109 protein-coding genes, 2 tRNA genes and 1 pseudogene (1 of these 112 cut by a window edge) are annotated in these 110,440 nt (G+C 70.3%); 60 read left to right on the top strand and 52 right to left on the bottom strand.

The genetic code is table 11. The annotated features are described in order from the left end of the window. The 5 genes in view from pstC to H565_RS0103295 are tightly spaced (at most 51 nt apart) and all read left to right on the top strand, a layout consistent with a single transcriptional unit that may run on beyond the window. On the top strand, positions 1–440 hold the 3' end of the coding sequence (gene pstC, locus H565_RS0103315) for a phosphate ABC transporter permease subunit PstC (RefSeq protein WP_027459793.1). It extends 568 nt beyond the left edge of the window; only the last 440 of its 1,008 coding nucleotides appear in the window; the start codon falls outside the window, past its left edge; its stop codon occupies positions 438–440. After that, a complete protein-coding gene (gene pstA / locus H565_RS14175; protein WP_034404464.1) occupies positions 437–1,303 on the top strand; it encodes a phosphate ABC transporter permease PstA in 867 nt (288 codons plus the stop codon). The genes pstC and pstA overlap by 4 nt, the downstream gene beginning before the upstream one ends. A gap of 27 nt (positions 1,304–1,330) precedes the next feature. Further along, positions 1,331–2,092, top strand: coding sequence for a phosphate ABC transporter ATP-binding protein PstB (pstB, locus tag H565_RS0103305; protein ID WP_027459792.1), 762 nt, complete (start codon positions 1,331–1,333; stop codon positions 2,090–2,092). A gap of 40 nt (positions 2,093–2,132) precedes the next feature. After that, positions 2,133–2,798 (top strand): phosphate signaling complex PhoU family protein, encoded by a 666-nt coding sequence (locus H565_RS0103300; protein ID WP_027459791.1) that lies wholly within the window; start codon positions 2,133–2,135, stop codon positions 2,796–2,798. Positions 2,799–2,849: 51 nt separating this feature from the next. Next, positions 2,850–4,634: a M3 family oligoendopeptidase gene (locus H565_RS0103295; RefSeq protein WP_027459790.1), complete on the top strand. Its 1,785-nt coding sequence runs from the start codon at positions 2,850–2,852 to the stop codon at positions 4,632–4,634. A gap of 84 nt (positions 4,635–4,718) precedes the next feature. On the opposite strand, the gene H565_RS16260 is transcribed toward H565_RS0103295, so the two are convergent. From H565_RS16260 to H565_RS0103275, 4 genes are all read right to left on the bottom strand, one after another. Then, on the bottom strand, positions 4,719–4,913 hold the full coding sequence (locus H565_RS16260; protein WP_157468860.1) for a hypothetical protein: 195 nt from the start codon (positions 4,911–4,913) through the stop codon (positions 4,719–4,721). 272 nt (positions 4,914–5,185) lie between these two features. Next, positions 5,186–6,793: a S49 family peptidase gene (locus H565_RS0103285; protein ID WP_027459788.1), complete on the bottom strand. Its 1,608-nt coding sequence runs from the start codon at positions 6,791–6,793 to the stop codon at positions 5,186–5,188. A gap of 5 nt (positions 6,794–6,798) precedes the next feature. Further along, complete coding sequence (locus H565_RS15635; protein ID WP_027459787.1) at positions 6,799–7,608, bottom strand: group III truncated hemoglobin; 810 nt, start codon at positions 7,606–7,608, stop codon at positions 6,799–6,801. Positions 7,609–7,697: 89 nt separating this feature from the next. Further along, positions 7,698–8,333: a hypothetical protein gene (locus tag H565_RS0103275; protein ID WP_027459786.1), complete on the bottom strand. Its 636-nt coding sequence runs from the start codon at positions 8,331–8,333 to the stop codon at positions 7,698–7,700. A gap of 71 nt (positions 8,334–8,404) precedes the next feature. On the opposite strand from H565_RS0103275, the gene H565_RS14165 reads away from it, so the two are divergent. Then, entirely contained in the window at positions 8,405–9,232 is an 828-nt protein-coding gene (locus tag H565_RS14165; RefSeq protein WP_084542875.1) for a helical backbone metal receptor, read from the top strand. Here H565_RS14165 and H565_RS0103265 read toward each other — a convergent pair. The 6 genes from H565_RS0103265 to H565_RS0103240 all read right to left on the bottom strand — a co-directional run bounded on the left by H565_RS0103265 (position 9,129) and on the right by H565_RS0103240 (position 14,119). Then, positions 9,129–9,722 carry a TetR/AcrR family transcriptional regulator gene (locus tag H565_RS0103265; RefSeq protein ID WP_027459784.1) on the bottom strand — a complete coding sequence of 198 codons (594 nt, stop codon included), beginning with the start codon at positions 9,720–9,722 and terminating at the stop codon, positions 9,129–9,131. The two genes, H565_RS14165 and H565_RS0103265, sit on opposite strands and share 104 nt — an antisense overlap. 40 nt (positions 9,723–9,762) lie before the next feature. After that, on the bottom strand, positions 9,763–10,233 hold the full coding sequence (locus tag H565_RS0103260; protein WP_034408201.1) for a hypothetical protein: 471 nt from the start codon (positions 10,231–10,233) through the stop codon (positions 9,763–9,765). A 45-nt stretch (positions 10,234–10,278) separates the two neighbouring features. Beyond that, positions 10,279–10,932 carry a recombination mediator RecR gene (gene recR, locus H565_RS0103255; RefSeq protein ID WP_027459782.1) on the bottom strand — a complete coding sequence of 218 codons (654 nt, stop codon included), beginning with the start codon at positions 10,930–10,932 and terminating at the stop codon, positions 10,279–10,281. A 25-nt stretch (positions 10,933–10,957) separates the two neighbouring features. Next, positions 10,958–11,248, bottom strand: coding sequence for a YbaB/EbfC family nucleoid-associated protein (locus tag H565_RS0103250; RefSeq protein WP_027459781.1), 291 nt, complete (start codon positions 11,246–11,248; stop codon positions 10,958–10,960). 76 nt (positions 11,249–11,324) lie between these two features. After that, a complete protein-coding gene (locus tag H565_RS0103245; protein WP_027459780.1) occupies positions 11,325–12,002 on the bottom strand; it encodes an NUDIX hydrolase in 678 nt (225 codons plus the stop codon). A gap of 98 nt (positions 12,003–12,100) precedes the next feature. Continuing rightward, on the bottom strand, positions 12,101–14,119 hold the full coding sequence (locus H565_RS0103240; protein WP_051363391.1) for an amylo-alpha-1,6-glucosidase: 2,019 nt from the start codon (positions 14,117–14,119) through the stop codon (positions 12,101–12,103). Between the two features lie 105 nt (positions 14,120–14,224). On the opposite strand from H565_RS0103240, the gene infC reads away from it, so the two are divergent. From infC to thrS, 5 genes are all read left to right on the top strand, one after another. After that, positions 14,225–14,818, top strand: coding sequence for a translation initiation factor IF-3 (gene infC / locus H565_RS0103235; protein WP_027459778.1), 594 nt, complete (start codon positions 14,225–14,227; stop codon positions 14,816–14,818). 94 nt (positions 14,819–14,912) lie between these two features. Beyond that, positions 14,913–15,137, top strand: a complete 225-nt coding sequence (locus tag H565_RS0103230) for a DUF2905 family protein (RefSeq protein ID WP_027459777.1) — start codon at positions 14,913–14,915, stop codon at positions 15,135–15,137. 71 nt (positions 15,138–15,208) lie between these two features. Continuing rightward, a complete protein-coding gene (locus H565_RS0103225) occupies positions 15,209–15,454 on the top strand; it encodes a glutaredoxin domain-containing protein (protein ID WP_027459776.1) in 246 nt (81 codons plus the stop codon). A 109-nt stretch (positions 15,455–15,563) separates the two neighbouring features. Next, a complete protein-coding gene (locus H565_RS0103220; RefSeq protein WP_027459775.1) occupies positions 15,564–15,959 on the top strand; it encodes a DUF805 domain-containing protein in 396 nt (131 codons plus the stop codon). Between the two features lie 245 nt (positions 15,960–16,204). Continuing rightward, entirely contained in the window at positions 16,205–18,154 is a 1,950-nt protein-coding gene (gene thrS / locus H565_RS0103215; protein WP_027459774.1) for a threonine--tRNA ligase, read from the top strand. Positions 18,155–18,261: 107 nt separating this feature from the next. Here thrS and H565_RS0103210 read toward each other — a convergent pair whose 3' ends face one another. After that, complete coding sequence (locus H565_RS0103210) at positions 18,262–19,125, bottom strand: glycerophosphodiester phosphodiesterase family protein (protein ID WP_027459773.1); 864 nt, start codon at positions 19,123–19,125, stop codon at positions 18,262–18,264. A gap of 113 nt (positions 19,126–19,238) precedes the next feature. Between H565_RS0103210 and H565_RS0103205 the strand changes: the two genes are divergently transcribed. The 10 genes from H565_RS0103205 to H565_RS0103160 all read left to right on the top strand — a co-directional run bounded on the left by H565_RS0103205 (position 19,239) and on the right by H565_RS0103160 (position 37,037). Further along, positions 19,239–19,312 (top strand) — tRNA-Cys (locus H565_RS0103205). A 27-nt stretch (positions 19,313–19,339) separates the two neighbouring features. Further along, positions 19,340–19,414, top strand: a tRNA-Val gene (locus H565_RS0103200). A 152-nt stretch (positions 19,415–19,566) separates the two neighbouring features. Beyond that, positions 19,567–24,681 carry a DEAD/DEAH box helicase gene (locus H565_RS0103195; RefSeq protein WP_245576154.1) on the top strand — a complete coding sequence of 1,705 codons (5,115 nt, stop codon included), beginning with the start codon at positions 19,567–19,569 and terminating at the stop codon, positions 24,679–24,681. Then, positions 24,682–27,489: a helicase-related protein gene (locus H565_RS0103190; protein WP_027459771.1), complete on the top strand. Its 2,808-nt coding sequence runs from the start codon at positions 24,682–24,684 to the stop codon at positions 27,487–27,489. Beyond that, positions 27,486–31,418: an Eco57I restriction-modification methylase domain-containing protein gene (locus H565_RS0103185; RefSeq protein WP_027459770.1), complete on the top strand. Its 3,933-nt coding sequence runs from the start codon at positions 27,486–27,488 to the stop codon at positions 31,416–31,418. The genes H565_RS0103190 and H565_RS0103185 overlap by 4 nt, the downstream gene beginning before the upstream one ends. Positions 31,419–31,491: 73 nt before the next feature. Continuing rightward, on the top strand, positions 31,492–31,920 hold the full coding sequence (locus H565_RS14160; protein ID WP_051363388.1) for a type II toxin-antitoxin system RelE/ParE family toxin: 429 nt from the start codon (positions 31,492–31,494) through the stop codon (positions 31,918–31,920). Further along, a complete protein-coding gene (locus tag H565_RS15630) occupies positions 31,917–32,393 on the top strand; it encodes a transcriptional regulator (RefSeq protein ID WP_051363387.1) in 477 nt (158 codons plus the stop codon). The genes H565_RS14160 and H565_RS15630 overlap by 4 nt, the downstream gene beginning before the upstream one ends. Then, positions 32,390–32,992: a hypothetical protein gene (locus H565_RS0103170; protein ID WP_027459769.1), complete on the top strand. Its 603-nt coding sequence runs from the start codon at positions 32,390–32,392 to the stop codon at positions 32,990–32,992. The genes H565_RS15630 and H565_RS0103170 overlap by 4 nt, the downstream gene beginning before the upstream one ends. A 71-nt stretch (positions 32,993–33,063) precedes the next feature. Further along, a complete protein-coding gene (locus H565_RS14150; protein ID WP_245576153.1) occupies positions 33,064–35,715 on the top strand; it encodes an McrB family protein in 2,652 nt (883 codons plus the stop codon). Continuing rightward, positions 35,715–37,037 (top strand): McrC family protein, encoded by a 1,323-nt coding sequence (locus H565_RS0103160; protein ID WP_027459768.1) that lies wholly within the window; start codon positions 35,715–35,717, stop codon positions 37,035–37,037. Before H565_RS14150 ends, H565_RS0103160 begins: the two co-directional genes overlap by 1 nt. A gap of 51 nt (positions 37,038–37,088) precedes the next feature. Here the strand turns inward: H565_RS0103160 and H565_RS0103155 are convergent, their stop codons facing one another. The 3 genes from H565_RS0103155 to H565_RS0103145 form a co-directional block, all read right to left on the bottom strand. Further along, a complete protein-coding gene (locus tag H565_RS0103155; protein ID WP_027459767.1) occupies positions 37,089–38,474 on the bottom strand; it encodes a sugar ABC transporter permease in 1,386 nt (461 codons plus the stop codon). Further along, positions 38,471–39,877 carry an ABC transporter permease subunit gene (locus tag H565_RS0103150; RefSeq protein WP_027459766.1) on the bottom strand — a complete coding sequence of 469 codons (1,407 nt, stop codon included), beginning with the start codon at positions 39,875–39,877 and terminating at the stop codon, positions 38,471–38,473. Before H565_RS0103150 ends, H565_RS0103155 begins: the two co-directional genes overlap by 4 nt. A 206-nt stretch (positions 39,878–40,083) precedes the next feature. Beyond that, positions 40,084–41,265 carry a sugar ABC transporter substrate-binding protein gene (locus H565_RS0103145; protein WP_027459765.1) on the bottom strand — a complete coding sequence of 394 codons (1,182 nt, stop codon included), beginning with the start codon at positions 41,263–41,265 and terminating at the stop codon, positions 40,084–40,086. A gap of 287 nt (positions 41,266–41,552) precedes the next feature. On the opposite strand from H565_RS0103145, the gene H565_RS0103140 reads away from it, so the two are divergent. Next, positions 41,553–42,797, top strand: a complete 1,245-nt coding sequence (locus tag H565_RS0103140; RefSeq protein ID WP_027459764.1) for an MFS transporter — start codon at positions 41,553–41,555, stop codon at positions 42,795–42,797. Between the two features lie 89 nt (positions 42,798–42,886). Here the strand turns inward: H565_RS0103140 and deoD are convergent, their stop codons facing one another. From deoD to ftsE, 7 genes are all read right to left on the bottom strand, one after another. Then, on the bottom strand, positions 42,887–43,594 hold the full coding sequence (gene deoD, locus H565_RS0103135; RefSeq protein ID WP_027459763.1) for a purine-nucleoside phosphorylase: 708 nt from the start codon (positions 43,592–43,594) through the stop codon (positions 42,887–42,889). 57 nt (positions 43,595–43,651) lie between these two features. Further along, the gene (gene miaB, locus H565_RS0103130; RefSeq protein WP_027459762.1) at positions 43,652–45,031 is read right to left on the bottom strand and encodes a tRNA (N6-isopentenyl adenosine(37)-C2)-methylthiotransferase MiaB; all 1,380 of its coding nucleotides are present in this window, start codon (positions 45,029–45,031) and stop codon (positions 43,652–43,654) included. Positions 45,032–45,136: 105 nt separating this feature from the next. Beyond that, positions 45,137–45,586 (bottom strand): hypothetical protein, encoded by a 450-nt coding sequence (locus tag H565_RS0103125; protein ID WP_027459761.1) that lies wholly within the window; start codon positions 45,584–45,586, stop codon positions 45,137–45,139. Between the two features lie 94 nt (positions 45,587–45,680). Then, a complete protein-coding gene (rpsP, locus tag H565_RS0103120; RefSeq protein ID WP_027459760.1) occupies positions 45,681–45,929 on the bottom strand; it encodes a 30S ribosomal protein S16 in 249 nt (82 codons plus the stop codon). Positions 45,930–46,086: 157 nt separating this feature from the next. Next, a complete protein-coding gene (locus H565_RS0103115) occupies positions 46,087–47,931 on the bottom strand; it encodes a M23 family metallopeptidase (RefSeq protein ID WP_027459759.1) in 1,845 nt (614 codons plus the stop codon). 27 nt (positions 47,932–47,958) lie between these two features. Beyond that, positions 47,959–48,822 carry a cell division protein FtsX gene (locus H565_RS0103110; protein ID WP_027459758.1) on the bottom strand — a complete coding sequence of 288 codons (864 nt, stop codon included), beginning with the start codon at positions 48,820–48,822 and terminating at the stop codon, positions 47,959–47,961. A gap of 145 nt (positions 48,823–48,967) precedes the next feature. After that, positions 48,968–49,651, bottom strand: coding sequence for a cell division ATP-binding protein FtsE (ftsE, locus tag H565_RS0103105; protein WP_027459757.1), 684 nt, complete (start codon positions 49,649–49,651; stop codon positions 48,968–48,970). 160 nt (positions 49,652–49,811) lie between these two features. Between ftsE and H565_RS0103100 the strand changes: the two genes are divergently transcribed. Further along, positions 49,812–51,128: a S41 family peptidase gene (locus H565_RS0103100; RefSeq protein ID WP_027459756.1), complete on the top strand. Its 1,317-nt coding sequence runs from the start codon at positions 49,812–49,814 to the stop codon at positions 51,126–51,128. Positions 51,129–51,275: 147 nt separating this feature from the next. Here H565_RS0103100 and H565_RS0103095 read toward each other — a convergent pair whose 3' ends face one another. Both H565_RS0103095 and H565_RS0103090 read right to left on the bottom strand, forming a co-directional pair. Further along, positions 51,276–51,887 (bottom strand): hypothetical protein, encoded by a 612-nt coding sequence (locus H565_RS0103095; RefSeq protein ID WP_027459755.1) that lies wholly within the window; start codon positions 51,885–51,887, stop codon positions 51,276–51,278. 13 nt (positions 51,888–51,900) lie between these two features. Next, positions 51,901–52,455, bottom strand: coding sequence for a GNAT family N-acetyltransferase (locus tag H565_RS0103090; protein WP_027459754.1), 555 nt, complete (start codon positions 52,453–52,455; stop codon positions 51,901–51,903). A gap of 627 nt (positions 52,456–53,082) precedes the next feature. Here H565_RS0103090 and H565_RS0103085 point away from each other — a divergent pair. Next, positions 53,083–54,195, top strand: coding sequence for a Gfo/Idh/MocA family protein (locus tag H565_RS0103085; RefSeq protein WP_027459753.1), 1,113 nt, complete (start codon positions 53,083–53,085; stop codon positions 54,193–54,195). Between the two features lie 52 nt (positions 54,196–54,247). Here the strand turns inward: H565_RS0103085 and yidD are convergent, their stop codons facing one another. Then, positions 54,248–54,568, bottom strand: a complete 321-nt coding sequence (gene yidD / locus H565_RS0103080) for a membrane protein insertion efficiency factor YidD (RefSeq protein ID WP_027459752.1) — start codon at positions 54,566–54,568, stop codon at positions 54,248–54,250. 56 nt (positions 54,569–54,624) lie between these two features. Then, a complete protein-coding gene (locus H565_RS0103075; protein WP_027459751.1) occupies positions 54,625–55,641 on the bottom strand; it encodes a YkoP family protein in 1,017 nt (338 codons plus the stop codon). 120 nt (positions 55,642–55,761) lie between these two features. On the opposite strand from H565_RS0103075, the gene H565_RS0103070 reads away from it, so the two are divergent. After that, entirely contained in the window at positions 55,762–56,946 is a 1,185-nt protein-coding gene (locus tag H565_RS0103070) for a glycosyltransferase family 4 protein (protein WP_027459750.1), read from the top strand. On the opposite strand, the gene H565_RS0103065 is transcribed toward H565_RS0103070, so the two are convergent. Further along, positions 56,912–57,610, bottom strand: coding sequence for a glycosyltransferase family 2 protein (locus tag H565_RS0103065; RefSeq protein WP_051363386.1), 699 nt, complete (start codon positions 57,608–57,610; stop codon positions 56,912–56,914). The genes H565_RS0103070 and H565_RS0103065 overlap by 35 nt on opposite strands. 35 nt (positions 57,611–57,645) lie before the next feature. Between H565_RS0103065 and H565_RS0103060 the strand changes: the two genes are divergently transcribed. Continuing rightward, a complete protein-coding gene (locus tag H565_RS0103060; RefSeq protein WP_027459748.1) occupies positions 57,646–58,353 on the top strand; it encodes a polysaccharide deacetylase family protein in 708 nt (235 codons plus the stop codon). On the opposite strand, the gene H565_RS0103055 is transcribed toward H565_RS0103060, so the two are convergent. Beyond that, positions 58,341–59,543, bottom strand: coding sequence for a lipid-A-disaccharide synthase-related protein (locus H565_RS0103055; RefSeq protein ID WP_245576152.1), 1,203 nt, complete (start codon positions 59,541–59,543; stop codon positions 58,341–58,343). The genes H565_RS0103060 and H565_RS0103055 overlap by 13 nt on opposite strands. Positions 59,544–59,602: 59 nt before the next feature. Between H565_RS0103055 and H565_RS0103050 the strand changes: the two genes are divergently transcribed. Then, positions 59,603–60,019, top strand: a complete 417-nt coding sequence (locus tag H565_RS0103050) for a hypothetical protein (RefSeq protein WP_027459746.1) — start codon at positions 59,603–59,605, stop codon at positions 60,017–60,019. Positions 60,020–60,026: 7 nt separating this feature from the next. Here H565_RS0103050 and H565_RS0103045 read toward each other — a convergent pair whose 3' ends face one another. Beyond that, positions 60,027–61,046 (bottom strand): NAD(P)H-dependent flavin oxidoreductase, encoded by a 1,020-nt coding sequence (locus tag H565_RS0103045; protein WP_027459745.1) that lies wholly within the window; start codon positions 61,044–61,046, stop codon positions 60,027–60,029. Positions 61,047–61,202: 156 nt separating this feature from the next. Between H565_RS0103045 and H565_RS0103040 the strand changes: the two genes are divergently transcribed. Continuing rightward, positions 61,203–62,792, top strand: a complete 1,590-nt coding sequence (locus tag H565_RS0103040; protein ID WP_027459744.1) for a peptide chain release factor 3 — start codon at positions 61,203–61,205, stop codon at positions 62,790–62,792. A 52-nt stretch (positions 62,793–62,844) separates the two neighbouring features. Here the strand turns inward: H565_RS0103040 and H565_RS0103035 are convergent, their stop codons facing one another. Then, positions 62,845–63,942, bottom strand: a complete 1,098-nt coding sequence (locus H565_RS0103035) for an aminopeptidase (RefSeq protein WP_027459743.1) — start codon at positions 63,940–63,942, stop codon at positions 62,845–62,847. Positions 63,943–64,027: 85 nt separating this feature from the next. On the opposite strand from H565_RS0103035, the gene purU reads away from it, so the two are divergent. Next, complete coding sequence (gene purU / locus H565_RS0103030) at positions 64,028–64,930, top strand: formyltetrahydrofolate deformylase (RefSeq protein ID WP_157468858.1); 903 nt, start codon at positions 64,028–64,030, stop codon at positions 64,928–64,930. A gap of 13 nt (positions 64,931–64,943) precedes the next feature. On the opposite strand, the gene H565_RS0103025 is transcribed toward purU, so the two are convergent. From H565_RS0103025 to H565_RS0103000, 6 genes are all read right to left on the bottom strand, one after another. Further along, positions 64,944–65,540 carry an LON peptidase substrate-binding domain-containing protein gene (locus H565_RS0103025; protein ID WP_027459741.1) on the bottom strand — a complete coding sequence of 199 codons (597 nt, stop codon included), beginning with the start codon at positions 65,538–65,540 and terminating at the stop codon, positions 64,944–64,946. A gap of 69 nt (positions 65,541–65,609) precedes the next feature. Continuing rightward, entirely contained in the window at positions 65,610–66,416 is an 807-nt protein-coding gene (gene trmD, locus H565_RS0103020) for a tRNA (guanosine(37)-N1)-methyltransferase TrmD (RefSeq protein ID WP_027459740.1), read from the bottom strand. A gap of 7 nt (positions 66,417–66,423) precedes the next feature. Then, positions 66,424–66,963, bottom strand: a complete 540-nt coding sequence (rimM, locus tag H565_RS0103015) for a ribosome maturation factor RimM (protein WP_027459739.1) — start codon at positions 66,961–66,963, stop codon at positions 66,424–66,426. Positions 66,964–66,975: 12 nt separating this feature from the next. After that, positions 66,976–67,215 carry a KH domain-containing protein gene (locus tag H565_RS0103010; RefSeq protein WP_027459738.1) on the bottom strand — a complete coding sequence of 80 codons (240 nt, stop codon included), beginning with the start codon at positions 67,213–67,215 and terminating at the stop codon, positions 66,976–66,978. Then, complete coding sequence (locus tag H565_RS14145) at positions 67,212–68,411, bottom strand: amidase (RefSeq protein ID WP_051363384.1); 1,200 nt, start codon at positions 68,409–68,411, stop codon at positions 67,212–67,214. The genes H565_RS0103010 and H565_RS14145 overlap by 4 nt, the downstream gene beginning before the upstream one ends. A gap of 99 nt (positions 68,412–68,510) precedes the next feature. Further along, positions 68,511–69,029, bottom strand: a complete 519-nt coding sequence (locus tag H565_RS0103000; protein WP_027459737.1) for an LEA/WHy family protein — start codon at positions 69,027–69,029, stop codon at positions 68,511–68,513. A gap of 56 nt (positions 69,030–69,085) precedes the next feature. Here H565_RS0103000 and H565_RS0102995 point away from each other — a divergent pair, with 56 nt between their 5' ends. Continuing rightward, entirely contained in the window at positions 69,086–70,069 is a 984-nt protein-coding gene (locus H565_RS0102995; RefSeq protein WP_027459736.1) for a hypothetical protein, read from the top strand. Between the two features lie 57 nt (positions 70,070–70,126). Further along, a complete protein-coding gene (locus tag H565_RS0102990; RefSeq protein WP_051363389.1) occupies positions 70,127–70,807 on the top strand; it encodes an outer membrane lipoprotein carrier protein LolA in 681 nt (226 codons plus the stop codon). A gap of 129 nt (positions 70,808–70,936) precedes the next feature. On the opposite strand, the gene H565_RS0102985 is transcribed toward H565_RS0102990, so the two are convergent. Then, positions 70,937–71,554 (bottom strand): C40 family peptidase, encoded by a 618-nt coding sequence (locus tag H565_RS0102985; RefSeq protein ID WP_027459734.1) that lies wholly within the window; start codon positions 71,552–71,554, stop codon positions 70,937–70,939. Between the two features lie 344 nt (positions 71,555–71,898). Between H565_RS0102985 and H565_RS0102980 the strand changes: the two genes are divergently transcribed. From H565_RS0102980 to H565_RS0102940, 9 genes are all read left to right on the top strand, one after another. Beyond that, the gene (locus H565_RS0102980) at positions 71,899–72,291 is read left to right on the top strand and encodes a hypothetical protein (protein WP_027459733.1); all 393 of its coding nucleotides are present in this window, start codon (positions 71,899–71,901) and stop codon (positions 72,289–72,291) included. 29 nt (positions 72,292–72,320) lie between these two features. After that, the gene (locus tag H565_RS0102975) at positions 72,321–72,578 is read left to right on the top strand and encodes a DUF1844 domain-containing protein (RefSeq protein ID WP_027459732.1); all 258 of its coding nucleotides are present in this window, start codon (positions 72,321–72,323) and stop codon (positions 72,576–72,578) included. Further along, positions 72,578–73,024, top strand: coding sequence for a D-aminoacyl-tRNA deacylase (gene dtd, locus H565_RS0102970; RefSeq protein WP_027459731.1), 447 nt, complete (start codon positions 72,578–72,580; stop codon positions 73,022–73,024). Before H565_RS0102975 ends, dtd begins: the two co-directional genes overlap by 1 nt. 89 nt (positions 73,025–73,113) lie before the next feature. Continuing rightward, complete coding sequence (locus H565_RS0102965) at positions 73,114–74,229, top strand: peptidoglycan DD-metalloendopeptidase family protein (RefSeq protein ID WP_034408191.1); 1,116 nt, start codon at positions 73,114–73,116, stop codon at positions 74,227–74,229. A 30-nt stretch (positions 74,230–74,259) separates the two neighbouring features. Next, a complete protein-coding gene (locus H565_RS0102960; protein ID WP_027459729.1) occupies positions 74,260–74,691 on the top strand; it encodes a PaaI family thioesterase in 432 nt (143 codons plus the stop codon). Positions 74,692–74,757: 66 nt separating this feature from the next. After that, positions 74,758–75,384, top strand: coding sequence for a leucyl/phenylalanyl-tRNA--protein transferase (aat, locus tag H565_RS0102955; RefSeq protein WP_027459728.1), 627 nt, complete (start codon positions 74,758–74,760; stop codon positions 75,382–75,384). A gap of 64 nt (positions 75,385–75,448) precedes the next feature. Further along, complete coding sequence (gene serA / locus H565_RS0102950; protein WP_027459727.1) at positions 75,449–77,077, top strand: phosphoglycerate dehydrogenase; 1,629 nt, start codon at positions 75,449–75,451, stop codon at positions 77,075–77,077. 60 nt (positions 77,078–77,137) lie between these two features. Then, the gene (locus H565_RS0102945; RefSeq protein ID WP_027459726.1) at positions 77,138–78,196 is read left to right on the top strand and encodes a WD40 repeat domain-containing protein; all 1,059 of its coding nucleotides are present in this window, start codon (positions 77,138–77,140) and stop codon (positions 78,194–78,196) included. Between the two features lie 72 nt (positions 78,197–78,268). After that, positions 78,269–79,420, top strand: coding sequence for an aminotransferase class V-fold PLP-dependent enzyme (locus H565_RS0102940; RefSeq protein WP_027459725.1), 1,152 nt, complete (start codon positions 78,269–78,271; stop codon positions 79,418–79,420). Positions 79,421–79,457: 37 nt separating this feature from the next. Here the strand turns inward: H565_RS0102940 and H565_RS0102935 are convergent, their stop codons facing one another. Next, entirely contained in the window at positions 79,458–80,093 is a 636-nt protein-coding gene (locus tag H565_RS0102935; protein ID WP_027459724.1) for a CBS and ACT domain-containing protein, read from the bottom strand. A gap of 136 nt (positions 80,094–80,229) precedes the next feature. Here H565_RS0102935 and H565_RS0102930 point away from each other — a divergent pair, with 136 nt between their 5' ends. The 3 genes from H565_RS0102930 (at position 80,230) to H565_RS0102920 (ending at position 81,809) form a co-directional block, all read left to right on the top strand. Next, complete coding sequence (locus tag H565_RS0102930; protein ID WP_027459723.1) at positions 80,230–80,727, top strand: OmpH/Skp family outer membrane protein; 498 nt, start codon at positions 80,230–80,232, stop codon at positions 80,725–80,727. Between the two features lie 109 nt (positions 80,728–80,836). Continuing rightward, positions 80,837–81,313 carry an OmpH/Skp family outer membrane protein gene (locus H565_RS0102925; RefSeq protein WP_027459722.1) on the top strand — a complete coding sequence of 159 codons (477 nt, stop codon included), beginning with the start codon at positions 80,837–80,839 and terminating at the stop codon, positions 81,311–81,313. An 82-nt stretch (positions 81,314–81,395) separates the two neighbouring features. Beyond that, complete coding sequence (locus H565_RS0102920) at positions 81,396–81,809, top strand: carboxymuconolactone decarboxylase family protein (RefSeq protein WP_027459721.1); 414 nt, start codon at positions 81,396–81,398, stop codon at positions 81,807–81,809. Here the strand turns inward: H565_RS0102920 and H565_RS0102915 are convergent. After that, positions 81,806–82,495 (bottom strand): hypothetical protein, encoded by a 690-nt coding sequence (locus H565_RS0102915; RefSeq protein WP_027459720.1) that lies wholly within the window; start codon positions 82,493–82,495, stop codon positions 81,806–81,808. The genes H565_RS0102920 and H565_RS0102915 overlap by 4 nt on opposite strands. 223 nt (positions 82,496–82,718) lie before the next feature. Here H565_RS0102915 and H565_RS0102910 point away from each other — a divergent pair, with 223 nt between their 5' ends. From H565_RS0102910 to H565_RS14140, 3 genes are read left to right on the top strand one after another with little or no spacing between them, the layout of a single operon-like run. After that, positions 82,719–83,480, top strand: a complete 762-nt coding sequence (locus H565_RS0102910) for an electron transfer flavoprotein subunit beta/FixA family protein (RefSeq protein WP_027459719.1) — start codon at positions 82,719–82,721, stop codon at positions 83,478–83,480. Next, positions 83,477–84,427, top strand: a complete 951-nt coding sequence (locus H565_RS0102905; RefSeq protein WP_027459718.1) for an electron transfer flavoprotein subunit alpha/FixB family protein — start codon at positions 83,477–83,479, stop codon at positions 84,425–84,427. The genes H565_RS0102910 and H565_RS0102905 overlap by 4 nt, the downstream gene beginning before the upstream one ends. Before the next feature lie 3 nt (positions 84,428–84,430). After that, positions 84,431–84,907, top strand: coding sequence for a phospholipase A2 (locus H565_RS14140; protein WP_051363383.1), 477 nt, complete (start codon positions 84,431–84,433; stop codon positions 84,905–84,907). 86 nt (positions 84,908–84,993) lie between these two features. Here the strand turns inward: H565_RS14140 and H565_RS0102895 are convergent, their stop codons facing one another. Then, positions 84,994–85,758, bottom strand: coding sequence for a YkgJ family cysteine cluster protein (locus H565_RS0102895; protein WP_027459717.1), 765 nt, complete (start codon positions 85,756–85,758; stop codon positions 84,994–84,996). 34 nt (positions 85,759–85,792) lie between these two features. On the opposite strand from H565_RS0102895, the gene H565_RS0102890 reads away from it, so the two are divergent. Together H565_RS0102890 and H565_RS0102885 are read left to right on the top strand one after the other, a co-directional pair. Continuing rightward, positions 85,793–86,830: an HD-GYP domain-containing protein gene (locus H565_RS0102890; RefSeq protein ID WP_034408187.1), complete on the top strand. Its 1,038-nt coding sequence runs from the start codon at positions 85,793–85,795 to the stop codon at positions 86,828–86,830. A gap of 56 nt (positions 86,831–86,886) precedes the next feature. After that, the gene (locus tag H565_RS0102885) at positions 86,887–87,729 is read left to right on the top strand and encodes a phosphotransferase family protein (protein ID WP_027459715.1); all 843 of its coding nucleotides are present in this window, start codon (positions 86,887–86,889) and stop codon (positions 87,727–87,729) included. 165 nt (positions 87,730–87,894) lie between these two features. On the opposite strand, the gene H565_RS0102880 is transcribed toward H565_RS0102885, so the two are convergent. From H565_RS0102880 to H565_RS0102860, 5 genes are all read right to left on the bottom strand, one after another. Continuing rightward, positions 87,895–88,824 (bottom strand): diacylglycerol/lipid kinase family protein, encoded by a 930-nt coding sequence (locus H565_RS0102880; RefSeq protein ID WP_027459714.1) that lies wholly within the window; start codon positions 88,822–88,824, stop codon positions 87,895–87,897. A gap of 114 nt (positions 88,825–88,938) precedes the next feature. After that, positions 88,939–90,081 (bottom strand): non-hydrolyzing UDP-N-acetylglucosamine 2-epimerase, encoded by a 1,143-nt coding sequence (gene wecB, locus H565_RS0102875; protein ID WP_027459713.1) that lies wholly within the window; start codon positions 90,079–90,081, stop codon positions 88,939–88,941. A 57-nt stretch (positions 90,082–90,138) separates the two neighbouring features. Beyond that, positions 90,139–91,308 (bottom strand): MraY family glycosyltransferase, encoded by a 1,170-nt coding sequence (locus tag H565_RS14135; protein WP_034404317.1) that lies wholly within the window; start codon positions 91,306–91,308, stop codon positions 90,139–90,141. 85 nt (positions 91,309–91,393) lie between these two features. Continuing rightward, positions 91,394–92,017 carry a uracil phosphoribosyltransferase gene (gene upp / locus H565_RS0102865; protein WP_027459712.1) on the bottom strand — a complete coding sequence of 208 codons (624 nt, stop codon included), beginning with the start codon at positions 92,015–92,017 and terminating at the stop codon, positions 91,394–91,396. 104 nt (positions 92,018–92,121) lie between these two features. Then, positions 92,122–92,829, bottom strand: coding sequence for a tetratricopeptide repeat protein (locus tag H565_RS0102860; RefSeq protein WP_034408185.1), 708 nt, complete (start codon positions 92,827–92,829; stop codon positions 92,122–92,124). Between the two features lie 116 nt (positions 92,830–92,945). Here H565_RS0102860 and H565_RS14130 point away from each other — a divergent pair, with 116 nt between their 5' ends. The 8 genes from H565_RS14130 (at position 92,946) to H565_RS0102820 (ending at position 99,624) form a co-directional block, all read left to right on the top strand. Further along, positions 92,946–95,819, top strand: a complete 2,874-nt coding sequence (locus H565_RS14130) for a hypothetical protein (protein WP_051363382.1) — start codon at positions 92,946–92,948, stop codon at positions 95,817–95,819. Positions 95,820–95,879: 60 nt separating this feature from the next. Continuing rightward, positions 95,880–96,248, top strand: a complete 369-nt coding sequence (locus H565_RS0102850) for a DUF3208 domain-containing protein (protein ID WP_027459710.1) — start codon at positions 95,880–95,882, stop codon at positions 96,246–96,248. Next, a complete protein-coding gene (locus H565_RS0102845) occupies positions 96,245–96,457 on the top strand; it encodes a hypothetical protein (RefSeq protein ID WP_027459709.1) in 213 nt (70 codons plus the stop codon). Before H565_RS0102850 ends, H565_RS0102845 begins: the two co-directional genes overlap by 4 nt. Then, a complete protein-coding gene (locus H565_RS0102840) occupies positions 96,454–97,038 on the top strand; it encodes a DJ-1/PfpI family protein (protein WP_034408184.1) in 585 nt (194 codons plus the stop codon). The genes H565_RS0102845 and H565_RS0102840 overlap by 4 nt, the downstream gene beginning before the upstream one ends. After that, a complete protein-coding gene (locus H565_RS0102835) occupies positions 96,987–97,283 on the top strand; it encodes a hypothetical protein (protein ID WP_245576151.1) in 297 nt (98 codons plus the stop codon). Before H565_RS0102840 ends, H565_RS0102835 begins: the two co-directional genes overlap by 52 nt. Positions 97,284–97,448: 165 nt before the next feature. Then, positions 97,449–98,441 carry a porphobilinogen synthase gene (gene hemB / locus H565_RS0102830; protein ID WP_027459706.1) on the top strand — a complete coding sequence of 331 codons (993 nt, stop codon included), beginning with the start codon at positions 97,449–97,451 and terminating at the stop codon, positions 98,439–98,441. Between the two features lie 81 nt (positions 98,442–98,522). Then, on the top strand, positions 98,523–99,062 hold the full coding sequence (locus H565_RS0102825; protein WP_027459705.1) for a cyclin-dependent kinase inhibitor 3 family protein: 540 nt from the start codon (positions 98,523–98,525) through the stop codon (positions 99,060–99,062). Between the two features lie 70 nt (positions 99,063–99,132). Then, positions 99,133–99,624, top strand: coding sequence for a hypothetical protein (locus H565_RS0102820; protein WP_027459704.1), 492 nt, complete (start codon positions 99,133–99,135; stop codon positions 99,622–99,624). A 61-nt stretch (positions 99,625–99,685) separates the two neighbouring features. Here the strand turns inward: H565_RS0102820 and H565_RS0102815 are convergent, their stop codons facing one another. The 4 genes from H565_RS0102815 to sdhC form a co-directional block, all read right to left on the bottom strand. After that, positions 99,686–100,438 (bottom strand): succinate dehydrogenase iron-sulfur subunit, encoded by a 753-nt coding sequence (locus tag H565_RS0102815; protein WP_034408183.1) that lies wholly within the window; start codon positions 100,436–100,438, stop codon positions 99,686–99,688. 102 nt (positions 100,439–100,540) lie between these two features. After that, entirely contained in the window at positions 100,541–102,292 is a 1,752-nt protein-coding gene (gene sdhA, locus H565_RS0102810; protein WP_027459702.1) for a succinate dehydrogenase flavoprotein subunit, read from the bottom strand. A 22-nt stretch (positions 102,293–102,314) separates the two neighbouring features. Continuing rightward, entirely contained in the window at positions 102,315–102,692 is a 378-nt protein-coding gene (locus H565_RS0102805) for a succinate dehydrogenase hydrophobic membrane anchor subunit (protein WP_027459701.1), read from the bottom strand. Then, positions 102,692–103,048 carry a succinate dehydrogenase, cytochrome b556 subunit gene (sdhC, locus tag H565_RS0102800; RefSeq protein WP_027459700.1) on the bottom strand — a complete coding sequence of 119 codons (357 nt, stop codon included), beginning with the start codon at positions 103,046–103,048 and terminating at the stop codon, positions 102,692–102,694. The genes H565_RS0102805 and sdhC overlap by 1 nt, the downstream gene beginning before the upstream one ends. A 310-nt stretch (positions 103,049–103,358) precedes the next feature. Here sdhC and H565_RS0102795 point away from each other — a divergent pair, with 310 nt between their 5' ends. From H565_RS0102795 to H565_RS16560, 3 genes are all read left to right on the top strand, one after another. Continuing rightward, positions 103,359–103,853: a hypothetical protein gene (locus H565_RS0102795; protein ID WP_027459699.1), complete on the top strand. Its 495-nt coding sequence runs from the start codon at positions 103,359–103,361 to the stop codon at positions 103,851–103,853. Between the two features lie 89 nt (positions 103,854–103,942). Next, positions 103,943–105,169 (top strand): FAD-dependent oxidoreductase, encoded by a 1,227-nt coding sequence (locus H565_RS14125; RefSeq protein WP_051363381.1) that lies wholly within the window; start codon positions 103,943–103,945, stop codon positions 105,167–105,169. A 10-nt stretch (positions 105,170–105,179) separates the two neighbouring features. Further along, positions 105,180–105,956, top strand: a complete 777-nt coding sequence (locus H565_RS16560) for a hypothetical protein (RefSeq protein ID WP_027459698.1) — start codon at positions 105,180–105,182, stop codon at positions 105,954–105,956. Here H565_RS16560 and H565_RS0102780 read toward each other — a convergent pair. The 4 genes from H565_RS0102780 to H565_RS0102765 all read right to left on the bottom strand — a co-directional run bounded on the left by H565_RS0102780 (position 105,943) and on the right by H565_RS0102765 (position 109,985). Then, entirely contained in the window at positions 105,943–108,159 is a 2,217-nt protein-coding gene (locus H565_RS0102780) for an AAA family ATPase (protein WP_027459697.1), read from the bottom strand. The two genes, H565_RS16560 and H565_RS0102780, sit on opposite strands and share 14 nt — an antisense overlap. Before the next feature lie 100 nt (positions 108,160–108,259). Continuing rightward, positions 108,260–108,598 (bottom strand): ATP-dependent Clp protease adapter ClpS, encoded by a 339-nt coding sequence (gene clpS, locus H565_RS0102775; RefSeq protein ID WP_027459696.1) that lies wholly within the window; start codon positions 108,596–108,598, stop codon positions 108,260–108,262. 117 nt (positions 108,599–108,715) lie between these two features. After that, entirely contained in the window at positions 108,716–109,540 is an 825-nt protein-coding gene (locus tag H565_RS14120; protein WP_034408181.1) for a hypothetical protein, read from the bottom strand. Positions 109,541–109,598: 58 nt separating this feature from the next. Then, on the bottom strand, positions 109,599–109,985 hold the full coding sequence (locus H565_RS0102765; protein ID WP_027459695.1) for a DUF397 domain-containing protein: 387 nt from the start codon (positions 109,983–109,985) through the stop codon (positions 109,599–109,601). 60 nt (positions 109,986–110,045) lie between these two features. On the opposite strand from H565_RS0102765, the pseudogene H565_RS16555 reads away from it, so the two are divergent. Beyond that, positions 110,046–110,440, top strand: a pseudogene (locus H565_RS16555) (hypothetical protein); the annotation flags it as partial.

Below are 110,440 nucleotides of genomic sequence, written 5' to 3'. Positions count from 1 at the left end.
TGGCCATCATCATCTTGACGGTGATGATTCTGCCCTACACGGCGTCGGTAGCGCGGGACGTTATCCGGCTGGTGCCCGCTGACCAGCGCGAGGCGATGTACGCCCTGGGCGCGACGAAGTGGGAGGTCATCTCGCGGGCCATCTTGCCCTACGCCCGCGCGGGCATCCTGGGGGGCGTGATTCTGGCGCTGGGCCGGGCGCTCGGCGAGACGCTGGCGGTGGCGATGGTGATTGGAGACAGCCAAGAAATCATCAAGAGCCTGTGGGGCGGGGCCAGCACGATGGCTTCCGTGATTGCCAATCAGTTTGGGGACGCGCAAGAAAGGCTGCACCGCTCCAGCGTGGTCGCGCTGGGCCTGGGCCTCTTTTTCCTCAGCGTGGCCGTGAACTTTCTCGCCCGCGTGGTCATCGCGCGGCTGACCCCGAAGGGGATTCAATGACGGCTCAGTCGACGCCTCTCTCCGGGCGGCCCCGGCCCCGCCTGAGCGCGGCCCGCCGCCTGCGCAACCTGCTCATGGGGGTGTTGATTGCCCTCTCGACCGTGGTCGTGGTCGCGCCCCTGCTCCTGATTTTCTTCTACCTGCTGCGCGAGGGCCTGGGGGCGATGAACCTGGAGTTTTTCACCCGGACGCCCGCACCGGAAGGCGAGACGGGCGGCGGCCTGCTGAATGCGATTCTGGGCAGCCTCCAGATGCTGGCGATGGCGAGCGTGCTGGGCGTCGGGGTGGGCGTGGCGGGGGGCATTTTCCTCGCCGAGTACCCCCGACATCCCCTGATGCCCACCGTGCGGATGCTCAGCGACGTGCTGGCGGGCATTCCGGCCATTGTGATGGGCCTGGTGGCCTACGGCCTGATTGTCTTGCAGTTCGGCTTCTCCGGACTGGCGGGGGCGGTCGCCCTGGGGTTCCTGATGATTCCCATCGTGGTCCGCACGACCGAAGAAGTCCTCAAGCTCGTGCCCGTCACCGTGCGGGAAGCGGGCCTCAGCCTGGGGTTGCCGCAGTGGCTGGTCATCCTGCGCATCGTGCTGCCCGCCGCCGCCGGGGGCATCATCACCGGCGTGATGCTGGCGCTGGCGCGGGTCGCGGGCGAAGCCGCCCCGCTGCTCTTTACGGCTTTCGGCAATCCCCTGGTCAACCTCGACCCCACCAAGCCCATGAGTGCGCTCCCGCTGGAAATCTACCGGGGGGCGACGAGCGCCTACGACGAAAACCAGCGCCTTGCCAAGGCCGGAGCGCTGCTGCTGATTCTGATTATCTTCGCCACCAGCTTGCTGGCGCGGCGGGCGAGTCGGCGGCGCTAGTTTTTTCCCTCCAAGGAGTTTGTTCACATGTCGACCCCCCTCCTTTCTGCTCAAAATGTCAGCATCTACTACGGCGACAAGCAGGCCGTGCGTGACGTCAACCTCACGGTGCAGCGCGGAACCGTCAACGCCCTCATCGGCCCTTCGGGGTGCGGCAAGACCACCTTCCTGCGGGCCATCAACCGCATGCACGACCTGACGCCCGGTGCCCGCGTCACGGGCCGCATCGTGCTCGACGGCGAGGACGTGTACGGCCCCGGCGTGGACCCGGTGACCATGCGCCGCCGGGTCGGGATGGTCTTCCAGAAGCCCAACCCCTTTCCCACCATGAGCGTCTTTGACAACGTGGTAAGCGGCCTGAAGCTCGCCGGGGTCCGCGACCGCGCCCGGTTGATGGATGTCGCCGAGCGCTCGCTGCGCGGTGCCGCCCTGTGGGATGAGGTCAAAGACCGCCTCAAGACCCCGGCGACGGGCCTCTCCGGGGGGCAGCAGCAGCGCCTGTGCATCGCCCGCGCCCTGGCCGTCGAGCCAGAGCTGCTCTTGATGGATGAGCCAACCTCGGCCCTCGACCCCGCGAGCACCGCCCGCATCGAGGACCTGATGACGGGCCTCAAACAGGTCACCACCATCCTCATCGTGACCCACAACATGCACCAAGCGGCCCGCGTGTCGGACACGACTTCCTTTTTCCTCAACGGCGACCTCGTCGAGCACGGCGCGACCGACCAGGTCTTTACCAGCCCCCGCGACGAGCGGACCGAAGCCTACGTGACGGGCCGCTTCGGGTAAGGCTGACGTGCCCATCATGGTCCGCGCCCATACTGAACCCATGACGTGGGGTGCGGCGAGAGAAGCCACGGTGACGGCCCGCTTTTTGCGGATGCTCAGCCTCGCCCTCGAAGAGTTGGAGGCCGTGCGCGACGCCGCCCGCCGCGCCGAATACGCCGGACTCACCGCCCGTGCGGGCGAGCTGGAGCGCGAGACAAACGCGCTGGAGCGCGAGCTGGAAGACGCCTGCCTCGCGGCCTTTGCGCGCCCGCTGGAGCCGGAGAAGCTCGCTTTTCACCTGCTGGTCTTTCGCAGCCTGACCAACCTCGAACGGGTGGGCGACTACGCCCTGGGAGTGGCCCGCGACCTGGAGCGCCTCGCCCCGCGCACCCGCTCGGCCACCCTGCAAGACGTGCTGCCGCTCGTGGGCCTGCTGACGACCATGCTGGAGCGCCTCGCCTACGCCTTTGCCGAGCGCGACGCAGCGGCGGCCCGCGAGGTCATCCGGCTCGACGAGGAGGAAGTGGACGCCCTCTACGAGCAGATGCTGCGGGCCAGCCTGACCCGGCTGCACGAGCGCCCCGACGACGTAGAAGTCGCCCTCGCCGCGCACCGCATGGCCCGCAGCCTGGAGCGCCTGGGTGACCACCTCGTCAACGTGGCCGAGCGAGTGCTGGCGCTGGTGGAAAAGTCTGAAGGGGCGGGGAGGGCGGCGCTTCCCGCCTAAGCCATCTGGCCAAGGCTCCGCCGCTCCCCCTCCCTCTGCTAGCCTCCCGCCATGACCACAACCCAACCCCGCGAGTTGCCCCGCTGGCGCACCGACGACCTCTATGCGGGCCTGCAAGACCCCCGCCTGAACGCGGACCTCGCCGCCCTGGGGGAGGAGGTGGCCGCGCTGGAGGCGACCTTTGACCGCTTTGGCGTTCGCAAGGACGGCGACCCCGCCACCCCGGAGGTCCTGGAAGCCGTGCTGGGCGGCCTGAACGCGCTCCTGACCCGCCTGACGACCCTGCGGGGCTTCATCTCGGCCTTCGTGACGACCGACAGCCGCGACGCCCTCGCCCAGCAGAAGATGGGCGAGCTGACCACCCTGACCCTACCGCTGGGGCCGCTGCGCTCGCGCCTGACCGCCTGGCTGGGGGGGCAGGACGTGGAAGCGCTGCTGCGGGGGTCCGAGGTGGCGCGGCAGCATGAACACTTCATCCGCCGGAGCGCCGAGCGGGCACGGTACCAGATGACCCCCCAGGAAGAAGACCTCGCCGCCCGGTTGCGGCCCAGCGGGGCGGGGGGCTGGGCCAAGTTGCACGGCAACGTCTCCAGCCAGTTGCGCGGCGAGTTCCGGGGGCAGTCCTTGCCCGTGACCGCCCTGCGTGCCCTGGCGACCGACCCCGATGAGAGCGTGCGGCGCGACGCTTACGAGGCCGAACTGAAGGTGTGGCAGGGGGCCGAGGTCGTCCTTGCCGCGGCCCTCAACGGCGTCAAGGGCGAGGAAGGCACCCTCGCCGCCCGCCGGAGCTTCCCCGACGCGGTGGCCCCCAGCCTGCTCACGCACGGCATCGACCGCGAGACGCTGGAGGCCATGCAGGGGGCGGTCGTGCGCTCCTTTCCCGACTTCCGGCGCTACTTTGCGGCGAAGGCGCGGGCGCTGGGTAAAGGGCAGCTCGACTGGTGGGACCTCTTCGCGCCCGTGGGCCGCTCGCAGACCGAGTGGACCTACGAGGCGGGCACCCGCTTCGTGGAAGAACAGTTCCGCTCGTACTCGGACCGGCTGGGGGACTACGCTGCCCGCGCTTTCGCGGGGGACTGGATTGACGCCGGGCCGCGCGATGGCAAGCGGGGCGGGGCCTTTTGCATGGGCTGGCAGGGCGACGAGAGCCGCATCCTGATGAACCACGACCCCAGCCTCGACAGCGTGTCCACCCTCGCGCACGAGCTGGGGCACGGCTATCACAACCTCCTCAAGGCCCCACGCACGCCGCTGCAACGCGAGACGCCGATGACCCTGGCCGAGACCGCCTCCATCTTCTGCGAGACCATCATTCAGAACGCGGCCCTGGAGCGCTCGGAGGGCGAGGAACGCCTCTACGTCCTGGAGACGCAACTGCTGGGGCACGCGCAGGTTGTCGTGGACATCCACTCCCGCTTCCTCTTCGAGCGGGCCGTCTTCGAGAAACGCGCCGAACGCGACCTCACCCCGCCGGAAATCAATGACCTGATGACCTGGGCGCAGCGCGAGACGTACGGGGACGCGCTGGCGAGCACCCACCCCTATATGTGGGCGGTCAAGCCGCACTACTACAGCCTGAGCTTTTACAACTACCCGTACACCTTCGGGCTGCTCTTTGGCCTGGGGCTGTACGCTCAGTACCGGGCGGCCAAGGAGCGGGGTGAGGCTGCCGACTTCCAGCGCCGCTACGACGAGCTGCTGTCGGGCACCGGATTGGCCGACGCCCGCACCCTGGCCGCTGGATTCGGCATCGACCTGCACGCGCCCGACTTCTGGGAAGGGAGCCTGGACGTGATTCGGGGACAGATTGCGGCATACGAGGCGGCGTTGGGCTGAAGCCGTGACGTAAGGCGAGGCCCCGGAAGTGTCGGCGCTTCCGGGGCCTCGTTGTTTTATGGGGTGCGGCTTTCGGGCCAGCCGTCAGGCCCGTGCGAGCTGGACCGGGGTACGGGGCACGCGCCACCCCGCCCCCACCCGCGCGAGGAGTGCCCGCAGGTTGGGCAGCTTCAAGGGACGGTCACGCGAGATGAGCGGGTCGTAGAGGCACATGCTGAACAGGCCATGCTCGTCGTGGTACTGCTGGCGAAAGGCCATGTCGCGAAGGCGATAGTCCATCTGCATACCTAACCTCCTGTCACTTCAGCGGAAGCAGAGTTCGAAAAGATCGGCGGAGACGTACTCACTTCCGTACCCACACCACTCCGGCGAAGAACCAGCATCACGAGCCTGTGCCACACCCAAAGCGGACGACAAAATGAGAGCGGCCAATACTGCGTTGAGCTCCTTCAGAGAACCTCCCTTTCAACCTGTGGTGATGAGGGAAGTCTAAGCGCGGGGGGGGGGATACATGAGCCACACCTTTAGGTTGTGTTTACTCTACGAGGATTTCAGCGCACCCGCACCTCTTGGTCGAACCACGTCAGGACCCGCTCGCGGCCAAAGGGCCACACGGACACGCGGGCGGCATCGGCGGCTTCGCGGGCGAACTCCGGGAAGGGGCCGGTCTTGGCGGGGCCAGCGTTCCAGGCGGGGGCGTCGTGGGGAAGGCCCGCCAGCTCACGCGCCCGCGCCAATCCGGTCTGAAGGTCGCCGAGTTCGTCGACGAGGCCGAGTTCCAGCGCGTCCAGCCCGCTCCAGATGCGGCCCCGCCCGATGTCGTTGACGCGCTCGGCGCTCATTTTGCGGCCCTCGGCCACTCGGCTCACAAAGCGGTCGTAGACCTCGGAGATGCCGCGCTTGACCTGCTCGCGCTCATCCTCCGAAAAGGGACGCGAGGCCGAGTACATCAGCGCCCGCTCGCGGCCCACCGCTTCGGGTTTCAATCCGTGGCGGGCGTTGAACTCGCGCAAGACGGGCTTGCCGCTCACCACGCCGATGCTGCCCGTGAGGGTGTAGGGGCTGGCGACCACATGCTTCGCGTGCGTGAGGACGTAGTACCCCCCGCTCGCCGCGTACTCGCCCATCACGGCGACGACGGGCTTCTCACTCGTGGCCACCTCGCGCCAAATCAGGTCGGAGGCCAGGGCCGAGCCGCCGCCGCTGTCCACATACAGGACGATGGCCTTCGTCGTCTTGTCCTTTTTGGCGTGCCGCAGCGCCGCGACCACGGTATCGGACCCCGCCTGCGGGCCGCCCAGCAGCGGCAGCGGGAGGGGGTTGGTCTTGCTCTTGCCCGTGACGATGGTGCCCACGACGGACACCACGGCGACCCGTCCGGCCTTGGGCTGGCTCGGCTTGGCGGGCCTCAGGAGGTCGAGCACCGCCGCGAGGGGCCGGGTGCCGGGGCCAATCAGGTCGTCCTCGTAGGCCACCCGGTCGATGAGGCCCGCCTCCTTCGCGCCCTGGGCGCTCGTCAGGTCGCCCGTCAGCCAGGAGCGGGCCACGTCCTCGCTCACGCCGCGGGCCGCCGCGAGGTCCCGCGCCCAGGCCGTCTCCAGGCCGTGCAGGTAAGCGGTGAGCTGCTCGCGGTTGGCGTCGTCCATCTGGTCTTGCGAGAAGCGGGTCAGGGCCGCCTTGTACTCGCGGATACGCAGGTTCTCGAACTCGATGCCACTCTTGCGCAGGAACTCGCCCAGGAAGGTCTGCTCCAGCCCGAAGCCCGGCACCAGCACGTCCGCCGATTCGGGCGCGACGAGTTCGCGGGCACCGCTCGCCGCAATCAGGCCCGTCATGGTGAGCTGCGGGAGGAAAGCCACCACCCGCTTTTCCGCCGAGAGCCGCGAGAGGATGCCCCGAACCGCGTGCGCCGTCGCGGGGGAGGCCGTGAACTCGGAAAAGCGCACCAGGACGCCGTGCAGCCACCCGGCCCGCCGCAGCTTCTCGGCGCGGGCTTCCAGCGCCTCCAGGGTCTCGGTGCGGTGGAGCAGGGCCTGGATGGGGTTGCTCGGCTGCCGCGCCGGATACGCCCCGTGCAGGTCGAGGACGACCCAGGTGGGCCGGGTCACGCCGTCCGGCAGGGGGTCGCCGGACCGGGGCAGGAAGGGAATGTTGACCATACCCCCTAGCCTACGCGCCCTGGCCGGGCACGGTTCCCCAGCCGCGCCCCCATCGCCCCGGCGCGGGCGAGCAGCAGGTCAGCGGCCCCCGGCGGCAGGTGTGCCCGCGCCGCCTCCCCGAACAGGGCCAGCCAACGCTCCAGATGTTCCCCACGGAGGCCCAGCCCCGCGTGAATGGGGTTGAGGTTCCCGCGCCACGCCGGACTGCCCCCCAGCATCGTCACCCAGAAGGCGGTGACGCGCTCCAGGTGGGCCTCCCAGTCCTGCACGTGCGCCGCGAAGACGGGTCCCAGCAGCGCGTCGGCCCGCGCCCGCGCGTAGAAGTCGGCGAGCAGGGGCCGCAGCGCCGCCTCGCCGCCGACGGCTTCCAGGGGGGTGGCGGGAAGGCGGGGCGGGGCCGCCTCCAGCCCGGCCAGGAAGCTGGCCCGCAGCTCCGGCGGGAGGGTCGGCCCAGCCCAGGCGGTCAGGGAACCGTGGGTCCAGTGGAGGGGCCGTTCTCCCTCCCAGGTGTGGACGATCGCCCCACGCGGCGCTTCGGCCCACTCCCCGGCGGGGCCACCGGGATGCACCCGTGCCCCCAGCGCCCGCCCCGCGAGCGCCGCGCCCGTCCCCCAGGCGAGGGTGGGCACGTCCCCCCGCAACGCTGCCGCCGCCAGCTTCAGCAGCGCCCAGCGGTCGGGGCGCTCCCGCACGTCCGCGACCGGCCCGCCGTCATGGGGGAGCAGCAGGCCCGCTGCCCCCGGCAGCGCCTGCGGGGTGGCCTCCTGCGCGGGCCAGTCTGGCAGCGGGAGGGGAGAGAGCAAGGGACCCGGCATGGGGCCAGGATAGGGCGACTGCCCAGGGCGAAACAGGCAGGAGAAAACCCCCGCGCACGGGGGCGGGGGGGCACTCAGGGGGGAGGTGTTCAGTTGTTGGTCTGGGTGGGCGGGGTGGGGGCGGCGTTGTCCGTGCCGTCGCCCGGCCCCTGCTGGCCGTTCTCCTGCTGGCGGGGCGGAGCCTGGTTGTCGTTGCGGTTTTCGCCGCCCAGGGCGTCGGAGATTTCGGCGGCTTTGCTGTCCTCGATGTTGGGGTTGGCCGCGCCCGCCTTCTCGACGTTGGAGGCCCCGGTCTGGCCCACCTCGGTCCCCTCATCGCCGCCTTCCGTCGCGGTGGGCGAGGACACGCCGCTCGTCTCCTCCTGGCCGCCCACCCCGTCGCCGCTCGCCGGGCTTTCCTCGGTGCCGCCGCCCTCTTGCCCGGCGGGAGCGGCGACCGCGCCGTTTTCGCCGGACTGCTCGCCGCCGAGCGTCTCCGGGCGGGCGTCACCCTGCGGCTGGGTGAGCTGGTCAGACCCCTGGGTCGCCGCGCTCGTGGGGGACGGGGCTTCCTCGCTCTTGACGCCCTGGGTGGTGGGGTCGCCAATCGATGCTGCGCCGCCCTTGGCCTCGTCCTTGTGTGCTGCAGCGTGGTGGGAGGCCGTCGCGAGGCGGTACCCGGCATACGAGCCGCCCAGCGTGAACGCCAGCAGCAGCGTCATGGTGACGGCAAAGGTGTTCTTCATACTGCTCGCAGCCTACCACGCGGTCAGGGGGCCTTTGACCTGTGGGCGGGGGCGCGGGCTACCCTGAGGGCATGCGTCTCGCTTCGCTGACGGCCTCCAACTCGGACATCCTCGCGGCCCTGGGCGCGGCGGGGCAGGTCGTCGCCGCAGACAACCACAGCGACGCGCCCGGCCTGGAAGGGGCCGTGCGGGTCGGCCCCGACCTCGGCATCGACATCGCGGCAGTCGCGGCGGCGCGGCCCGACCTCGTGCTCGCCAGCCTCAGCGTGCCGGGGATGGAACGGGTGGTAGAGGGCCTGGAGCGGGCCGGGCTGCCCACCCTGGTTCTCGACCCCGTGAGCGTGGAGGATACTCTGGCCGACATCCGGACCATCGCGGCGGCCATCGGCTGCCCAGGGCGGGGCGCGGCGGTCGCGGACACGCTAAAGGCCGACCTGGAGGCGCTGGCCTCCCCCTTCGCCCGGCCTCCCCGCGTGCTCGTGGAGTGGTGGCCGCGGCCCATCATCGCGGCGACCCGCGAGTCGTGGGTCACGGACCTTCTCGCCGGGCTGGGGGCGGTGAACGCCCTGGGCGACCGGGCAGGCCGCAGCTCGCCCCTCACCCTGGAGGAAGTGCGGGCAGCGCGGCCCGACCTCATCGTCTGCTCGTGGTGCGGGGCGAAAAAGCTGCGTCCGGAGGTCATCGAGGCGCGGGGACTGGGGGTGCCCGTCGCCGCAGTGCCCGAAAGCGGCCTGGGCCGTCCCGGTCCCCGGCTGGTGGAAGGCGCAAGGCTCTTGGCGGCAGCGCTCGCGGCCCTTAGGGAACCGGAGGCCACCCCAGCAGCGCCCGCAGCCCCCGCAGACACTCCGCCCGGTACGCCTCCAGGTCCGGCTCCGGGTCGGCCAGAAAGCGCACGCTGAGGCCCTCGACGAGCGCCCGCAGCAGCCGCGCCCGTTCCTCTGCCCCCTCCTCGCCGCCCAGCCGCGCAAGTTCGAGGTCGAGGGCGAGCGTCTCGCGCAGGAAATCCCGCTGCACCGCCATCAGCTCTGGGTCGCGGGTGGCGGCGGCCAGAAAGTCGAGCGACACCGTGTAAAAGCGCCGGGTGTTTTCCACCCCGTAGAACTGGTTGTCCACGTACGCCCGCAGCTTGGCTTCGGGGGAGGCGGCCAGCCGCAGCGCCCGGCGGGTGGCGACCGTGACCGTGCGGGTAAAGCGGCGCATCACGGCGGCGAGCAGCCCCGCCCGGCTCCCGAAGTGGTAGGCCAGCGTGCCCTTGCTGACCCCCGCGTGCCGGGCGATGTCGGCCAGGGTGACCCCTGCGTACCCGCGTTCGTAAAGGGCAAAATAAGCGGCCCGCTCCAGGGCAGCGCGGCGGGCACGATCCTGAATGGGGTTGACGCGGCGGGCCATAGGGGGCAGGGGAGCGGGTCCGGTGGGGCGTCTGTGCCCGCTACTTTGCCCCGTGCCGCAGAAACTCGCGCATCTCGTTCACGCAGGGGCTGGCCTCATGCTGGGCGCTGCTGCCTGTTACGGTCCGCAGCAGGCCCGCGTCGCTGAGGTAGAGCTGGCTGATGCGGTAGGTCACCCCGTTCGCCTCCAGGGCGTAGGCGGCGAGCACCGCCCACGTCTCGCCCCGCTGGGCAGGCTGGGTCACGACCTCGGAGACGGCTTTTTGGCCGCTCAGGGTGCGCTGAAGCCGCACGGCAAAGGTGCGGGCCGCCGCTTGGGTGGCAAAGGCGGGCAGGGCCTGCCCGTGCCGCTCCTCGCGGATGAGGCAAGCGCCCGACGCGTCCGCCCAGACGTCCGCGTTGCCGCCGACCGGGGTCCAGCCCCTCAGGGGCACCACCAGGGCCAGGGCGGGGGGGGCGCTCAGGGCGAGCAGGGCCGCGCCGAGCACGCGCAGGGGGGCAGGCACAGGCATGCGAGCAGTGTACTCGGCTCCCGGCCCGTCAGCGGGGGGACCGTCTTACTGGGGACTGGGGGTGGGGCCGCTGCCCTCGTTCTCCTGCGGGCGGGGGGCGGGGGTCTCGCTGACCCGGCGGCGGCCACTGAGCGCCCGGCCCAGGGTCACTTCGTCGGCGTACTCCAGCGCCCCGCCCACCGGGAGGCCATAGGCGATGCGGCTTACGACCGCGCCGAGCGGCTCCAGCAGCCGCTGCAGGTAAAGCGCGGTGGCGTCGCCCTCCACGGTGGTCCCGGTCGCCAGGATGACCTCCATGCCCTCCCGGACCCGCGGCAGCAGCGGGCGGATGTGCAGCCGCTCTGGGCCGACCCCGTTCATCGGACTGAGAACCCCGTGCAGGACGTGATAGAGGCCCCGGTACTCGCCGCTGCGCTCGATGGCGATGACATCGCCCGGTTCCTCGACCACGCAGATAACCCCCTGGTCCCGCGAGGGGTCGCTGCACACGTCGCAGCGCTCGGCGTCGGTGATGTTGAAGCAGACCGGGCAGGTGTGCAGCTCGCTCTTGGCCGCGAGCAGCGCCCCGGCCAGCCGCTCGATGTCCTCGCGCGGTTGCTCGAAGAGGTGAAAGGCGAGGCGCTGGGCACTCTTCGGGCCGATGCCCGGCAGGCGCGACAGCTCGCGGATGAGGGCGACCAAGCTGGGCGGGTATTTCATGCCTGCCCCCGCTGACGGCCCCCCATCAGAAGCCGGGCAGCCCCAGCCCGCGCGTCGCCTCCTGCTGGAGGGCGTCCGCCTTGGCCGAGGCGTCTTGCAGGGCCACGAGCAGCAGGTCTTCGAGGGCTTCCACGTCGTTCGGGTCCACCGCTTCGGGCTTGATGTTGAGGGCCGTGACTTTGCCGTGCCCATTCATGGTGACGGTCACCAGGCCGCTCGCCGTGCCCTCCACCGACTGCGCGGCGAGGTTCTCCTGAATCTTGGCGGCGGCGACCTGCGCCTGCTGCATCTGCTTCATAAGCTTTTTCATGTCCATAGCTGCGGCCATTCTACGGGGGGGCCGGGGGGCCGAAGGTGGGGGGCAGAACGCAGCGCGCCTGAAGGGAGCAGCGCTACAGCGCCGCCGTCCGCGTCCCCTTCGCCCGGCGGTAGAGCTGCGCGGGGCGGCCCGGCCCGCTGCGCCGCTCGCCGCTGGGCACAAGCACCCCCTGCGCGAGCAGGCGCTTGCGAAAGTTGCGCTTGTCGAGGGGGCGGTCGAGGATGGCCTCGTGGACCCGCTGGAGTTCGGGGAGGGTAAAGGTGTCGGGCAAGAACTCCAGCGCGAGGTGGGCGTACTCCAGCCGCACCCGCAGCCGCCCCAGCGCCCGCGTCAGGATGGTGGCGTGGTCAAAGGCGAGGGGGGGCGGGCGGTGCGCCGGAAACCACCCCGCTCCCAAAGTGTGCCCGCCCCCCGTGACCTGCACCGTGCCGTGCGCGAGCACCGCGAGGTGCGCGACCGACACGACGCGCCCGCGGGGGTCCCGGCCCGGTGCCCCAAAGGTATAGAACTGCTCGAGGTGCCGCGGCTCCAGCGTGACCGCCGTCTCGGTCCGCAGCTCGCGCAGGGCTGCCTCGTGCAGGTCTTCGCCGGGCTGCACGAACCCGCCGGGCAGCGCCCAGGCGCGGGCATGGGGCAGCTCGCCGCGCTGCACGAGCAGCACCTGCAACTCGCCCCCGTGCATGGCAAAGGCCGCCACGTCTACCGCCAGCCCGACCGGGGTCGCCTGGGGGGGCAGCGAAAGTGTCTCCATGACACGAACTGTAGGCCCCCGCTGGGGGGGCGTCAAGGGGGCATAAGTGTGCTGGGGCCAGCCCGTCCGGGGGCCGCCACACGGCCTTTCCGCCGTCCTTAGGGGCTTAGGGGCAGCCCCCGCGCCCCCCGCTCCGCCCGCGCGACGGCCACGTGTGCCCGCAGCAACTCGGCCACGCTCCAGGCCTGAAAGGGGCAGCCGCCGGGCCGCAGGCTGCCCCCCGCGAAGACCTCGCTGACGTGGCCCACCCCCGCTTCCCCCAGGTGCCCGGTCAGCCCCCGCAGGGCGGCGCGGGCGCGGGCCACCTCCCCCCGCGAGAGCAGCAGGTCGATGTAAGCCCCCAGTGGCCACGGCCAGACGGTGCCCTGGTGGTAGGCCGCGTCGCGCACGAGCTGGTCACCGCCGTAGTTGCCCCGGAAGCGCGGGTCGAGGGGGCTGAGGGTGTGCAGCCCCAGCGGGGTCAGCAGCTCGGCCTCGGCCCGCCGCAGCGCCGCTTCCACCTGCGCCGGAGTAGCGGGCGTGTCGGGCAGCGCCAGCGCGAGGAGGGCATTGGGGCGGAGGCTGCGGTCGGCTTCCTGTCCCGGCACGAGGGTGTCGGCGGGAAAGTCGCCGGTCAGGAACCCCGCGAAGCTGGCCTGCGCTTGAGCGCGGAGGGGACCGTACTGGGGCGCTTCTCCCAACAGGCGTGAGAGCCGCCCTTCGGCCCCCAGCGCCGCGAGCCACAGCCCCTGAATCTCGATCGGGTGGCCGTGGCGGGGGGTGACCACCCAGTCGGCAATCTTGACGTCCATCCAGGTGAGCTGCACCCCCGGCTCTCCGGCGAGCAGCAGGCCGCTCGCGGGGTCGACCCGGATGCCGTGGTCGGTGCCGCGCACGTGCCACTCCAGCAGTTCGCGCAAGCGGGGCAGCGCCGCCCGTGCAAAGGCGAGGTCATGGGTCGTCCCCACATACCGCTCCAGGGCGACCGCCAGCCACAGCGCCCCGTCCACCGTGTTGTAGCCGGCCCCGCTGCCGTCCTCCAGGAAGTTGTTGGGCGTGAGGCCCCGGCGCAGGGTGCCCAGGAACGTCTCCAGCAGGGCGCGGGCTTCCCCAAAGCGCCCGGTTGTCAGGGTCAGCCCGCTCAGGGCAATCATGGTGTCGCGCCCCCAGTCCGCGAACCAGGGGTAGCCCGCGATGACGCTGAGGCCCGCTTCTCCCCGCCGCACGAGGTAGGCGTCGGCGGCCACGGCGAGGGTCGCGATGAGGTCGTCGCCGGGCAGCCCGGTCGCCTCCCACGCCCGCTCTACAAGTGCCCGTCGCCGGGTGGCTTCGGCGTCGTAGGCGACCCAGGGGTCTGGCAGCTCGCCTGCCAGCCCCCCCACGACCAGCGCAACCCGGCCCCCGCCCGGCGGCAGCGTCACCCGCCACAGCGCTGCCCCCAAGGCCCGCTCAGTCTCCGGCTCGCCCCGCGCCGCGTCATGCCGGAAGTAGACGCGCTGGGTGAAGGGCCGGGGCGTCAGCGTCTCCACCGCCGCAGCGGGGGCGTGCAGCCTCACCCATGTTTCCCGCGTGCCGCGCACGAGAGCACGCGTGCCCTCTAGCGCGAAGGTCAGCTCCGGTGCCTGCGCGTGCATGTGGTGCATGTCCCGGTCGGCAAAAAAGCCGCCCAGGGTGAGCGTGACGGCCTCCCGCGCTTCGACCTCGTACAAAAAGGCGACCCCCCCCGAATGCCGGGGCATGAAGCTGCGCCGCCGCACCCGCACGCCTCCCACGAACTGCTCGCGTTCGGGCAGCAGGTCGCGCAACGTGACCCCGGCAAGCCAGGTCAGGCCGTCTCCCTCGAAGACGTTCGGGGCCAGCTCCAGCGCGTGCAGGGTCACCTCGCCCCGGCCCGTCTCCAGCCGTTCCAGCGGTGAGACGAGATGCTGCCAGCGGCCCACTGGGGGCTGATGGCTCACCGCCAGGCCCGAATAACAGCGGGTGGGCACTCCAGCAAGGCTGCTCAGGGCAAAGCCGCCCAGCCCGTCGGTGAGCAGTCCTTCAAGGTCAGGGTCGCGGGCTTGCAGCGGACCGTAGGTGCGGAGCGAAGCGGGAGCAGGAGCAGGAGCAGGAGTGGGGGTAGGAGTGGGAGCGGTCATGGCGCTCAGCATGCCGGGCACGGGGGGGCGCGTGGTAGACTATTTCGTCACGCCGACGAGGTGGACACAGCCGTTTGCCCGCCAGCGTGCGGGAAACGTGCGGAGGTGATTGCAATAGCGAAAGAACACAAGGTCAACGAGCAGATTCGCGTCCGTCAGATTCGTCTGATTGGAGCCGAGGGCGAGCAAGTGGGCATCATCGACACGCGTGACGCGCTGGCGATGGCGCGTGACAAGGGCCTCGACCTCGTCATGGTCAGCCCGCAGGCCGTCCCACCCGTTTGCCGCCTGCTCGACTATGGCCGCTTCCGCTACGAGCAGCAGCAAAACGAAAAAGAAAACCGCAAGCGTGCCCGCGCCCAGGAAGTCAAGGCCATCAAGTTCCGGGTCAAAATCGACGACCACGACTTCAAGACCAAAACCGGACACGTTCGCCGCTTCCTCGAAGACGGCCACAAGGTCAAGGTCACCATCATGTTCCGTGGCCGCGAGCGCACCCACCCCGAACTCGGCGAGCGCATCCTGCACCGCGTCGCCGATACCCTGGCCGATGTGGGCACGCCGGAAGGCACCCCGTCCATGATGGGCATGGACATGAACATGATTATGGCCCCCAAGGCTGCCCCCCGCGCCAAGGCCAGCGCCGCTCGCACCGAGGACGCGCCCCCCGCAAGCGAAGCCTCCGCCCCGACCGCCTAAGGCTTCCTCTTCCGCTTTCTGGAGCGGCCCCCGCCTTCACGTCACCGCGTGGGGCGCGCGGGCCGCTTCCGGACCTCACCCGGTTCTTCAGCCCATGCCGACACTTGCCAAAGTTCTGATTCTGGCCGGGGTGGTGGCCATCTTGCTGGGGCTGCTGCTCGCCTACAGTCCGGGCACGCTGCGAACCCTCTTCGGGTGGTTTGGGCGGCTGCCCGGCGATATCCGTTCCCAGAGCGGGGGCACGTTCATCTTTGTGCCCTGGGTCAGCATGCTCGTGGTCAGCGTCCTGCTGAGCCTCCTGCTGCGCCTGTTCCGCTGAAGCGCTGGCGCTGGAGCTGGGGCGTGCATTCTTCCACCTTCTGGCCCGCCCCGGCAGGGTAAGTTACGAGAATGGTCAAGATGTACACGACGAGCTGGTGCCCCGACTGCGTGGTCGCTAAGCGTGCCCTCATCCAACGGGGCATCGCCTTTGAGGAAATCAACATCGAGGGCGACGAGGCAGCGGCGCAGTTCGTCATGAGCGTGAACGGTGGCAAGCGGAGCGTGCCCACCCTCGTCAGCGGCGACGTGGCCCACAGCCTGAGCGGTTTCCGGCCCCAAAAGCTCGACGCCTTCCTCGCCGCGGCGGGGCTGTAACCCGCAGGCGGAGCGGCTCCGCTCTGTAGGTGCGCCTCCCCATTCCCCCGCGGGGGCGTATGCTCCTCGCTGGATATCCCAGAGGCTGCTTTTGGGGCGAGGAGGGGCAATGAACGAGTTCTGGAAGGTCATCCGTGACCACTACGCTGACTTCCGGGGCCGAGCGCGACGGCGCGAGTACTGGATGTTCACCTTGGTCAGCACCCTCATCAGCATCGTTTTGACGGGGCTAGAGATGGCCTTTGGTCTGGAGGTGGGTGAGGGAGCGGCGCGGGTCGGGGTGCTCAGCGGCCTCTACGGGCTGGCGGTTCTGGTTCCGGGCTTGGCGGTTTCCGTTCGCCGCCTCCACGACACGGGCCGCAGCGGATGGTGGCTCCTGGCCCTGTTGGTTCCTTTGGCGGGAGCCGTCGTGCTCCTGTACTTCCAGCTTCTGGACTCGCAACCCGGCGCGAACCGCTGGGGGCCAAACCCCAAGGGGCAGGAGGCAAACGCCGCCCTGGCCTGAGCGTGCGCGCTTCCGGCTTGCCGCGCCCCCGCCCGCCCGCTATCCTGCCCTCCATGAGTCTCCTCGCCCATCACTCCGGTCTGGTGATAGGAGCAGGAGCGTCCCGGCAACCGCCGATTCCCGGCCAGGTCACGCGAACTCCCTGCGCCTGAAAGCCCCCCTGCGGCTCTCAGGCGTTTTGCTGGATTGCGCGGCCAGACCGGGTCTTCTCTTGCCTGTTGACAGGTTTCCCTCAAGGAGTTCCTATGCACGTCACCCTGCCCGACGGAAAACAGCTCGACCTGCCCCAGGGCGCGACGGCCCTCGACGCCGCCCGCGCCATCGGCCCCCGCCTCGCCCAGGACGCCCTGGCCGCGACCGCCAATGGCGACCTCGTAGACCTGCTCTCCCCGCTGCCCGATGGGGCGAGCATCACCCTGATTACCAAGAAGAACCCCGCCGACGCCGCCCCCGTGTTCCGGCACTCGCTGGGGCACGTCATGAGCCAGGCGGTGGGCGAGTTCTACCGGGCGAAGGGCTACGGCCCCCAGGACATCAAGCGCGGGGTTGGCCCCGCCATCGAGAACGGCTGGTACCAGGATTTCGACCTGCCGGAACCGCTGCGCGAGGAGGACCTGCCCGAAATCGAGCGCCTCATGCGCGATATCCTCGCGCGCAATCTGGAGTTCTCCCGCCGCGAGGTCAGCAGGGAAGAGGCCCTCGCGCAGTTTGCCCACGACCCCTACAAGCAGGAACTCATCCGCGAGTTGCCCGATGGTGAGGCCATCACCCTCTACCAGCAGGGCGACTACGTGGACCTGTGCCGGGGACCGCACTTTCCGAGCACGGGGAAGCTTCCCGCCGCCTTCAAGCTGATGAGCACGTCGGGGGCCTACTGGCGCGGCAACGAGAAAAACCCCATCCTCCAGCGCATTTATGGGGTGGCCTTTGCCACGCAAAAAGAGTTGGACGAGTACCTCGCCCGGCTGGAGGAAGCCAAGCGGCGCGACCACCGCAAGCTGGGGCGCGAACTCGAACTCTTCACCATTGACCCCATGGTCGGCAGGGGCCTCCCGCTGTGGCTGCCCAACGGCACCGTGCTACGCGACGAACTCAGCCGCTTTCTGCGCGAGCAGCAGTTTCAGCGGGGCTATCAGGGGGTGGTGACGCCCAACATTGGCAATCTCGACCTCTTCCGCACGTCCGGGCACTATCCCTACTACGCCGACAGCCAGTTCGAGCCGATTGCCGTCGACGACGAGCAGTACATGCTCAAGCCCATGAACTGCCCCTTCCACGTGCGGATTTACGCGAGCAAGCCGCGCTCCTACCGCGACCTCCCGGTGCGGCTGGCCGAGTTCGGCACGGTGTACCGCTACGAGATGAGCGGCGAACTCAACGGCCTGACCCGCGTGCGCGGCTTTACCCAGGACGACGCGCACATCTTCGCCCGGCCCGACCAGCTCAAGAAAGAGTTTCTCGATGTCCTTGACCTGACGGTGCTCGTCCTGAAGACCTTCGGCATGGAGGACGTGCGCTTCCGGGTGGGGGTGCGCGACCCCGAGTCCGACAAGTACGTCGGCGACCCCGCCCAGTGGGAGCGGGCCGAGGCGCAGATTGTGGAAGCGGTCGAGGAAGTCGGCTTGCCGTACACGGTCGAACCCGGCGACGCCGCCTTCTACGGTCCCAAACTCGACTTCGTGGTCAAGGACGTGCTGGGCCGCGAGTGGCAGCTCGGCACCATCCAGGTCGATTACAACCTCCCGGAGCGCTTCGATATCTCCTACGTCGGTGAGGACGGCCAGGACCACCGCCCGGTGATGATTCACCGTGCCCCCTTCGGCAGCCTAGAGCGCTTTGTGGGCATCCTCATCGAGCACTACGGCGGTGACTTCCCCCTGTGGCTCGCGCCCCGGCAGGTTATGCTCATTCCCATCGCCGACCGCCACATCCCCTACGCCGAAACGCTCGCGGCGGAGCTGAAGGCCGCTGGCCTGCGGGCCGAGGTCGACGACTCCGCCAACCGCATGAACGCCAAAGTCCGCACGGCGGAACTCTCCAAGATTCCGGTCATGCTCATCGTCGGTGACCAGGAAGAAGCCCAGCGCGAGGTCAGCGTCCGCGAACGCACCCCGGAAGGCCACCGGGAGCGTAAGGGCGTGCCCTTTGCCGGGCTGCTGGACGAGCTGCGCGAACGGGTGCGGACGAGGGCATAGGCAGCTTCCAGCTTCCAGCCGCCAGCTGCCAGCCTTAAGAGCAAGAGCTTTTGCCACCGGGGCTGGCGGCTGGCCGCTGGTCGCTGGAAGCTGGTCTCTGGCGGCTCCTACCGCCCCTCCGCCGCCAGGATTTCCGCCAGCAAGTCGGGGCGGTCGGTGATGATGCCGTCTACCCCCATGCGAATGAGGCGGCGCATTTCATTGGGGTCATTGACCGTCCAGACCTGCACGGCCACCCCCCGGCGGTGCATGGCGCGGACGAAGGCGGGGGTGACCACGGTGATGTTCCCCGCCCGCACGGGCACCTGCGCGACCCGGCCCGGCGGCGGGGCGAGGCCAGAGAGGCCCACCTTGCTCAGGAGGACCAGGGGCCGCAGCTCGCGCTCGGTCATGCTCGTCATGACTTCGGGGCAGGCGGCGCGGAACTCGTTCAGGGCGCGGTCGCTGAAGCTCGCGGCGATGACCCGCTCGGTGGCTCCTGCCTCGCGCAGCGCCCGGCAAAAGGGCACGGCGATGCTGGGCGACTCCTGCTTCAGCTCGATGACCAGCGGCAGTTTCGGAAACTCGTTCAGCACCTCCGAGAGGAGCGCGACCTGCACCCCCTGTCCCCGGTAGGGAAAGGTCTGGCCCCCGTCAGGCGAAAAGGCGTACCCCGCGTCGGCGGCCCGCACCTCCGCCAGCGTGAGGTCGGCGATGCGGCCCTGCGTGTCCGTCAGGCGGTCGAGCGTTGCGTCGTGCGAGAGCACGAGCGCACCGTCCTGGGTGGCGTGCAAATCCATTTCCAGCATATCCACGCCCACCGCGGCGGCGTGGCGATAGGCAAGCATGGTGTTGCTGGGCCGCAGGAGTTCGCCGCCCTGGTGGGCGATGTTGAGGGTTCGTCCCTGCACATACGGATTGGTGGGCGGAGGCTCCGGCGCACAGCCGACGAGCAGTGCCGCGAGCAGGCTGGCAAGCCACAGTTTGGGCATGGTGCCCCCACTGTACCCCGCGCGCCCGCTCCTCGCCCCGCGCTTTACAGCCCTGGGGGGCCGTGCTAACATTCCTTGCGCTGGGAGAGGAATGCCCTCCAGCCCCGCCTCAAGGCGCTGTAGCCAAGTGGTAAGGCAGAGGTCTGCAAAACCTCCACCACCGGTTCGAGTCCGGTCAGCGCCTCCAAGTTACCCTGCAGTCTTGGCTGCATCTAGAACCGTAGCTCAGGGGTAGAGCACTACCTTGACACGGTAGGGGTCAGGGGTTCAAATCCCCTCGGTTCTACCAAAAGAATCCCCGCTCAGGCGGGGGTTTTTATTTGTCCCAAGGCTGGAGGAGGATGCTGGGCGCAGACGGTGCCTGGCTCACCTGGGGCGGCGTTGGGGCAGGCGGTCGCCTATCCTGCCAGCAGTCATGACCAGGTGGTTCGCTGCTCTCCCGTGTCTCGTTCTATGAACATCTTCCAGCTTCGTTCGGAAATCGTCTCGCGCTACGCCGAGTACGTCACCTCGTTCGTGCACATCCGCGACCGCGACATTCGCGCCTTTGTCAACGCGCAGCTGCAAAGCGGGGCGTTTTGGCCTGACCCCTTGGTGCAGCTCAACCCCAACTTTTCGCCGGGCGGCAGCGTGGCCGACCTGGTGCGCGAGGGCACGCTGCACCCTGCCTGCGCCGAGCTGTTCGTTACCGGAGAGGTGCGCGCGCCGCTCAACCTGCACGCCCACCAGAGGGACGCTGTGCTGCTGGCCCGCGCGGGCCGCTCGTACGTGGTCACCACCGGCACCGGCTCCGGCAAATCGCTGACCTACATCCTGCCCATCGTGGACCATGTGCTGCGCCGGGGCAGCGGCCAGGGCGTGCAGGCCATCGTGGTGTACCCCATGAACGCCCTGGCCAACAGCCAGCTCGAAGAACTGCGCAAGTTTCTGGGAGACAGCTCGGTCACCTTTGGCCGCTACACCGGGCAGGAATCGCGGGAAGAAAAGGACGCGGTCATCGCCCGCCCGCCGGACATCCTGCTGACGAACTACATGATGCTCGAACTCATTCTCACCCGGCAAGATGAGGCGGCGCTCGTGCGGGCCGCGCAGGGCCTGCGCTTCATCGTGTTCGACGAACTGCACACCTACCGGGGGCGGCAGGGGGCCGACGTGGCGCTCTTGATTCGGCGCTTGCGCGACCGTCTTGGCGCGCACGACGCCATCTGCGTGGGCACGAGCGCCACGATGTCCTCCAGCCCGGTGTACGCCGAGCGCCAAGCGGCGGTGGCTGGGGTCGCCTCGCGGCTGTTCGGGGTGCCCATCGCCCCGGAGCAGGTGGTCGGCGAGACGCTCCAGCGGGTCACCGTGGGCACCCTCAGCCCCGACGCGCTGCGGGCCGCGGTGGGGGGGGCGGTGCCCGGCAGCTTTGAGGCCTTGGTGCAAGACCCGCTGGTGGTGTGGCTGGAAAATGCGGTGGGCCTGCGCTGGGACGCCGCGGCCTCGCGCTACGACCGGCAGCCCCCGCAGGCGGTAGCCGGAGCGGGGGGGCTGGCCGCGCAGCTCGCGGAACAGACCGGGCTGCCCGCGGCGCAGTGCCGGGAGGCCATTGAAGCGCGGCTGCTCGCTGGAAACGCGCTGCGCCACCCCCACACCGGACGCCCGGTGTTCGCGTTCCGGCTGCACCAGTTCATCAGCAAGGCCGCCACGGTGTACGCGCCCCTGCTGCCCCCCGCCGAGCGCCTGGAGCATCTCACCCTCAGCGGGCAGCGCTACGCCCCCAACAGCGAGCGGTCGCTGCGGCTGTACCCGCTGGAGTTTTGCCGCAGTTGCGGGCAGGAGTATTACGTGGTGCGGCGCGGGCGCGACCCGGCGGGCCGCCCGGTGTTTTTGGCGCGGGACGGCGAAGCCCGCCAAGAGCGCAGTCCGGATGACGGCTACCTGTACCTGGGCGACCCGCCCTGGCCGCTCGACGAGGCGGGGCTGCTGGAGCGCTTGCCCGAAGACTGGCTGGAAGAAAAAAACGGCGCATTGCGGGTCAAAAGCAGCCGCAAGCGGCACCTGCCGCAGCCCGTGCGCGTCAACGGCCTGGGCGAGGAGGGCGCGCCAAACGGCCTAAGCGCCGCCTTTGTGGGGGGTGAGTTTCGCTTTTGCCTGGCCTGCGGGGTGAGCTACCTGGGGCGCACCGGGCGGATGACCAAGCTCGCCACCCTGAGCAGCGAGGGCCGCTCGACCGCCACCACCCTGCTGAGCATGGCCGCCGTGCAGGCGCTGCGTAAGACGGACCTGAGCGAGACAGCCCGCAAGGTGCTGTCGTTTACCGACAACCGCCAAGACGCTTCCTTGCAGGCCGGGCACTTCAACGATTTCGTCTTCGTGGCCTCGCTGCGGGCGGCGCTGGCGCGGGCGCTCACGCAGGGACCGCTGACGCTGGAGAACGTGGCCGGGCGGGTGTTCGCGGCGCTCGAACTTCCTTTCGAGAGCTACGCGAGCGACCCCAACGTACGCTTTGGCCAGCGCGACCGCACCCTGAGCACCGCCCAGCACTTGGTGGGGCACGCGCTGTTCCTGGACTTGGCCGAGGGACGGCGGCTCACCCTGCCCAACCTGGAGGGGGTGGACTTGGTGCGTTTCGAGTACCCCTACCTGCGCGAGGTTTGCGAGGCAGAGGACCTGTGGGCGCAGGCGCATCCGGCCCTATCGCAGCCCCGCCCCGGCGTGGTGGAGGCCCGCGAGCGGGCGGCGCGGGCGCTGCTCGACTGGATGCGGCGAAACCTGGCCATCAAAGCGCCCTACCTGGACGCCGACTTCATGACCGCCGTGGCCCTGAACCGGGGGCTGATTCGCGAGGACAGCCCGCTGTACCTCCCCGAAGAGGAAACCCAGACCCTGTCGGGGCTGGCCCGGCGGGTCACCGTGGGACCAGCCCCGCGTGCGGGCAGGCGCGACCCCACGCACCTTCCCCTGAGCGCTCAGGGCGCGCTGGGCCGCTTGCTGGCCCGCGCCGACACCCTGGGCTGGAGCGGTCCGCTGCCGCGCGACGCGGTGAACACCCTGCTGGGCGACCTGATTGCGGCGCTCTCCGAGTTTGTCGAGGAGGTCGCGCCGGGGGCGTACCAGCTCAAGGGCACGGCCTTTACCTGGCACGCCGGGCCGGGCACCGCCGCCGCCGTAGACGCCCTGCGGGTGCTGCGCTTGCCGGGGGCGGACGCGCCGCGGGTCAACCCCTTTTTCCGGTCGCTGTATCGCCAGCCCGCCGCCGAGTTCTGGACGCTGCGCGGGGCTGAGCACACCGCCCAAATCGGGGCCGAAGAGCGCGAGCGGCGCGAGGAAGCCTTTCGCGCGGGGACCTTGCCCGCCCTGTTTTGCTCGCCCACCATGGAGCTGGGGGTGGACATCAGCGACCTGAACGTCGTGCACCTGCGCAACGTGCCGCCTACCCCCGCCAACTACGCGCAGCGCTCTGGCCGGGCCGGTCGCAGCGGCCAGCCCGCGTTGGTGATGACCTACGCCAGTGCGGGCAACAACCACGACCAGTACTTCTTTCGCCGCCCACACCTGATGGTGAGCGGCAGCGTTTCCACGCCGCGCATCGAACTCGGCAACGAGGCGCTGCTGCGGGCGCACGTGCACGCCATCTGGCTCGCGGAAACCGGGCAAAAGCTGCCCGCGTCGGTAGCGGAGCTGCTGGACATGCACGGCGAACAGCCCACGCTGGCGCTGCTGCCCGACTTCCAGCGTCCCTTTGGGGATGCGGGCGTCGCCCGGCGCACCCTGGAGCGGGCCGCGCGGCTGCTCGCGGGGCTGGGGGCTGACCTGACGGAGAAGGGCTGGTACAGCGAAGACTGGTTGGCCCACACCGTGCGCCAGGCCCCCCGCGAGTTCGACCGGGCCTGCGACCGCTGGCGCGACCTGTACCGCAGCGCCCTTTCGCAACTGAACCTGAACAACGCCATCCTCGCCGACGCGGGCAAGCGGCACCTGCAAGAGCAGGCCCGGCGGCTGCACGCCGAGGCGAACACCCAGCTGGGCCTGCTCCGCAACCCCGACGGCGAGCGGTCCGACTTTTACACCTACCGCTACTTGGCCTCGGAGGGCTTTTTGCCGGGCTACAACTTTGCGCGGCTGCCGCTGTCGGCCTACATCCCGGCGCGGCGCGGCCCGCGGGGGCAAGACAGCTACCTGTCGCGGCCCCGCTTTCTGGCCTTGTCCGAGTTCGGGCCAAACGCCATCGTCTACCACAACGGCGCGAAGTACGAGGCCCATAAGGTCATCGTGCCCGCCCGCGGCGAGACCAGCGAGCTGCCCACCGTCAGCGCCCAGCGCTGCGAGGAATGCGGGTACCTGCACCACGGGGCACAGAGCGCGGGCCGGGACGTCTGCGAGCAGTGCGGCGCGGCGCTGGCCCCCCCGCGCCCCGACCTGTTCCGCATGACCTCGGTGGCGACCCGCCGCCGCGAGCGCATCGGCAGCGACGAGGAAGAGCGCCGCCGCATTGGCTTTGAGGTGAAAAGCGGACTGCGCTTTGCCACGCGCGGGGGGCGCACCGACCGGGTGCAGGCTGCGGCGGTCGGCGAGGAGGGCACGCTGCTGCGGCTCACCTACGGCGACGGCGCGACCCTGTGGCGCATCAACTACGGCTGGAAAAATCGCGAGAATAAGCAGGAACTGGGCTTTTTGTTTGACCCGGAAAGCGCGAAGTGGCTGAGCCGCGCCGCCTATCAGCAGAAGCTGGAAGCCGCCGGGGGCCGTGAGGTGCCGGTGCAGCGGGTGATTCCCTATGTCGAGGACACCCGCAACGTGCTGCTCGTCGCGCCAAGCGGCCCCCTGGACGCGGCCAGCCTCGCCACCCTGATGAGTGCTCTGAAAAACGCCGTGCAGCTCGTGTACCAGCTCGAAGACAGCGAACTCGCCGCCGAGCTGCTGCCGAGCAGCGACGCGCCGCGCCACATCCTGCTGTACGAGGCGGCAGAGGGGGGCGCTGGGGTGCTGAGCGACCTGGTCTTTCGCCCCGGCGCGCTGGGCGAGGTGGCGCGGGCCGCGCTGGGGCTGCTGCACTTTGACCCGGCGACCGGAGACGACCTGGAGCACGCCCCGCACGCCCGCGAGCGCTGCGTGGCCGCCTGTTACGACTGCCTGATGACCTACGGCAACCAGAGCTTGCACGAACAGCTCGACCGCTTTGCAGTGCGCGAGCTGTTGCTGGCGCTGCGCGGGGCGCGGGTGCAGCAGGAGGGGGTGGGGGGGGCGCAGCTTGAGGCGCTGCTCGCGGCTTGCGGCAGCGAACTGGAGCGCGAGTGGCTGCGTTGCCTGCACGAGGGGGGGCGGCGGCTGCCGTCGCACGCGCAGGTGCTGGTGCCGGACTACCCGGCCCGGCCCGACTTTGCCTACGCCGAGCAGATGGCGCTGGTGTTCATCGACGGCCCCCACCACCAGCAGCCGGGCCAGGCGGCCCGCGACGTGCGGGTGCGTGAAGACCTGGAACTGGCCGGATACACCGTCATCACCTTCACGCACGACCGGTCGACCTGGCCCGCCGTGTTCGCCCGCTACGCCTTTGTATTTGGAGAGGGATGAATGTTTGACATCGGTTCGATGGTGCGCGTCCGCGGGCGCGACTGGGTGGTGCTGCCGGGCAGCAGCGCGGACTTTTTGCTGCTCAAGCCGCTGGGCGGCAGCGACGCCGAGACCACGGGCGTGTACGCCGGGCCGGGCGGCGAAGTGGTGCGCTCGGCCACCTTTGCCCCCCCCGACCCGCAGGCCTTTGGCACCGCCAGCGGCGCCAGGCTGCTGCTGAATGCCGCCCGCCTCGCGGTCCGCAGCGGAGCCGGGCCGTTCCGCTCGCTGGGGCGGCTGGGGGTAGAACCCCGGCCCTATCAGATCGTGCCCCTCTTGATGGCCCTGCGCCAGAGCACGGCGCGGCTCCTTATTGCGGACGACGTGGGCATCGGCAAGACGGTGGAAGCGGCCCTGATTGCCCGCGAGCTGCTCGACCGCGGCGAGATTGAACGCTTTGCGGTGCTGTGCCCGCCGCACCTGGCGGGGCAGTGGGTGGGCGAGTTGCGCAGCAAGTTCGGCATTGACGCGGTGGCGGTGTTGCCCGGCACTGCCCGCCGCCTGGAGCGCGGCTGCAACCCCGGCCAGAGCGTGTTTGCCCGCTATCCCTTTGCGGTGGTGAGCCTGGATTTGGTCAAGAGCGACCGCTGGCGGCAGGATTTCCTGCAAAACGCCCCGGAGTTCGTCATCGTGGACGAAGCGCACGCCAGCGCCGAGGGCGAGGGCCTGGGCGCGCGGCGACACCAGCGCTACCGCCTGCTCGAAGACCTGGCCCGCGACCCAGAGCGGCACCTGATTTTGGTGACCGCCACCCCGCACAGCGGCAAGGAAGACGCCTTTCGCAGCCTGCTGCGGCTGCTGAACCCAGAGTTTGCGGCGCTGCCGCTGGACCTCAGCGGGGCGCAAAACGAACGTGCCCGCGCCGCGATTGCCCGGCACCTGGTGCAGCGGCGGCGGGGGGACATCACCGCCTACCTGCACGAGGACACGCCCTTTCCGGTGCGGCGCGACGCCGAAGTCAAGTACACCCTGCACCCCGATTACGCCGCGCTGTTTGAGGACGTGCTCGCCTACGCCCGCGAGAGCGTGCACGTGCCCGGCGAAGCGCACAGCCGCACCCGCATTCGCTGGTGGGCCGCGCTGGGGCTGCTGCGGGCGCTGGCGAGCAGCCCGCAGGCGGCGGCGGCCACCCTGCGCGAGCGGGCCAGCACAGAGGGCGAAACCGACGAAGCGGTCATCGAGCGCCTGGGCCGCGAGCTGGTGCTGGACCCCGAAGACGGCGAACACGGCCTGCTGGACGTGACGCCCGGCGCTCAGGTGGACGGCGAGGAAAGCGGTACCACCCGCCGCTTGCTCGCCCTGGCGGAGCGCGCCGACGCCCTGGCCGGGGCCAAAGACCGCAAGCTGGCGCTGCTGACCGCGCAGGTGCGGGACCTGTTGCAAGAGGGCTTCGCGCCCATCGTGTTCTGCCGCTTTATCGCCACCGCCGAGGCTGTCGCGGAGCACCTGAGGGGCGTCTTGAAGGGCGCAGAGGTCGTGGCGGTGACGGGCCGCCTCACCCCCGACGAGCGGGTTGCCCGCATCGAGGAACTCGCCCCCCATGAACGGCGCGTGCTCGTCGCGACCGACTGCCTTTCGGAGGGCATCAACCTGCAAGCGGCGTTCAGCGCGGTGGTGCACTACGACCTGCCCTGGAACCCCACCCGCCTCGACCAGCGCGAGGGCCGCATCGACCGCTACGGCCAGCGCAGTCCCGAAGTGCGGGTGCTGACCCTGTACGGCGAAGACAACCGCATCGATACCCTGATTCTGGACGTGCTGATTCGCAAGCACCGCCTGATTCGCGCGACCCTGGGCATGGGCGTGCCTGCCCCGGACGAAGCCGAGGGCCTGCTCGACGTCCTGCTTGCGCGGGTGTTGGAGCCGGAGCGGCGCGGCAGCATTCAGCCCCTGCTGCTCGACGAGGTGCAGGCCTTTGACCTGAAATGGCGCGACGCCGCCGAGAACGAAAAGCGGTCGCGCAGCCGCTTCGCCCAAAACAGCATTCGCCCCGAAGAGGTCGCCGGGGAACTCGCGGCGGTGCGCGAGGCCCTGGGAGACGCGCGGGCCGCGCAAGACTTCGTGCTGGACGCCCTGCGGGGGGCAGGGGTGCAGGTAACGCCGCGGCCAGACGGCTCCTTTGAGGCCGACCCCACCCAGGCCGACGTGGCCCCGGAGGTGCGCGACTTTCTACGCGGCGCACGGAGATTCCGCTTTGACGCCCGCGTGGAGCGCGGCGTGACCCCGCTGGCCCGCAACCACCCCCTGGTCGAGCAGCTCGCCAGCACGGTGCTGGGGCAGGCGCTGGAGTCGCCGCAGGAGGCCGCCGCCAAGCGCGTGGGCGTCATCCGCACGTCGGGGGTGAGCACCCAAACCACCCTGCTGCTCTTGCGCTGGCGCTTTCACCTCAGCGGGCGCAAGGGCAACCGCAGTTGGCAGACCCTGGCGGAGGAACTGGACCTGCTGGCCTACGCGGGCCGCGCCGAAGACCCGCAGTGGCTGGACGCCGAGGCGACCCGCGCCCTGCTGGACCTCACCCCGCAGGGCAACCTCGACCCCGTGCAAAAAGAAGAACGCCTGACCCGCACCCTGGAGGGCTTAAGCGCCCTGGAAGGGGTGCTGGACCAGCGTGGCCGCGACCGCGCCGCCGCCCTGCTGGACGCGCACGAGCGGGTGCGCGGCGCGGCGCGGGGCCAGGGCGTGACCTACAGCGCCGAGCCGCCCGGCCCGCCGGACCTGCTGGGCGTGTACCTGTTCTTGCCCGCGCCGCGCCTGGGAGGGCTGGCATGACCCCGGCGCTGCACCACGTCCGGGTGCACGCCCTGGGTCTCACCGACGACTTTTTGCTCACCCTCTCCGACCGGGCGCAAACCGCTCGCCTGGAGGGGGCGACGCCCGCCAGCTACGACCTGCCGCCGCGCACCAGCCTGGAAGAAGCCATTCAGGACGCCTGGGACGACGCCCGCAAAGCCTGGCTGAAGTACCGCGCCCACGGCACCGACCCCTGGGCGGGGTGGGTGCGGCCCCTCCTCAAGGTGCTGGACCATTCCTTTGCGGGCGGCGGGACTGCGGCGGGGGGAGAGGGAGGCGGCAAGTACGCCGTGAGCCACCTCTCGGAGACGGGCGAGGTGCCGCTGCACTACACCCAGCAGCCCGACCTCGACCGAGTGGCCGACGAACTGGGCCTGCGGGCCAGCCCGCACGGGCGGATGCAGGGCTACCTCAACGCCGCGCCGGGGCACCGCTGGGGCCTGGTGACAAACGGCACTACCCTGCGGCTGCTGCGCGGCCAAGCCTATGTCACCCGCCCCGCCTACGTCGAGTTCGCGCTCGCCGAGATGATGGAGGCCGAGGACGCCCGCGCCTTCCGGGTGCTGTGGCTGCTGCTGCACCGCAGCCGCTGGCGCGGCGGTGAAAGCAGCCCCCTGGAGCGCTGGAACGAGGCGAGCAAGGAACTGGGCCAGCGGGCCAACGACACCCTGCGTGACGGCGTGCAACTCGCCGTCCTGCACCTCGGCACCGGCTTCTTGCAGCGCAACCCCGCCCTGTTGGAGGCGACCCGCAGCGGCGAGGTCACCGCGGGGGACCTCTACCGCGCCTGCTTGCGCACCGTGTACCAGATGGTGTTCCTGTTCGTGACCGAGGACCGTGACCTGCTGTTTGCCCCCGGCACGGACGCGCAGGCCCGCACCCGCGCCGGGGCGTACCTCACCCGCGCCCTGCGGCAGAAGGCCGCCGCAGTGGATGGCAGCGCCGCCCACACCGACGCCTACCAAGGCTGGGAGACCCTGCTCGGCTACCTGCGCGGCGGCTTCTCCCCGCTGGGCCTGCCCGCGCTGGGGGGGTGGCTGTTCTCGCCCACCCTCCTGAGCGGACTCAAGCTCGGCAACGACGCCCTGTACGCCGCCGTGCGTGCCCTGAGCGAAATCCGCGTGGGGGGCAGCCTGCGCCCGGTGAACTACGCGGCCCTGGACGCCGAGGAGCTGGGCAGCATCTACGAGAGCCTGCTGGAACTCGTGCCGCGCATCGAGGCGGGGCCGCGCTTTGCCCTGACCGTGCTGCCCGGCAACGAGCGCAAAAGCACCGGCAGCTACTACACGCCCGCCCCCCTGATTGCCCTGCTGCTGGACAGCGCCCTGGACCCGGTCATCGAGGACGCCGTGCGGGACAAGACCCCCCAGGAGGCCACCCGCGCCCTGCGGGAGCTGAAGGTCATGGACCCGGCCTGCGGCTCCGGCCACTTTCTGATTGCCGCCGCCCGCCGCATGGGTCGGCGGCTGGCCGAACTGGAGGAAGAAACCAGCCAGCCCAGCCCCGCCGCCCTGCGCCGCGCCACCCGCACCGTCATCGCCCACTGCCTCTACGGCGCGGACATCAACCCCATGGCCGTGGAGCTAGCCAAGGTCGCCCTGTGGCTGGAATCCCAGGACGCCGGGAAACCGCTGGCCTTTCTGGACCACCGCCTGCGCGTGGGCAACAGCCTGTTAGGGATAGGCAGGGACGGCATGCAGGTCACGGAAACGCTGAAGGACACCTCGCGCACCCGCACCCAGGACAAGCAGACCGAAGTGCAGCTCCTGGGCCTGCCCGACGACGCCTACGCGGTGCTGGAAGGCGACGACAAGAAAACAGTGGCCGAGCTGAAAAAGCGCAACAAGCAGGAGCGTAAGGCCCTGGCCCCCGACGCCGGGAACCAACCCACCCTGCTGGGGCCGTCCGCGCTGGGCGTGAAGCTGGGGGCCTTAAACCGCATCGAGCCGAACACCCTTCAGGACGTGCAGGCCCAGGAGAGCACCTTCCGCGCCATCGAGGCCGACGAGAGGCGCCAGCACGAGAAAGCCCTGGCCGACGCCTGGTGCGCCGCTTTCGTGCTGCCCAAGACCCCCGGCAGCCCCGCCGTGACCACCGCCACCCTGCACGCCCTGCAAGCGGACCCCCAGGCCCTGCCCCAGCTCCGGGAGGCCGTGGCCGAGGTCGCCCGGCAATACCGTTTTCTGCACCCGCACATCGAGTTCCCGGACGTGTTCGCGGGCGAGCGCGGAGGCTTTGACTGCGTGCTGGGCAACCCGCCGTGGGAGCGGGTCAAGCTCCAGGAAAAGGAATGGTTCGCCGCCCGCGTGCCGGAGATTGCCGCCGCGCCCAACGCCGCCGCCCGCACCCGCCTGATTAAAGCCCTGGGGACCGAGCAGCCCGACACCTACGCCGACTTTCAGCGCGACCTGCGAAAAGCCGAGGGCGAGAGCCACTTCATCCGCGCTTCTGGCCGCTATCCCCTCACCGGGCGCGGCGACGTGAACACCTACGCCATCTTCAGCGAACTGGGCCGCCAGAGCCTGAACCCGCAGGGGCGCATGGGCCTCATCGTGCCGACCGGGATTGCCACCGACGACACCACCAAGTTCTTCTTCCAGAGCCTGATGGACAGGGCTTCGCTGGCGAGCCTGTACGACTTCGAGAACCGGGAGAAGATTTTCCCCGCCGTGGACAGCCGCATGAAGTTCTGCCTGCTCACGGTCAGCGGCGAGGAGCGGCGGAGTGAACAGGCGCAGTTCGCCTTCTTCGCCCTGAACGCCGAGGAAGCCCGCGACCCCGGCAAGGTCTTTACCCTCTCGCCCGCCGAGATTGCCCTGCTGAACCCCAACACCCGCACCGCGCCCGTGTTCCGCACCGCCCGCGACGCCGCGATTACCAAAGGCATCTACCAGCGCGTGCCCGTGCTGCTGAACGAAGGCACGGGCGAGAACCCCTGGGGCATCCGGTTTATGGCGATGTTCCACATGTCCGCCGACTCCGGCCTGTTCCGCACCGCCGCGCAACTGGAGCAGGGAGGCTGGGTGCTGGACGGCAACCGCTACCACCAGGCGGGCGGGCCGGGGCGGATGCTCCCGCTGTACGAAGCCAAGCTGATGCACCAGTTCGACCACCGCTACGCGACCTACACCCCGCCGGGCGACACGCGCGACATGACGCCAGCCGAAAAAGCCGACCCGGACACCCTGCCCCAGCCGAGGTACTGGGTGCCGGAGGGGGAGGTGGAAGGCAATCTTGTTCAACGCAATCGAAGTGGGGAAATCGTCTGGGAGTGGCGCAAGAACTGGCTGCTCTGCTTCAGAAAGACGGCGCGTTCTACTGATGTTCGCACTTCTATTGTTTCCCCACTCCCACGCGTCGCAGTCGGAGACAAAGCACCCCTCATCCTGCCCGAAAGCGACGGAGTTGCCGCATTGGTGGCTAATCTCAACTCTTATGTTCTGGATTTCGCAGCGCGGCAGAAAGTTGGCGGGACGGACATCAGCAATCACTATTTCCAACAGTTCCCCGTTCTCCCCCCCTCGGCCTTCACGCCGCAGCGCCTCGGTTTCATCACGCCGCGTGTGCTGGAGCTGACCTTCACGGCGCACGACCTGACCGGTTTTGCGCGTGACCTGGGCTACGCGGGGCCGCCCTTTGTGTGGGACGAGGAACGCCGCTTCTGGCTGCGGGCCGAACTGGACGCGCTGTACTTCCTGCTGTACGGGCTGGAACGGGCCGACGTGGACTACGTGATGGACACCTTCCCCATCGTGCGCCGCAAGGACGAGGCGAAGTGGGGCACGTACCGCACGAAGGAAGCCATCCTCAGCGTGTACGACGAACTGCGTGCGCTGGGGCTGGAGCGGCTGGACGAGTACCGCAGCCGGGCACCGGGCGGGGCGGTGGCGGGGGGCTGGGTGGGATGAGGGAATGCCCAGACAGCAGACTGTGCAAAACGGCTTGTTATTCCTTATCTGGAATACTATGGTAGGGGTATGAATGGGGACGGAATGGAGCATCCGCTTCTACACAGAGGCCGACGGCAGCGTGCCCGTGCAGGAGTTCCTGACTTCTGCCGACCTGACGCCCGGCGAGCTTAAGCAGTTACGGCTGCGCCTGGACTACATCCGGCAGATGGGCCTGAGCGCCCTGGGCCAGCGGGCCGACATTCTGGAAACCCTCGAAGGCAAAAACGCCACTGGCCTCTATTCCCTGCGCTGCCCGAACACCCCCAACAATCCGCGCATCCTGCTGTGCGCCGTCGTGGAACGAACTTTTGTGCTGCTGCACGGATTCAAGGAACAAAATGCACGGGACTACGCGGCGGCCATTGTGGTCGCGCGGCGGCGCAAAGAAGCGCTGGAAAAGAGCAGGGCGCAGGCCCCACGGCAAACAGCAAAGCAGCCGAACCAGAGGAAAAGACGATGAGCAACCGCCACCTGAATGCCCCCTCCCTGAGTGACATAGACGTTCTGGCCTTCCTTGACGAACTCATCCCCGACACGCTGGAAACCCGCACGGTGGGCGCGCAGGAATGGCTGCGGCTCAAACTCACCGAGGTGATGATGGAGGCCCGCAAGCGTGCCGGATTGACCCAGGCAGAGCTGGCCGAGCGGCTGGGCGTAGGGCAAGCCCGCATCAGCAAGCTGGAAAACGCCAACAACGACCGCACGATAGACAGCGTGGTGGCCTACCTGACCGCGCTGGACGCCGAACTGTTGGTGGCGGTGCGCCAGGGCGAGCAGGTGTTTCAGGCGTCGCGGGACTGCTGGCTGGTGGACATCCCCCACGCGCCCACCACCGTCGAACTGCACAGCGTGCACACCGACTTTGAGGTTCAGGCTCCCGCCGCCATTCGGGACCTTGCCCCCGCGCTTGTGGAAGCGGTGGTGGCGGCGTGAGTGCCAAAAAAGCCCCAGTCGCGCCCGCGCCCCCCAACCCGACGCCCCCCGACCCGGCGCGGTACAACGCGTTTGTGGCCGGGATTCAACTCCGGCGCATCGAGCTGGCCGAACTCAGTGCCCGCTCGGTGCCGACGCGCTTGCCGCAGGCGCAGTTGCGGGTCAGCCAGCAGTTGGGCGTGACCTGTCCCAGCCGGGAGGAGGGCCGTTTTCTGGCCGAAGCGCGGCTTCAGTTGGGCTTTCAGACCGCAGACGGGCAGGAGCTGGGCATGATTGCCTGCACCTACCGCCTGGAGTACGCCTCTGCGACCGAGGTCACGGACGAGCTGATAGAGGAGTTCTCTCGCCGCAACGTTCCCGTGAACGCCTGGCCGTTCCTGCGCGAAACGGCGATGAACCTTACCCAACGCTTTGGCTGGACGGGCTTCGTGCTGCCGCCGCTGGTGTTGACGCCTGCCCCGGCGAAAGAAAGCAAGGCGAAAGCAAGCAAAACGGAAAAGGCCGCTGGCCACAAGGCCCCCAAAGCCAAAGCCCCCAGCACCAAAGCCGCCGCACCCGCCCGTAAGCCGCGTGAGGCGGCGGAGAAGGCGGAGGGGTGAGCAGGGGCAAGCTCAACCGCTTCTCCCCGGAGGCTTGGGAAGAGAGCGACGACCACCCGGAGTCCCCAACGGTGGAACCAACCCCCGTGTTCACCCTGAAAACCGGCTTACTCTCGGCGTTTGGGCAGATGCGGAATGGTCAGTTCGTGGTGCTGGCTGGCAGCGAGGCCAGACCTGGCACCTCCTCCGAGATGGACGAAGGGGACAAACGGATTAAGCAGCGGCTCCTGGAGGAAGGGGTGTTGCGGCCCAAACCGGATTCTCCCCTGCTGGAGTTCGTGGGCGACACGCCGTTCAAGACTGCGACCGCCGCGAGCAGCGTGATTCTTCTTCGGCCTCGTGGCGTCTCGACAGGCTGGTATTTCGTAAACAGGGCCGGAAGCGAGGTGTCATTTGGTGATTGGATGGGCATGCTGTCCAAGATTCCAGACGACGTGCGCCGGGCACGTCAGGGCCTGGGCGGGAACGCGAGCGGCGCAGCCCCCCGCCAGGTCTCCCCTTTCCCCTTTGCCCAATTCGCCGCCGACGCCGCTCAGTACACCGAGGACCGCGTCAAGGGCAACCTCGTCCTCGACCGCCGCTACGCGCCCCCCCTGCTGGAGGCCATGACCGGCGACTGGGACGCCCTGGAGCCTACACGCTCGCCCTACAGTGGCCGCGAGCAACTGGCGGTCAAGGTGGGGCTGGGCAGCGTGAAAAACGACAGCGGCGCGTTTGCGCGGGCGCTGCTGTTTGCCGACGACCGCGGCTTCGAGGACGTGCCCTTCCCGGCAGGCCTGACGCTGGAAGCCGGGTTGCCCGACGGCGCAGGCGACGGCCCCCGCACGGCGCTGCGCGACGCCGGGACCTGGGGGGCGCTGCTGGACGCGCTGAACGCCCCGCTGCCCGCTGGCCTGGGGGCCACGCTGACGCTGAACCGGGACTTCGGGCCGCTGGCGCTGCTGCCCCTGGGACCGGGCCAGGAGCAGGAGGCCGCTCAGGTGCTGGAGCGCTACCGGGACGGCCTGGGCCTGAGCCGCCGCCTGCGGGTGGGGGTCAGCCTGCCGCCCGCCCTGCTGGAATCGCCCGACTTTCCGCAGGTGCTGGAGGGGGCGCTGGCGTACCTTGACCGGCTGCTGGGCGTGCTGAACGACCTGATGCAGGCGGGGGGCGCAGAGCCGGAACCGGAGGTCATCGCGGTGCCGGGGACAGAGGGGCCGCGCCCGGCCACCTTCACGCCCGTGCCCGGCATCCCGCTCAACCAGATTCTGTACGGGCCGCCCGGCACTGGGAAAACCTACCGGGTGGTGGACGAGGCCCTCGCGGTGCTCGACCCCGCTTTCCTCGCCGCACACCCCGGTCCCGCGGGCCGCGCCGCCCGCAAGCGCCGCTATGACGAGCTGCTCGCCGGGGGGCAGATTTCCTTTGTCACCTTTCACCAGTCCTTCGGTTACGAGGACTTCATTGAGGGCATCAAGCCGGTGATGCGCGGCGGCCAGCTCTCGTATGAGCTGCAAGACGGCGTGTTTCTGGAGGCGGTGCGCTCGGCGGGCGGGGACCTGCCGCCCGCAGGTGGGGGGGAAGCCCCGGCAAGCGCCGAGCCGCCCGTGCGCCCGGACGCGCAGGTATGGCGGATGTACGTGGACGGCACGGCCCCGGTGAGCCGCGTGCGCGACCTCGCCCTCGCGCGGGGCGAGCTGCGGATGGGGAGCTTTGGGGAAGCCCCCCGCGACCTCACCCACCGCGACGCGGACGAACTGGGGGGGCGGCAGCTCCTCTTCCGCGACAGCTTGCGCGTGGGCGACCTGGTGCTGCTCGCCACCGGCGCGGACCGCATCGGCGCGGTGGGGGTGGTCACGGGCGAGTACCGCTTTGACCCGCACGGCGACCCCGCCTTTGCCACCGACTACGCCCACGCGCGGGCGGTGCGCTGGCTGGCGACCGGGCTAAGCGCCAGCGCGAGCGCGGTCCTGGGCCGGACCTTCTCGCCGCCCACCCTGCAACGGGTGGCGGGTGTGAACGCCGCGGGGGTGCTGGCCGCGCTGGGTGTGGCTGCCCACCCCGCCGCGCCCCCCACCCCGGCCCAGCGCCCGCACGTCCTCGTCATCGACGAAATCAACCGGGGCAACATCTCGCGCATCTTCGGCGAGCTGATTACGCTGCTGGAGAGCAGCAAGCGGGCCGGAGCGCCCGAAGCCTTAAGCGCCACCCTGCCGCTGAGCCGCCGCACGCTGAGCATCCCGCCGAGCCTGTATGTCATCGGCACCATGAACACTGCCGACCGCAGCCTCACCCTGCTCGACGCCGCGCTGCGCCGCCGTTTTGTCTTTCGCCCGGTGTGGCCGCAGCCAGAGCTGTTGCCGGTGCTGGACATCGGGGGCACGGCGCTCGACCTGCGCAAGTTCCTGTATGCCATCAACGGGCGCATCGAGCGGCTGCTGGGCCGCGAGCAGGTCATCGGGCACGCCTACCTGCTGGGCCTGCCCGCCACCCTGGGGGGCGTCGCCAGCGCCGTCCGCGAGCGCATCCTGCCCCTGCTGGAGGAATATTTCTTCGACGACTGGAACAAGATTCGTGAGGTGCTCGCCGACGAGGGCAAGCCCGAAGAGGCGCAGTTCGTGCAGCGCACGGGGTCGGGGGCCGAGGTGCGCTACCGGGTGAACGAGCAGGCCTTTGGCCACCTCGACGCCTTTACCGGGGTGTACGCCGGGGTCAGTGACCGCGAGTTCCCCTTCGACGGCTAATGCTTGCGCCGTCAGGGGGACTGCACTTCGAGGTCCGCGAACACGACCTGCTCGTGCGCGGCGAGCGGCCTCCGGGGGCCGGGGCCAACGTCACCGCGCTGCCGCCGGAGGTCTTTGAAGCGGTGCAGGCGGCGCTGCTGGACGCCGGGCACGACCTGAACCCGGTGGCCCTGCCCACCCGGCTGGCGGGGCGGGCCGCATTGAAACTCACCCAGTGGGTGGGCCTGCTGCGGACCCCAGGCGGCGCGGTGGTCGAGATTCTGCCCAAGACGCACGAACGCCCCGGCGAGCGCACCCGGCCCGGCTCGCTGGAACGCAGCCGGGGCATGCTGCTGCGGATGCTCGCGGCCACCGACGAGCGCTTTCGGGTGGCCCCGCCCGCCGAGCTGCAAGTCACCCGGATGCCGCTGTACGAGGTGGTCATTCGCTACGCGCTGGAGGGCATCCGCGCCGCGGTGCGCCGGGGGGTGCCGCACGCCTACGTCCCCGTGCGCGAGGAGCGCCCCGGCCTGCGCGGTCGCCTCGACCTGCCCCGGCAACTGCGCCAGCCCCCGCACCGCGCCCACCGGCTGCACGTCGAGTACGAGGAGTTCCTCCCCGACCGCCCCGAAACCCGCCTGACCCGGCTGGCGGTCGAGAGGCTCTCGCGGCTGACCCGCGTGCCCGCGAGCGCCCGCCTCGCCCGCGAGCTGCTGCACGTCCTGGACGGGGTGCCGCTCAGCCGCGACGTGGCGCGGGATTTTGGCGCGTGGCGGCTGGAGCGGGGGCACGGGCATTTCGCGCCGCTAGAAGGCCTGTGCCGGATGGTGCTGCACGACCTCAACCCGCTGGTGGCGGGCACGGAGGCGCGGGCGAACGCGCTGCTGTTCGACATGAACCGGGTGTACGAAGCGTACGTGGCCGGGCTGCTGCGCGGGGTGCTGCCGGGCTGGCGGGTGCAGACCCAGGTCACGGACCGCGCCCTCGGCCACGCGGCGGGCGTTCCCGCGTTCCGGCTGCGGCCCGACCTGCTGCTCACCCGGCCAGACGGCACGCTGGTGATTGCCGACACGAAATGGAAGCGATTGCGCCCCGACCAGGCCCCCACCTACGGCATCCGCAACGAGGACGCCTACCAGATGCTCGCCTACAGCGCCGCCTTTCACCCGCCCGGCCTCGGCGGCCCGCTGTGGCTCATTCACCCCTGGCTGCCGGGCGTGCCCCTCCGCCCCACCCCGATTCGGCTGGCGGGCGGGCCGAGCCTCCTCATCGTTCCGGTGCGGCTGGAGCAGGAGCCAGAGGAGGCGTTTCCGGCGGGGCTGGGGGAGAGGCTGGGCGAGTAGCCCATGAGAAGACCCCCGGCACGTGACCGGGGGCCTCCACGGAAAAGCAGCCTACTCCTTGACGCCCCCCGCCACGGTGCCGCCCACGAAGTAGCGCTGAAAGCCGTAAAAGAGCGCCACGATGGGCAAGGCTCCCAGGGTCGCGGCGGCGGCAAAGACGCCCCATTTGGTCGAGAACTGGCCCTGGGTAAAGCTCAGCAGCATCACGCCGACCGTCCACTTCTCCACCCCGGTCAGCAGCACGTTCGCCAGGATGAACTCGGCATAGGTGCCGATGAACTGGTTTAGGAAGATAAAGGCCAGCATCCCGCCCGACAGCGGCAGCACCACCCGCAAGAAAGTCTGCCAGCGGGTCGCGCCGTCCACCATCGCCGCTTCCTCCAGCGATTCAGGCAAGGACTCCACGTAGCCCTTGAAAATCCAGGTGTTAAACGCGATGGCCCCACCCGAATAGGCCAGAATCAGCCCGGTAAAGGTATTCGTCAGCCCCAGCAGCACCATCAGGGCGTAGACGGCGACGAGCGCCAGGAAGACCGGGAACATCTGGATAAAGATGTAAAACAGCAGCATCTGGAAGCGGCCCGGAAAGCGCAGCCGCGCCATCGCGTAGCCCGCCGTGGTTGAGAGCAAAATCGCCAGCACCCCCGTGAGGCCCGATACCAAGAGGGTGTTTCTTACCGAAAGCACAAAGCGGCTCTCGTTGTCCGGCCCGGTGAACTGCGCCGGGGTCATGAAGACCACCAGCGCGGCCAGCGCCCCCACGAGCAGGTACATCGCCCAGGTGCGGCCCCGGACCAGCCCGGCGCTCTCGCGGCCCAGGCGGGCGGCCAGTGCAAACAGCAGCACCGCCGCGAGCGCCGCGCCCCCCAGCCCTGCGAGCAGTACCTGCCAGCCTGGCAGCGTGATGCCGGTAAACAGCCGGGCAAAGTTCTCCAGGCTGAGCACGTCGAGGTTGGGCAGCAGGCCAGAGCGGTAGAGGATATTGGGGTTCTCGAAGTCGGGGAAGGCAAAGAGGCTGTTGCGCGGGTCAAAGGCCGCCAGCAGCACGTAAAAGAGGGGATAAATCGCGACCAGCACGACCAGAATCAGGAAAAGGTGGGTGAGTTGGTCGCCCAGCACCGCGAGGTAGCTGATGCGGCGTCCGGTGCGGGCCTGGCCCCAGCGCTGCCCAATCAGGCTGGTGAGGGCCAGCACCCCGCTTGCCGCCAGCAAGAACAGCAAGAAGCGTATCCAGCCCCCCTCCACGAAGTAGATGGAAAAGCTGCGCTGACGGCCTTGCATGCTTTGCGCGAGGAAATAGGCCAGCACGCCAAAGCCGACGACGAGGGCCGCGAGCACCAGCCAGGGCAGGGCGCGGCGCAAGAAGCTCGGTTCCCGGTGGATGTAGCCGCCGGGCGGAAGGTTCCCCTCATGGGGAGCGCGGGGAGCCGTGGTCATCGCCGGGCCTCCTCAAAGACGCCCGCCGCCTTGAAGTTCACCAGGCTGATACCGAGCGTGAGAAAGAAGATAATCAGTGCAATCGCGCTCGCGAGGGCGTAGTTCTGCCCGCCGCTGGCGGCAAAGGCCGTGTTGTAGCCCCACGAGAGCAGGATGTCGGTGCTCTGAGCGGTCGCGTCGCGGCCTTCCTGGGGCGGGCCGCCCCCGGTCAGCAGGTAGATGATGCCAAAGTTGTTGAAGTTGAAGGCGAAGCCCGACAGCAAAATCGGGGTAAAGGAAGTCCGCAGCAGCGGCAGCGTGATGTTCTGAATCTGCTGCCAGCGGCTGGCCCCGTCGATGGAGGCCGCCTCGTACAGGTCGTCGTTGATGGTCGCGAGGGCACTGATGGTGGCCGTCATCATGTATGGAAAGCCCAGCCACAGATTGACCAACAACACGCTGATTTTGGCCCACAGGGGGTCGCCCAGCCAGGGCACCGCCGCGATACCCAGCAGCCCCAGCGTTTTGTTCACAATGCCGAACTGCTGATTGAGGAGTGCTTTCCACATCTGCACGCTGATAACCGCCGGAATCGCCCAGGGCAAAAAGAGCAGCGTGCGGTAGATGTTGCGGCCCTTGAGCCGTTTGTTATAGAGCAGGATGCCCAAAATCAGCCCGGCGATGGCATTGATCACCACCGTGGAAAAGGCAAACACCACCGTCCACACGAAGACTGGCCACAAGGCACTGCTTGCCCGCCCGAAAATCTCGCGGAAGTTGGCCAGCCCCACGTACTCGTAGCGGTTGAGGCGCGTGACGCTGGCGGGCTGGAAGGTTTCAGCGACGGGAGCTGTCAGGGTGATGCTCTGGCCCTGCACCGAGGCAATCTGTGCCCGCACGGGCGTGGAGGCGTCTTCGTCATACAGAATCGCCGTGTCGCCCACACAACTGGCGTTGCGGCAGCGCAGGAACTCGGCGAGACTGCTCGCACCTTCGGGCAGCTCGGCCAACGTCAGCGTGCGGCGGTCCGCCGAGAGCACCGCTTCGGTCCGCACCCCCGTATCAGGGTTGCCGCTGTTTTGGCCGCTGTAGTTGGTAAAGGCGTAGTTCACCGTGAGGACGATGGGCAGCACCGTGAACGCCGCCAAAAACACCAGCGACGGCACCAGGTAATACCAGTTCACCATCCAGGGAAAGAGCCGCGCCACCACCGGCATCCCCAGCAGCAGTGCCCCCAGGGTATAGACCAGGATGAGGTAGGGGGGCGCTTGGGGCACGAAGCGGGCCGTGACCCCGGACAGCAGCCACCCAATCAGGGCGGCGCTGCCCAGCAGAACGGCCAGAATCAGGATGGCCAGCAAAATGCCGCGCACGCCGTCCGGGGGAGCGGCGGTGCGCGGGCGGGGAGAAGCGGTCAGGGTCATAGGGACGGGAGACCTCCTGGGAACGAAGAAGGGGAAAAGAGAGCCGCTGGACCAGGTGGGGAGAGCAGTGAAAGACAGCACTCACCATACTCCTTGGCGTCTCCTCCACGGGTTTGGCGGACGAGGCTGCTGCCCGTCCGCCAAGTGTCATCAACAACCACGAGCAGAGGAGAGGCTGGGTCCGGCTGGCCTCTCCTCTGGCGGGGTTACTTGATGTTCTTGTTGATCTCCTGCACGGCCCGCTCGTTGATCTGGCTGTAGTTCTGGTTGGGCTTCTGAACGCTCTGGGCCACCGCGTTGCTCCAGGGTGCCCACACCGCCCCCATCTCCACGACGTTGGGCATCGGCGTGCCCATGCTAATGGTGCGGCCAAAGCCCGCGACCACTGGGTCGTTCTTGAGCTTGGTGCGCGCCGAGAGGCTCACCGGGATACGGCCCCCCGCCTTGTTAAAGGACACCTGGGCGTCACTCTTGACGATTTCACGGGCAAACTGCGCCGCCGCCGCCTTGTTCTTGCTGTAGGCGTTGAGCATGGCCCCCTGCACGCCCACGAAGGGACTCCACTTGCCGCTCGCGCCGGGAGGGGTGGGGAAGGGCGCAATGCCGTAGTCGATGCCCGCCTTCTTGATGTCGCCCATGTCCCAGGGGCCGGTCAGAATCATCGCGGCGCGGCCATCAACAAAGGCGCTCTTGGCGGCACCGCCGTCCACGCCCTCCGGCACGAGGTTGTACTTGTAGCGCAGGTCGTTGAGGAAAGCCGCCGCCTTGTCCGCGCCCGCGTTGGCGAGACCCACGTCCTTAGTGTTCAGGGTGCCATTGTTGTTCTTGAAGACGTAGCCGCCGTAGGCGCTAATCACGCCATAGTTCATGTAGGCGTTGCTCAGGTCCATCAGGAACCCAAAGCGCCCGTTGCCCGTGTTCTTCTGGGCGGCGCTCAGGAACTGCGCCCAGGTCGTTGGGGCCTGGGGCACCAGCTTCTTGTTGTAAATCAGCGCCACAGACTCGGCGAACATAGGCAGACCAAAGAGCTTGCCCTTGTAGGTCATCGCCGAGAGCGCGGTGCGGTCAAGGTCGCTGCGGCTGGTGACATAGCGGTCCATCGAGTCGATGACGCCCGCCGCCGCGAGCTGCCCCAGGCGGTCTTGGGGCAGGGTCACGACCAGGTCCGGCCCCTGACCCTTGGGCGCACTCTGAATCAGCTTGTCGGGAATCTGGTCAAAGGGCACGCTCACCAGTTGGATGTTGTGCCCGGTCGCCTTTTTAAAGGCGTCGGCTTGAGCACGCAGCCAGGCGAGTTCGGCACCACCGAAGTGCGTCCAAACCGTCAGGTTGGCGGCGCTGGCGCTGCCCAACAGGGCGAGAGAAAGAACGGTCAGGGCTTTTTTCATGGGGTCTCCTGGGGGAAGTCGGCTTCTGAACCGCTTCCAGTGAAGGAACGTCCTGCAGGCCACCTGTGAGGCGAGAAGTCCGCTCTGGGGTCAAGTTGCTCCGGTGGCTGAGGGTCAGTATAGGCAATAAGGCCAGGGTTGACAAGCATAGACTCAAGGCCGGTTTTTAACGTTCTGGTCAGAGGAAAATCATATTTTTGGACTCAATCCAATAAGTGCGGTGGGGGAGAGCTGGGGGGGGAGGCGGTGCCTGACCGAGCGGTCAGTTGGGGTGCTAGAGTAGGGACATGACTGCCGCTCCCCCTCGTCCACGCGGCCCCCTCTCGCCCAAGCTGATTCTGTTTGGAACCATCTTCGTCGCGATGCTCGGCCTGAGCGTGCTGTTTCCCGTCATCGCGCCGCTGGGCCGAGAGCTGGGCCTCTCGGAGACGCAGATTGGCTGGTTTTCGACCGCCTACAGCCTCGCGCAGTTTGTGTTTGCCCCCATTTGGGGCAGCCGCAGCGAGCGGGCGGGCCGCAAGCCGGTGCTCATCCTGGGGCTGGTGGGCTTCTCCCTGAGTTTTGGTCTGTTCGGGCTGCTGGCCGTGTTGGGGGCGCAGGGGGTCCTCGCTGGGGGCCTGCTGTTCGCTCTTCTTGTCGCCTCGCGCTTGGTGGGCGGCTTGCTGTCGAGCGCGACCCTGCCCACCGCTCAGGCGATGATGGCCGACCTCAGCAGCGAAAAAGACCGCGCCGCCGCCATGGGCCTGATTGGAGCGGCTTTCGGGCTGGGCGTGGTGTTTGGCCCGGCGCTGGGGGCCATGCTCTCCAGCTTTGGGCTGACGGCCCCCATCTTCTTCAGCGCGGGGCTGGGGCTGCTCACGGCGCTGGCGGCTTGGCGTGCCCTGCCCGAAACCCGCCGGGCCGACGCCCTCCCCGCCCCCGCTGGAGAGCGCCGCGCCCTGCTGCGGCAGCCGGGCATTGGGCTTTTTTTGGCCGTCAGTGCGTTGTACACCCTGGCAAGCGTGGGCATGGAGCAGACCATCGCCTTTTACGTGCAAGACACCCTACGCCTAACACCGGAAGGCACCGCCCGAACGGTCGGGCTGATGCTGGCGGTCTTCGGGCTGCTCGCGGCAGCGGTGCAGGGTGGGGCGATGCGCCCGCTGAGCCGCAAGTTTGCGCCGGGGCCACTGATTTCGCTGGGGCTGCTGGTGATGGGCGCGGGCATGCTGATGCTGCCGCTCACCCACAGTTTCTGGCCCATCACGGCGGCGCTGGCGGTCGTGGGGGTAGGCAGCGCGGTCCTCGGCCCCAGCCTCAGCGCCGCCCTCTCCCTCAGCGTGGGCCGCGACCAACAGGGTGCGGTGGCGGGCCTCAACAGCAGCGCCCTCGCCCTGGGCCGCATGACCGGACCCCTAATCGGCACCGGGCTGTACCAGGGGGTCGGCCACGCCGCGCCCTACGTTCTGAGCGGCGGCATCCTCTTGGCCCTGCTGCTGTGGACCCTCATCGCCCGGCCCCAGGTGCGCCCGGCGCGGGGGGCGGGGGCCTGAAGAACGAAGCGGACGGGGCAAAAAGATGGGGCGGGGGAGCCAGCGCATCGGCGGTAGCTCCCCCGCCTCGTTTGAGTTGCTGAAGGACTTTACAGGCCCAGCGCCGCGTCGAGCGCGACTTCAATCATGCCGTTGAAGGTGGTTTGGCGTTCCTCGGCGGTCGTTTCCTCCCGCGTGACGAGGTGGTCTGAGACGGTGAGGATGGTCAGCGCCCGCACCCCGTACTTGGCGGCGAGGGTATACAGCCCGGCGGCTTCCATCTCGACGGCGAGGACCCCAAAGTCGGCCCAGAGTTTGTACTGGTCGAAATCATCGTGGTAGAAGGTATCCGACGACATGATGTTGCCGACGTGCGTGGCAAAGCCGCGCTCCTGGGCGATTTGGTAGGCCCGCAGCAGCAGCCCGAAGTCAGCGATGGGCGCGTAGTTCTTGGCCCCAAAGCGGATGTTGTTGATGTTGGAGTCAGTGCAGGCCGCCTGCGCAAGCACGAGGTCACGCACGTGGACGTGCGGCTGGTACGAGCCGCAGGTGCCCACCCGAATGAGGTTCTTGCAGCCGTAGCCCGTAATCAGCTCGTTGACATAAATCATCGAACTGGCGATGCCCATCCCGGTGCCCTGCACGCTGACGCGCTGGCCCTTGTAGGTTCCGGTGTAGCCGTGCATCCCGCGCACGGTGTTGTGCAGTTCGGGGTTTTCAAAAAATGTCTCCGCGATGTGCTGGGCGCGGAGGGGGTCGCCGGGCAGCAGCACGGTCTCGGCGATTTGGCCTTCTTTGGCATTCAGGTGAACCGTCATCGGGAGACAGGGTAACAGGGGAGTGGGCCGGAGCTGCTGCGCCCCGGCCCCCCACCCTCACGCCATCTGGAGGGGACTGCTCAGCGCTGCTGCTTCGGGGTTCAGGCGCGGCAGCTCCGGCAGGTCCTGGCCGTCTTGCCCAATGAGGCGGCCATACAGCATGTGCGGGGTGGCGTGCTCGATGCGGGCGCGGTAGATGCCCGGTCCCGTCGCGCCGAGCGCCTTGGGCACCACGGTCGGGTGGTTGCCGCGGGTGTGGCCTTCCAGGAAGCCCGCGTCGTGGGCGTCGCCGCGCAGCAGCAGTTCTTGGATGGTGCCCACCTTCCCCGCGTTTTTGCGAGCGCTCCATTCCTTCTGCTTGACAATCAGGCGCTGGAGCCGCTCGGTCTTCAGCTCACGCGGGAGGTCCTGAAAGTGCTTGTAGCTGGGGGTACCGGGGCGCGGCGAGTAGATGAACATATAGGCCGAGTCGTAGCCGACCTCGTCATAAAGGCTGAGGGTCTCCTGAAAGTCTTCCTCCGTCTCGCCGGGAAAGCCCACGATGATGTCGGTCGCGAGGACCACGTGCGGCAGGTGCTTTTTAATCTCCGCGATGTGCGAGAGGTACTTCTCGCGGGTGTACTCGCGGGCCATGCGGCGCAGCACCCGGTTAGAGCCGCTTTGCACGGGCAGGTGCACGAACTCGCACACGGCGGGCGTCTCGGCCATCGCGGCGGCCACGTCTTCCGTGAAGTTCATGGGATGGCTGGTCGTGAACTTGACCCGCCGCACGCCACTGCGCCCCACCAGCCGCAGCAGGTCAGCAAAGGAGGGGTATCCGGCAAGCTTGGCCCCCTGGTCCACCCCGTAGGCGTTGACGTTCTGGCCCAGCAGCGTGACCTCCTGCACCCCCGCGGCGAGCAGGCTGTCGAGTTCGCGCAGGATGTCGTCGGGGTGGCGGCTGACCTGCGGGCCGCGCGTGGTCGGCACGATGCAGTAGGTGCAGTGGTGGTCACAGCCGCGCATGATGGTGAGGTGCGCTTGCAGCTTGCCCGTGGGGGGCGGGGGAATGTGCCCGTGCAGCTCGTCCTTGAACTGCAGGCTCCAGAAGCGTTCATTGCTCTCTAGTGCCTTTCCGATGTCGAGCAGGCTGCCCGGCCCCAGCAGCACGTCCACCTCAAACTTGCGGGCGATGCGCTGGCCCTCTTCGAGCTGGGCGAGGCAGCCCATCATGCCCACCACCAGGGGCCGCTGCTGCTTTTGCTTGCGCAACTCTCCGAGCAGCGAGCGGACCTTGTCCACGGGCTTGCCGCGCACCGCGCAGGTGTTCACCAGGACGAAATCCGCCTCGTCCACGCTGCCCACCAGGTCCGCGCCAAAGGAAACGAGTTGCGACTCGACCAGATGGGTGTCGTACTCGTTCATCTGGCAGCCGTAGGTAATCAGGTGTGCCTTCACGTTTCTTCTCCTCGGCCTGACGGAGGGATTCCGGGGCCTTCTGTCATGCGCCACGCTGCGCTGAGCGCGGGCCGGGCGCGAGTCTAGCAGGGACGCGGCTCCCGCTCAGGGCCGCGGGGCAGCCTCCTCGCCTTGCCGCTCCAGGTTGACCGTATAGGTCAGCAGCTCGCGCCCCAGCAAGACGGTCCGCAGGGTCCCACTGAGCTTGCCCGCGCCGATTTCAGCCCGCAGGGTGCCGCGCAGGGCGTCGCCCCCCTCGTAGAGGTTGACCTCGACGCTGCCGCCCGCCGCCCCCACCCGCTGAAAGCTGCCGCTGACGGCGTAGGCCTTGCGGCTCTCTAGGTTGGTGAGCACGCCCGTCGCTCGGCCCTCGCGCTCCTGCACGCTCAGCAGCAGGCGGTAGGGCACCCGCCCGGTCAGGCCTTGGCCGACGCCCTCGTACACGCCGTTTACCGCCCGTTCCAGCGCCGTACTCGCAGCGATATTCGCGCCCAGCGCACAGCCGGGCAGGAGCAGGGGGGCGGCCAGCAGAGGCAGAAGAAGAGAAGCGCGCATATCGGCGAGCTTAGGTCCCTCTCATGAAGGAGAGCTGACGGGGCGGCACGAAAAAAGCTCCCGCGGGGGGAGCCTGTCTCTGGTGCCGGGGACCTCAGGCGACCTTGACGCCCTGGCTTTTCAGCAGGCGGCGGGCCGTCTGGGTGGGCTGAGCGCCGACCGAGAGCCAGTAGGCGGCCCGCTCGACGTTGACCTTGAGGTAGTTCTCGCTGGTCTTGCGGGGGTCGTAGTGGCCCAGGTTCTCGATGTAGCCGCCGTCGCGGGGGCGGCGAGAGTCGGTCACGACGATGCGGTAGTGGGGGTTGTGGATAGAGCCGAAACGGGACAGGCGAATCTTGACCATGTCAGTACCTCAAGCAGGCGCGTAGGCCTGGCAGGTTGGGGTGAGGGTTGCTCCCGCCTAGGTCGCGGGGGTCATGCGCCCGCAGCAGCCAACCGGAAACGCACCGAAAAAGCTTACCAGAGGAGGGGGGCGGTGAGAAGGGGGGTGGCAGCAACCTCTAAAAGGGCGGCGGCACCGGACGGCGAGAGGTGCCCGACACCTCGTTGAGTTGAAAGGCCATTCGGCCAGGGCCAAAGATGGGACTGCCGCCCACGGTGCCCAGCGGGGTGCCCGCCCCCACCCGTGCGCCGACCTCGACAAGCGAGTCTTGCAGGCCGAAATAGGCGGTGACCCTGCTGCCGTGGTCGAGCAGGACCACCCAGCCCAGGCTGGCGTAGTAGGTCGTGGCCATCACGTTGCCCGCGAGCGAGGCGACGGCCTGGGTGCCCTCGGCGGCTTCCAGGACGCTCCACTGCGCCCCATTTGCCCCGTAGGGCTGGCTGACCCGGCCTCCCGGCAGCGGGAACCCCAGCGGCCCGGACGCGGCGGGCAGCGGCGCGAGGGCCTGGGTGGTCGCGGCGACGGCCTGCTGAGTCTGGCCCTGGCGATCGCGCAGGGCCGCCTGTTCCTGGGCGACCTGTTCTTCCCGCTCGCGCCCGGCGGCGAGGGCGGCTTCGCGCTCGGCCTGTTCGCGGGCATTCTGTTCGGCCTCGCGGGCGCGGGCCTCGGCTTGCTGGCGGGCGATGGCCTCGGCTTGCTCGCGGGCGCGGGCGGCAGCTTCGGCCCGCGCGCGGGCTTCGGCGGCGGCCTGGGCCTGGGCCTCGGCGCGGGCGCGGGCTTCGGCTTCGGCCCTGGCTCTGGCGCGGGCCTCGGCGGCAGCCTGAGCGCGCGCCCTCGATTGGGCTTCGGCCCTGGCTTTCGCCTCGGCCTCGGCGCGGGCGCGGGCTTCGGCCTCCGCCCTGGCGCGAGCGGCAGCTTCGGCTCTGGCACGGGCTTCGGCCTCGGCCCTGGCTTTGGCCTCCGCACGGGCACGGGCTTCGGCCCTGGCCCTCGCCCTGGCCTCCGCCTCGGCTCTGGCCCTGGCTTCCGCCTCGGCGCGTTCGCGGGCGAGCCGAGCTTGGCGCTCCTGCTCGGCGCGGATGCGGGCGAGGCGCTCGGCTTCCCGGCGGGCACGTTCCCGTTCCTCGCGGATGCGGCGCAGCTCGGCCTCGCGGCGGCGGCGTTCCTCCTCCAGCCTCCGGCGGCGCTCGGCTTCCAGCCTGGCCTTTTCCTTGACCACCGCGCTGACCAGCTGGTCGATGGTGCGGGCGGTTTCCGCCTGCTGGGCGCGGGTGCGGGCAGCGGCCACCCGCTGGCCCTGTTCCTCGCGGCGCAGCTCGGCCAGCAAGCGGCCCGTCTCGGCACGGCTTTCCCGCAGCTCTTCCAGCCGGGCCAGTTGCCGAGCTTGCAGCGCTTCCAGGGCGGCTTTGGCGGCGGCCTGACGCTCGCGCTGGGCTTGCAGCGTTCGGACCTCGCCGCGCAACTCTTCAAGCACCGCCAGATGCTGCTCGCCAGAGAGGTTCGCGTAGCGCAGCCGAATGAGGAGGTCGGGCAGGCTGCCCGCTTGCGACAGCAGCCGCAGGTACTGGCCGCTGCGCTCGCGGTAAAGCACCCGCAGCAGCTCGCGCAGGTCGGCCTGAAGCCGGGTGACGCGGGCCTGGGTGACCGCCCCCGCTGCCGCCGTCTCGGTCAGCTCACGCTCGGCCTCCCGCACCTGCCGGGCCAGCCCCGCCACTTCGTTTTCCAGCGCGGCGACCCGCGTGCTCAGGGCTTCTAACCGCCCCAGCGTCTCGCGGCCCTGGGCCGAGAGCCGGGCGATGTTCTCACGCAGTTCCCGTAGCTCGCGGCCTTGCTGAGCACTGAGCTGCCGCTGCTGCGCGAGGTCGCGCTGAAGCTGCCTGAGGCGCTCGCTGGTTTCCTGCGCCCCGGCGAGCAGCGCCGCCGAGAGCAGGACGAGGACGGGCCAGCGCGGACGTCCCTTCATGCCCGCTCCTTCACGCCAGCTCCCGCATCACTCCAGCTCCCGCAGGTAGCGCCGGGTGGCCAAGAGGCTTCCGGCAAGTCCGGTCAGGATGCCCAGCCCCGCCACCGCCCCCAGCGGCAGCCACAGCGCCCCCAGGTCGCGCACGACCGGAAAGACGGGCGCAAAGGCGGCCACCCGCTCGGCGAGCGCGAGGTAACCGGGAACGAGCACCGCGAGCGCGAGCGCCGAGGAGAGGAGGCCCAGCAACACCCCTTCAATCACGTGCGGGGTGCGGATAAAGCCCCGCGTGGCCCCCAAGAGCCGCATCACGCTGATTTCGCGGCGGCGGGCGTACATGGCGACCCGCACGGCGTTGAGGATGCTCAGCAGCGTGCCCGCAAACAGCAGCGCCACGAGGCCGTACCCCGCCGCCCGCACGGTGGTCAGGGTCCGCACGGCTTGGTCGACGTACCCCGCCCCGTACTCCACGTCCTCCACGCCGGGCAGCCTCGCCAGCGCCGCCGCCACCGGGCGCGAATCCTCGACCCGGCCCACCCGCAGCCGCAGGGTGTCGGGAAAGGGGTTGCCGACCAGCGAGACGGCCTCGGCGGTGGAAGGGTAGTCGCGGGTCATCTCCGCGAGCACGTCCTCGCGGGAGACCAGCCGCGCCTCCCGCACGCCGGGAAAGGCCCTCACCTGCTCCAGCAGCGCCGCCCCGTCCGCGTCGCCCTCCAGGAAGGCCGCCACCTCCACCTGCGACTCCAGCCCCTCCAGCGTGCGGTTTACGTTCAGCGTGAGCAGCAGCACCCCGCCCAGCATCAGCAGGGTCAGGGTCATGGTGGTCAGCGTGCCCAGCGTGGCGGTGAGGTTGCCGCGCATGGCGAGGAGGGCCTGACGGAAGTGGTAGGTCACTGGCGGCCCCCGGAGCGGGTGGGGGTGGGAGTGGGGCGGGGGCGGCTCGGCGGGGGGGGGCCGCCGTCGAGAAGTCGAGAGGTCGAGAGGCCGAGGGTGTTCGCCGCCTCGACTTCTCGACTCCTCGACCGGGCGCGGAGCGCCCTCATAACGCGTACCCCCCCGCCGGGTCGTCCCGCACCAGCCGCCCCTGCCGCAGGGTCAGGGTGCGGTGGCGGAAGGTATCCACCAGGTCGCGGGCGTGGGTGGCGAAAACCACCGTGGTGCCGCGCAGGTTGACGTGTTGCAAGACCCGCAGCACCTCGCGGGCGTGGTCGGGGTCGAGGTTGCCCGTCGGCTCGTCGGCGAGCAGCAGGGGCGGGTCAGAGACGATGGCGCGGGCGATGGCGACCCGCTGCTGCTCGCCCTGCGAGAGCTGCACCGGGCGGGCGTGGGCGCGGGCTTCTAGGCCCACCGTCCGCAGCGCGGTGCCCACGCGGGCGGGCCACTCGCGCCCCGGCACCCCGGTCACCCGCAGGGCAAAGGCCACGTTGTCGTAGGCGCTGAGGTGTTCGAGCAGCAGGTTGTCCTGAAAGACGGTTCCGATGCGGCGGCGCAGCAGCGCGGTGCGGCGGCCCCGGTAACGCGCGAGCGGCTCGCCCGCGACCTGAATCTCGCCTCGCGTGGGCAGCGCCCGTTTGAGCACCAGGTTCATGAAACTGCTTTTGCCCGCGCCCGAATGCCCCACCAGGTACACGAACTCGCCCTTGTGAATCCGGACGCTGAGGTCGTCGAGGGCCAGCGCCCCGCTTGCCGGGTACGCGAGGCTCACATTGCGGAAAACAATCACGCGCCGCCGCCTCCGGGGACGCGGCCACGGGAAAAGGTGGGCAGCTGGGTCATGCTCGCGGCCCAGCATAGCCCAGCCCCCCGCAGAAGTGGCGTTCTGGCCCCAGGAGGATGAAATGCCCCCCACAGTTTTTTCACCGCCCCGCCCTATGCTCTGAGGCGTGAACCGGAAACGCATGATGCTGGTGGCGGGGTCTCTCGCCGCGACCGCTGCCGTCGGCTACGCGCAGCTTGGCGGCTATACCCAGGCCGACCTCACCCGCTCGGAGACGGGCCGGGCGTTCCTCCAAATCTTGGGCGAACTCCAGCGTTCGTACCTCTATCCCATCGACCAAGACAAGGTGTTGCGCGGGGCGATTAACGGGGCGCTCGGCAGCTTGAACGATGAGTTCACCTACTACTCAGAACCCGCGGACACCGCTATAGACGCCCAGAACCTCCAGGGCGAGTTTGGCGGCATCGGCGTGACCCTGGTGGCCGCCAACCCCGACGGCACGGGCGGCAAGATTGACAATGTGTACCGGGGCGGAGCCGCCGCCGAGGGCGGCGTGCAGATTGGCGACGTATTCGTCAAGATTGACGACAAGGACGTCATGAACGCCAAGCTCGACGAAATCGTGCGGCTGGTGCGCGGGCCGAAGGGCAGCACGGTCAACGTGACGTTCGCCCGGAACGGCAAGCCCTACACGGTCAAGATGGAGCGCCGTCAGGTCACCATCGTGAGCGTCGAACAGACCATGCTGCCCGGCGACATCGGCTACATCGCGCTGAACACCTTTTACAACGAGAAGGCCAGCGAGCAGTTCCGCGCGGCGGTCGCTTCCATGAAGCAAAAGGGCGTTCAGAAGCTGATTCTGGACCTGCGCGACAACGGCGGCGGCCTGCTGAACGCGGGCGTGGATGTGGCCGACCAGTTCCTGGGGTCGGGCACCATCGTGAGCCTCAAGGACCGCACGGGCCGTTCGCAGGTCTATGGCCGCGCCACGAGCCGCCCGACCGATTACACGGGCAAGCTCGTCGTGCTCGTCAACAAGAACAGCGCAAGCGCGAGCGAGGTCGTGGCGGGTGCCCTGCAAGACCTGAAGCGGGCGACCGTCATCGGCGAGCAGACCTTTGGCAAGGGCGTCGCGCAGATTCCGGTGAACACGGTAGACGGCGGCAAGGTCGCCATCGTGAACAGCGCGTGGCTGACTCCCTCTGGCCGCGAGATTCACAAAAAGGGCATCACGCCCGACGTGGCCGTCAAGGACACCCGCTACACCACCCCCTTCAACTTCAGCGGCAGCGGCCTGGAGCCGAATGCCAAAGTGACCCTGACCGTGGACGGCAAGCCCGTGACCGTCACCGCCGACAAGGACGGCAAGTTCAGCTACACGGCGGAGGTCAAGCGCCCGGTGCGCTCCGCCGTGCAGGGTGAAGCGGTCGTGGACCTCGCCGGAGACGCGATTCTGCGGCGGGCGGTGGAGACGCTGAGGTAAGCGGCCAGCAAGGCGGCAGGACCAAAAGCCTCCGCTTCGGCTGGGGTTTTCTTGCCGTGGTTGGGGGACCCCTTATCCCTTGCTCTCGCAAGCCCCTCTCCCCTGGGGAGAGGGGCGCTGCGCAGCAGCGGGGTGAGGGGTCTCCCTTCAGTCCCACTCCCACTCGCGCCAGTCGCTGGGTTTCGCCTCGCGGCTGGCCGCTTTCTTCTGCTGGGGGGCCGGGTACCAGGGGTAGGCGGCGGCGAGGGCCGCATGCAGGCGCTCCAGCAGGCGGGCGCGGAGGCCAGCTTCCTCGCGGGGGGTGACCCTGCCGATTTCCCGCACCAAGCGCGAGAGGGTGTCCTCCAGCCCCGGCAGATACGGCTCGCGGGCCTTCCGCACCGATCCTTTTCGCAACGGCTGGGGGTGGATGACCGGCACGTATTCGGCGGCGGCGGCTTCCAGCAGGGCGGCCCGCTTCGCGGCCCGTTCCTCGCGGGCACGTTCGGCGCGAGCACGGGCGTCGGCGGCGCGGGCCTGGCCGACGAGGAAGGCTTCCTCGCGCTCGGCGTCCAGCACCCGGTCCTCGCGGTAAAGCTTGACGGGCGGGAGGCGGCGGCGGCCCATCTTCAGGCCGTTCTCGCGGGTCAGGTCGTGCTCGCCCAGAAACTTGCGAATCAGACCTGGCGTCCAGCCGCGCTCCTTGAGGTCTTGGGTCGCCAGGTAGCCGGGCGGCGTCAGGGGTGTGTTGCGGGCGGGGCGGGGCTGTTTTTGGGTCATGGTGCGGGACTCATCACCGGGGCCACCCGCGCCATTCCCCCCGCAGCAGGTCCAGCCGCACGCTGTCGTAGCGCACGCCCGCATACAGCCGCGCTTGCCGCACGCGGGCGCACTCGCGAAAGCCCAGCCGGGCCGCGAGCCGCAGCATCCGCGCATTGCCGCTCCAGGTGGTCACGGTGAGGACATGCGCGTCCGTCCAGTCCAGGGTGTCTTGCACCCACAGGCCGAGGGCGCGGGTCCCCACGCCGCCCCCCCAGTAGGCCGGGTCGTAAATCAGGATGCCGAGGTCCCACCAGCCGCCGCCCTGAGGCTCTTCCTCGGAACGGTTGACCATGCCCACAGCGAGGCCGTCCACGTCGATGACCTGCTCGTCGGCATCGGGGGGGTGGGTGGCGAGGTAATCGGCATACGCCTCCATCGTGCGGGTGGTGCCCGCCGCCGGAAAGTACGGCGCGTCCCAGCGCCGCCACTCGGCGTGCGGATCGGTGAGCCAGCGGGTGAGGACGGGGAGGTCTTCGGCTCGGCGGTCGCGCAGCGTGACCGGGAGGGAAGAGAGCGAGGGGGTCACGGCGCGGAGTATAGGCCTGAGGGGTCCTCCGGCGTCCGGGCGAAGGGCCAGGCGCGTGGAGGTGTGCCCCGCGAGGGTCTGCCGCCTTCCACCAGCAGGGTCAGCGGCAGGCCGAGCGCTCGCGCCCGTTCCGTGCAGGCTCCGAGCAGCGCCGTGCCCACCCCCTGCCTCCGCGCCGCTGGGGCCACCGCGAGGGTGTCGAGGTACAGTTCGCCCGCCCCTCGGTGGGAATGGGGCCGGGTCCAGCCCCAGCAAGCGGCGGTGCTCGCGGAAGGGACCGTCCAGCGCCTGCGCCTCGCCGGGATACAGCACGGCGAGGCCCAGGGGACGCTCCTCTTCTCCCTCGGCCAGCAGCGTGTTCGTGTAGCTCAGGCGGTTGCCCCGGCTCGCAAAGAAGACCGCGATGACGTGCGCGGCGTCCTCGTCGGTCGTGGTGCCCGTCAGGTGCTGGCCCATCCGCCCCTTAGCCTCCTGAATCAGCGGGGCGGCAAAGGCCGCGTCAAAGGGCTGGGCCGGGCGAATGCGGGGGGGCATGCCTCCCAGTCTCCCACCCGCAGGTCACCGGGAGGGGGGCCGCATGAAGAAGCCCCGACTGGCATGGCCCGCCGAAACTCTCTACGGTGAATCATGCCTCTCAAACCGGACATCGAGCGCCCCGAACCCGAACGCCGCCGCGTCGGGTACGCCCTCGTCGGCCTGGGCAAACTGACCGCCGAGGAACTGGTTCCCGCCGCCCGCACGAGCGACCACGCATACGTCGCGGCCCTGGTCACCAGCGAGCCGGACAAAGGCGTAGCGTTTGCCCGCGTCCATGACCTGACCGAGGGGGACGTGTACACCTACGAGGACTTTGAGCGCCTCGCCGAGCGGGAGGACATGGAGGCGGTCTATATCGTCCTCCCCAATGCCCAGCACCGCGAGTACGTCGAGCGGGCCGCCCGGATGGGCAAGCACGTGCTGTGTGAGAAGCCGCTGGGCATGAACGCGCAGGACGCGCAGGCGATGGTGGACGCCTGCCGGGAGGCCGGGGTCCTGCTGATGACCGCCTACCGCTGCCAGTACACCCCCCAGCACTGGGCCGCCCGCGACGCCGTGCAGGGCGGCAGGCTGGGGGCCGTCAAGCTGCTCGACGCCATCCACGGTCAGGTGGAAGACGACCCGGAGGCGTGGCGCTTGAAGCGCGACCTCGCGGGGGGTGGCCCCCTGCCCGACGTGGGGATTTACTGCCTGAACACCCTCCGCTTCGTGCTGGGCACCGAGCCGGAGTGGGTGTTTGCGGCGCTGCATCAGCCCCAGGGGGACGAACGCTTCCGCGAGGTCGAGGAGTCGCTGAGCTTCATGCTGGGCTTTCCCGGCGGCATCATCGCCAACGGCCTGACGAGCTACGGCACCCACAAGACCGCCACCCTGCGCGTGCTGGGCGAGGAGGGCACCGTCCTGATGGACCCGGCCTATACCTATCAGGGCCTCAGCCTGACCATCTCGGACGGCGCGGGCGACTTCCAACCCAGCCTCCCCGACGAGGACCAGTTCGGGCTGGAGCTGGACCACTTCGCCCGCTGCATCCGGGAGGGCCAGCAGCCCTGGACCCCCGGCGAGGAGGGCGTGCAAGACCACCGTATCATGGACGCGATGTACCAGAGCGCCCGCACCGGGCAGGTCGTGCGGCTAGAGCGGGTGGAGGGGAAAGACGCTTTCCGGGGCACGCCGCCGCAGGTGCCGGGGCGCGAGGAGGGGTGAACCGTAGTCCCCCCCCGCGTCAGAGGTCTGCCAAGGTCCGCCTGACTCCACCTTAGCCGCAGCGAAAGGGAATCGGGACCGGGCCGCAGCAGCACACGCCGCGCACGCCCCCCGACCCCAGCGCGAGGGCCGAGCCGCCGCGCAGGACACTGTGCGCTTCTCGGCACGCCCCGAAGCGGGCAGCAATCCGGGAGCGACCCCGCATCATCCCGTCTTCCCGCACGATGCGGGCCACCGCCGCCGAGCACGACTCGCCGCTGTGCAGCGCGGCATGGGCGCAGCGAAAGCCCTTGCGCGGCGAGAGGTGGCGCTGATAGAGGCGAATGCCGGAGAGGGTCAGGCGGTCGAAGAAGGTGGGGGTGGGAGTGGGCATGGGGCCAGAGTACCGGGCAGCCCCGGCACGGCTTTCTCCAGTCGCCTGAAGACGGCTCAATCCTGCCCCCCGTGCCGCGCCAGAAACGCCTCCCGGTCCATCCAGGCCAGCCTCGGCAGCCGCTGGGAGGGGGGCACCGCCGTGCCGTAGACCCGGCGCAGCAGCCGGAAGCCCAGGCTGTAGAGCCAGGTCCGCAGCGGCGGCAGCGGCAACACCGCGAAGCCCTGCTGCGCCAGCGGCTCGTGAAAGAGGGTGACGGCCATCACCCCCCGCACGTCCGCGAACTCCGGGTCCTCCCGCAGCCGCCCCGCCACGTCGCGCAGCGAGCGGGCAAAGGCGCGGTAGGCTCTCAGAGGACTGCGGGCGCTGAGGCCCACCAGCCGGGGTGAATGCACGTGCAGCTCGGCGACGGCGCTGCCGGGCGGCCAGCCCAGCTCGGCGGGGGCGGGGCGGCGGCTAAGGCGCAGCACCCCGTCGGCCCGCTCGGTGAGCGCCCGCACCCGGTGCGCCCGCGCAAAGCGGCCCTCCACCCCCCATTGGTAGAGATGCAGCCCCAGGTCCCGCGCCCGCGCTCGCCGCAGCCCCGGCAGCGCCCCGACCGGACCGGGGCGGTAGCCCAGCGCTCGCAGCCGGGCGACCTCGGCGGGGAGGTGCGCGGGGCACCGGCAGAGGGTGCCGCCGGGTTCGGGGGTGCTCAGGGGCAGGGGCAGGGGCGTCAGGCCCCGCGCGGCGAGGCGGGCGGGGGCCGCTTGCGGAGCTTCGGCGCTCCAGAGGGTGACGGGTTGCCCGGCGGCAACCTCCAGCGCGGCGACCCCGTCGGGTGCCCCCCATCCGGCGATCTCGTGTCCGGCCCGGACGGCGGCCCGCAGCGCCTCCGGCTCCCGCACGGCGAGGGCGGGCGCGACGAGCAGGGTGGCCCGCACGTCCGCCTCCGCGAGCGCCGCGAGGTCCTCCGGCGTCCGCACGGGCACCATGAGGCCGAGGTGGGGCAAGCTGGGGTCCCCCCCCGCCAGCGCTCCTCCGGCCCCGGCCCGCAGCAGGGCGCGGCGCAGGGGAGAAGGGATGGAGGCCATGGGCCGACTGTAGCGCTCGCGGTCCCCCGCCCCCCGCGCACCTCTCATGTCCGGCGTCGTATGCTCTCGTTCAGCGATGCTTCAGCCTCCCCTCAGCCAACGGGTCCGCAGGTGCGGCGCATGAGACCGCTGCGCATCGGGCTGTTTACCGATACGTTTCTTCCCGACCAAAACGGCATCGTGACGAGCGTGGGGCTGCTCAGTGACGAGCTGCGGGCGCGGGGGCATCACGTCGAGGTGGTCGCCCCCTTCTTTCCGGAAGCCCAGGACACCCGTTCCGACGTGCGCCGGGCGGCCAGCGTGCGCTACGTCTTCTTGCCGACCTACCGCCTCGCTTGGCCGACCCGCCGCGACTTCGCAGAGCGCTACGACCTCATTCACACGCATACGCCCCTCACCCTGGGGCTGGCGGGGGCGCGGCTGGCCCGCAAGTGGGGGGTGCCGCACGTGGCGACCTACCACACCCACCTCGAAGCCTATACCCACTACGTGCCGGGCCTGACCGCTCTGCAACGGCGGACCCGCCTGGTGACCCGGTTGATGGGCCGCTATTACCGCCGCGCGAACGCCGTGATTGTGCCCACCGCCGGAATGCTGGACGTGACCCGCGGGATGGGCGTGCGCAGCCCGGTCGTCATCCCGACCGCCGTCGAGCCGGAGGTGCTGCGCGGCGCTCCGCCCATCGAGTCTCCCTGGCCCGCCGGACGCCGCCGCCTCCTGACCGTGGGGCGGCTGGCCCGCGAGAAGCGCTTTGACCTCGTGCTGGATGCCTTGGCCGGGTTGCCGAACGGGCACCTCGTGGTGCTGGGGGAAGGGCCAGAGCGTGGGCGGCTGGAGGAACATGCGGCGCGCCGGGGGGTGGCCGACCGGGTCAGTTTCCTGGGCGTGCGCCCCTGGACCGAGATGGGGGCCTACTACCGCCTCGCCGAGCTGTTTCTCTTTGCCAGCGACACCGAGACGCAGGGGCTGGTTTTGCAAGAAGCGCAGCTGATGGGCGTGCCCGTGGTGGCGGTGGGGGCACGCGGGACCCTCAGCGGGGTGGCCCACGGGCGCAGCGGTTACCTCGTCGCGCCGGGGGACGTGGGGGCACTCACCGAACACGCGGCGGCCATCCTGAGCGACCCGGCCCTGTGGGCGCGGCTCTCGCGGGGGGCGCGGCGCTACGGGGCCACCTGGACACCGGGGGGCGTGGCCGAACGGGTGCTCGACGTCTATGCCGGGGTCCTGGGCACCCCGCAGGAGGTGCCCTTTGCCGAGGGGGCGGCGGCCCTCACGGGCCGAAATACCCTCGTGTATGACCACTGAGATTGAGCAGGTGCCGCCACAGGAAGGGGAGGACCCCGCCCGACAGCCGCCGCGCACTCGTCTCGACCCTCGCGGCGGGCACGTAGGCCACCTCGCCCAGGCGGGCCAGCGCGAGGCCGAGCCGCACGTCCTCGAGCGCCTCGACGTCCGGATAGCCCCCGGCGAGGAGGGCCGCCGCCCGCGAGTAGGCCATGTTCGCCCCGGCGAGATTGGGCCGTCCGGCAAGGGCGCAGGCCCGCAAAAAAGCGCCGTACCCCACCTCCGAGGCCGCCGCCGTCAGGGGGGGGACCCCGCAAAAGCGCAGCGGGCCGTACAGGGCGACCCGGCCCGGCGTGGCCCCCGCGAGCGCGGCCAGCCAGCCCGGCGCGGGCAGCGAGTCGGCGTCGGTGGTGGCGACCCATGCGGTGCGGGCGGCCTCCAGTCCGGCCTGCCGGGCGCGGCCAATGCCCGGCTCGCCGCACGCCACGACCCGCGCGCCCCAGGCCCGCGCCACCGTCCCCGTGCCGTCCGTGCTCGCGTGGTCCACCACGATGACCTCGCGGGGGGGGAGGGTCTGGCGCTCCAGAGCACGCAGGGTCAGCGGCAAGGCAGCGGCTTCGTTGCGGGCGGGAATCACGACGGTGAATGCTGGCCCGGCACCCCGCGGCCCTCTGACCTCTGGCACCGCGCCAGGGTAGCAGGTAGGGGGCCGGGTCGCCCATGAGGGCTGGAAGGTGGGTCCTGTGCGCTGTCCTGGGGGCCGCCCTTGCCGCCGAGGTGGGGGGCCGAGGGGCCGGGTGGGGCGCGCTGGGACCGGGGGGCCGTGCCCGGCAGCGGGTGGCCCTCACCTTTGACGATGGCCCCAGCGAGCGCACCCCGGAACTGCTCGCGGTCCTGGCCCGCCATGCGGCTCCAGCGACCTTTTTTGTGACCGCCCCCGCCGCCCGGCGCTGGCCTCGGCACCTCGCCGCCCTCCGCGCTGCCGGGCACGAGCTGGAGGCGCACGGGCGCTGGCACGTCCACGCCCTGCTCCTTCCCCCCTGGCGCGAGTGGGCGCAGGTCAGGTGGCACCCCCGCGCGGGGGAGGGGGGGCCGCACTTCTACCGCCCGCCCTACGGGGGGCACAGCCCGCTGACCCGGCCCCTGACCTGCCTCGCCGGGCGCGAGGTCGTGCTGTGGGACGTCGAGGGCCGCGACTGGACGGACGGGGACGCGGCCCGCCTCGCCGCGGGCGTGCTCGCTCGCACGCGGCCCGGCAGCGTCATCCTGCTGCACGACGGCCCAGCGGTCACGCCCGCCCTCCTGGACCGCCTGCTCGCGGGCTTACGCGAGCGGGGCCTCACGCCCGTCCTCCTGCGCGACCTGCCCCCCCGCCGCATCGGGTGGCGGGAAGGGTGGCGGCGGCTGAGGACGAGTTACGGGCGCTGAGTCAGGAGTGCCCGCAGCTCGGCGGCGATGACCGGCAGCGCTCCTCCCGGCCCTACCCGCGTCATCCCGTCGAGGGCAGCCCGCGCCCGCCGTTGGCCGTCCCGGAGGAGCGCCCGCACCTCTCCCGCGACCGCCTCCGGGTCTGCCGGGACGGGCCGCAGGGCTTCTCCCAGCAGCCGTCCTTGCCGCCGCAGGAAGCCGGGGGTGAACTGCGGCCCCCCGGTGGGAAACGCCACGACGGGCACCCCCAGCCCCGCGAGCTGCTCGTTGGCGGTGCCCGCCGTGCCAACCGCCACGTCCGCCGCCCGCGCTGCGGCCCCGAACGCGCCGCGCAGCAGGACAACGCTGGCCCCCTCGCCCTGCGCCCAGGCGGTGCGGTCGTCCTCTGGCCGCAGCCTCCAGCCCGGCGGCAGGGTCACCCCCTCCCAGCCGTGCGCCCAGGCGACGAGGGGCGTCACCTCCGGCAACCGGGCGGCAGCCCGCAGCATGAGGGGCAGGCTCTCCCGGTGGTCCTCCCGTGACCCCGGCAGCAGGGCGAGGACCGGGCGGCCCCCCGTGAGGGGGAAGAGGTCGCGTTCGGGGGCGGGCAGCACGTCCATCGCGAAACTGCCCGCCCAGTGCGCCCGCACCCCCCGCGCCGCGTAAAGCCGGGCGGTCGCGGCGTCGCGCAGGTAGACGGCGTGTGCCCGCCGCGCGAGCGCGAGTTCGGAGGGCAGCGGCAGGTTGGCTCCCAGCGCGTTCAGCTCGCGCAGCGCCCCGCGCAGTCCCAACCCTTCGGCATAGTGGGCGCTCAGGAGGGGCTGGACGTGCACGAGGGGGACCCCCCCCGCCCGCGCCGCCAGGGTGCCCAGCGTGAGGGCGTGCGCGTCCCCCACCACGGCGACCGCACCCGCTCCCCGTCCCGCCGCCCGCGCCGCCCGGACCTGCCCCAGGGTGGTTCCCAGGAGTCCGGCCCGCAGGTCGGCCCACAGGTTGGCCGCGCTCCCGAAGGGAAAGCCCCCGCTGGGCAGCCGCAGGGTGGGGCCAAGCCGGGTCGCGCCGGGCACCCCCGCGTAGGCCCGCCCCTCGCCCACGAGCGGCAGTACCTGCGCCCCTCGCCCCAGGTGCGAGAGCAGCCGCGCCCCGATGAGGTCCTCGGCGGTGCCGTTGGAGAGCAGCAGCAGGGGCCGAGCGGGGGAGGAGGGGAACACGCCCGGCAAGATAGCGGGGCAGGGCGCAGCGGGGTGGCCCGGCATGGTACGAATACCCCGTGTCCGACTTTGACGCCCTGCAAGCTGCCATTCGCCGCCGGGCGACCGAGCGGCAAGCCGAGGCGCGGGCGTGCGAGGCGCTGCTGGGTGCCCTCTATCACGCCCTGCGCACGGCGGGCGGGCCGGGCCTTCCCCTGAACAATGTCGCCCTTGACCCCGTGCCCGACCCCTCCGCGACCCTGCGCCCGCCGCCGCTGGGGGGCACCCACGCGGCCTGGATTCGCCTGGGGCTGTGCGAGGTCTTCGTGCGGGTGCGCCGGGAGGGCGGGGCCTTTCTGGGCGAGTACGGCCCCGGCTTCTCCTTCCGGCTGGACGACCTGAGCGAAGAGGCCCTGACCGCCCTCGCCCGCCGGATGCTGCGCGACCTCACCGCCGTCTACGCGGGCATGGCGGCGGGCGGGGGGGCGCTGAACTGACCCCCGCTCACGCCTCCGGCCACAGCGTCCGCAGAATCTGGGACGCCGTCCCCTCCTGGCCCCGCGCGGACCCCTCCCCGGCCCACAGGCTCAGGAACTCGGCCCGGCCTGCCCGCGCGGCGGCGGCCCGCAGCTCGCGGGTCAGGGCGTTTTGCAGGGGGTAGGGGAGGGGCGAGGCGAGCTGCGCCGTGACCCGGTTGGCGAGGCCCCGTGCGGGGCGGCCCGAAAAGGCGCGGGTCAGCACGGTGGCCCCCGGCCCGGCGGCAGCGAGGGCCGAGCGGTAGGCGGCGGGGGTCCCGGCCTCCCGCGCCCGCAGGAAGGCCGTCCCGCACTGCACCAGGCTCGCGCCCGCCCCCAGCGCCGCCCGCACGTCCGCCGCGTCCATGATGCCGCCCGCCGCGATGACGGGCACCCGGCCAGAGAGGGTCACCCGGCGAATCAGAAAGGCCAGCTCGCTGAGGTCGTCGTGCGCCCAACCCCCCCGGTGCCCCCCCGCCGCGTTCCCCTGGAGGACGACCGCGTCCACCCCGTCGCGGGCCAGGGCCTGGGCCTCGGTGTGACTGGTCGCCGTGCCGATGCTCATTATCCCCGCCCCCCGCAGGGCCGCGATTCGTCCAGCTCCCAGCCGCCCGAATGCAAAGGACAGGGCGGCGGGCCGCAGCTCCAGCACCGCCCGAAACTGCGCTTCAAAGTCTTCTTGCACCCGCCCCGGCAGCGCGGGCGGCGGCAGGCCCAGCTCGGCGTGCAGGGGGGCGAGGTCGGCCTGGGCGGCGGCCACTTCCTCCGGGGTGACCCTGGGGAGGGGAGCCGGGACAAAGAGGTTGACCGCGAAGGGCCGCGCGGTGAGCGCCCGCACCGCCGCCCCCGCCTCCACGAGTTGCGCGGGCGTGAGGTACGCCGCCCCCAGGCTGCCCAGGCCGCCCGCCTCCGACACGGCGGCGACGAGTTCGGGGGTCGTGATGCCGCCCGCCATCGGGGCCTGCACGACGGGCACCCGCAGCCCCAGCCGCCGCATCAGCTCGTTCATGGCCCCAGGGTAGCCCCCACGGGGAGGCGGTATCATGCCGGGATGACGGCGCACCCCCTCCTCCCGCCCCCGTGAGCGCGAGTCGCAGGCCACGCCGCGTAGTTCCCCACCTCACAGCGCCGGGCGCGTCCCCTTTCCGCCCGCAGGAGTTTCCGCATGACGACCCCCACCGCCCAGCTGGAGCACGAAATCGCCCGCCGCCGCACCTTTGCCATCATCTCCCACCCCGACGCGGGCAAAACCACCATCACCGAAAAGCTGCTGCTGTACGGCGGCGCGATTCAGGAAGCCGGGTCGGTCACCGCCAAGGAGGGCCGCTCGCACACCAAATCCGACTGGATGAGCATCGAGCAACAGCGCGGCATCTCGATTTCCTCCTCGGCGCTGACCTTCGAATATTCCGGGCGGCACATCAACCTCCTCGACACGCCGGGCCACCAGGACTTCTCGGAAGACACCTACCGCACCCTCACCGCCGCCGACTCCGCACTGATGGTGCTGGACGCGGCCCGTGGCGTGCAGTCGCAGACCGAGAAGCTCTTTGCGGTGTGCCGCAACCGCGGCATTCCCATCCTGACCTTCGTGAACAAGATGGACCGCCCCGCCCTGGACCCTTTCGAGCTGCTCGCGCAGGTCGAAAACACCCTGAACATCACCGCTGTTCCCCTCACCTGGCCCATCGGGGACGGCCCCGATTTCAAGGGCGTGTACGACCTGGGGACCGGGCAGGTCCTCACCTTCGAGCGCACGTCGGGCGGCAAGCACCGGGCCCCCGTGCAGACGGCGGGGCTGGACGACCCGCAGCTCGACACGCTGGTCGGCCCTGACCTCGCGGCCAAGTTGCGCGAGGACGTGGAGCTGATTCGGGGGGCCATGCCAGAGTTTGACCCCGCCGCCTTCCGGTCGGGCGAACTCACCCCGGTCTTTTTCGGCTCGGCGATGAACAACTTCGGGGTCGAGCACTTCCTGCAACACTTTGTGGACCTCGCGCCGCCCCCCGGCCCGGTGGGGACGAACCTGGGCGAGCGCCACCCCAACGCGGGCTTTGCGGGCTTCATCTTCAAGCTCCAGGCGAACATGAGCCGGGCACACCGCGACCGCACCGCCTACATGCGGGTGATGTCCGGGCACTTTACGCGCGGCATGGACGTGACCCACACCCGCACCGGGCGGAGGCTGCGGCTCTCGCAGGCCCATACCCTCTTTGCCCAGGACCGCGAGAAGGTCGAGGAAGCCTACCCCGGCGACATCGTGGGGTTGGTCAACCCCGGCGTCTTCCAGATTGGCGACGTGGTCAGCGTGGATGCCAAGGTGACGTTGCCTTCCTTCCCGCGCTTCACGCCGGAGACCTTTGCCACCCTCTCCCTGAAGGACGTGGGCAAGCGCAAGGCCTTTATGAAGGGCCTGACCCAGCTCGCCGAAGAAGGGGTCGTGCAGGTCTTCTACCCCACCGACGGGGCGCGCGACCCCTACCTCGGCGCGGTTGGCCCCCTCCAGTTCGAGGTCTTTCAGGCCCGCCTTCAGGAGGAGTACGGGGTGGAGGTCGACCTGCACGTGACCAGCTACCAGCTCGTGCGCTGGCTGGCGGGCGACCCCAGCACCGTGGCCCGCTTTGCCCGGCACGTCGAGGACGACCAGGGCCGCCCGGTCATGCTCTTCCGCTCCAAGTACGACCTCGACTACACCGCCGAGCAGCACCCGGAAATCGAGTTCCTGCCGCTGCCCAAGGATTTGACGCGGGTGTAACCGGGAGGGGGAGGCCGGAGCCACCAGCTCAGGCCTGCTGACCACACTCCGGTCAGAGGAACCTTCCCCCCTCCTGCAAGACTTCCCCATCCAGCGTCAGGCGGCCCTGCCCGCGCAGGTCGGTGATGAGGTCCCAGTGGATCGCGCTGGCATTCGTCCCCCCGGTTTCGGGGTACGAGCGGCCCAGGGCGAGGTGAACGGTGCCGCCCATCTTCTCGTCAAAGAGGATGTTGCCGGTTGGCGTCTGGATGCCGTAGTTCGTGCCGATGCCGAGTTCGCCCAGCCGCCGCGCTCCGGGGTCGGTGGCGAGAGCGGCCCGCAGCACGTCCTCGCCTTCCTCGGCGCTCGCCTCCACAACCTCGCCCGCCCGGAAGACCAGCCGCGCCCCGCGCACGACCACGCCGCCGTAGGTCGCGGGCACGGTGAAAGTGACCACGCCCTCGGCGCTCTCCTCGTGCGGCCCGGTAAAGACCTCGCCGCTGGGCATGTTGCGCTTGCCGTCGCTGTTGGCCCAGCCCCGCCCGCCCACCCGCAGGGTGAGGTCGGTGCCGGGGGCCTCGATGCGCACCGTGCTCGCGCGCGTGAGGCGCTCAATCAGCCGCGCTTGCATCTCCCGAACCTCGCCCCAGGCGGCGACCGGGTCGGGGCGGTCGAGGAACATCGCCCGCATGACAAAGGCCCCGAACTCGGCCTCCGTCATGCCCGCCTGCGCCGCCGCGTACGGGGTGGGGAAGAGGGTGAGGCTCCACTTCTTCCGCGCCCGGATGGCGGCGACCGGAGCGCGGGAGGCCGTCAGGCGGGCGCGGCGCTCCGCATCGCCGGGAGCGGGCGCTTCGGGGGTCAGAATCCGCAGGCTGCCGTCCAGCGCCTCCACGTCCGCGAGGTCGGCGGGGTGGGGGGAGTCGAGCACGGGGTCGGCGGCGAGTTCGGCCCAGTCGTCGTCCTGGCCGGGGTAGTCCAGCCGCACGGCGGGGCGTGCCCCCCGCATCAAGAGGGCGCGGGTGACCGCCCGCACCAGGGGCACGCCGGACACACCGCCCGCGACGAGCAGGCGCTCGCCGGGGGCCGCCGACAGGCAGTAGTTCGCCAGCAGCGCGGCGTGTGCGGCGGGGTCGTAGCTCAGGGCCGGGGAGGGGTCGGTGGTGTGCACCCGCCGAGGGTAGAGCACCCGGCCCCCTACCCGTGCGGACAACCCCGCCGCTCCCCTCCGGCGGCCCCGCTATCCTGCCCGGCACATGACCGAGCCGCACGCCCTGACCTCTCCGCCCCCCGCCCCCCACCCCGGCGACACGGCGGTCCTCACCGTGACCTGCCCCGACCGGGGGGGCATTGTGGCGGCGGTGTCGCAGTTTCTGTACAACCACGGCGCGAACATCATTCACTCGGACCAGCACTCCAGCGGGTTGGTGGGGGGCACCTTTTTCCTGCGGATGGAGTTTTCGCTCGCGGGGCTTGACCTCGCCCTCGACCCGCTGCGGCGGGCTTTTCAGACGGTGGTGGCGGACCCCTTCGGCATGGAGTGGCACCTCAGCGATGGGGCGCGGCCAGAGCGAATGGCCGTGATGGTGAGCCGCTACGACCACTGCTTCCTCGACCTGCTCTGGCGAGTGCGCCGGGGCGAGCTGAGGGTCGAGGTGCCGCTGGTCATCTCCAACCACGAAGACTTGCGCGGCGACGCGGAAACCTTTGGGGTGCCCTTTCACGTGGTCCCGGTCACCCGCGAGAACAAGGCCGAAGCCGAAGCCGAGCAGATTCGGCTGCTGCGCGAAGCCGGGGCCAACTTCGTGGTGCTCGCCCGCTACATGCAGATTCTGTCGGGGGATTTCCTGCGGGGGGTGGGTGTGCCGGTCATCAACATCCACCATTCCTTCCTGCCCGCCTTTGTGGGGGCCAATCCCTACCGGGCGGCCTTTGAGCGCGGCGTCAAGCTCATCGGGGCGACCAGCCACTACGTCACCGAGGAGCTGGACGCCGGGCCAATCATCGCCCAAGACGTCATTCCGGTCACCCACCGCGAGACGCCGGAGTCTTTGGTGCGCTTAGGCCGCGACGTCGAGCGCCAGGTCCTCGCCCGCGCCGTCAAAGCCCACGCCGAGCAGCGGGTGCTCGTGCACGGCAACAAGACGGTGGTGTTCTAGCCCGCTCGTTCAGCTAGTTCAGCTCCCGCGCCTCCAGCGGTACCGCCCCCCGCAGCACATCGAGGCGGTCGAGGAGGGTGGCGGCCCGCAGCGCTTCTTCCCGCACCTCTGCCTCCAGCGGCAGCAGGGCGGCAGCGTAGCTCGCCAGCAGCAGGGGCGTATCGGGGGCGTTGTGGCGAATGGTATCTGCCTGCGCGGGGTACAGCCGCAGCAGGTCGCTCAGCAGCCGCCGGGCGGTCGCTTCCTCGGCGGGCGCGCCCAGCGGGTCGGGTTCCAGCGGCCACAGCTCCACCTCAGCGCTGAGGTAGGCGTGACTGAGGTCAAACTCGCGCACCCGGAAGCGCTCGCCCCCCACCGTGAGAACGCTGCTGGTGCCGTCCTCGTGTCCCTCGGCCTCCAGCAGGTGCGCGAGGGTGCCCACCCGTCCCACCCGGTCCAGCAGGCTGGTGCCGCCCTCGCGCCGGGGCTGAAGCCGCACCACTCCGAACGGTTCGCCGCTGGCCTGCACCCTGGCAAGCAGGTCGCGGTAGCGGGGTTCGAAGATGTACAGCGGCAGCACCTGTCCTGGAAAGAGGACGGTGTGGGGAAGGGGAAAGAGCGGCAGCGACATATCTCTGCCGCCATGCTGCGCTTTTCCGCGCGGGGCAACGTCAGCCGGGACTACAGACCCGTATCACTCTCACCTCTCACCGCCCTGTTTCGGTTTGCGGGAGGGTGTGCGTCGGGGCGCGGGTGGGGGCGGGGCACCCCAGGCGGCGAGGTCCTCTGGGGTGGCCCCCAGCGCCAAGAGCGCCGCGCTGTCTTGCGGGGTGAGGCCCGCGCCCGGCAGCAGGTCGGGCCGCCGCGCCAGGGTGCGGGCCAGCGCTTGCTCGCGCCGCCAGCGCTCGATGGCCCCGTGATGGCCGCTGCGCAGCACCTCCGGCACTGCGTGGCCGCGCCACTCTGGGGGGCGGGTGTACTCCGGATAGTCCAGCAGGCCGCTGGAAAAGGAGTCGTGGCGGTGCGAGGCTTCGTCGCCCAGCACGCCGGGCCGCAGCCGCGCGACCGCCTCCAGCACGCAGGCCGCCGCCGCCTCGCCCCCCATGAGCACGAAGTCTCCCAGGCTCAGCTCGCGGGTGACGAGCGTCTCGACGCGGGCATCAAAGCCTTCATAGCGCCCGCACAGAAAAGCGAGGTGACTTTTGTGGCTCAGCTCCTCCGCCGTGCGCTGGGTAAAGCGCTCCCCGGCGGGCGTAAAGAGAATCACCTCGTCGGCGGGCGGCAAGCTGGCCAGCGCCCGCTCGGCCACGTCGGGCCGAATCACCATGCCCGCGCCCCCGCCGTAGGGGGTGTCGTCCACCTTGAGATGCTTATTGTCCGCAAAGTCCCGCATGTTGACGAGGCGCACCGCAATCAATCCGCGCGCCGCCGCCTTGCCCAAAATCGCCTCGGACGCAAAGGGCGCGAGCAACTCCGGAAAGAGGGTCAGGAAGGAGAATGTCAACACGCGGGTCTCACGCTTCCTCCGCCCCATCGCCCAGCAGGCCGGCGGGGGCGTCCTCGGTCAGGACGATGGCCTGCGGGCGACCCCCCCCCTCGCCCAGGCGCACCTCCACATAGGGGGCTTGCAAGGGCACAAAGTCCTCGCCCGCCGGGTGCGTGACCACCAGGAGGTCTTGGTGCCCGGCGTCCTGCACGTCCGTGACCTCGCCCAGGCGCTCGCCCGCGGCCCCGTAGACGGGCAGGCCACGCAGCTCGTGGTAATAGTACGTGCCTTCCTCCAGCGGGGGCAAGTCGGCGTCAGCGGCATACAGGTTGGCCCCGCGCAGGGCCTCGGCCCCCTCGCGGGTGGTCACCCCGGCGAGGTGCAGGGCCACCCCCGGCGCGAGGGGGTCGGCGCGGCGCACCCGCAGCCAGCCCCGGCCCTCCACCCACACCCGCGGCAGCTCCAGCAGGTGCGCGGGGTCCCCCAGCACATAGACCTTGACGCCCCCCGCCACCCCGTGCGGCCCCAGAAAATGCCCCAGCCGGGTGGTGTCTGGCGGCGGATTCATGCCCCCACCCCCTTAGCCCCCCCGCGGCGCGTCGAGGTCCACGTTGACCCGCTCGGCGGGGTCGGTCGCGGCCCGCACCAGGGTGCGAATTGCCTGAATAACCCGGCCCTGCCGCCCAATCAAGCGGCCTTCCTCGCCGGGGGCCACCCGCACGACGACGGTGGACCCCCGCCGCGAGGCCCGCACCAGCGCGGGCTGGTCCACCACGCTCTGCGCCAGGAAAAGGGTGAGGTCGACGGCATCGGTCTTCATGGGGGGCATTGTAGGGGAGGGGACAGCCCTTCGCCGTCCGCCGTCAGCGCGTGGGCCAATCCGAGCAGGCGGTCATCTGCGCCGCGCCGCCCCACAAGCTGCACGCCCGCAAAGGGCCGGGCGGTGGGCAGGGCCAGGGCGGGCAGCCCCAGCAGGCTGAAGGGGGCGGTCAGGCGCAGCACGGCGCGGCGCAGGGGAAGGCGGCCCCCCGGCAGCTCGGCCTCGTCGGTGCCCCAGCGGGGCGGGAGGGTAGGCACGGCGGGGGCGAGGAGGAGGTCGTACGTCCGCAGCAGGGTGTCCACCTGCGCCCGGTACTCTTCCCGGCGGGCGCGGGCCGCGGCCACCTCCTCCTCGCCGAGGGCCGCCCCCTGCCGCAGCGCCGCGAGGGTGGGGGGCAAGAATCCCGGCTCAGGCTGCCGCAGCGCTTCCCGGTGCACCTGCGCGGCCTCGCTCAGCACGATGGGCGTGTAGGCGTCCAGCATCTCCGGCAGCGTGACCGCCGCGAGGCTGGCCCCCCGCGCCGCCAGCCGCGCCGCGAAGTTCTCCGTGGCCTCCCGCACCTCGTCCGTGACCCAGCCCGGCGGCAGCCACAGGCCCACCCGCACGCCCGCCCACTCCTGCGCCGGGACGGGCTGGCCCGTCAGCGCCGCATGGACCCGAATCACCGTGTCCACGTCGCGGGCGAGCGGCCCGGCGTGGTCGCAACTGGGCGAGAGGGGCAGCACGCCCCCCGTGCTCCAGGCCGGATGCCCCCCCGTCGGCTTGTAGCCCACCACCCCGCACCACGCCGCCGGAACCCGAATAGAGCCGCCCGTGTCGGTGCCCAGCGCAAAGTCCACCTGCGAGAGCGCCGCCGTAACCGCCGCCCCGCTGCTGCTGCCGCCGGGCATGTGGCCGGGCAGGAAGGGATGCTCGGTGCCCCCCCAGGCGTTGTGCCCGGTGATGCCCAGCGCAATCTCGTGCAGGTGCGTCTTGCCGAGCGCCGCAGCTCCCAGCTCCAGCAGCCGCCGCACGAGCACGCTTTCCCCAACGGGCGGCAGAGGTGCCCGTGTGCTCGCCCGCAGCGGCCAGCCCGGCACGCCAAACAGGTCCTTTACGCTGAAGGTCAGCCCCGCCAGCGGTCCCTGCGGGGCACCGAGCCGGGGAGAAGCCGGGCGGTAGGCCCAGGCCCGCTGGGGGTCAGGGGTGGGGAACATGGAGGGGAAGCTATCAGCTGTGGGCTGCCAGCCGCCAGCTTCCAGAAACCAGCCGAGACTCTAGGAAACGGAGGGGACGGTTTTCGAGTTCCCCCTTCTTCAAAACGGCAAGATGGGCGGCTGCTGCCACACCCCCTGGGCCAGGGTGAAGGGGCCGAAGGAGGGTTGGCCCAGCCGCCCGAAGTCGGCGGTGAAGCGGCCATCGACCCGAAAGGCCACCGCCTGACCCCGCGCCACCCGCAGGAAGGCCCCGGCGGTCGTCAGGGTGACGGGCAAACGGACCTCGGCCACGAGCGGCCCCTCGCCCCGCGCCGGGAGATTCACACCGGGCAGGGTGACGGTGCCGACGTCCTCGCCGTCAAGGAGAAGCTGGGCGTCCACCCGTGCGAGCCGCACCGGGAGGGGGTTGGGGTTGCCCACCCGCAGCCGCACCGTGACGGCGGCGAGGGCCGGGTTGCCGCCTCCCCCCGGCAGGTTCAGCCCAGTCAGGCGCACCCCTTCCAGCTCAAAGGTGGGCACCTGCACGGCGGAGGGCAGCCCGGCCAGCGGCGCGCAGCCGCAGAGCAGGAGCGCCAGCAGGGACGCGGCGAGGAGGGCCGGACGCGGGAGCCGCTTCACGCCCCCCACGCTACCCCGTTCGCCTGCGGCCTGCCTGACCGGGGTACGCTGGCCCCATGACGGGCAGCAAGACGGGCAGAAGGTGGAGCGGGGAAACGGGGCGGCGGGTGCTCGCGCTGAGCGCGTTGTTAGGGGGCGCGGCGGGGGCGGCGGGGCTAGAGTTCGGGGTGACTGCCGCCGTGCCGAGCGGCTTGCTGCCCCGCGTGGCCGTGACGGACCTGGAGTGGGGACGCCTGAGCTTCGGGGCGGCGGCGAGCACGCGGGCGCTGGAGGCGCGGGTATCGGGTGGCCTGAGCCTGCCGCCCGCCGGAGCCGTCACCCTGACGGGCGGAGCCGCCGTGACAGGCCGGGGGGGCGTGCGGCTGGAGACCCGTGCGAGCGGCACCCTGGGACCCGTGGCCCTCAATGTGGGGGTGCGGGCCTTTACCGCCCCCGCGACCGACGTGGACCCCCTCGCCGCCTGGAGCCTGGCTCCCACCGACGAGCGGGCGCGGGGTTGGGGAGCCGACCTGACCGCCCGCTACCGCCTCAGCCGCACCCTCGTCGCGGTGGCGGGGGGCGAGGTGGGGCCGCAGCCCCAAGCGTTTGCGGGGGCCGAGTGGCGGCGCGAGCTGACCCGGCCCCTCCCCCCACCGGAGGGGGACGACCCCGCAGCGGACCCCCTCACCGAGCGCGTCGGCAGCCTGACCCTGCGGCTGGGGGCGCGGGCGGGCGCGGACGTGCTGGGGGTGACGGGCGGGGTAACCTACGCCGCCGAGACGGGTCCGAGCGCGTCCGTGGACGTGCTGGCCGGGCCGGGGAGTTGGGGGGCCGTTGGGAGCGTGGGCCTGCCGGGCCTGCTCGGCGAGGAGAGCGCCGCCCGCCTCTATGTCGCCTACGAGCCGTGGCGCCGGGCCACCGCGTTGCGCGCCGGAGCTGAGTTGGAGCGGCCCCTCGGCCCCGGCACCCTGCTCGCCGAGGTGCGGGGGGGGAGCGGAGGCTTCGGGGTGCGGGGGACCTACCGCTTTTCGCTGGGTGGCGGGGAAGGACCCGGAGAATAGCCCTGCTGACTGTTCCCGGCGGCGTGAATGCCCCGTCAGCCCCGGTCCCGCCTTCTCATGGGGGGGAATGACAGACTGCCGGACGTGAAGCCTTTTCTTTCTTTCCTGACCCTCGCCGCACTGGTGTCGACGGCGGGTGCCCAGACCGCGCAGGACATTCTCAAGCGGGTGGACAGCGCCCAGAAATCGGCCAAGGACGTGTCGTTCCGCCTCAGCGGGAGCGCGACCCTGGAGTCGCAGACCCAAAAGATTGACCTCACCGTGCGCTCTATCCCCGCGCAGGGGGTGGCCCGCATCCAGTTTGCCGCCCCCGATGCGCTGGCCGACAACATCGTCGTGGCCGACCGCAACGAGGTCCGGCAGTACCTCTTCCTGACCAACCAAATCACGGTCACGCCCCTGAAGAAGGCGACCGCTCAGGCGGGCCTGGGCGGACTGGACTTCGCCCGCTTGACGAACGTCTCGGACCTGCTGAACGACTATGACGTGCGGTTGCTGAGCACCGCGACCTCCGGCGGTAGCAAGGTCTATCAGCTCGAAGCCACGCCCAAAAACGGCGGCGACAAGGCCCGCGTGTGGATTACCGAAGCGGGCTGGCGACCCACCCGCATCCAGTTCCTGGGCAGCGGCAACCGCGTCCTCGCCGACCTCACCGTTTCCAACTACCGCGTCAACAGTGGCCTGACGGTCGCGGGCCTGCGGACCCTGCCCAAAGACGCGCAGGTGATTCGGCAGTAAGGGGGAGCGCTCAGCCGCCCGCAATGCCCCTCCGCTTCAGCTCCGGCTGAAGCTTTTTTGCTGACGGCTTCCAAACGCAGCGCCCCCACCAATGGGCGGGGGCGCTGCGGTCAATGAAAGGGAAAGAGGTTAGCTCAGGACGCGGCGAGCACCGATGTAGCGGCTGGCCCAGTAGGGGTTGCTAAAGAGCGGCTCGATGACGGTGCGGCCCTGGTAGCTGTTGGCGTTGGCCATCAGGCCGTCGCCGACGTAGATGCCGACGTGGCTGGCGACGCGGCCCGTGGTGTTAAAGAACACCAGGTCGCCGGGCATCAGGTTGCGGCTGCTCACGGCGTAGCCCATGCGCCACTGCGCCGCCGCTGTGCGCGGCAGGTTGATGCCGAGCTGCCGGAAGACCAGCGCGGTGTAACCGGAGCAGTCGATGCCCCGCCCGCCCGTGCCGCCCAGTGCGTAACGGATGCCCAAGAAGCGCGAGGCGGCGGCCCGCACGTACGCGCTGCTGCGGGGGGCGGCGGGGGCTGCCGGAGCCGCGGCGGTGGTGGGGGCGGCACCGCCCACATTCAGCTTTTGCCCCACCTGGATGGTTGTCGACCGCAGACCGTTGAGCTGCATGAGCTGCGCGGGTTCCATTCGGTACATGCTGGCGATTTTGGAAAGCGTGTCTCCCGCCTTGACGGTGTAGGTGGCGGCGAGGGCGGGCGCGCTGCCCAAGGCGGCGGCAATCAGGAGGACGCGGAAGGCTTTCATCGACCCGGCGAGTTTAACGGCCCTTCATTCTTTTTTCCTTAATCCTTGAGGGAAATAGGACTTTTTATGCGCCTATACGCCCTCTATGCGGCCCTACTCGCGATGAAATGAGGAAAAATGGCTCGTCAGCTTCAAGCTTCTCAGAATATGACTCATTTCTGAACGAGTTCGGTTTTTGGCGATGGGGACGGGAGCTTTGGGTGTCCCTCAGCCGGGGGCGAATATCATATTTCTCATCATGGTGGCGGGGACTGGTTCAGCTCCTGGAAAAGGTCTCCGGCGCGTGGGGCGGCCTATACTCCTGTTCACTGTGGGCCGGGGAGACCAGTCCGGCTGGAGGAGCGATGAAGGAACCCATGACGACCGAACAGCTCTTGCAGGGTCTCAAGCACTACCGCCGCATTGCCCGGCAGGACATGCTGCGGGCACCGGAAACGCCGCACCCGGAGGCTTTTTTGCGGCACGCCGAGAGTCGCCGGGCGCTGTACGTCGAGCTGGGGCAGTATGCCGAGGCGCACGCCAGCGACGAGGTGGTGGCCTACGCGCTCTCGCTTTACCGCGCCCTGCCCTTTGTGACCGGGACGCCAGAGCATGAACACGCCGATATCAAGGGCCGCGAGAATGCTCTAGAAAACTTCTTCCTGCTTGTGGGCCTCGACCCCAAAACCCGCCGGGAGGCCCGCCGCCACCGCCCCAAGCTGGGCACGGCCCCGGCAGAGGTCCCGGTCCAGAGCTGAAGCCTCACCCCCTTTGTAGACTGCGCCCCATGCCCCACCCCGATTTCGTCGGACTCGTGAGCAGCCTCCAGGCCACCGCCGAGGCCGCGCTCGGCGACCTCAACGCCGCGACCGCCAGTGCCGCCCGCGACGGCCTGCTGGAGGAAGACCGCGCTCGCCAGACCGCCGAGCGCTCATTGCGGCTGCTCACCATGCTCGCCGAGAAGACCCGCGGCAACCTCGACTTCACCGAAGCCGAGCTGCTCACCAGCGCCATCGGCAGCCTGCGGGCGCGGCTGGGAAACTAGTGCGGGCGGTCGTGCAGCGGGTTGCCCGCGCCACCTGCACGGTGGGGGGCCGGGTGACCGGTGAGACGGGACCCGGCCTGCTCGTGCTGCTGGGGGTCGCGCCGGGGGACACTCCCGAAACGGCGCGGGCACTGGCGGGCAAGATTGCGCGGCTGCGCCTCTTTGCGGACGAGGCGGGCAAGATGAACCTCAGCGTGCTCGACATTGGCGGCGGGGTCCTGAGCGTCAGCCAGTTCACCCTCTTCGCGGATACCCGCCGGGGGCACCGTCCCGGCTTTTCGGGGGCCGCGCCCCCCGAACAGGCCCGCGCCCTGTACGCCGAGTTTAATGCGGGGCTGCGGGCCTGCGGGCTACCCGTGGGGGAGGGGGTCTTCGGGGCGCACATGAGCCTCGACCTCACCAACGATGGCCCGGTCACGCTGGTGCTGGACACCGAGCGGCCCTGAGAGCGGCACGGCTCCGGCGGGACCGGGGGTGGCGGCCCGACCCCCCGGTTTCATCCGGCGTCCCGGCAGCGGCGGCTATCCTGCCGGGCATGACCGCCCCCCGCCGCCGGGTTTCCGTCCGTCCAGTTTGGCTCCTGGTCTGGGCCGCCGCGCTCCTGCTGGGGGCGGCGGATGCGGCCCACACCGTCGTCAAGGGCGACACGCTGTATTCCATCGCCCGCAAGTACGGCACGACGGTCGAGGAGTTGCAGCGCCTCAACGCCCTGACGGGGACCACCATCGAAATCGGGCAGGTCCTGCGGTTGCCCGGCGAGGGGCCGGGGCAGGGGTCGGCAGCGGCCAGCCCGCCCCCACCGGCCCCGGCTCCGGCGGCCCCGCCCCTCACGGTGGTGCCGCGGTTGGAGGGCGTCGCGGTGGCGGCCCCCGCGAGCGTGCGCATGGGAGACGCCTTTGTGCTGCGCCTCAGCGGGGCGCGGGCACACGAGGCCACCGTGCGGTTTCTCAGCGAGGTGGGCGAAAACGTTCGGCAGCCCGCCGAGCGCCTCAGTCCGCTGGGGGCAGCGGGCGAGTACGTGGTGCTGGGGCGGGTGGTGCTGGGCAAGACCACCCCGGTGACCTACGAGGTCGCCCTGGGGGGGCAGGCCCTGCGCGGCAGCATCCCGGTCACGGGTCTAGGCCAGACGGTGCAGCACCTCAACCTGCCCCCCGCCATCAGCCGCCGCCTCGAAGACCCCGGTCGCAAGGCGGAAGACGCGGCGGTCGAGGCGGCCTACGCCCGCCGCACCCCGCAGGTCTGGACCCGGCCCTTTGCGCCCGCCGTGAAGGTCAAGGCTCAGAGCAGCGCCTTTGGGCAGCCGCGCACCTACGTGGCGGGCGGCCCGGTGCAGTATCACTACGGCACCGATTACCCCGCCCCCGTGGGAACCCCCGTCCTGGCGGTGAATGACGGCACCGTCGTCGTCGCCGGGATGTACCCGGTGCGCGGCGGCCTCGTCGTCATCGACCACGGGGCAGGCCTCACCAGCTTGTATTTCCACCAAAGCCGCGTGACCGTCAAAGTCGGCCAACAGGTCACCCGCGGCCAAAAGATTGGCGAAGTCGGCTCGACGGGCCTGAGCGCCGGGCCACACCTGCACCTGGAGATGCGGGTGCGCGGCGAGGGCACTGACCCGGCGGGGTGGATGAATCGGTTGTGGCCGAGATAGCGGTTAGCCAAGAGCTGCTAGCTTCTCCCCATGCTCCCCAGCCTCGACCACCTCAATGCCCTGGGCGACGGCCACCTGCCTGGGTTGTTGGGCATTCGTTTTACCCACGCCGAGCCTGGCCTGCTGCGCTCTGAACTCACCGTGCGGTCCGAACTGCTTGCGCCCAACGGCTTTCTGCACGCGGCGTCGGTGGTGGCGCTGGCGGACACGACCTGCGGCTACGGCACTCGGATGCTGCTGCCCCAGGGGGCGACTGGATTTACCACCATCGAACTCAAAAGTAACCACCTCTCGACCGCCCGCGAGGGGGTGGTCACCTGCGAGGGCCGCGCCGTGCACGCCGGGCGCACCACCCAGGTCTGGGATGCCGAAGTGCGAGGACCGGAGGGCCGGGTGATAGCGCTCTTTCGCTGCACGCAGGCGGTGCTGTACCCCAAGGGGTCAGTGGGGAGTGGGCAGTAGGGAGTGGGGAGCTAAAAAGCCCAAGCTTTTCTTTCCACACGCCACAAGCCACAAGCGACAAGCCTTATGCCTCATGCCTCCCACTTCCTCCAGCACCCCGACCCCCTGACCCGCGAGGTGGCGCGGGGGTATGCGGCGGGGGCTTTTTTGATGGACGGTGGCGACGGAGTGGAGTGGTATTCGGCCCGGACGCGGGCGCTGGTGCCGCTCTCTGAGGAAGAGGGCTTGCATGTCGCTCGGCGGCTGCGGCGCGAGCTGGGGCGTTTTGAGGTGCGGGTGGACACGGCCTTCGCGGAGGTGGTGGAGGGCTGCCGGGGCCGCCTGCCGGGGTCGCCCCCGCGGGACGGCGAGTGGATCAGCCCGCCGCTGGCCACGGTATACGCCCACCTGCACCGCACCGGGCTGGCCCACTCCTTTGAGGTGTGGCGCGGCGAGGAACTCGCGGGCGGGGTGCTGGGCCTTAGCCTGGGCGGGGCCTTTCTCGCCGAGAGCAAGTTTCATCGGGTGACGAACGCGAGCAAGGTGGCCCTCATCCGCCTGGCGGAGTACCTGCGGGCGCGGGGCTTTACCCTGCTGGACGCGCAGGTTCAGAATCCGCACCTTGCCCGGCTGGGGGTCTACGAGGTGGGCGAGCGGGAGTACGCCCGGCGGCTGCGCTCGGCCCTGGCGCTGGACGTGGCCTTTGCGCCTTGACCTCGCTGGGCCTTCCTAGCCAGCCCCCCGCCGCACTCGCCCCGCGCCCCCTTACGCTGGGGACATGACCCTTCCGCTCACGGCCCGGCCCGCCTCCGCCCCGGCGACCCCGCTCCGGGTTCTGATTTGTGACGAGATGAACCCCGGCTCTCTCGACCACGAGGGGTTCGAAATCACCTACGAGGGGAACCTCCCGCGGGAGGAAACGCTGCGGCGCTTGCCGGAGTATGACGCCCTCATCACCCGCAGCCGCACCCGCGTGGACCGCGAGTTGCTGGAGGCGGCAGGGCCTCGCCTGCGGGTGATTGGGCGCGGGGGGGTGGGGGTCGACAACATCGACCTCGACGCCTGCTCGCGCCGGGGCATCCTGGTGCTCAACGCCCCGGAGAGCAACAACGTCTCTGCCGCCGAACTCGCCCTCGCGCACCTGCTGGCTGCGGCGCGGGGCCTGACCCGCTCGGACCGCCTGACGCGGGCGGGCGAGTGGGACCGCCGGTTTCTGGGCACCGAACTCAAGGACAAGGTGCTCGGCATTGTGGGCCTGGGCCGCATCGGGTCCATCGTGGCGGACCGGGCGCAGGGGCTGCGGCTGCGGGTGGTCGCCTATGACCCCTACGTTCCGGAGAGCAAGTTTGAGCGGCTGGGCGTCGAGCGGGCCGCCACCCTCGAAGACCTCCTGGACCGGGCCGACTTCCTGACCGTGCACACTCCCCTCACCGAGGAGACGCGGGGGCTGATTGGGGCGCGTGAACTTGCCCGCTTGCGGCCCGGCGCGGTTGTCGTGAATGCGGCGCGGGGCGGCATCGTCGACGAGGAGGCGCTCGCGGCGGCCCTGCGCAGCGGGCACCTGTTGGGGGCCGGGGTCGACGTGTTTGTCGAGGAACCGCCCGCGCCGGGACACGTGCTGCTCAGCGCTCCGAACCTCAGCCTCACCGCGCACCTGGGCGCGAACACCGTGGAAGCGCAGGAGCGGGTCGGGGCCGAAATCGTGGGCCGGGTCCTCGCCGCCCTGCACGGGGACGTCAGCCGGGGGGCCGTAAACGCGCCCGCCCTCGACCCCCGCACCCTGGAGGCGCTGGGGGGATATCTGGAACTGGGCGAGAAGCTGGGGCGCATCCTGACCCAACTGCTGCCCGGAGCACATGACCTGGAGGTGACCTTTCGGGGCGACTTTCCCGCCGACCCCGCGCCCGTCGTCACGGCGGCCCTGGTGGGCTACCTGTCGGGCAGCACCGACGAGACGCCCAACCTGATTAACGCCCGCGCCCTCGCCCGCGAGCGCGGGCTGAGCCTCACCGTCCGCGAGGACGCCCAGAGTCCCGACTACCAGACCGAAGTCATCGTGCGGGCGACCGCCCACGGCGAGGGGGGCCGCCCCCGCACCCGCACGGTGGGGGGCACCGTCTTCGGGCGCAGCCCCCGCCTGACCCGCTTGCGCGACTTCCGAGTCGAACTCGCCCCGGAGGGCCACATCCTGATTGCCTCCAACCAGGACCGCCCCGGCGCGGTGGCCGCCCTCTCTGCCCTGCTGGGGGGCTGGGGGGTCAACATCGCGGGGATGGCCCTGGGCCGCGCCGAGCGGGGCGGCCAGGCCCTCTTTACCCTCACCCTCGACGACGGTCTCACCGCCGAGCAACTCGCGGCCATTCGTGCCCTCGACATGATTGACTCGGCGTATCTGGTGCAGGTCTAAGGGCACCGGACGCCGATTCCTCCACACCCGCCCCCGCCGCCTCCGCGCTAGCCTGACCGGGTGAAGCCTAGCCCCTGCGCCCGGCCCGGCGGCGCTGCCCTTACGGGGCGGCGCGTTCGGTCCCTGCTCGTCCTTTTCGCGCTGGCTCCCGCCCACGCCCAGACGACTGCGAGCGAGCGGCGGGTGCCCCCTGACCCCCTGGTGGTGGTGGGGGTCGCCCCCGCTGCCCTCCCCGTGACGCCAGGGGCGAGTTCCGGCCTCGTCGCGGTGCGGGGCCGCTACAGCGCCCAGGTTCGGCTGCTCGACGCCGCGACAGGCGAAAGCCGCCGCTCGGTCATGCTGCCGCCCGAAGCCCTGCTGGATGTGCCCCCGGCCCTCAGCCACGACGGGCGCTGGCTCGCCGTGGTGCTCACCCCAGACCCCCTCACCCGCGCCGGGCGGGTCGGTGTCCTGAGCACCTATCAGACCTCTGCCTCTGCCCCCACCTTTCAAAAGCTGCTCGTCGCGGGGGGCCTCACCGGGACGACCTCCCTCGCCTTTAGTCCGGACGGCACCCGGCTGGCGGCGGGCAACCGCAACGGCTACGCGCAGCTCTGGGACTGGACGGCGGCCCGGCGCGTGACCACCGTGACCAGCCAAAGCGGGGGCGAGCCGACCGCCCTGCCCTTTAGCCCCGACAGCCGCCTCTTCGCCCCCCTCTTCCGGGGCCAGACCAAGACGCGCCTTTTTGAAAGCGGCACGGGAGCGCTGCGGACCACCCTGAACGGGGTGGGCTACGGCACCTTCACCCCCGACAGCGCGGGAATGCTCGCCTCGCGGGGCCGCCTCATTCGCCTATCGGACGGCAAGGAACTGCCCCCGCCCCCCTACCTCGCGGGCACCAGCGGGGTGATTGGCTTTAGCGCGGACGGCAGCCGCGTCCTGGTGCGCCGCGCCGGGGTCGACGTGCAGGGCCGAGAGTGGCTCGAGCTGCGCGAGGTGGCCACCGGGCGCACCCTGGGGGCGATTACCCGCGTCTGGGACGGCTGGCCAGAAGCGCTGAGTCCCGACGGCACCACCTGGATTGGCGGCGACGGCGAAGGCGGGGTGCGCCTGCTGCCCCTCGCGCCGCCGCAGTAGGGGCAGGAGGTCTCGCCCCCCCGTCTGGGCAGCGGGTACCCCCCGGCGCGGCCCCGCCGGTATGCTCCCCCCATGCGGCCCCCCCACCTGCCCCTCAACCGTCAGCGCCTGATTGCCCCCGGCCCCGTCGAGGTCGAACCCCAGGTGCTGCTCGAACTCGCCCGCCCGCAGCCGCACCACCGCTCGCCGGAGGGCATCGCCGCCCTGGCGGAGGCGCGGGCCAAGCTAACGGCCCTGCTGGGTGACCCCTACGACGCGGTGATAACCACCAGCAGCGGCACCGGGGCTTTTGAGGGGGCCTTGGTGAGCCTGACCCCGGAGGGGGCCAAAGTGGTCAACGCCCAGGCGGGCAAGTTCAGCGAGCGTTGGGGCGAGATGGCGCAGCGGCTGGGGTACCGGACCACGCTCGTCGCCAAGCCCTGGGGCGAGCTGCTCGACCCGCAGGAGGTGGCAGACGCCTGCCGGGATGCCCATACCCTCCTCGTTACCCACAGCGAGACGAGCACCGGGGCGCTGCATGACCTCGCCGCCATCGCGGGGGCGGCCAAGGCGCAAAATCCCGACCTGATTGTCATCGCCGACTGCATCACCTCCTACGGGGTGGCCGAGCTGCGCCCCGCCGAGTGGGGGGTGGACGCGGTCGTCAGCGGCAGCCAAAAGGGGACCGCCACGCCGCCTGGCCTGGGCTTCGTGCTGTTTGACCCGCAGGTGCAGGAGCGAATGGTCCCCGCGACGGGACGCGGCTTTTACCTCGACCTCACCCGCGAACTGCGCGGGCAAAAGGCGGGCAACACCCCCCAGACCCCGGCCATCAACCTCATCGTGGCCCTATCTCGCGCCCTGGACCGCCTCCTGAGCGTGCCCCGCGAGGTGCTCTGGGCCGAAAAACGGCGGCAGGCGGATGCCTTGGTCGCGGCGGGGGAGGCGCTGGGCGCTCCGGCCTGGGCCGCCCGGACCTCCCCCGCGGTCGCGGTGCTGCGCCCCCCTGCGCCCCTCACCGGGCGGCAGGTGGCGGCCCGCCTCGCCGAGATGGGCCAGCGGGCGCTGCCCGGCCAGGCCCCGCACGAGGATACGGTCTTTCGCGTCTCCACGCTGGGCTACGCCGACCGCTACGACGCCCTGGGCATCGCGGGCATCCTGGAAGATGCCTTTGCCAGCCTCGGCGTGCCCTTCACGCGGGGTGCGGCGGTGTCGGCGGCGTGGCGGGCGCTGGGGGAGGGCTGAGGAAAGCCGCCAGCGCGGGGGGGAAAAGAGCGCTGCCCTAGTCGAGCACGTCGATTCCGGCAGCCCGCACCCGGTCTTTGACCTCCCGCGCCCCCTCGCCCGTCACGCGCATCACGAAGCGGCGCCGGGGCTGGCCGCCCTCATCGTGGTGGCCGTAGGTGGCCACGCTGATGATGTTGCTGGGCTGCGCGGCCTGCGCGGCGCGGGCGAGGCTGCCAGGGGTGTCGGGCATGTCGAGGGTGAGGCGGGTGCCCCCTTCTTTCAGGCCCATGATGTCCACAAAGGCCCGCAGCACGTCTGTGATGGTGATGATGCCGGTGACCCGTCCCGCCGCGTCCAAAACGGGCAAGCCGCCCACCCCGTGCTCCTGCATGCGCAGGGCGGCGTCTTCCATGTACTCGTCTTCCTGGGCGGTGAGCACCGGGCGGGCCATCATCTCGGCGACGGTCAGTTTGCTGAGCAGGTAGTTCAGCTCCCAGACGCTGAGGGTGGTCGCCTTGCTGGGCATCGCGTCTTTGAGGTCCTTGCGGGTGGTGATGCCCACCAGCCGCCCCCCCTCCATCACCGGGAGGCGGCGAAAGCCCCGTTCCTTGAGAATCCGCAGGGCGTCCATCACGGGCGTATCGGGCGTGACCGTCAGGGGGTCACGCGTCATCCAGTCGCGGACAAGCATGACTCAGCTTACCTTCTCAGACGCCGGGCGTAAGCCCCCAAAGGCCCGCAGAGCTGACGCCCCACTGACGGGGGAATGTGAGCCAACCGAGCAGAACTTCATGCCGCTCAGAAAGGGCCGTGCTAGCGTGCGACGCATGAAGATGAACGCCAAGGCGCTTGCCCCCGCAGCCCTCGTGGCCGCGTTTGGCCTGGGGACTCTCGCTCCTCACGCCCAGACCACCCCCCAGAAGGTCGGCTTTGTTGATGTCCAGACCATCATGAACGCTCAGCCGGTGGGCAAAGAACTGACCGAGCTGCGCCAAAAGGCCGAAGCCGAACTTGGTGCCTTGGAAAAGCAGATTCGTGACATCGACGCCAAGGGTGCTCAGGCCACCGCCGCCGAAAAGGACAAGCGCACCCAGCTCGTGGGCACCCTCCAAGCCCGCGCCAAGGCCTACGACACCCAGATTCAGGGCATGCAGGCCCGCGTGACGGCAGCCGAAAAGGCCGCGGACGCTGCCATCAGCACCGTCGCCAAGCAAAACGGCTTCGCCATCGTGATGGACCGCCGTGTCGCCGCGACCAGCGGCCTGGTGGTGTTCGCCGAGAACAACACCGACCTGACCGAAGCGGCGGTCAAGGCCCTGAAGTAAGCGCGTTTCTTGTCTCTCTCCCCGCGCAGGCTGACGGCATGGCCCCCGCACCTGCGGGGGTCTCGCCTTGCGGTGATGTTTCAGGAGTCCCCTCCGAAAGGAAGTGCCCATGCATTACGCCCTGTTCCTCCTGCCGCTGGCTCTGCTCAGCACGGTGCCGCAGGCCCAGCAATCCCGCGCACGCGTCGGCTTCGTGAACGTGCAGCAGGCGGTGGCTGCAATGCCGAACTCCGCCAATTATCTCAGCTTGCAAAAGCGGGTCGACGCCGATCTAGCGGCCAAGCAGGCGAACTTGCAAAAACTTGCAACGCAAGCCCAGAAGACCCGCAAGGCCGCTGACGTGCAGGCCTACCAAAAAGCGCAGCAAAGCCTCGTGGCCGCCCAGAAGAACTACAACGCCCGGCTCGCCAAGGAGTTCGCGCCCCTTCAGAGCCGCCTCAACTCGGTCGTCGCTGCGGTGGCCCGCTCCAGTGGCTTTACGGTGGTGCTCGACCGCCGCGTCGCCGCGCAGTCGGGAGTGGTCGTGTACGCCAACACCGCTGTGACGGACCTCACTCCCGCCGTGGTCAAGGCCCTCAAGAAATAGAGCAAGAGACGGTGTCTCTGCGGGGGGGTGGCCTTTTTCCTGATGGGGAGGGGCCGCCCCCCCGTACTGCTAGCCTGCCCCTATGGCCGATGCCAACGACCAGCCCCGCGCCCGCACTCAGATTTTCGGGGCGCAGGAGGAGCGTATCCTCACGCGCCTTTCCCGCCTCGACCCCGACCTGATGGCCTACATCCGTGACTTTGCCTATGACACGGTGTATGAGCGCCCTGGCCTCGACCTCAAGACCAAGGAACTGCTCGCCTGCGCCCTGCTCACGGCGCTGGGCAGCCCCCCGGAACTCCGGACCCACCTGCGCGGAGCGCTGCGAGCGGGCGCGACCGAGGCCGAGGTGCGCGAGACGCTGCTCTTCTGCGTGCCGTACCTGGGGTTTCCACGGGTGGTGGCAGCGTTCGGCCAACTCGAAGCGCTGCTGAACTCCGCTGCGAAAAGCTCCCCGTCCACTGGGGAAGAGGAGCCTGAGAAGAGCAGCGATTAGAAGCCCGTCTTGAGGCCGATGCGGGCCTTAAAGACGGTGCCGGGCTGGCGGTAGACGCCCTGAGCGGCTCCGGGGTCAGTGGGCGTGCCGCTGGACTGACGCACGCTGACCGCGCCGCCGAAGAACTGGTCAATCCCCAGGTCGCCCACGATGCTGAGGTTGTTGCCAATCGCGTAACTTGCCATCAGCCCCGCGCCGATGCCGAAGTTGTTGCTGGAGTAGGTGGTCCGCTCGTTCTCGTAGTTGATGGCCCCCTGGAAGAGGCCGTAGCGGGCACCCGCATAGACCAAGCTGTTCACGCCGGGGGCAACCTGGCCGAGCGCGTAGGTGCCGTCCAAGCTAAACACGGTGGCGCTGCCCGTTTCGGTGGCCCCAAAAATATTCTTGAGGTCGCCGAGGGTGAGCGCGGCGTTGCCTTCGCCCACGAGCGCGGCATTGTCATTCAGGCGGTCCGAGTTAGCGAACGCCACCCCCACCTTCACCCCAAAGGGACCCGCCACGTTCGGCGCGTGCACGAAGACTTCACCGCTCAGGCCGCCCGCGTAGCCCCCGGTGAGGCCGAGTTCGACGCCGCTCAGGCCCGTGCTGATGGGGGTGGCGGGAATCGCGGTCACGGTGGTTGTGGTGGTCTGAGCGCCCGCTGTGGCGAGGGCGGCGGCAGCCGTCAGAGCAAGGAAGTGTTTCATCTCCCCCGCAGCCTGGGCCACAAGCATGAGCTGCGCCCCTCATGAGTTTGACGGCGGCTTTATGAATGGGAGATGGGTCGGGGGGTGCCCCCCCGCCAAAGGCCAGGCTGCTAAACTTGCACCGAGTCCAAGAAGTGGGACGGCCAGTTCTGGTCCTTCCGCTCTGGACAGCGCCCGGCAGATTGTCGCGGTGGGGGGAGCCCCGCTTTATCCTGGAGGCCACATGAAGATTCTGACGCTGGTAAGACAAGTGCCCGACGCAGAGGCCCGCGTAAAAATCAGTGGGGGGCAGGTCGATTTGGAGGGGGCCACCCTGGTGATGGACGGCATGGACGAGTACGGGGTAGAAGAAGCCCTGCGCCTGCGCGAGGGCGGCGCTGCCGTTGAAGAGATTGTCGCGCTGGCCACCGGTCCCAAGCGGGTCGAGGACGCCTTGCGAACCGCCCTGGCGATGGGGGTAGACCGGGCCATTCACGTCGAGACGGACCAGGCCCTCGACCCCATCGCCCTCAGCCGGGTGGTGGCGCAGGTGGCCCAGGCAGAGGGCGTGAGCCTGATTTTGGTGGGGGGGCAGGAAGCCGACTGGGACAGCCAAGCGTTGGGAGCCGCGACCGCCGAGCGCCTGGGCTGGCCGCAGCTCACCTGGACAAACGAACTCGCGCTGGAGGGCGACACCCTCACGGGCCGGCACGATGTGGACGACGGCAATGAGAGCTTCCGCGTCCCCCTGCCCGCCGTCGTGACCACCCAGCAGGGCCTCAACGAGCCGCGTTACCCGACCCTGCCCAACATCATGAAGGCCAAGAAAAAGGAACTGCGCAAGGACACGCTGGACGCCTACGGCGCGGCGCCCACCGTGCGCGTGGTGGGCAGCGACATCCAGACCCGCGCCCGCCTCAACAAGATGATTGACGGCAAGGACCCGCAAGCCGCCGCTGCCGAGCTGCTCGACCTCCTGCGCAACGAAGCGAAGGTGATTGCATGATTCTGATTGTTGCCGAACACGCGAGCGGCCAGCTCGCCAAAGCCACTCTGGAGATGGTCACCGCCGCCCGCGAGTCGGGACGCGAAGGCCCGGTGACGGTGCTCGTGCTGGGCCAAGGGGTGGCCGAGGTGGCGAACGCCGCCGCTGCGGTCGCCGAGCAGGTGCTGGTGGCTGACCTGCCCGCGCTGGCGCGGTATGACGCCGAGCTGTGGGCCGCCGCAACCGCCCAGATTGCCCGCGAGGGCGAGGCGCACACCGTCCTCATCGGGGGCAGCCGTTCGGGGCGCGAGTTTGCCCCCCGCGTGGCCGTCAAGCTGGACGCCCCCTACCTCGAAGACGTGATTGCCCTGCGGGCGAACGGCGCGGCCCTGCAAGCCCAGCGCTACACCTACCTCGCCCGCGTGACCGAGACGGTGGAGGCTGAGGCCCCAGTGACCGTCGTGACCGTCAAGCCTGGTTCCTTTGCCCCCGCGCCGCCTGCTGGGGCCACGGGCGAGCAATACGACGTCGAACTTGACCTGCCCGCCCCCCGCGTGGAAGTGACGGGCCGCAGTGTAGAGAAGACCAACCGGGTGGCCCTGACCGAAGCCGACGTGATTGTGACCGGCGGGCGCGGGGTGGGCAGCCCCGAAAACTTCACGGCCTACGTAGAAGGCCTCGCCGACCGCCTGGGCGCGGGCGTGGGCGCGACCCGCGCCGTCGTGGATGCGGGCTGGCGGCCCTACGCCGAGCAGGTCGGGCAAACGGGCAAGACCGTGCAGCCCAAGGCTTACGTCGCGCTGGGCGTGAGTGGCGCGGTGCAGCACCTCTCCGGCATGGGCAAGAGCAAGTACATCATCGCCATCAACAAGGACGCCGAAGCCCCCATCTTCAAGGTGGCCGATTACGGCATCGTAGGCGACGTGAACCAGATTGTGCCCGCATTGATTGAGGCCACCCGGAAATAGGCTGTGGGCCTGCCCAAGCTGCTGCTGGCGGCGGTCCTGAGTGGCGGGGTGCTGGGGTCATGCGCCCCGGCACTCTTTCCTGATGTTCCAGGCCGGGACGACAGTGCGGTGGCGGTCGTCAAGCGGCTGGGCTGGGGCACGCCGGAAGCCTTTGCGGCGGCGCGGCCCCGGCTGGAGCCGCTGTGGCCCGCCCTCGATTGGGAGAACAACGGGTGCAGCGCCCCGCAGGGCCTGGGCCTGGGCTACCGCGACGACTTCGCCCCGGCGTGCGTGGTGCACGACTTCGCCTATCACAACCTGCGGGTGCTGGAGCCGACCGCGGCCAACCGCCGCGCCAGCGACGAGGCTTTCCGGGCCAACCTGCGGGCCATCTGCGCCCGCCACCCCCCGGCAGCCCAGCCCGCCTGCTTCTCGGCGGCGGAAGCCTATTTCTGGGCGGTGCGGTGGAGGGGGCAGACGCGGTTCGCGCCGGGAACGTAAGTCGCCAGGTGTTGGGAATCCGTCGCCTTATGTTCCCAGACTTCAACCTCGGCCCAGGCTTTCTTGCTGCAAGCCGGCGCTTCCCATCAGCCAATCTCCAGCACCATTTCATGCGCCAGCCCGGCCCGCCGCGCCGCCTGCCACGCGCCGCGGGCGTCGCCCCGTTCGACCCGGCTCATGAAGTCTTCCCGCCGGGCCAGGGTGGTCAGGGTCCAGAAGTCGCCCCAGACCTCCAGGCCCCAAGCTTGGCGCATGGCGTGGGCAGCGGCGGCCCAAACGGGTTCGGAGAGGTGCTCTAGCGGGGCAAGGTAGTGCAGCTCGCCGTCGGTGCCGGGAGTGCGGGCGACCTCACGGGCGTAGTCGGCCCGTTCGCGGCGGCTCAGGCGCTCCCAGGTTCCGGCGGCGCAGTAGCGGGCGGGCAGCGCGCTGAAGGTGTCGCGGCAGCGGGTAGGCCGAGCGTCGTAGTGGCGGCAAGCGCCCGTCTCGCGGTCGAGAAGCGGGCAAAAGCCCACCTCGCGGCGGTGCCGCTCGACGTAGGTTTCTTCGTCGGGGGCGGTGCGGGCATTGTGCAGGACCTGCCGGGCGTGCGCCTCCACGCGGGCCGCGTCTGCCTCGCCGAGCGCCCTGGCGGTGACGAGCGCTTCGGCCAGGCTCACCCGAATGGGCATGTCGCAGCAAGCAAAGCACCCCGCCCCGCAGTACACCCGCCCGCCGCGTTCGCGGTAGCGGCTGAGCCAGGCTTCGGCCTGCCGGGTATAGCGGGCGTAGCCGCGCTCGACGGCCCCCGTGACCGCGGCAAAGCGCCCGGCGGGGGGAGGGGAGGCAGGGAGGGCCGGACGAGAATGCGTCACCGCAGGAGCCTAGCGCGGGTATAGTGGACACAACGTGTTCAGGCGCTCCCGTCCGACGCAGCCTCCCTCCGGGTCTGAGGCGGCTTCTGTTCCGTCCTCTCCAGCCTCTGCCGACGCGACCGCGCTCCTCGCGGGGCTGCTGGCGCGGCCCAGCACGGCGAACGTGTTGGAGGGGGCGCTCGGCCACGCGGCGCGGCTGCTGGGCGGCGGGGCCAAGGGCTACGCGGTGCTGGGCCGGGGCGCGGCCTCCATCGCCGCCGTGCACGGCTACCCCCGTACCCTGCTGGGCGTCACGCTTGACGGGCCGTGGGCCACGGCGGGAGGGCGTCCGCAGTTGTTCCAGGGCCGCGACCTCTACGCGGCGGCCAACCCCCCGGAAACCCTGGCCCGGCTGGAGGGGGCCGGGGCGCGGCAAGCCCCCCTGAGTTTCGTGGTGCCGCTCACCGACCACGGGCGCACGCTGGGGGCGCTGGTGCTGGACTGCCCGGCAGGCACGAGCCTCAGTTCGGCGGCGCAGGCGGCAGTCACTGCCTGGGCGGGGGCGGTCGCGCCGCTGGTTGCCGTGCTCGAAAGCCGCCGCGAGTGGCGGGAGACGGCCCGCCAGATTGCCTCGGCGGTGGTCGAAGCAGTCGAGAGCCGCGAGTTTGACGCGCTGGGCCATGGGCGAGCGGTCGCGGACCTGGCGGCGCGGCTGGGCGAGGCGGCGGGCCTCTCGCCCCGCGAGCGCGAGGAACTGTGGTATGCCGCCCTGCTGCATGACCTGGGCAAGATTCACGGGGAGCCGGGGCACGCGCAGGTCGGGGCCAACTTTCTCCACAGCGTGCCGCACCTCTCGGAAGCGGGACGGGCCATTCGCCACCACCACGAGCGCTGGGACGGCAGTGGCGAGCCGGACGGCTTGGCGGGCGAGGCCATCCCGCTTTATGCCCGCATTCTCGCCGTCGCCAACGCCGCGGCCCATGCGGGCGGCAATCTCGCTGTGGTGCAGGTGCTCTCCGGCACTGCCCTCGACCCCCAGCTGGTCGAGTTGCTCGCAGAGTTGCCCCCGGTCCCGGCGGGTGCCGAAGCCTGAGGGAGCTTCGCCGACGGCTTGGCCTGACCCCCGCTGCGCCCCGCTATGATGCCCGCGTGACCCTGGGCGGCCTGCCACTCCACCGTTTTCCCGTGCTGGAAGCCCGCTTCGGTCCCCTCACCCCGATGGATGCGGGCATGCAAAGCCGGGTGTATGTCGCCGCAGGTGGCGACGTGGTAATCAAGGTGTACCGCACCCAGCGCGGCGAGCACCAGCTCGAAGCCGCCAACATGCGCCGTGCTGGGCTGGGGGCCTGGGTGGTGGACGCGCTGGAGGCCGACGGCATCGAGGCCCTGATTCTGCGCCGCTTTCCGGGGCGGCCCCTGACCGCTGCCGATGTCCCGGACGCCTTGCCCCGGCTGCGCGAGATTCTGGGAACGCTGCACCGCGAGCGGGCGGGGTGGGTCGACCTGCGCCGGGTGCGCGAGCGGCTGCGGCGCTTTCGCTCGGCGCTCGCGGCCTATCCCCTCGACGACCTTTTCTGGGCGGTTGAAGACCCGCTGGAGCGCGGCTTGCTCGACCAGCCCGCCGCGTTTTGCCACCTTGACCTGTGGCACGACAACATCCTCATCACGCCGCCGGGAGCTGCGAACGGGGCCGGGCGCGACGTGCTCGTCATCGACTGGACCAAGGCGGGCTGGGACGACCCCCTGCGAGACCTCGCCCTCCTGAAGACCGGGACCCTCGACCTCCTGCCGCCCGGCGAGAGCCTGGAGGCGGCCCTGACTTTCCTCCCCGACCGCGCCCCCGCCACCCTGACCCGGCTGCGGGCCTACCTCGCGCACACCTACCTGCACGACCTGTACTGGTTTTTGATGAACGAACCCTACGAGTTCGACCGCCAGCGCCCCCTCAAAGAACGCCTCGCCCGGCATGTGCTGGCGCGGCTGCCGGGGTAATACGGACTCCGATTGAATCGTTGACGAAGTAGATTCAATCCGAGCAGAGCGAGAAGGAAAGAAACGGGTTCCGGTTTGTTCAAGAAGCGGACGGAACCCTCATAAGGAAGCGGCTGTCTTCCCCCCAAGCCGAGAGCGGACGGCTGACCGCTCACGGGCCACCCGCTACTCCAACAGCAGCACCGCCCCCGGCAACACCTCCGCCCGCACCCCGGTCGCTCGGCCCAGCACGTCGCCGTCGAGGTGCAACCAGGTGGGCCTCTCCCACCGCAGCTCGGCCACTCGGCCCGCCCGGTGGTGCACCCTGGGGTCGCTCAGGTGACGGCCCGGCAGCACCAGCGCCATCAGCCGCAGCACCTGCCGCCGCCCCAGCGGGCCGCTGACGACCACGTTGAGCAGGCCGTCACGCGGGTTGGATTCGGGGCTGATATGAAAGCCGCCCCCATAGCGGGTGCCGTTCATGACGGCGGCAAGGATGCTGGGACCTTCATACAGCAGCTCGCCGTCGACCTCCGCGCGGACGGGGGTAAGGGTGAGCCAACGCAGGGTACTCAGGGCGGCCCAAGCGTAGCGCCCCAGCCCTGGCAGCCACGCGGGGGCGTCCGGCAGCCGGGCGGTGAGCTGCGCGTCAAAGCCTAGGCCCAGGCCATTGAGCAGCAGATGCGTCTCACCCGCGTGTTCGCCGCCCTGCACCGTCACCCGCAGGGCGTCCGCCGGGCGAGGCGGCCCCGCCAGCCGGGCGAGCGCCGCCCCGAAGTCTCCCGGCTTGAGGCCTAGCATCCCCGCATAGTCGTTGCCGGTGCCCAGCGGCACGAGGCCCAGGGGCCGCCCGGTGCCCACCAGCGCGGGGAGCAGCGCCCCGACCGTGCCATCGCCGCCCACCGCCAGCACCGCCACGTCGGGCGGCAGCGCCTGCACCCGCGCCCGCGCTGCCGGGCCGCTCGCCTCCCGAATGACCTCGTATATCAGCCCCCGCGCCCGCAGCTCGGCCTCCAGCCGGGGCCAACTGCGCCCGGCTAGGCCCCGCCCGGCACTGGGATTGAGGACGACGGCATAGCGGAGAGCGGGGGCTGGCGATGAAGGTGCCTGGGTCACGTTGAGCGCAGGATAGAGGAGGAGAGAGGCGAAGAGGAAAGCCGCCGTCCGCCAGGCCATCGTCTCCCTGGGAAGCGAGCTGCTGGCCCCTGGGCGCTGGCTGCTGGCTGCTGACTACGCCCAGTTCTCTGGCCGCTCGCCCAGCCCGAACTGCCAGGCCACCGCCGCCGCGATGCGCTGCGCCGCTCGTCCATCCCCATAGGGGTTGCGGGCCGAGCGCATTCGGGCAAGTTCGGCCTCGTCGGCCAGGAGGCGGTCCAGGACCTCGCGCAGGCGCGGGGGGTCATTGCCCGCGAGGGTCAGGACGCCTGCCTCCAGCCCTTCGGGGCGCTCGGTGACGTTACGCAGCACCGCGACCGGGACGCCGAGGGCCGCGCCTTCCTCCTGCAAGCCGCCGGAGTCGGTCGCGAGGAGCGCTGAGGCCGCCATCAAGGGAGCCATCTGCGCGTAGTCCAGGGGGTCCGTGAGTTCGAAGTTGGGCACCTCCGACAGCACCGGGCGCACCGCCTCCTGCACCGCCGGGTTGAGGTGCACCGGATAGACGAAATGGGTGTCCGGGTGGGCGCGGGCCACGTCCGCGAGCGCTCCAGCCATCTCCCGCATCACCGGGAGATTCTCGCGGCGGTGCATGGTGACGGTCACGAGCCGCCCGCCCGCGTCCAACCTCGCTTGCCACTCCGGGCGCAGCGGCACCCGCCCGGCAACCTCGCGCACCGCGTCGACGGCGGTTTGCCCGGTCACAAAAAGGCCCCGCTCGCCTTTGCCCTCCCGGCGCAGGTTCTCGGCGCTGGCGGGGGTGGGGGCAAAATCGAGGTCGCTGAGGACCCCGGTCAGGCGGCGGTTGGCTTCCTCCGGAAAGGGTTCGCGCATGGTCCCGCTGCGCAGCCCCGCCTCGACGTGCCCAACCGGAATCCCCTCGTAAAAGGCGCTGAGGGCCACACAAAAGGATGTGGTGGTATCCCCATGCACGAGGACCATGTCCGCCCCCAGCTCGCGCAGCTTGCGCCCGGCTTGCGGCACGATGCGCCCCGTCAGGTCTGCCAGCGTCTGACGGTCGGTCATGACCTGCAAGTCTTCGTCGGGCGTCAGACCGAAGACGGCGAGCGCCTCGTCGAGCATCTGCCGCTGCTGCCCGGTCGAGAGGATAAGGGGCGTGAGGCCTGGCTGCGCGGCGAGGGCCGAGTACACCGGGGCCATCTTGGTGGCTTCTGGGCGGGTGCCAAAGGCGAGGACGATGCGCTTGGGGGTGTCAGTCATGGAAGGCTCCAGGCGTCAGAAGACGGCCCCGGCGGGGCGGGGCCGGAAAAGGAAAGGTCAGCGGGGGTCGCCCGACGGGGGAGAGGGGGCTGGGCGGGGCGTCTCGCGGCTTTGCTCAAGGCCATGCGCCCGCACCCGGCGATGGGCGACAAACCACAGCAGGAATACGCAAGCCACCACCGTGCCCGCGATGGCCGCCAGCGGCACCCCCTGCGCGAGCATCCCAATCACGCCGCACCACAGGGCCACGGTCCACAGGATGACGGCGGTGCGCCGGGCCGAAGCGGTGCGGGCCAGCACCCGGTGATGGATGTGCGTCTTGTCGGGGTGGCCTAGCGGATTGCGAATGCCCCGTGCCAGCCGTCCAATCACGACTTGAGTGGTGTCCAGGATGGGCAGCGCCATCACCAACAGGGGCACGAGCAGGCTGGCCCCCGCGCTGAACTTGAGGGTCCCCAGGAGGCTTACGGCAGCGAGCGTATAGCCAAAGAGGTACGCCCCCGCATCCCCCATGATGATGCGGCTGGGGTTGAAGTTGTGCCGCAAGTAGCCCAGGGCGGCCCCCGCCAGCCCCGCGAGCAGCACGACCGCCGCCGCCCGGTCGGGAAACTGCGCGGCAGTCACGAGCAGCACCAGGCTCGTGACAAACCCCACACCCCCCACGACCCCGTCGACCCCATCCATCAGGTTGACGGCGTTCGTGAGGCCCACCACCCACAGCAGGGTCAGCGCCACGCTCAGCGGCCCATTGACCGCTTCGGGGAGCACGGGCAGAAATGGAATCGCGTTAAAGTTCAGGACCAGTCCATTGACGACGAGCAGCATCGCCGCGAGCGTCTGCACAATCAGCCGGAAGAGGGGCGAGAGGCCGAACTGGTCGTCGATGAACCCGGTGAGCACGAGCACCGACGCCCCCAGCAAAATCGCGAGCACCTGGATATTGACCTGCTCGATGACGATGGGCCGTAGCGCCCAGGCCACCACCACGCTGACGAGAAAGCCCGCAAATATCGCCAGCCCCCCCGCGTTGGGCAGCGGCTCTTTGTTCAGCCGCCGCTCGTTGGGTTGGTCGGCCCAGCCCACCTTGATGGCGAACTCGCGCACGCGGGGAATAAAGCGCCAGGTAAATAGCCAGGCGGTCAGAAACGTGAGCAGCACGCTCAGAAAGCCGCGCCCGGTGGGGTCGGCAATGCCCAGGGCGGCGGCGAGGTCCCTCAAGGAATCCATAAGCTGACGGGATTGTAAAGGCCCGCCATGAGGAAGGCGACCGACCAAAGATGCAGCCCCCGTCCCCCCTCCCCACTGACCCCCTCTACTTCGTGCCGTAAATCCGGTCGCCCGCGTCCCCCAACCCCGGCACGATGTAGCCGTGGTCGTTGAGACGCTCGTCCACGGCAGCGACCACGATTTCCACGTCGGGATGGTCGCGCTCGATGACGGCTACGCCCTCCGGCGCGGCGAGAATAGACATCAGCTTGATGCTCTGCGCGCCCGCTTCCTTAAGGGCAGCGATGGCCGCGCTTGCGCTGCCGCCCGTCGCGAGCATGGGGTCCGTCAGGAAGACGCGGCGCTCGGCGATGTCAGCGGGTAGCTTGTTGTAGTAGGCGATGGGCTGCAGGGTCTGGGGGTCACGGTAGAGGCCGATATGCCCCACCTTGGCGGCGGGCACCAGGTTGACAATGGCATCGGTCATGACCAGGCCCGCTCGCAAGATGGCGACCAGGGCGAGCTTCTTGCCGCTGAGCATCGGGAACTCGCCCTCTTTGATAGGTGTGCGCAGGCGCGTCGGCGTGACCTCCAGGTCGCGCATCGCCTCGTACGCGAGCAGCATGGACACCTCAGCAGCGAGTTCGCGGAACTCCTTGACCCCGGTATGCACGTCGCGCATCAGGGAGAGTTTGTGCTGAATAAGGGGATGGGTCACAGCCGTGAGCATGGCCCCACGATACCCGGCGGGGGGAGCGGTCAGCTCTCAGCCGTCAGCAATGAAAAGCCCCCGCCGGGGCGAAGGCAGGGGTGCGGCTGGAAGCTGGCGGCTCTTTACAGCCCTGCCAGCGTCTTGCGCGCCTGTTCGAGGTCGCGTTTTTCCCAGAAGGTCTCGGCGGGCAGGCTCACGGCCTTTTCCAGCTGGGTACGGGCAGCGGCCTTGTTGCCCTGGAGGAGCAGGGCGTTGGCGTACTCGATGCGGTGAATGGCCTTGTCGGGTTCCAGGGAGATGGCTTTTTCAAAGTTGGGGACGATTTGGTTTTTCTTCGCGCCCGTCGCCAGGGTGGCGACCGTGCCCTTGGCGACGAGGTTGGCGTGCCACAGCCCCAGCGCCACGTAAGCCGAAGCCATGTTGGGCTTGAGCTTAATCGCCATGTCGAGGTTCTTTTTCATGTCGCCCGCCAGCCCCAGGCTGTTGAGGATGCCGCTGTACTGGGCGAGGCGGCCCTGAGCGCGGGCAAGTTCGAAGTAGGCATCGGCGTTGTTCTTGTCGGCTTCGATGGCCTGACGGGCGTAGTCCTGCGCTTTTTGGAAGAGGGCCTTTTTCGCGCTTTCCGGGCTGATGCCCGCGCCCGCCGTGGTTGCCTCGGCGGCCAGGGCATAGCCCGCGCTCGTCTTCAGGGCGGCAGCGGCAGTGGCGGCTTCCTGCCACTTGCCCTGGTCATAGAGGGCCTGGGCGGCGGCGAGCGACTGGGCCGAGGCATGGGCAGCCACAGCAAGGGCGAGGGTCACGAGGGCGGGCACGGCAAACTTCTGGGACATCAGGGTTCCTCCTGGGAGCTGGACTGTGGGAAAACTGGACCGAGTATACATGGGTCTCTCCGCGCCGTACCTGACCGCCTCGTCAGGCACCGGGGGGGTGCTAGGCTCGGCTCAGCGTGAACTGGAAGGCGACCCTGGCAGACCTGCGCCTGCACCTGCCCCCCTGCCACGAGCCGGGCCGGGGGGTGCGCGGCAGCTTGCGCTGGCTGGAAGCCGAGCTGCGGGCGCGGGGCGGCAATCCGGCGTCGGTGCGCAACATCATCTACCGCGACGTGGGCACCCCCCGCGACAAGGCGCTGCTGCGCGGCATCCTGGTCGACCTCGCGCGGGAAGCGGGTCGCCCGCTGGAAGCCGCCCCCCCCACGCTCCCCCCGCCCGTCCCGCTGCCCCCCGAACTGGAGCTGCTGGGCCGCGCCAAGAAACGCGCTTACAAGCAGTTCCTGGCCGGGGTGCGGGCGGGGCGCTCGCCGCGGCTCGTCGTGACCGGGCGGCCCGGCGCGGGCAAGACGGTCCTCCTCGACCACCTGGAGCGGGCGCTGGCGGGCGTGCCGGGTGTGCAGGTGCGGCGGCTGGGGCTGAGCGGGGACGTGTCGGAGGTGCTGCGCCCCCCTCCCCTGGGCACCTCCTGGGCGGGGCAGGCGGCGGCGCAGGCCGAAGCGGCCCGGCGCGCCCTGCCGCCCGCGCCGGGAGTGCTGCTCGTGCGGGTGACGGCGGACCTGCGCTTTGGGAGAGAGCCGCCCCGCTCGCCCGAAGGCCCCCTTCCTGCCGCGGCCTGGGCTGCCGAACACCTGCTGCGCCGCGCTCCGCCCGGCGTGGCGGTGCTCCTCGCGCTGGAGGACCCGGCGGGACTGCCCCCCGGCGTGGCCGAGGTCATCGAGCTGCGGCCCCCCACCCCCGCCGAGGCGCGGGCGTACCTGATGGCGCGGCTGGGGGTGACCCGCGAGCGGGCCGACGCGCTCGTGCGCGAGACGGGGCGGCACCTCGACCGCCTGACGCTCCTCGCGGCGGGCGGCGAGCCGGACCCGGCGGCTTCCCCCGCCCGCCTCCTCGCGGACCCCGATGTGCGGCAGCTCGCGGCGGCGGTGGCGGCGCTGGGAGAAGGGGTGCTGTGCCCTGACCCCCTCGCCGCGGCGCTGGGGCGGGAGGTGGCCGCTCTGCCCGCCCACGCCCGCGCCCTGCTGCATCCGCAGCCGCCAGGATGGGTGCCCGCCCCGGCCCTCGCCGCCGCCCTTGCGGGGGTGCCCGCCGCCGAGCGGGACGCGGCCCGCCGCCGCCTTTTGGCCGCGCCGCCCTGTCCCGCTCTAGCGCAGGCGCGGCTGGCGGCCTTTGCGGGGCTAGGCGAGTGGGCAGCGCTGGCTCGCTGGCTCGCGGCGTATCCCGACGAGGCACGGCATCTCCCCCCCCTGTGGCCGCAGGTGCGCCGGGGAGCGGCGGGCGAGGTGCGAGAAGCGCTCGCCCGCGCGGTCGCCGCCCACCACGCCGGACGTGGCGAGTATGGCGCGCCCGCCGCACGGGACGCCCTCTTTACCCTGCTGGAGTCAGAGCGCCCGGCGGTGCGGGCCTGGGCACGGGTCAAACTTGCCGAGAGCAGCGTGGATGCGGGCAACTTTGAGGCGGCGGCGGCGGGGCTGGCGCACCCCGACCTTCAGGCGGCCCTCGCCGGACCCCCGGACCCCTGGCAGGCGGCGGCGCAGGCCGACGCCCTCCTCGTTGAGGCAGCGCTGGCCCGCTGGCGCGGCGACCTCGCGGCGGCCACCCGCGCCGTCACCGACCCGCGCACGGCGGCGGGCGGGGCGCGGGCCGAGCTGTGGCGCGGCCTGGTCGCCAAGGACTGCGGCGACTGGGAAGCGGCGCTGCGGGGCCTGCGCGGGGTGCCGGAAACCAGCCCGCTGCTCTTTGCTCGTGCCCGCTACCAGGAAGGTGACCTGCGGCTGCGCCTGGGCCAGCCCCGCGGGGCGCTGGCGGCCCTGAGCGAGGCCGCCGAGCGGCTGGCGGCGGCGGGCGCGAGCGCCGAGGAACAGGCCCGCGCCCATACCCGCGCCGCGACTGCCCTGCGGCGGCTGGGCCGCCCCGCCGAGGGCCTGACCCGCTGGCAGGCGGCCCTGGCGCTCGTGGGGGACCCCACCTGGGACGGCGACGCGTTGCCCCGCGCCCGGCTGCTGAGCGAGGGGGTGCCCCTGCTGCTTGCGCTGGCCCGCCCCGACGAGGCGCTTGCGCTTGCGCTGGAGGCCCGCCGCCTGCTGGCCCGGCCCGGCCCGCGACGCCCCGAAGCCGCCTACCGTACCCGCCGTACCGACTACCGGGTTGCGCTGGCTTATCTCACGCGGGGGGCCGGGCTGCCCTACCTCCAGCCCTTTGCGGGGCCGACGGCGGATCACCCCGACCTCGTCCACGCCCGCGCCCTGCTTGACGCGCTGCTGGCGGTCCCGGTGGCCCCCGGCGACCGCGAGGAAGTGCTGCGCTTTGACCAGTACCTCAGCCGCGCCCTGGCCGACCCTGACCCCCGGCGGGCGCTGGGCTTTACCGAGCGGGCGCTGGCGATGACCGACCACCCCTACGCGGGGGCGCAGGCGTGCGCTCTGCACGCCGAGGCGCTGCTGCGGGCGGGCCAGCGCGAGGAGGCCCTGGGGCACATCAACCGCGCCCACGCCCTCTTGCGCCGGGTGCAGACCGGACTGCCCGGCCCTCCGGACGCTGACCCCGGCCTCACGGCGGGGCTGCTCGCGCTCGAAGCCCGCGCGACCATTCGGGACGGCCTGCCCACCCTGCGTTGGCTGCGCGGGGCACTCGCCGCCGACCCCGCGCTCGCCCCCTTTTGCTCCGGCGTGTGGCGTGAGGCGGGCCGGGCGCTGGAGGCAGAGCACCCCCGCCCCGCCGAGGTGCTGCGGGCACTGCACCCCACCTGGGAGGGGGGGCCGTGGCGGGTGAGGGACGCATTGGTGTTGCTGGAAACCGGAGACGGGGTGGGGCCACCGGGCCGCCTTCCATGAACGGAGTCGGGGGAAGGCCGTGGGGCGAGGGCCGGGCCGCAGGGGGTATGCTGCCCCCTGATGACCGCTCCTGAAGAGTCCAGCGACCCTGCCGGAACTGGCCGCGCCGCCGTGCGCCTGTTGCAAGGCTACCTGTGGCATCCGCAGACCCTGGACGTGGACCTCGAACAGTTTCTGACCCACGACCTCGACGAGGCGCACGTGCTGTGGGACCCGGTGCAGCCGCCCTTCGCTTTCTTTGAGAATGGCGAGCCGACCGCCTCCCAGACCTTTTACCAGTTCACCGTGCTGCGCCTCTACGACGAGAAGCCGGAGTCGGGTGCGCTGCACGCCCATGCTGAGGCTGCCAGCCAAGCCCTCGGCCCGTTGCTGGAGGCCACACCCCCCGGCGTGGGCTGGCAACTGTGGGAGGACCTGCGCGAGCTATGACCGCCGAGCGACGCGGCCCCGACTGGCTGGACTTGCAAGCAGAAGGCGACCCCCACCCCCGCCGCTTTGACGCGCCGGACACCCTGCGCGGCTACCTCCTCAAGGTCGAGCGCCTCTCGCCGGAGGCCGCCGCCCTGCTGCTGGAGCGCGGCGAGGTCGGCCCCCCCCACGCCCGCCGGGGCTACCGACTGGAGCGGCTGCGGCGATGACCGGGGTGCCTGCCGGGGAGGGGACTGCCCCCGAAGGTCCGGTCGTCGCCATTCCCGTCTATGCCGGGGTCAGCGAACTGGAACTCGGCATCATGATGACCGTCTGCCGCCTGTGCGGGGGCGAAGGCCGGGTCCGCACGGTGAGCCGCTCGCGGGCCAGCCTCGTGACCGCCGGGGGGCTGGTGAGCACGCCCCACGTCCTGTATGCCGCCCTGCCCGAACCCGCCGCCCTCCTCATCCCCGGTGGTCCCGGCGCAGCGAAGGCGGCCCGCGACCCCCTGCTGCGCGAGTTTCTGGCCGGGCACGCGGCGCTGCCCACGGGCGCGAGCGGCACGGGGCTGCTGCTGTGTGGCGCGGCGGGCACCCTGTCGGGCCGGGGGGTGGGTGGCCCCGCCGACCTCGCGGACACCCTCTGGGGCTACGGCCCCGCCGACGTGCACCCCGGCGAGGTGGTCACGGACGGCCTCCTGACGACCGCCCCTTCTGGCCTCCCCGCCCTGCACGCGGCCCTCGCGGTGGCCGCTCACCTGTGGGGGGAGGCCGCGGCGCAGGAGGCCGCCACTCGCTTGGGTCACGCCTGAGGGCGGGTGGAGAGGAGGCGGGCGAGTTCGTCACCCGCCCGCAGGCGCCGGACGGGGCCACCCTCGCCGTCCTGCTGGAGGTGCCGGGGGGTGCTCGCCTCAGCGCCGCACACGGCCAGGACGCGGCGGGCCGCCCCCGCGTGGTCATCGCGCTCGCCCACCCCGACCCCGAAGTCGTCGCCCGCACTCGGCAGAACCTGCTGCGGGCGTGCCGGGCGCGGGGGGTGCGGGCGTTTGTCGTCTGATGCGGGTTCCGTCCGCGTTTCCCACCTTTCGGGAGAGCGCCCAACAGGTCGCGCGTCCGCTCGGACCTGAATCCCTGCGGTGCCGCTTTGGTCAGAGTCTGAAGGGTAGGGCGCCTCGGCCCCGCCCCCCATTTCTCCCGCGCCCGCTGCGCTAGCCTGCCTCCCATGTTGGAGCGTCCCCGTCGCCTGCGCCGCAGCGCTGGCTTGCGTGCCCTGACCCGCGAGGTGAGCCTCGCGCCGCGGCACTTCATCCATCCCATCTTCGTCCACGAGGAAGAGGGTGAAACCCCCATCGCCACCATGCCCGGCGTAAGCCGCCACTCGGTTGCGGGAGCGGTCGCCCAGGCGCGGGAAGCGCTGGAGCTGGGCATTCTCAGCGTCATCCTCTTTGGCATCCCCTCCGCCAAGGACCCCCAGGGCAGCGGAGCCTACGCCGAGGGCGGCGTCATCCAGCGGGCGGCGGCGGCGCTCAAAGCGGAGCTGCCGGGCCTCACGGTCATCGCCGACACCTGCCTGTGCGAGTACACCGACCACGGCCACTGCGGGCCGCTGTGCCAGACCGGGGGGGGCGACTGGACGGTCGACAATGACGCTGCCCTGGAACTGCTCGCCCGCACCGCTGTCTCGCAGGCCCGCGCCGGGGCGGACGTGGTGGCCCCCAGCGCGATGATGGACGGGCAAGTGAAGGCGATTCGGGCGGCCCTCGACGCGGCGGGGTTCGCGCATGTCCCGGTGATGAGCTATGCCGTCAAGTACGCTTCGGCCTACTACGGCCCCTTCCGTGACGCGGCGGGCAGTGCGCCCAGCGTGGGGGACCGCGCCACCTACCAGATGGACCCGGCGGGCGGCGAGCGTGAGGCCCTGCGGGAAGCTCGCCTGGACGCCGAGCAGGGCGCCGACTTCCTGATGGTCAAGCCCGCCCTGGCCTACCTCGACATGCTGCGGGCACTGCGTGAGCACTTCGACCTGCCCCTCGTCGCCTACAACGTCAGCGGCGAATATTCGCTCATCAAGGCGGCGTCCCAGGCCGGATACCTGGACGAGCGCCGCACGGTTCTCGAAACCCTCACCGCGATGCGCCGCGCCGGGGCCGACGCCATCATCACCTATCACGCGCTGGATGCGGCGCGATGGCTCCAAGAGAGAGTGAGCCTATGACAACAAATCAAGAAAGGCGAGCGGCCGCCCGTGAGCCTGAGGCCACCAAGAGAGAGTGAGCCTATGACAATAAATCAAGACATGACCAGCGCTGCTTCCCCGCTGCGGGTGGACTGGGTGGACACCGGGCTGTGGCCGGGCCGCCTGGGCCTCACCATCGCCCCCGGCAAGAAGGGCGCGAGCCTCTACCAACCCGGCGTGACCCACGAGCGCGACCTGGAAGCCGACCTCACGCGCCTTGCCCAAGAGGGGGTCACCGTCCTCGCACCCCTGCTGGAGGACCACGAGTTTGAGCTGTTGGGGATTCCTGACTATCACGAGCGGGCCGCAGAGCGCGGGCTGACGCTGGTGGGCTGCCCCATCCGCGACGTGGACGTGCCCCGCGACCTGGCGACCTTTGAGGCCTTTCTCGACGAGCTGATGGAGCACCTCCTCGATGGCCGCGCCGTCGCCCTGCACTGCCGGGGCGGGCTGGGCCGGGCGGGAGTGGTGGCCGCCTGCCTCCTCGTCCGAGCGGGGATGCCCCCGGAGCAGGCCATCCTCCGCGTGCGCGAGGCCCGCCCTGGGGCCATCGAGACGGCGGCGCAAGAGCAGTTTGTGCGCGACTTCGCAGAGCGGTAGGCACGGCTGGTCCGGGCCAGGGTGTGGCGGGCGTCACCAACCCCCCGCCCCACCGGACTACGCTGGGGCCATGAAACAGTTCGCTGCCGTGGCCCTGGCCGCGCTGCTGGCCGCTTGTGCGCCCGCCTTTACAGCGACGCCGCCGGGACGGGTCGTCAACGCCGCGACCGGGCAGGAAGGCACCGTTACCTTCACGCCGGGAAGCCTGCGGCCCGGCCTCCCCGCTGCGGGGCCAGACAACGTGACCCTCAGCATCGGCGGGCAGACCTACACGGGCCGCGTGGTCGTCCTGGAGGGTGCCCTCGCTGCAGCCCCCCCTCCCCTCACGCTCAGCGTGGCGGTGGGCGGCACGGCGGGCGCGGGCGGCACCAGTTTCGGCTGGGGCGCTCGCCTCGGCCCTGCCCCGACCCCCCAGGGCACCCTGCGCACGGGCAGCCTGATTGCCCGCACCGCTGGCCCCACGTCCCGCACCCTCACTTGCACCCTCACCGTGGACGAGCGTGAACGCGGTTACGGGGAGTGTCGGGACGAGGCGGGGGTGCGGTACGTGATGCAGTTCTGAGCGTCGAGGAGCAAAAAAAGAAGCAGAGGTCTGGTGGCCTCTGCTTCTCGCGTGTGGGACCTTACGATTGCTGGTACATCACCGCCCGCTTAACTTCCTCGATGATGGTGGTGATCGGAATGTCGCGGGGGCAGGCTTCGGTGCAGTTGTAGGCGGTGCGGCAGCGCCAAACGCCCGTGTTCTGGTTCATGATGTTCAGGCGCTGATTGGTGGCCTCGTCGCGGCTGTCAAAGATAAAGCGGTGGGCTTGCACGATGGCCGCCGGGCCGAGGTACGAGCCGTTCACCCAGAAGATGGGGCAGGAGGTCGTGCAGCAAGCGCAGAGGATGCAGTTGCTGGAGTGCGCCATGCGCTCGGCCTGTTCGGGCGATTGCAGCCGTTCCCCAGCGGGCGGTGGCGACTCGTTGATGAAGTAGGGCATGATGGCCTTGTAGGCATCGAAAAAGGGTTCCATGTCGGTGAGCAGGTCTTTTTCGACTTTGAGGCCCCGAATCGGTTCAATCGTGAGGGTGCCGCCATCTTTGACCACGTCCCGCAGCAGCGCCTTGCAAGCGAGGCGGTTGCGGCCCGCAATCATCATCGCGTCGCTGCCGCAGATGCCGTGCCCGCACGACCGACGAAAGGTCAGGCTGGGTTCGACATACCACTTGATGTAGTTCAGCACGTCCAGCACGCGGTCACTGGGCTGCGCCTCGACCGGATAGGTCTCCCAGTGCGGCTTTTTGTCGGTCTCTGGATTGTAGCGCAGGATTTTGACCTTCACGCGCATGGGGGGCGTGGTGTGGGTGTTTTTCGGAATGTGCTGTTCTGCCATGTCTCTGTTCCTCTGAGGGGCGTGTGGCCTGTCGCTGGTGGCTTGTGAAAAAAGAGAGTGTTCTCTTCTTGACAAGCCACGCGCCACGCGCCACACGCCTCCTTAGTACACGCGGGCTTTCGGCTCGAAGGCGTGGGTGTACCCCTTGAGGGCCACGTCCTTGTAGCCGATGAGCACCTCGCCGGGCTTGTTCAGGTTCTTGTAGGCCATGGTGTGCTTGAGCCAGTTGCGGTCGTCGCGCTCCGGGTAATCCTCGCGGTCGTGGGCGCCGCGCGATTCGGTGCGGTTCAAGGCACTGGCGGTCATGGCCTCCGCACAGTCGAGCATAAAGCCGAGTTCCATCGCCTCGATCAGCTCACTGTTGTAACGGCGGCTGGGGTCCGACACGCTCACGTGGCGGTAACGGTCCTTGAGGTCCGCAATGATTTCGACCTGCCGCGCCATGTCCGGGCCGTTGCGGAAGATGCCGACGTTGTTCATCATCGACTCTTGCAGCTCGCGGCGAATCACGGCGGCGCTTTCCTTGCCGCTCGCTCCCCGTAGGGCTTCCAGCATGGCGACGCTCTCGCGCTCTGGGGCGGCGGGCATGTCGGCGTATTCGACCTGCCGGGCGTACTGGGCGGCGGCGGTTCCGGCGCGGCGGCCAAAGACAATCAGGTCGCCCAGGCTGTTGGTGCCCAGGCGGTTGGCCCCGTGCAGGCTCACGCAGGCCTGCTCGCCCGCCGCATACAGGCCCTCAATGCTGCCGCCCGCGCCGTCGCTGAGGCACAGCCCGTTGATGTCGGTCGGGATGCCGCCCATCGCGTAGTGGGCGGTGGGCTGAATCGCCACGAGGTCCTTGACCGGGTCTTGGCCCAGGTAGGTCCGCGCCAGGTCGGTGATTTCCGCGAGCTTGCCTTCAATGACCTCCCGCGGCAGGTGCGTCAGGTCGATGTGGACGGCATCCTTGTCTGGGCCGACGCCCCGGCCTTCCCGGATTTCGGTGATGATCGAGCGCGAGACGATGTCGCGGGGTGCGAGGTCCTTGATGGTGGGCGCGTAGCGTTCCATAAAGCGCTCGCCCTCCGAGTTGCGCAAGATGCCCCCCTCGCCGCGAATGCCTTCGGTGACCAGAATCCCCAGCTTGGCCAGCCCCGTGGGGTGGAACTGATAGAACTCCATGTCCTCCAGCGGCAGGCCCTTGCGGTAGTAGATGCTCATGAGGTCGCCCGTCAGGGTGAGGGCGTTCGACGTGATTTTGAAGATGCGTCCGTACCCGCCCGCCGCGAGCACCACCGCCTTGGCGTGGAAGGTGTGAATTTCTCCGGTTGCGTAGTGGTAGGCCACCACGCCGCGGCAACGCCCCTCCTCGATAATCAGGTCAGTGACGTGAAACTCGTTGTAGAAGGTGGTGCCGTTCTTGACGTTCTGCTGGTAGAGCGTCTGGAGAATCATGTGCCCGGTGCGGTCTTGGGCGTAGCAGCTGCGCTCGACCGCTGCTTTGCCAAACTCGCGGGTGTGGCCGCCGAACTTGCGCTGGGCAATCTTGCCTTCCGGCGTGCGCGAGAAGGGCAGGCCCATGTGCTCCAGTTCGTACACCGCGTCGATGATGTCCTTGGCGAACACCTCGGCGGCGTCCTGGTCCGTCAGGTAGTCGCCCCCCTTGATGGTGTCGAACATGTGCCATTCCCAGTGGTCCTCTTGCACGTTGCCGAGCGCCGCGCCAATGCCCCCCTGCGCGGCACCGGTGTGCGAGCGGGTCGGGTAGAGCTTGGTGATGCAGGCGACCGAAACGCCTCCCTTGGCGGCGTAGAGGGCGGCCATCAGTCCTGCGCCGCCCGCTCCCACCACCAGTACATCGAAACGATGGTGCATGTCTTATTCCGTCCTTTGCGCCTTAAATCGAAAACAGCCCAACGGTGCCGAGCGTAAAGATGACCGCGCTGATGGTGTAGAAGATGGTCTTGACCCACGCCCGGTTGGGCCGCGAGCGCACGTAGTCCTCGATGGAGTACCGTGCCCCGTTCACCCCGTGCAGCATGGTGAGGGCCAAGATGGTCCAGTCATAGAACTTCCAAGCCGGATTTTGCAGCTTGGCCACGACCGCCGTGTAGGTGGCGTCCGACTCGCTGACCTGGATAAAGGTCATGTAGATGTGTCCCAGCACCAGAAAGACCAGAATCAGGCCGCTGATGCGCATGAAAATCCACCAGTTCAGCTCGGCGTTGGAGTGCGCTTGGGCGCGAGCATCGGTAAAGGTGCGGGCGCGAATCATCAGTAGCCCCCCAGGATGCGCGGGATGTTCACCCAGGCGGTGTAGGCGGTGGCCAGCAGCGTCAAGCCCAACACCCCGTACCACATCTGACGTTGGTAAGCCACGCCCCGCCCGGTAAAGTCCATCACCATAATCCGCAGGCCGTTGAGGGCGTGATAGACCACCCCGGCGGTCACGAAAATCAGACCGACCCGGAAGGGCCACAGGTCATAGGTGTGGTGCACCGCCATGTAGACGTCCTCGCCAAACATAATCAGGCTGATGCTGACCACGTGCAGCAGGAAATACGCCAGAATCGCCAGCCCCGACAGGCGGTGAAGCAGCCACGCCCACTGCCCTTCTCTTCCTCGGTACATTCCCTCAGTCCTCCTCTTGTGCGGGGCCTCCCCTGCGGACAGCAGGTTGGGGGCCGCGGCGTGCCCGGCGGGCGTCCCCCCCTTTCGGCTCCCCGCGGGGAAGCAGCCGCACCGCGCCGTTGCAGACAGGCCACACGATACCACCGCCCGCTGGCACCGCGTCGCGTCGCGTCCAGGTTCGTGCTGTTGCCCCGCGGATGCCCGTTTACTGTAGGGCAGTCGCCCCCCCGCCCGCTGACGCCAACCCCACAGTCTGCGCGGCCTGCGGTCTTCTGTGGCAGCTCTCGCCCGAACGCGCTAGGGTGCCCCCATGACGCGGCCCGACGCGCAAGACTCCTCGCCCGCCCCCTCCGCCCCTGAGGTGGAATACCTCCGCAAGCTCTCGCTGGCGATTCTGAGCACCCTCCAGGCCAAGGGGGTGCTGAGCGCCGACGAGGTGGACGCGGTTCTGATTGCGGCCCGCCGCGCCGCGCAGGGGGTCCCGGCCACGCCCGCCTCTCCCTTGCCCGCCCCCCAGACTCCGGCCCTCAAGGTCACGGTGCAGCCCGCCCCGCCCCTGACCTTCCACGCCCACGCCCGCGCCCCGCGCCCTGACCCCGAAGCCCCCCCCACGGACGTCCCAGACGCGGCAGCGCAGGCCCCCGCCGCACCCCAGGACGACGCCCCCGTCCCCTCACCGATCGTCATCGGCCCAGAAGACGCGGAGGTGACGGAGCAGGCAGGGGCGGAGGCCGGAGAGGCGCAGGCAAGGGCGAGTGAGACCCCGCCCGCCACCGTGCCGACGTTTGACCTCAAGCTGGAGTGACGGCCCCTGGGCAGAGGGGGGGAGCAGCCCGCCCCCCCCCGCAGCATTCCTTACACCCTGACCCGCCCTCCCGAACCAGAATGCCCGCCATGTCGCGGGGGGTGGGGAACGTGTGCATCGTGGGGGGAGGCCCAGCGGGGATGATTCTGGCGCTGCTGCTGGCCCGGCAGGGAATCGAGGTCACCGTGTTGGAGGCGGCGGGCGACTTTCAGCGGAAGTTCCGGGGCGACACCCTGCACCCCGCCATCATGGAACTGCTCGCCGGACTGGGGCTGGCCGCGCCCGTCCTGGGGCTGCCGCACACGCGGGCGCACCGGGCACGGCTCGTGCGCGAGGAGGGCACCCAGGTCCTCGCGGACTTCTCGCGGCTGCGGACCCCTTACCCCTACCTCACGGTGATGGCCCAGTCGCGCTTCCTGAGCTTCCTCGCCGCTGAACTGGAACGGTATGGGCACGCGCGGGTGGTCATGGGGGCGCGGGTGGAGGGCCTGCTGGAGGAAGGCGGCGCGGTGCGGGGCGTGCGCTACCGCCGGGCCGGAGAACTGCACGCCCTGGCCGCCGTGCTGACCGTGGGGGCGGACGGGCGCTTTTCCAAGGTGCGCGACCTCGCCGGATTGCCGTTGCGGCGACTCTCGCCGGGGCAGGACGTGCTGTGGTTCTCGCTGCCCCGCCATGCGGACGACCCCGGCGGCAGCATCGACCTGCACCTGCGCGGCGGGCACTGCATCGTGACCACCGACCACGGCGAGCGCTGGCAGGTGGGCTATTCCATCCGCAAGGGCAGTTACGCGGCGGCGCGGGCGGCGGGCGTGGTCCCCATTCGAGAGGCGGTCGCCGCGACGGTGCCCTGGCTGGCCGAGCGGGTGCAGGTCCTGACCGAGTGGCGCGAGGTGCACCTTCTCGCCGTGGAGGTCGCCCGCGTGCGGCGCTGGTGGCGGCCCGGCCTGCTGCTGGTTGGGGACGCGGCACATCCCATCTCGCCGATTGGCGGGCTGGGCATCAATATGGCCGTGCAGGACGCGGTCGCTGCCGCCAACCTGCTGTGCGATCCCCTTCGCGGGGGGCGGCTGCGGCCCCGGCACCTCGCCCGCGTGCAGCGGCGGCGGGCCTGGCAGATTGCTCTGCTCCAAACCCAACAGGTCATTGAGGAACGGGAGATAGAGGGCCTCGACGGTGCCCAGCCGCTGCACGTCCCCACCCTGCTGCTGCAGCTGCTTCAGGGCGTGCCGGGCCTTCAGGGAGTTCCCGGTTACGTGACCGCCTACGGCCTAAAGCCCGAACGGCTGCGGGCGCGGTGGCAGGAGGCCCGGCGGTAGCCTGCGCCATATGGCCCGATACGCCCGCTTTGCCCAGGCGCAGTTCGCCCTCTGGCCCGACGAGGGATTGCTGGAGGCGGTCGCCTCCTTTCCCGGCGACTGGATGAGCATCCTCCGCACCGACCTCGACCATCGCCGGGGCCGCCTGACGGTGGACCTCGCGGACGAGTTTTACCGCGCGTCCGAGGAGGACGGTTGGACGGTGGGACCGGACGGGAAGCCCGACCCCCGGCACCATGACCGCCTGCTGCGCCTGACCTGGGAGAGCCGGTTCGAGGGCCACACCCACTTCTCCAATCAGGTGTTCGCGCTGGAAAGCTACGACGAGTTCTACGCGGGACCGTATGGCACCTTTCACCCGGTGAGGCAGGGCCTCCCCCAGTCCTGGCTGTACGAGGTGGTCAACGACCCCAGCCCCTGGATTACCGAGATGCTGGAGGAGAACGACAACACCGACGTGTTTCCGCCCTACGGAGTGCCCGTCGCCGTGAGTGAGCGCGAGCGACGTCGCAACCCTCACCTGAAGCCGACTGGACGCTTCTTCCCGGAGGATGCGCGGCCTGAAGACATTGGACGGGGCACGGACTTTTTCTGGCCTGGCCCTCCGCCCTCTACCCCAGCCGAATGGGAGGAGCGGCAGGGCCACTTCGGGCAACTCTGGCGGGTGCAGTGGGAGGCCACCCGCCGCCGCCCACGCTACCGCCACCTCCTGATTGCGTCGGGCACGCACCTTCTGGAAGTGCTCTGCGAGGACCTCCCGACCTGGGAATGGGTCAGCGGAAGCTGAAGCCCTCGCCGTCCGCGTCCACCGTCACCGCGCCGCCGCCGCTGAGCCGCCCGAACAGCAGCTCGTCGGCCAGGGGGCGCTTCACCCGTTCCTCGATCACGCGGGCGAGGGGCCGCGCCCCCATCACGGGGTCGTAGCCCAGCAGCGCGAGCCGGGCGCGGGCAGCGGGCGTGACCGTGAGCGACACGCCGCGCTCGGCGAGTTGCTCCTCCAACTGCCGCAGAAACTTGTCCACCACGCTGGCCATGACCTCCCGCGAGAGGGGCCGGAAGTGAATCACGGCGTCGAGGCGGTTGCGGAACTCTGGGGTGAAGGTGCGCTTCACCGCCTCGGCTTCCTCCCCGGCGCGGCCCTCGCGCGAGAAGCCCAGGGCCGGGCGGCTGGCGTCGGCAGCGCCCGCGTTGGTGGTGTAGATGACCAGCAGGCCGCGCCCGTCCACCTTCTTCCCGGTGTGGTCGGTCAGGGTGCCGTGGTCCATCAGTTGCAGGAAGAGGTTGTAGACGTCGGGGTGCGCCTTTTCTATCTCATCGAGCAGCAGCACCGCGTGCGGGTGCTTCGCCACCGCGTCGGTCAGGAGGCCGCCCTGGTCGAAACCCACGTAGCCGGGGGGTGCCCCCACCAGCCGCGCGACCGTATGCGCCTCCTGGTACTCGCTCATGTCGAAGCGCAGCAGCTCCACGCCCAGGCGCTCGGCCAGGGCGCGGGCCAGCTCGGTCTTGCCCACCCCGGTCGGCCCCGCGAAGAGGAAGGCCCCCTGGGGCTTGTGCGGGTCGCGCAGCCCGGCGCGGGCGAGCTTGACGGCGCTGGCGACCGCCTTCACCGCCGCATCCTGCCCGAACACGCGGGCCTTCAGGTCAGCCTCCAGCGTGGCGAGCGACTGCACCTCCTCGGCCTTCACCGCACCGACGGGTACGCGGGCCATCCGCGCCACCGTCGCCTCGATGTCGGCCTCCCCGACCTCGCCGCCCTGCCCCGCCGCAGAGCGGGCCGCCCCCGCCTCATCGAGCACGTCAATCGCCTTGTCGGGGAGGAAGCGGTCGCGCAGGTGCCGGGCCGAGAGCCGAACGGCGGCCCGCAGCGCGTCGTCCGTGTACGTCACCCCGTGGTGCGCCGCGTAGCCGGGGGCCAGCCCGCGCAGGATGGCGAGGGCGTCCTCCTCGGACGGTTCAGGCACCTCCACCGTCTGAAAGCGCCGCCACAGCGCCCGGTCCCTTTCCAGGTGCCGCAGCTCGGCGGGCGTGGTGGCCCCCAGCACCCGCAGCCGCCCCCGCGCCAGCGCAGGCTTGAGCAGGTTCGCCGCGTCCACGCTGCCGCCCTCGGTGGCCCCGGCCCCCACCAGCGTGTGCAGCTCGTCGATGAAGAGGACCGCGTTCTGCCCGTCCAGCGCGGCGAGCACCGCCTTGAGCCGCCCCTCGAAGTCGCCCCGGTAGCGCGTTCCGGCGAGCAGCGCTCCCAGGTCGAGGGCGTAGACGGACGCGCCCCGCAGGAAACCGGGGGCCTGACCATCCGCCACCCGCTGCGCCAGCCCTTCTGCCAGCGCGGTCTTGCCCACGCCGGGTTCGCCCACGAGCACGGGGTTGTTCTTGGTGCGGCGGGCCAGGATATGCACCATCCGCTCCAGCTCGGCCTCGCGCCCGACGACCGGGTCGAACTCTCCGGCCCGCGCCTGCGCGGTGAGGTCGGTCGCGTAGGCCTCTAGCGGGTTTGGCTCGGCGGCTTCCGCAGCAGGGGCGTCGCCGTCCACGCCCGCCGTTCGGCGCTCGCGCTCGCGGCCCGGTACCTTCGCGGCCCCGTGAGACACGTAGGCGAGCACGTCCAGCCGGGTCACCCCCTGCGCTTCCAGCGCGGCGCGGGCGGGCGAGTCTTCTTCCTCCAGCAGCTCGGCGAGGACGCGGGCACCGTCCGCCTGCTCGTGGCCCTTGCCGCTCGCGTGCAGTTGCAAGACGGCCCCCTGCACCACCCGGTGCACCCCCAGGGTGAAGTCCGGTTCGCGGCCCTCCACCCGCTCCAGGCCGTCCAGCAGCGCTTGCAAGTCGTCGCGCAGCCGCTCGACGTCGCAGCCGACCGCCAGCAGCACCTCCCGCGCCTCCGGGTCGTGGGTCAGCGCCAGCAGCAGATGCTCCAGCGTGACGTACTCGTGCCCGGCCTCGCGGGCGTAGTCGGCGGCACGGCCCAGGGTGACTTGAAGGTGGTCGCCAATCATGGGCGGGCCTTCAGGTAGAGGGTCGAAGGGGCGAGAGGTCGAGGGGTCGAGAACCCGCTCCCCCCGCCTCCTCGGCGGCTCGACGTCTTGACCAGCCTCTTCATTCCCCCGCCTCCGGCTCGGCCACCAGCCGCAGCGGATAGCCGTGCCGCCGGGCCTCGGCGGTCACCTGCGCGACTTTGGTCTCGGCCACGTCGCGGGTATAGACCCCGGCCACGCCCTGCCCCTTGTGATGCACCGCGAGCATGATGAGCTGCGCTTCTTGATCGGACTTGCGGAAGTAGCGCTCCAGCACCATGACCACGAAGTCCATCGGCGTGTAGTCGTCATTGAGGAGCAGCACCCGGTACAGCCGGGGCCGTTGCACCCGCGTGCGCTCCAGCGTCTGCGTGCCCCCCTGCTGGCCCGGTGGGGTGGGGTCGGCGTCCCTGCGCGTCATGGGGGGAGTCTAGCGGGGCAGGGGAGAGGGGGGCCGGGGCAGTGCTCACGGTCGGGGAGGGGAGACAAAGAAGACCTCCCCGCGTGGAGAGGCCCTCTTGTGCGTCTGGCGGACGGGTCACATCTTGCGGCCCGCGTCCTTGAGGTCGCTGCGCACTTCGTCGGAGGCCTTTTTCGTCTCGTCGAGGGCCTGCTGCACGAGGCGCTGCATGTCGCTGGCCCCCTCCTGAGCGTCGGCCTTGGCTTGGGTCGCGGCCTGCCCTGCGCCGTGCTTCAGGTCCTGAGCCTTGTCCCGCGCTTGGTCGGCGGCGTGCTGGGCAGCGTGCTGGGCGTCCTGGGCGACTTCCTTCGCCCGGTCTGCCGCTTGGCTGGCCCCGGCCCTCACATTCTCCGCAGCGTCTTTGGCGTCGGCCTTGAGCTGCCCCGCGGCCCGCTCTGCGTCCCGCTTCAGCTCCTGGGCCTTGTCCTGGGCGGCGTCCTTGGCCTGATTTAGCGCCTGCTGCGCGTCCCGCTGGGCGTCCTGAGCAGCGTCCTTCAGCTCCGCGCCCACATGCTGACCCTCGCGCCCCGCCGTCTGGGCCACGTCACGGGCGGCGTCCTTCGCCTCGGCGGCAGCGCCCTTCACGGCGTCCCCCGCCTCGCCCGCAACTTCCTTGGCCTTGTCCACGGCGGCCTGCATTCCGCCGTGCTGGGCGGCTTCCTTCACCTCCTGCGCTTTGTCCGCAATCACGTGCCCGGCGCTCGCGGCGGCGTCCTTGGTCTTCTCCCACCCCTGGCTGACCTTTTCGCCGACATTTTCGGCGGCGTCCTTGAGGCCGAGTTCGGCGAGCTTGGCATCGAGCGCCCGGCGGTTTTGCTCGCGGCTGAGGTAATAGGCTCCCGCGCCAATCAGGGCACCGAGCAGCAGGAGGCGTTTGGTCGGAAAGTGGCTCTTGTGCGACATGAAGTGCAGCCTAGGCCTCCTGCTCTCATGAATGGATGAGGGGGACCTCAGCCCGGATTCACCCCGCCGCGCCGGGCAGCAGGCCCAGCCGCCGCGCCAGCCCTTCGGCGAGCAGCCACTCTTCGGGTTCTGTGGTGCCACTCACCCGCACCAGGACGCACCCCCGGTCGAGGTAAAAGGCGACAATCTTGGCCCAGGCTTCCTCCTCGTCCGCCGCCGTCTCCTCCAGGTCCTCCAGGGTGCCCCACAGGTCGCCGTCCACCTCGGCGCTGCGCAGGGCCTCGGCGTGCCCGCTCAGAACATAGGCGTCTACGGCCTCTTCGGGGGAGTACGTTTCGCCGGGAGCACGCAGGTCAAGGCGGTCATCCCGCTCGTAGAGGCGGGCCAGGAAAGCCTCCCATTCGTCGGGGGTCAGGGTGAGAACCGGGGCCGTGGGGTCGTTCATGGGGGCAGTGTAAGGGGGGGACGGAAGCGGCGGGCGGGCGGCCCGGCCTACACTGCGGCCATGCCGAAACAAGCTGGGCCGAACCGAGCTGGTCTGTTTGCCCCCAGGAGTCCCCTGCGGGCGGCGCTCCTTTTTGCCGCGCTGCTGCTCGTGACGGTCGCCGCGCTCGCGTTGCTGGGCGAGGCGGCGGCGCAGTCGGGCGGCGGCTTTGGCGGCAGCAGCAGCGGGGGCGGCTTTGGCGGCAGCAGTGGGGGGGGCAGCTTCGGCGGAGGCGGCGGGTATGGAGGCGGCTACGGTGGGGGATATGGCGGGGGCTACGGCGGAGGGTACTCCGGCCCGATCATCATCGGCGGGGGCGGTTTCGGCATCGTTGGGCTGCTGCTGTTCGGGTTCGTGATGATGAGTGTGCTGGGGTTCATGCGCCGCAGCATGGCGGGCGGGGCGCGGGGTCTGGC

It is taken from the genome of Deinococcus murrayi DSM 11303 (assembly GCF_000482805.1).
Taxonomy (GTDB): Bacteria; Deinococcota; Deinococci; order Deinococcales; family Deinococcaceae; genus Deinococcus; species Deinococcus murrayi.
This window is presented reverse-complemented; position numbering and strand designations above follow the sequence as displayed.

What these genes read in the sequence shown, in the direction of transcription:
- pstA (WP_034404464.1), top strand. Translation starts at nt 437, where the DNA reads ATGACGGCTCAGTCGACGCCTCTCTCCGGGCGGCCCCGGCCCCGCCTG.
- pstB (WP_027459792.1), top strand. Translation starts at nt 1,331, where the DNA reads ATGTCGACCCCCCTCCTTTCTGCTCAAAATGTCAGCATCTACTACGGC.
- H565_RS0103300 (WP_027459791.1), top strand. Translation starts at nt 2,133, where the DNA reads ATGACGTGGGGTGCGGCGAGAGAAGCCACGGTGACGGCCCGCTTTTTG.
- H565_RS0103295 (WP_027459790.1), top strand. Translation starts at nt 2,850, where the DNA reads ATGACCACAACCCAACCCCGCGAGTTGCCCCGCTGGCGCACCGACGAC.
- H565_RS16260 (WP_157468860.1), bottom strand. Translation starts at nt 4,913, where the DNA reads ATGGACTATCGCCTTCGCGACATGGCCTTTCGCCAGCAGTACCACGAC.
- H565_RS0103285 (WP_027459788.1), bottom strand. Translation starts at nt 6,793, where the DNA reads ATGGTCAACATTCCCTTCCTGCCCCGGTCCGGCGACCCCCTGCCGGAC.
- H565_RS15635 (WP_027459787.1), bottom strand. Translation starts at nt 7,608, where the DNA reads ATGCCGGGTCCCTTGCTCTCTCCCCTCCCGCTGCCAGACTGGCCCGCG.
- H565_RS0103275 (WP_027459786.1), bottom strand. Translation starts at nt 8,333, where the DNA reads ATGAAGAACACCTTTGCCGTCACCATGACGCTGCTGCTGGCGTTCACG.
- H565_RS14165 (WP_084542875.1), top strand. Translation starts at nt 8,405, where the DNA reads ATGCGTCTCGCTTCGCTGACGGCCTCCAACTCGGACATCCTCGCGGCC.
- H565_RS0103265 (WP_027459784.1), bottom strand. Translation starts at nt 9,722, where the DNA reads ATGGCCCGCCGCGTCAACCCCATTCAGGATCGTGCCCGCCGCGCTGCC.
- H565_RS0103260 (WP_034408201.1), bottom strand. Translation starts at nt 10,233, where the DNA reads ATGCCTGTGCCTGCCCCCCTGCGCGTGCTCGGCGCGGCCCTGCTCGCC.
- recR (WP_027459782.1), bottom strand. Translation starts at nt 10,932, where the DNA reads ATGAAATACCCGCCCAGCTTGGTCGCCCTCATCCGCGAGCTGTCGCGC.
- H565_RS0103250 (WP_027459781.1), bottom strand. Translation starts at nt 11,248, where the DNA reads ATGGACATGAAAAAGCTTATGAAGCAGATGCAGCAGGCGCAGGTCGCC.
- H565_RS0103245 (WP_027459780.1), bottom strand. Translation starts at nt 12,002, where the DNA reads ATGGAGACACTTTCGCTGCCCCCCCAGGCGACCCCGGTCGGGCTGGCG.
- H565_RS0103240 (WP_051363391.1), bottom strand. Translation starts at nt 14,119, where the DNA reads ATGACCGCTCCCACTCCTACCCCCACTCCTGCTCCTGCTCCTGCTCCC.
- H565_RS0103230 (WP_027459777.1), top strand. Translation starts at nt 14,913, where the DNA reads ATGCCGACACTTGCCAAAGTTCTGATTCTGGCCGGGGTGGTGGCCATC.
- H565_RS0103225 (WP_027459776.1), top strand. Translation starts at nt 15,209, where the DNA reads ATGGTCAAGATGTACACGACGAGCTGGTGCCCCGACTGCGTGGTCGCT.
- H565_RS0103220 (WP_027459775.1), top strand. Translation starts at nt 15,564, where the DNA reads ATGAACGAGTTCTGGAAGGTCATCCGTGACCACTACGCTGACTTCCGG.
- thrS (WP_027459774.1), top strand. Translation starts at nt 16,205, where the DNA reads ATGCACGTCACCCTGCCCGACGGAAAACAGCTCGACCTGCCCCAGGGC.
- H565_RS0103210 (WP_027459773.1), bottom strand. Translation starts at nt 19,125, where the DNA reads ATGCCCAAACTGTGGCTTGCCAGCCTGCTCGCGGCACTGCTCGTCGGC.
- H565_RS0103190 (WP_027459771.1), top strand. Translation starts at nt 24,682, where the DNA reads ATGTTTGACATCGGTTCGATGGTGCGCGTCCGCGGGCGCGACTGGGTG.
- H565_RS0103185 (WP_027459770.1), top strand. Translation starts at nt 27,486, where the DNA reads ATGACCCCGGCGCTGCACCACGTCCGGGTGCACGCCCTGGGTCTCACC.
- H565_RS14160 (WP_051363388.1), top strand. Translation starts at nt 31,492, where the DNA reads ATGGGGACGGAATGGAGCATCCGCTTCTACACAGAGGCCGACGGCAGC.
- H565_RS15630 (WP_051363387.1), top strand. Translation starts at nt 31,917, where the DNA reads ATGAGCAACCGCCACCTGAATGCCCCCTCCCTGAGTGACATAGACGTT.
- H565_RS0103160 (WP_027459768.1), top strand. Translation starts at nt 35,715, where the DNA reads ATGCTTGCGCCGTCAGGGGGACTGCACTTCGAGGTCCGCGAACACGAC.
- H565_RS0103155 (WP_027459767.1), bottom strand. Translation starts at nt 38,474, where the DNA reads ATGACCACGGCTCCCCGCGCTCCCCATGAGGGGAACCTTCCGCCCGGC.
- H565_RS0103150 (WP_027459766.1), bottom strand. Translation starts at nt 39,877, where the DNA reads ATGACCCTGACCGCTTCTCCCCGCCCGCGCACCGCCGCTCCCCCGGAC.
- H565_RS0103145 (WP_027459765.1), bottom strand. Translation starts at nt 41,265, where the DNA reads ATGAAAAAAGCCCTGACCGTTCTTTCTCTCGCCCTGTTGGGCAGCGCC.
- H565_RS0103140 (WP_027459764.1), top strand. Translation starts at nt 41,553, where the DNA reads ATGACTGCCGCTCCCCCTCGTCCACGCGGCCCCCTCTCGCCCAAGCTG.
- deoD (WP_027459763.1), bottom strand. Translation starts at nt 43,594, where the DNA reads ATGACGGTTCACCTGAATGCCAAAGAAGGCCAAATCGCCGAGACCGTG.
- H565_RS0103125 (WP_027459761.1), bottom strand. Translation starts at nt 45,586, where the DNA reads ATGCGCGCTTCTCTTCTTCTGCCTCTGCTGGCCGCCCCCCTGCTCCTG.
- rpsP (WP_027459760.1), bottom strand. Translation starts at nt 45,929, where the DNA reads ATGGTCAAGATTCGCCTGTCCCGTTTCGGCTCTATCCACAACCCCCAC.
- H565_RS0103115 (WP_027459759.1), bottom strand. Translation starts at nt 47,931, where the DNA reads ATGAAGGGACGTCCGCGCTGGCCCGTCCTCGTCCTGCTCTCGGCGGCG.
- H565_RS0103095 (WP_027459755.1), bottom strand. Translation starts at nt 51,887, where the DNA reads ATGACCCAAAAACAGCCCCGCCCCGCCCGCAACACACCCCTGACGCCG.
- H565_RS0103085 (WP_027459753.1), top strand. Translation starts at nt 53,083, where the DNA reads ATGCCTCTCAAACCGGACATCGAGCGCCCCGAACCCGAACGCCGCCGC.
- yidD (WP_027459752.1), bottom strand. Translation starts at nt 54,568, where the DNA reads ATGCCCACTCCCACCCCCACCTTCTTCGACCGCCTGACCCTCTCCGGC.
- H565_RS0103075 (WP_027459751.1), bottom strand. Translation starts at nt 55,641, where the DNA reads ATGGCCTCCATCCCTTCTCCCCTGCGCCGCGCCCTGCTGCGGGCCGGG.
- H565_RS0103070 (WP_027459750.1), top strand. Translation starts at nt 55,762, where the DNA reads ATGAGACCGCTGCGCATCGGGCTGTTTACCGATACGTTTCTTCCCGAC.
- H565_RS0103060 (WP_027459748.1), top strand. Translation starts at nt 57,646, where the DNA reads ATGAGGGCTGGAAGGTGGGTCCTGTGCGCTGTCCTGGGGGCCGCCCTT.
- H565_RS0103045 (WP_027459745.1), bottom strand. Translation starts at nt 61,046, where the DNA reads ATGAACGAGCTGATGCGGCGGCTGGGGCTGCGGGTGCCCGTCGTGCAG.
- H565_RS0103040 (WP_027459744.1), top strand. Translation starts at nt 61,203, where the DNA reads ATGACGACCCCCACCGCCCAGCTGGAGCACGAAATCGCCCGCCGCCGC.
- purU (WP_157468858.1), top strand. Translation starts at nt 64,028, where the DNA reads ATGACCGAGCCGCACGCCCTGACCTCTCCGCCCCCCGCCCCCCACCCC.
- H565_RS0103025 (WP_027459741.1), bottom strand. Translation starts at nt 65,540, where the DNA reads ATGTCGCTGCCGCTCTTTCCCCTTCCCCACACCGTCCTCTTTCCAGGA.
- rimM (WP_027459739.1), bottom strand. Translation starts at nt 66,963, where the DNA reads ATGAATCCGCCGCCAGACACCACCCGGCTGGGGCATTTTCTGGGGCCG.
- H565_RS0103010 (WP_027459738.1), bottom strand. Translation starts at nt 67,215, where the DNA reads ATGAAGACCGATGCCGTCGACCTCACCCTTTTCCTGGCGCAGAGCGTG.
- H565_RS14145 (WP_051363384.1), bottom strand. Translation starts at nt 68,411, where the DNA reads ATGTTCCCCACCCCTGACCCCCAGCGGGCCTGGGCCTACCGCCCGGCT.
- H565_RS0102995 (WP_027459736.1), top strand. Translation starts at nt 69,086, where the DNA reads ATGACGGGCAGCAAGACGGGCAGAAGGTGGAGCGGGGAAACGGGGCGG.
- H565_RS0102990 (WP_051363389.1), top strand. Translation starts at nt 70,127, where the DNA reads ATGGGGGGGAATGACAGACTGCCGGACGTGAAGCCTTTTCTTTCTTTC.
- H565_RS0102985 (WP_027459734.1), bottom strand. Translation starts at nt 71,554, where the DNA reads ATGAAAGCCTTCCGCGTCCTCCTGATTGCCGCCGCCTTGGGCAGCGCG.
- H565_RS0102980 (WP_027459733.1), top strand. Translation starts at nt 71,899, where the DNA reads ATGAAGGAACCCATGACGACCGAACAGCTCTTGCAGGGTCTCAAGCAC.
- H565_RS0102975 (WP_027459732.1), top strand. Translation starts at nt 72,321, where the DNA reads ATGCCCCACCCCGATTTCGTCGGACTCGTGAGCAGCCTCCAGGCCACC.
- H565_RS0102965 (WP_034408191.1), top strand. Translation starts at nt 73,114, where the DNA reads ATGACCGCCCCCCGCCGCCGGGTTTCCGTCCGTCCAGTTTGGCTCCTG.
- H565_RS0102960 (WP_027459729.1), top strand. Translation starts at nt 74,260, where the DNA reads ATGCTCCCCAGCCTCGACCACCTCAATGCCCTGGGCGACGGCCACCTG.
- aat (WP_027459728.1), top strand. Translation starts at nt 74,758, where the DNA reads ATGCCTCATGCCTCCCACTTCCTCCAGCACCCCGACCCCCTGACCCGC.
- serA (WP_027459727.1), top strand. Translation starts at nt 75,449, where the DNA reads ATGACCCTTCCGCTCACGGCCCGGCCCGCCTCCGCCCCGGCGACCCCG.
- H565_RS0102940 (WP_027459725.1), top strand. Translation starts at nt 78,269, where the DNA reads ATGCGGCCCCCCCACCTGCCCCTCAACCGTCAGCGCCTGATTGCCCCC.
- H565_RS0102935 (WP_027459724.1), bottom strand. Translation starts at nt 80,093, where the DNA reads ATGCTTGTCCGCGACTGGATGACGCGTGACCCCCTGACGGTCACGCCC.
- H565_RS0102930 (WP_027459723.1), top strand. Translation starts at nt 80,230, where the DNA reads ATGAAGATGAACGCCAAGGCGCTTGCCCCCGCAGCCCTCGTGGCCGCG.
- H565_RS0102925 (WP_027459722.1), top strand. Translation starts at nt 80,837, where the DNA reads ATGCATTACGCCCTGTTCCTCCTGCCGCTGGCTCTGCTCAGCACGGTG.
- H565_RS0102920 (WP_027459721.1), top strand. Translation starts at nt 81,396, where the DNA reads ATGGCCGATGCCAACGACCAGCCCCGCGCCCGCACTCAGATTTTCGGG.
- H565_RS0102915 (WP_027459720.1), bottom strand. Translation starts at nt 82,495, where the DNA reads ATGAAACACTTCCTTGCTCTGACGGCTGCCGCCGCCCTCGCCACAGCG.
- H565_RS0102910 (WP_027459719.1), top strand. Translation starts at nt 82,719, where the DNA reads ATGAAGATTCTGACGCTGGTAAGACAAGTGCCCGACGCAGAGGCCCGC.
- H565_RS0102905 (WP_027459718.1), top strand. Translation starts at nt 83,477, where the DNA reads ATGATTCTGATTGTTGCCGAACACGCGAGCGGCCAGCTCGCCAAAGCC.
- wecB (WP_027459713.1), bottom strand. Translation starts at nt 90,081, where the DNA reads ATGACTGACACCCCCAAGCGCATCGTCCTCGCCTTTGGCACCCGCCCA.
- H565_RS14135 (WP_034404317.1), bottom strand. Translation starts at nt 91,308, where the DNA reads ATGGATTCCTTGAGGGACCTCGCCGCCGCCCTGGGCATTGCCGACCCC.
- upp (WP_027459712.1), bottom strand. Translation starts at nt 92,017, where the DNA reads ATGCTCACGGCTGTGACCCATCCCCTTATTCAGCACAAACTCTCCCTG.
- H565_RS0102860 (WP_034408185.1), bottom strand. Translation starts at nt 92,829, where the DNA reads ATGTCCCAGAAGTTTGCCGTGCCCGCCCTCGTGACCCTCGCCCTTGCT.
- H565_RS0102850 (WP_027459710.1), top strand. Translation starts at nt 95,880, where the DNA reads ATGACCGCTCCTGAAGAGTCCAGCGACCCTGCCGGAACTGGCCGCGCC.
- H565_RS0102845 (WP_027459709.1), top strand. Translation starts at nt 96,245, where the DNA reads ATGACCGCCGAGCGACGCGGCCCCGACTGGCTGGACTTGCAAGCAGAA.
- H565_RS0102840 (WP_034408184.1), top strand. Translation starts at nt 96,454, where the DNA reads ATGACCGGGGTGCCTGCCGGGGAGGGGACTGCCCCCGAAGGTCCGGTC.
- hemB (WP_027459706.1), top strand. Translation starts at nt 97,449, where the DNA reads ATGTTGGAGCGTCCCCGTCGCCTGCGCCGCAGCGCTGGCTTGCGTGCC.
- H565_RS0102825 (WP_027459705.1), top strand. Translation starts at nt 98,523, where the DNA reads ATGACCAGCGCTGCTTCCCCGCTGCGGGTGGACTGGGTGGACACCGGG.
- H565_RS0102820 (WP_027459704.1), top strand. Translation starts at nt 99,133, where the DNA reads ATGAAACAGTTCGCTGCCGTGGCCCTGGCCGCGCTGCTGGCCGCTTGT.
- H565_RS0102815 (WP_034408183.1), bottom strand. Translation starts at nt 100,438, where the DNA reads ATGGCAGAACAGCACATTCCGAAAAACACCCACACCACGCCCCCCATG.
- sdhA (WP_027459702.1), bottom strand. Translation starts at nt 102,292, where the DNA reads ATGCACCATCGTTTCGATGTACTGGTGGTGGGAGCGGGCGGCGCAGGA.
- H565_RS0102805 (WP_027459701.1), bottom strand. Translation starts at nt 102,692, where the DNA reads ATGATTCGCGCCCGCACCTTTACCGATGCTCGCGCCCAAGCGCACTCC.
- sdhC (WP_027459700.1), bottom strand. Translation starts at nt 103,048, where the DNA reads ATGTACCGAGGAAGAGAAGGGCAGTGGGCGTGGCTGCTTCACCGCCTG.
- H565_RS0102795 (WP_027459699.1), top strand. Translation starts at nt 103,359, where the DNA reads ATGACGCGGCCCGACGCGCAAGACTCCTCGCCCGCCCCCTCCGCCCCT.
- H565_RS14125 (WP_051363381.1), top strand. Translation starts at nt 103,943, where the DNA reads ATGTCGCGGGGGGTGGGGAACGTGTGCATCGTGGGGGGAGGCCCAGCG.
- H565_RS16560 (WP_027459698.1), top strand. Translation starts at nt 105,180, where the DNA reads ATGGCCCGATACGCCCGCTTTGCCCAGGCGCAGTTCGCCCTCTGGCCC.
- H565_RS0102780 (WP_027459697.1), bottom strand. Translation starts at nt 108,159, where the DNA reads ATGATTGGCGACCACCTTCAAGTCACCCTGGGCCGTGCCGCCGACTAC.
- clpS (WP_027459696.1), bottom strand. Translation starts at nt 108,598, where the DNA reads ATGACGCGCAGGGACGCCGACCCCACCCCACCGGGCCAGCAGGGGGGC.
- H565_RS14120 (WP_034408181.1), bottom strand. Translation starts at nt 109,540, where the DNA reads ATGTCGCACAAGAGCCACTTTCCGACCAAACGCCTCCTGCTGCTCGGT.
- H565_RS0102765 (WP_027459695.1), bottom strand. Translation starts at nt 109,985, where the DNA reads ATGAACGACCCCACGGCCCCGGTTCTCACCCTGACCCCCGACGAATGG.